Annotated in this window: 115 protein-coding genes and 1 tRNA gene (2 of these 116 cut by a window edge); 38 read left to right on the top strand and 78 right to left on the bottom strand. The window is 62.4% G+C overall.

Annotation, left to right across the window (positions count from 1 at the left end):
• The 4 genes in view from kynU to EB815_RS22125 are tightly spaced (at most 57 nt apart) and all read right to left on the bottom strand, a layout consistent with a single transcriptional unit that may run on beyond the window.
• Window positions 1-568, bottom strand: the 5' portion of a protein-coding gene (gene kynU, locus EB815_RS22140; protein ID WP_056577043.1) for a kynureninase. The gene continues 680 nt to the left of window position 1, outside the view; only the first 568 of its 1,248 coding nucleotides appear in the window; its start codon is at window positions 566-568; its stop codon lies beyond the left edge, outside the window.
• Window positions 569-615: 47 nt separating this feature from the next.
• Window positions 616-1,539 carry an ABC transporter permease gene (locus EB815_RS22135; protein WP_056577039.1) on the bottom strand — a complete coding sequence of 308 codons (924 nt, stop codon included), beginning with the start codon at window positions 1,537-1,539 and terminating at the stop codon, window positions 616-618.
• A 5-nt stretch (window positions 1,540-1,544) separates the two neighbouring features.
• On the bottom strand, window positions 1,545-2,324 hold the full coding sequence (locus tag EB815_RS22130) for an ABC transporter ATP-binding protein (RefSeq protein ID WP_056577036.1): 780 nt from the start codon (window positions 2,322-2,324) through the stop codon (window positions 1,545-1,547).
• Between the two features lie 57 nt (window positions 2,325-2,381).
• Window positions 2,382-3,368 (bottom strand): ABC transporter substrate-binding protein, encoded by a 987-nt coding sequence (locus EB815_RS22125; RefSeq protein ID WP_056577444.1) that lies wholly within the window; start codon window positions 3,366-3,368, stop codon window positions 2,382-2,384.
• Between the two features lie 154 nt (window positions 3,369-3,522).
• Between EB815_RS22125 and EB815_RS22120 the strand changes: the two genes are divergently transcribed.
• The gene (locus tag EB815_RS22120) at window positions 3,523-4,296 is read left to right on the top strand and encodes a GntR family transcriptional regulator (RefSeq protein WP_056577441.1); all 774 of its coding nucleotides are present in this window, start codon (window positions 3,523-3,525) and stop codon (window positions 4,294-4,296) included.
• Between the two features lie 352 nt (window positions 4,297-4,648).
• Window positions 4,649-5,386: a transcriptional repressor LexA gene (gene lexA, locus EB815_RS22115; RefSeq protein WP_056577032.1), complete on the top strand. Its 738-nt coding sequence runs from the start codon at window positions 4,649-4,651 to the stop codon at window positions 5,384-5,386.
• On the opposite strand, the gene EB815_RS22110 is transcribed toward lexA, so the two are convergent.
• Window positions 5,380-7,833 (bottom strand): ComEC/Rec2 family competence protein, encoded by a 2,454-nt coding sequence (locus EB815_RS22110; protein WP_065005089.1) that lies wholly within the window; start codon window positions 7,831-7,833, stop codon window positions 5,380-5,382. The genes lexA and EB815_RS22110 overlap by 7 nt on opposite strands.
• Before the next feature lie 102 nt (window positions 7,834-7,935).
• Here EB815_RS22110 and gltX point away from each other — a divergent pair, with 102 nt between their 5' ends.
• Together gltX and gltA are read left to right on the top strand one after the other, a co-directional pair.
• A complete protein-coding gene (gltX, locus tag EB815_RS22105; RefSeq protein ID WP_056577438.1) occupies window positions 7,936-9,360 on the top strand; it encodes a glutamate--tRNA ligase in 1,425 nt (474 codons plus the stop codon).
• A gap of 184 nt (window positions 9,361-9,544) precedes the next feature.
• Entirely contained in the window at window positions 9,545-10,873 is a 1,329-nt protein-coding gene (gene gltA / locus EB815_RS22100; RefSeq protein WP_056577025.1) for a citrate synthase, read from the top strand.
• Between the two features lie 102 nt (window positions 10,874-10,975).
• Here gltA and lpxB read toward each other — a convergent pair whose 3' ends face one another.
• From lpxB to EB815_RS22035, 13 genes are all read right to left on the bottom strand, one after another.
• Window positions 10,976-12,148 (bottom strand): lipid-A-disaccharide synthase, encoded by a 1,173-nt coding sequence (gene lpxB / locus EB815_RS22095; RefSeq protein ID WP_056577022.1) that lies wholly within the window; start codon window positions 12,146-12,148, stop codon window positions 10,976-10,978.
• Window positions 12,141-13,040: an LpxI family protein gene (locus EB815_RS22090; RefSeq protein ID WP_056577435.1), complete on the bottom strand. Its 900-nt coding sequence runs from the start codon at window positions 13,038-13,040 to the stop codon at window positions 12,141-12,143. Before EB815_RS22090 ends, lpxB begins: the two co-directional genes overlap by 8 nt.
• The gene (gene lpxA, locus EB815_RS22085) at window positions 13,027-13,860 is read right to left on the bottom strand and encodes an acyl-ACP--UDP-N-acetylglucosamine O-acyltransferase (RefSeq protein WP_056577019.1); all 834 of its coding nucleotides are present in this window, start codon (window positions 13,858-13,860) and stop codon (window positions 13,027-13,029) included. Before lpxA ends, EB815_RS22090 begins: the two co-directional genes overlap by 14 nt.
• Before the next feature lie 13 nt (window positions 13,861-13,873).
• Window positions 13,874-14,341, bottom strand: a complete 468-nt coding sequence (fabZ, locus tag EB815_RS22080; RefSeq protein ID WP_056577016.1) for a 3-hydroxyacyl-ACP dehydratase FabZ — start codon at window positions 14,339-14,341, stop codon at window positions 13,874-13,876.
• Window positions 14,334-15,389 carry a UDP-3-O-(3-hydroxymyristoyl)glucosamine N-acyltransferase gene (gene lpxD, locus EB815_RS22075; RefSeq protein ID WP_056577013.1) on the bottom strand — a complete coding sequence of 352 codons (1,056 nt, stop codon included), beginning with the start codon at window positions 15,387-15,389 and terminating at the stop codon, window positions 14,334-14,336. The genes fabZ and lpxD overlap by 8 nt, the downstream gene beginning before the upstream one ends.
• A gap of 75 nt (window positions 15,390-15,464) precedes the next feature.
• Window positions 15,465-17,837 carry an outer membrane protein assembly factor BamA gene (gene bamA / locus EB815_RS22070; protein ID WP_056577009.1) on the bottom strand — a complete coding sequence of 791 codons (2,373 nt, stop codon included), beginning with the start codon at window positions 17,835-17,837 and terminating at the stop codon, window positions 15,465-15,467.
• A gap of 217 nt (window positions 17,838-18,054) precedes the next feature.
• Window positions 18,055-19,197, bottom strand: a complete 1,143-nt coding sequence (rseP, locus tag EB815_RS22065; RefSeq protein ID WP_065005090.1) for an RIP metalloprotease RseP — start codon at window positions 19,195-19,197, stop codon at window positions 18,055-18,057.
• Window positions 19,198-19,294: 97 nt separating this feature from the next.
• Entirely contained in the window at window positions 19,295-20,110 is an 816-nt protein-coding gene (locus EB815_RS22060) for a phosphatidate cytidylyltransferase (protein WP_056577003.1), read from the bottom strand.
• Window positions 20,107-20,841: an isoprenyl transferase gene (locus EB815_RS22055; protein ID WP_081294802.1), complete on the bottom strand. Its 735-nt coding sequence runs from the start codon at window positions 20,839-20,841 to the stop codon at window positions 20,107-20,109. The genes EB815_RS22060 and EB815_RS22055 overlap by 4 nt, the downstream gene beginning before the upstream one ends.
• 32 nt (window positions 20,842-20,873) lie before the next feature.
• Window positions 20,874-21,428: a ribosome recycling factor gene (gene frr, locus EB815_RS22050; RefSeq protein ID WP_027051885.1), complete on the bottom strand. Its 555-nt coding sequence runs from the start codon at window positions 21,426-21,428 to the stop codon at window positions 20,874-20,876.
• Between the two features lie 109 nt (window positions 21,429-21,537).
• Complete coding sequence (gene pyrH, locus EB815_RS22045) at window positions 21,538-22,260, bottom strand: UMP kinase (RefSeq protein WP_081294803.1); 723 nt, start codon at window positions 22,258-22,260, stop codon at window positions 21,538-21,540.
• 161 nt (window positions 22,261-22,421) lie between these two features.
• Entirely contained in the window at window positions 22,422-23,531 is a 1,110-nt protein-coding gene (locus tag EB815_RS22040; protein ID WP_056576997.1) for an aldo/keto reductase, read from the bottom strand.
• Between the two features lie 37 nt (window positions 23,532-23,568).
• A complete protein-coding gene (locus EB815_RS22035) occupies window positions 23,569-24,096 on the bottom strand; it encodes a nuclear transport factor 2 family protein (RefSeq protein WP_056576994.1) in 528 nt (175 codons plus the stop codon).
• Between the two features lie 116 nt (window positions 24,097-24,212).
• Here EB815_RS22035 and EB815_RS22030 point away from each other — a divergent pair, with 116 nt between their 5' ends.
• Complete coding sequence (locus EB815_RS22030; protein ID WP_056576991.1) at window positions 24,213-25,148, top strand: LysR family transcriptional regulator; 936 nt, start codon at window positions 24,213-24,215, stop codon at window positions 25,146-25,148.
• A 13-nt stretch (window positions 25,149-25,161) separates the two neighbouring features.
• Here EB815_RS22030 and tsf read toward each other — a convergent pair whose 3' ends face one another.
• The 5 genes from tsf to EB815_RS22005 form a co-directional block, all read right to left on the bottom strand.
• Window positions 25,162-26,082 (bottom strand): translation elongation factor Ts, encoded by a 921-nt coding sequence (tsf, locus tag EB815_RS22025; RefSeq protein WP_056576988.1) that lies wholly within the window; start codon window positions 26,080-26,082, stop codon window positions 25,162-25,164.
• Between the two features lie 109 nt (window positions 26,083-26,191).
• Window positions 26,192-26,974: a 30S ribosomal protein S2 gene (rpsB, locus tag EB815_RS22020; protein ID WP_023777441.1), complete on the bottom strand. Its 783-nt coding sequence runs from the start codon at window positions 26,972-26,974 to the stop codon at window positions 26,192-26,194.
• Between the two features lie 177 nt (window positions 26,975-27,151).
• On the bottom strand, window positions 27,152-27,763 hold the full coding sequence (locus tag EB815_RS22015; RefSeq protein WP_056576985.1) for a LysE family translocator: 612 nt from the start codon (window positions 27,761-27,763) through the stop codon (window positions 27,152-27,154).
• Complete coding sequence (locus tag EB815_RS22010) at window positions 27,760-28,038, bottom strand: DUF4031 domain-containing protein (protein WP_056576980.1); 279 nt, start codon at window positions 28,036-28,038, stop codon at window positions 27,760-27,762. The genes EB815_RS22015 and EB815_RS22010 overlap by 4 nt, the downstream gene beginning before the upstream one ends.
• A 36-nt stretch (window positions 28,039-28,074) precedes the next feature.
• Window positions 28,075-28,905: a cell envelope integrity EipB family protein gene (locus EB815_RS22005; RefSeq protein ID WP_056576977.1), complete on the bottom strand. Its 831-nt coding sequence runs from the start codon at window positions 28,903-28,905 to the stop codon at window positions 28,075-28,077.
• A 138-nt stretch (window positions 28,906-29,043) separates the two neighbouring features.
• On the opposite strand from EB815_RS22005, the gene EB815_RS22000 reads away from it, so the two are divergent.
• From EB815_RS22000 to EB815_RS21980, 5 genes are all read left to right on the top strand, one after another.
• Window positions 29,044-29,508: a RidA family protein gene (locus EB815_RS22000; protein ID WP_056576974.1), complete on the top strand. Its 465-nt coding sequence runs from the start codon at window positions 29,044-29,046 to the stop codon at window positions 29,506-29,508.
• Window positions 29,509-29,515: 7 nt separating this feature from the next.
• Entirely contained in the window at window positions 29,516-30,244 is a 729-nt protein-coding gene (locus EB815_RS21995; RefSeq protein WP_056576971.1) for a glycerophosphodiester phosphodiesterase, read from the top strand.
• A gap of 55 nt (window positions 30,245-30,299) precedes the next feature.
• Complete coding sequence (locus tag EB815_RS21990; RefSeq protein ID WP_056576968.1) at window positions 30,300-31,514, top strand: GNAT family N-acetyltransferase; 1,215 nt, start codon at window positions 30,300-30,302, stop codon at window positions 31,512-31,514.
• 108 nt (window positions 31,515-31,622) lie between these two features.
• Window positions 31,623-32,060 (top strand): HIT family protein, encoded by a 438-nt coding sequence (locus EB815_RS21985; protein ID WP_056576965.1) that lies wholly within the window; start codon window positions 31,623-31,625, stop codon window positions 32,058-32,060.
• Window positions 32,061-32,153: 93 nt separating this feature from the next.
• Window positions 32,154-33,308, top strand: coding sequence for a phosphatase PAP2 family protein (locus EB815_RS21980; protein WP_245303322.1), 1,155 nt, complete (start codon window positions 32,154-32,156; stop codon window positions 33,306-33,308).
• Here EB815_RS21980 and EB815_RS21975 read toward each other — a convergent pair whose 3' ends face one another.
• From EB815_RS21975 to EB815_RS21960, 4 genes are all read right to left on the bottom strand, one after another.
• On the bottom strand, window positions 33,309-33,950 hold the full coding sequence (locus EB815_RS21975) for a chloramphenicol phosphotransferase CPT family protein (RefSeq protein WP_056576961.1): 642 nt from the start codon (window positions 33,948-33,950) through the stop codon (window positions 33,309-33,311).
• A 62-nt stretch (window positions 33,951-34,012) separates the two neighbouring features.
• On the bottom strand, window positions 34,013-36,481 hold the full coding sequence (gene clpA / locus EB815_RS21970; protein WP_056576958.1) for an ATP-dependent Clp protease ATP-binding subunit ClpA: 2,469 nt from the start codon (window positions 36,479-36,481) through the stop codon (window positions 34,013-34,015).
• 6 nt (window positions 36,482-36,487) lie between these two features.
• On the bottom strand, window positions 36,488-36,817 hold the full coding sequence (clpS, locus tag EB815_RS21965; protein WP_010909565.1) for an ATP-dependent Clp protease adapter ClpS: 330 nt from the start codon (window positions 36,815-36,817) through the stop codon (window positions 36,488-36,490).
• Between the two features lie 275 nt (window positions 36,818-37,092).
• Window positions 37,093-37,422, bottom strand: a complete 330-nt coding sequence (locus tag EB815_RS21960; protein ID WP_056576955.1) for a phasin family protein — start codon at window positions 37,420-37,422, stop codon at window positions 37,093-37,095.
• Between the two features lie 283 nt (window positions 37,423-37,705).
• Here EB815_RS21960 and EB815_RS21955 point away from each other — a divergent pair, with 283 nt between their 5' ends.
• Window positions 37,706-39,130, top strand: coding sequence for a D-alanyl-D-alanine carboxypeptidase family protein (locus tag EB815_RS21955; RefSeq protein ID WP_056576952.1), 1,425 nt, complete (start codon window positions 37,706-37,708; stop codon window positions 39,128-39,130).
• Between the two features lie 47 nt (window positions 39,131-39,177).
• On the opposite strand, the gene EB815_RS21950 is transcribed toward EB815_RS21955, so the two are convergent.
• The 3 genes from EB815_RS21950 to EB815_RS21940 form a co-directional block, all read right to left on the bottom strand.
• Window positions 39,178-39,879 carry a DnaJ domain-containing protein gene (locus EB815_RS21950; RefSeq protein ID WP_065005091.1) on the bottom strand — a complete coding sequence of 234 codons (702 nt, stop codon included), beginning with the start codon at window positions 39,877-39,879 and terminating at the stop codon, window positions 39,178-39,180.
• Window positions 39,880-40,156: 277 nt separating this feature from the next.
• Entirely contained in the window at window positions 40,157-40,594 is a 438-nt protein-coding gene (locus tag EB815_RS21945) for a DUF1489 family protein (RefSeq protein WP_056576946.1), read from the bottom strand.
• A gap of 69 nt (window positions 40,595-40,663) precedes the next feature.
• Entirely contained in the window at window positions 40,664-42,067 is a 1,404-nt protein-coding gene (locus EB815_RS21940; RefSeq protein WP_056576943.1) for an L-serine ammonia-lyase, read from the bottom strand.
• Window positions 42,068-42,245: 178 nt separating this feature from the next.
• Between EB815_RS21940 and EB815_RS21935 the strand changes: the two genes are divergently transcribed.
• Window positions 42,246-42,965 carry a DUF599 domain-containing protein gene (locus EB815_RS21935; RefSeq protein ID WP_056576940.1) on the top strand — a complete coding sequence of 240 codons (720 nt, stop codon included), beginning with the start codon at window positions 42,246-42,248 and terminating at the stop codon, window positions 42,963-42,965.
• On the opposite strand, the gene EB815_RS21930 is transcribed toward EB815_RS21935, so the two are convergent.
• The 6 genes from EB815_RS21930 to EB815_RS21905 form a co-directional block, all read right to left on the bottom strand.
• Window positions 42,938-43,735, bottom strand: a complete 798-nt coding sequence (locus EB815_RS21930; protein ID WP_056576937.1) for a YdcF family protein — start codon at window positions 43,733-43,735, stop codon at window positions 42,938-42,940. The genes EB815_RS21935 and EB815_RS21930 overlap by 28 nt on opposite strands.
• A gap of 55 nt (window positions 43,736-43,790) precedes the next feature.
• A complete protein-coding gene (locus EB815_RS21925; RefSeq protein WP_065005092.1) occupies window positions 43,791-45,356 on the bottom strand; it encodes an amidase in 1,566 nt (521 codons plus the stop codon).
• Entirely contained in the window at window positions 45,356-45,811 is a 456-nt protein-coding gene (locus EB815_RS21920; RefSeq protein ID WP_056576931.1) for a GNAT family N-acetyltransferase, read from the bottom strand. Before EB815_RS21920 ends, EB815_RS21925 begins: the two co-directional genes overlap by 1 nt.
• 7 nt (window positions 45,812-45,818) lie before the next feature.
• Window positions 45,819-46,106 (bottom strand): Asp-tRNA(Asn)/Glu-tRNA(Gln) amidotransferase subunit GatC, encoded by a 288-nt coding sequence (gene gatC, locus EB815_RS21915; RefSeq protein ID WP_027044576.1) that lies wholly within the window; start codon window positions 46,104-46,106, stop codon window positions 45,819-45,821.
• 317 nt (window positions 46,107-46,423) lie between these two features.
• Window positions 46,424-46,840, bottom strand: coding sequence for a hypothetical protein (locus EB815_RS21910; RefSeq protein ID WP_081294745.1), 417 nt, complete (start codon window positions 46,838-46,840; stop codon window positions 46,424-46,426).
• 24 nt (window positions 46,841-46,864) lie between these two features.
• Window positions 46,865-47,572 carry a metal-dependent hydrolase gene (locus tag EB815_RS21905; RefSeq protein WP_056576925.1) on the bottom strand — a complete coding sequence of 236 codons (708 nt, stop codon included), beginning with the start codon at window positions 47,570-47,572 and terminating at the stop codon, window positions 46,865-46,867.
• 124 nt (window positions 47,573-47,696) lie between these two features.
• On the opposite strand from EB815_RS21905, the gene ruvX reads away from it, so the two are divergent.
• Complete coding sequence (gene ruvX, locus EB815_RS21900) at window positions 47,697-48,203, top strand: Holliday junction resolvase RuvX (protein WP_056577428.1); 507 nt, start codon at window positions 47,697-47,699, stop codon at window positions 48,201-48,203.
• Here the strand turns inward: ruvX and EB815_RS21895 are convergent.
• From EB815_RS21895 to EB815_RS21885, 3 genes are all read right to left on the bottom strand, one after another.
• A complete protein-coding gene (locus tag EB815_RS21895) occupies window positions 48,121-48,462 on the bottom strand; it encodes a DUF6105 family protein (RefSeq protein WP_081294746.1) in 342 nt (113 codons plus the stop codon). The genes ruvX and EB815_RS21895 overlap by 83 nt on opposite strands.
• Window positions 48,462-49,010 (bottom strand): hypothetical protein, encoded by a 549-nt coding sequence (locus EB815_RS21890; protein WP_056576919.1) that lies wholly within the window; start codon window positions 49,008-49,010, stop codon window positions 48,462-48,464. Before EB815_RS21890 ends, EB815_RS21895 begins: the two co-directional genes overlap by 1 nt.
• Window positions 49,011-49,128: 118 nt before the next feature.
• Complete coding sequence (locus tag EB815_RS21885) at window positions 49,129-50,757, bottom strand: DNA alkylation response protein (protein WP_056577425.1); 1,629 nt, start codon at window positions 50,755-50,757, stop codon at window positions 49,129-49,131.
• Window positions 50,758-50,949: 192 nt separating this feature from the next.
• On the opposite strand from EB815_RS21885, the gene EB815_RS21880 reads away from it, so the two are divergent.
• Genes EB815_RS21880 through dprA form a run of 4 tightly spaced genes read left to right on the top strand, consistent with a single transcriptional unit; the run spans window position 50,950 to window position 54,973 of the window.
• The gene (locus EB815_RS21880) at window positions 50,950-51,915 is read left to right on the top strand and encodes an aspartate carbamoyltransferase catalytic subunit (protein ID WP_056576916.1); all 966 of its coding nucleotides are present in this window, start codon (window positions 50,950-50,952) and stop codon (window positions 51,913-51,915) included.
• Window positions 51,912-53,198 (top strand): dihydroorotase, encoded by a 1,287-nt coding sequence (locus EB815_RS21875; protein ID WP_056576913.1) that lies wholly within the window; start codon window positions 51,912-51,914, stop codon window positions 53,196-53,198. The genes EB815_RS21880 and EB815_RS21875 overlap by 4 nt, the downstream gene beginning before the upstream one ends.
• Before the next feature lie 57 nt (window positions 53,199-53,255).
• Window positions 53,256-53,843: a glycerol-3-phosphate 1-O-acyltransferase PlsY gene (gene plsY / locus EB815_RS21870; RefSeq protein ID WP_056576910.1), complete on the top strand. Its 588-nt coding sequence runs from the start codon at window positions 53,256-53,258 to the stop codon at window positions 53,841-53,843.
• On the top strand, window positions 53,840-54,973 hold the full coding sequence (gene dprA / locus EB815_RS21865; RefSeq protein ID WP_065005093.1) for a DNA-processing protein DprA: 1,134 nt from the start codon (window positions 53,840-53,842) through the stop codon (window positions 54,971-54,973). Before plsY ends, dprA begins: the two co-directional genes overlap by 4 nt.
• A gap of 9 nt (window positions 54,974-54,982) precedes the next feature.
• Here dprA and EB815_RS21860 read toward each other — a convergent pair whose 3' ends face one another.
• The 5 genes from EB815_RS21860 to EB815_RS21840 form a co-directional block, all read right to left on the bottom strand.
• Window positions 54,983-55,195: a hypothetical protein gene (locus EB815_RS21860; RefSeq protein ID WP_056576903.1), complete on the bottom strand. Its 213-nt coding sequence runs from the start codon at window positions 55,193-55,195 to the stop codon at window positions 54,983-54,985.
• Between the two features lie 33 nt (window positions 55,196-55,228).
• Window positions 55,229-56,011, bottom strand: a complete 783-nt coding sequence (gene otsB, locus EB815_RS21855) for a trehalose-phosphatase (protein ID WP_056576900.1) — start codon at window positions 56,009-56,011, stop codon at window positions 55,229-55,231.
• Entirely contained in the window at window positions 56,011-57,777 is a 1,767-nt protein-coding gene (locus EB815_RS21850) for an alpha,alpha-trehalose-phosphate synthase (UDP-forming) (protein WP_056576897.1), read from the bottom strand. Before EB815_RS21850 ends, otsB begins: the two co-directional genes overlap by 1 nt.
• 108 nt (window positions 57,778-57,885) lie before the next feature.
• On the bottom strand, window positions 57,886-60,048 hold the full coding sequence (locus EB815_RS21845; RefSeq protein ID WP_155772424.1) for an amylo-alpha-1,6-glucosidase: 2,163 nt from the start codon (window positions 60,046-60,048) through the stop codon (window positions 57,886-57,888).
• A 42-nt stretch (window positions 60,049-60,090) separates the two neighbouring features.
• The gene (locus EB815_RS21840; RefSeq protein WP_056577422.1) at window positions 60,091-61,152 is read right to left on the bottom strand and encodes a glycosyltransferase family 4 protein; all 1,062 of its coding nucleotides are present in this window, start codon (window positions 61,150-61,152) and stop codon (window positions 60,091-60,093) included.
• Between the two features lie 206 nt (window positions 61,153-61,358).
• On the opposite strand from EB815_RS21840, the gene EB815_RS21835 reads away from it, so the two are divergent.
• From EB815_RS21835 to EB815_RS21825, 3 genes are all read left to right on the top strand, one after another.
• Window positions 61,359-61,817 (top strand): hypothetical protein, encoded by a 459-nt coding sequence (locus EB815_RS21835; protein ID WP_244494139.1) that lies wholly within the window; start codon window positions 61,359-61,361, stop codon window positions 61,815-61,817.
• Between the two features lie 147 nt (window positions 61,818-61,964).
• Window positions 61,965-62,040 (top strand) — tRNA-Lys (locus tag EB815_RS21830).
• A 263-nt stretch (window positions 62,041-62,303) separates the two neighbouring features.
• Window positions 62,304-62,792: a BA14K family protein gene (locus tag EB815_RS21825; RefSeq protein WP_056576891.1), complete on the top strand. Its 489-nt coding sequence runs from the start codon at window positions 62,304-62,306 to the stop codon at window positions 62,790-62,792.
• A 97-nt stretch (window positions 62,793-62,889) separates the two neighbouring features.
• On the opposite strand, the gene EB815_RS21820 is transcribed toward EB815_RS21825, so the two are convergent.
• From EB815_RS21820 to EB815_RS21745, 16 genes are all read right to left on the bottom strand, one after another.
• Window positions 62,890-63,366, bottom strand: a complete 477-nt coding sequence (locus tag EB815_RS21820; protein ID WP_056576888.1) for a DUF6882 domain-containing protein — start codon at window positions 63,364-63,366, stop codon at window positions 62,890-62,892.
• A 31-nt stretch (window positions 63,367-63,397) separates the two neighbouring features.
• The gene (gene glpK / locus EB815_RS21815; RefSeq protein WP_056576886.1) at window positions 63,398-64,891 is read right to left on the bottom strand and encodes a glycerol kinase GlpK; all 1,494 of its coding nucleotides are present in this window, start codon (window positions 64,889-64,891) and stop codon (window positions 63,398-63,400) included.
• Between the two features lie 91 nt (window positions 64,892-64,982).
• Window positions 64,983-66,707: an ABC transporter substrate-binding protein gene (locus EB815_RS21810; RefSeq protein ID WP_056576883.1), complete on the bottom strand. Its 1,725-nt coding sequence runs from the start codon at window positions 66,705-66,707 to the stop codon at window positions 64,983-64,985.
• A 79-nt stretch (window positions 66,708-66,786) separates the two neighbouring features.
• Entirely contained in the window at window positions 66,787-67,074 is a 288-nt protein-coding gene (locus EB815_RS21805; RefSeq protein ID WP_056576880.1) for a DUF2160 domain-containing protein, read from the bottom strand.
• A 2-nt stretch (window positions 67,075-67,076) separates the two neighbouring features.
• Window positions 67,077-67,997 (bottom strand): carbohydrate ABC transporter permease, encoded by a 921-nt coding sequence (locus EB815_RS21800; protein WP_056576877.1) that lies wholly within the window; start codon window positions 67,995-67,997, stop codon window positions 67,077-67,079.
• 1 nt (window position 67,998) lies between these two features.
• Window positions 67,999-68,865, bottom strand: coding sequence for a carbohydrate ABC transporter permease (locus tag EB815_RS21795; RefSeq protein WP_056576874.1), 867 nt, complete (start codon window positions 68,863-68,865; stop codon window positions 67,999-68,001).
• The gene (locus tag EB815_RS21790; RefSeq protein WP_056576872.1) at window positions 68,866-69,933 is read right to left on the bottom strand and encodes an ABC transporter ATP-binding protein; all 1,068 of its coding nucleotides are present in this window, start codon (window positions 69,931-69,933) and stop codon (window positions 68,866-68,868) included. It lies immediately after the preceding gene.
• A 10-nt stretch (window positions 69,934-69,943) separates the two neighbouring features.
• On the bottom strand, window positions 69,944-71,023 hold the full coding sequence (locus EB815_RS21785) for an ABC transporter ATP-binding protein (RefSeq protein WP_056576869.1): 1,080 nt from the start codon (window positions 71,021-71,023) through the stop codon (window positions 69,944-69,946).
• A 41-nt stretch (window positions 71,024-71,064) separates the two neighbouring features.
• Window positions 71,065-72,591: a glycerol-3-phosphate dehydrogenase gene (glpD, locus tag EB815_RS21780; protein WP_056576866.1), complete on the bottom strand. Its 1,527-nt coding sequence runs from the start codon at window positions 72,589-72,591 to the stop codon at window positions 71,065-71,067.
• Window positions 72,592-72,717: 126 nt separating this feature from the next.
• Window positions 72,718-73,485 carry a DeoR/GlpR family DNA-binding transcription regulator gene (locus EB815_RS21775; protein ID WP_056576863.1) on the bottom strand — a complete coding sequence of 256 codons (768 nt, stop codon included), beginning with the start codon at window positions 73,483-73,485 and terminating at the stop codon, window positions 72,718-72,720.
• A 118-nt stretch (window positions 73,486-73,603) separates the two neighbouring features.
• Window positions 73,604-75,025, bottom strand: coding sequence for a pyridoxal phosphate-dependent decarboxylase family protein (locus EB815_RS21770; protein WP_056576860.1), 1,422 nt, complete (start codon window positions 75,023-75,025; stop codon window positions 73,604-73,606).
• Window positions 75,026-75,229: 204 nt separating this feature from the next.
• Window positions 75,230-75,961 carry a peptidase gene (locus EB815_RS21765; RefSeq protein WP_056576858.1) on the bottom strand — a complete coding sequence of 244 codons (732 nt, stop codon included), beginning with the start codon at window positions 75,959-75,961 and terminating at the stop codon, window positions 75,230-75,232.
• 32 nt (window positions 75,962-75,993) lie between these two features.
• The gene (locus EB815_RS21760; protein ID WP_056576855.1) at window positions 75,994-76,785 is read right to left on the bottom strand and encodes a transglutaminase family protein; all 792 of its coding nucleotides are present in this window, start codon (window positions 76,783-76,785) and stop codon (window positions 75,994-75,996) included.
• Between the two features lie 7 nt (window positions 76,786-76,792).
• Window positions 76,793-77,734 carry an alpha-E domain-containing protein gene (locus tag EB815_RS21755; RefSeq protein WP_056576852.1) on the bottom strand — a complete coding sequence of 314 codons (942 nt, stop codon included), beginning with the start codon at window positions 77,732-77,734 and terminating at the stop codon, window positions 76,793-76,795.
• A gap of 127 nt (window positions 77,735-77,861) precedes the next feature.
• The gene (locus tag EB815_RS21750; protein WP_056576849.1) at window positions 77,862-79,274 is read right to left on the bottom strand and encodes a circularly permuted type 2 ATP-grasp protein; all 1,413 of its coding nucleotides are present in this window, start codon (window positions 79,272-79,274) and stop codon (window positions 77,862-77,864) included.
• A 170-nt stretch (window positions 79,275-79,444) separates the two neighbouring features.
• Entirely contained in the window at window positions 79,445-79,681 is a 237-nt protein-coding gene (locus EB815_RS21745) for an Lrp/AsnC family transcriptional regulator (protein WP_010909609.1), read from the bottom strand.
• 253 nt (window positions 79,682-79,934) lie between these two features.
• Here EB815_RS21745 and EB815_RS21740 point away from each other — a divergent pair, with 253 nt between their 5' ends.
• Window positions 79,935-80,354, top strand: a complete 420-nt coding sequence (locus tag EB815_RS21740) for a DUF4864 domain-containing protein (protein WP_056576845.1) — start codon at window positions 79,935-79,937, stop codon at window positions 80,352-80,354.
• Between the two features lie 4 nt (window positions 80,355-80,358).
• Here EB815_RS21740 and tgt read toward each other — a convergent pair whose 3' ends face one another.
• From tgt to coaD, 7 genes are all read right to left on the bottom strand, one after another.
• Complete coding sequence (tgt, locus tag EB815_RS21735; protein ID WP_056576842.1) at window positions 80,359-81,489, bottom strand: tRNA guanosine(34) transglycosylase Tgt; 1,131 nt, start codon at window positions 81,487-81,489, stop codon at window positions 80,359-80,361.
• The gene (locus EB815_RS21730; protein ID WP_056576839.1) at window positions 81,482-81,751 is read right to left on the bottom strand and encodes a hypothetical protein; all 270 of its coding nucleotides are present in this window, start codon (window positions 81,749-81,751) and stop codon (window positions 81,482-81,484) included. The genes tgt and EB815_RS21730 overlap by 8 nt, the downstream gene beginning before the upstream one ends.
• A complete protein-coding gene (queA, locus tag EB815_RS21725) occupies window positions 81,741-82,829 on the bottom strand; it encodes a tRNA preQ1(34) S-adenosylmethionine ribosyltransferase-isomerase QueA (RefSeq protein ID WP_056576836.1) in 1,089 nt (362 codons plus the stop codon). Before queA ends, EB815_RS21730 begins: the two co-directional genes overlap by 11 nt.
• Window positions 82,829-83,278: a DMT family transporter gene (locus EB815_RS21720; protein ID WP_056576832.1), complete on the bottom strand. Its 450-nt coding sequence runs from the start codon at window positions 83,276-83,278 to the stop codon at window positions 82,829-82,831. Before EB815_RS21720 ends, queA begins: the two co-directional genes overlap by 1 nt.
• Window positions 83,279-83,290: 12 nt before the next feature.
• On the bottom strand, window positions 83,291-83,803 hold the full coding sequence (locus EB815_RS21715) for a peptidylprolyl isomerase (protein WP_056576829.1): 513 nt from the start codon (window positions 83,801-83,803) through the stop codon (window positions 83,291-83,293).
• Window positions 83,804-83,833: 30 nt separating this feature from the next.
• On the bottom strand, window positions 83,834-84,328 hold the full coding sequence (locus EB815_RS21710; RefSeq protein ID WP_413814140.1) for a peptidylprolyl isomerase: 495 nt from the start codon (window positions 84,326-84,328) through the stop codon (window positions 83,834-83,836).
• A gap of 109 nt (window positions 84,329-84,437) precedes the next feature.
• A complete protein-coding gene (gene coaD / locus EB815_RS21705) occupies window positions 84,438-84,938 on the bottom strand; it encodes a pantetheine-phosphate adenylyltransferase (protein ID WP_056576824.1) in 501 nt (166 codons plus the stop codon).
• A gap of 320 nt (window positions 84,939-85,258) precedes the next feature.
• Between coaD and EB815_RS21700 the strand changes: the two genes are divergently transcribed.
• Complete coding sequence (locus EB815_RS21700; protein WP_081294748.1) at window positions 85,259-85,411, top strand: hypothetical protein; 153 nt, start codon at window positions 85,259-85,261, stop codon at window positions 85,409-85,411.
• 68 nt (window positions 85,412-85,479) lie between these two features.
• Here the strand turns inward: EB815_RS21700 and gyrA are convergent, their stop codons facing one another.
• Entirely contained in the window at window positions 85,480-88,284 is a 2,805-nt protein-coding gene (gene gyrA, locus EB815_RS21695) for a DNA gyrase subunit A (protein WP_056576821.1), read from the bottom strand.
• A 210-nt stretch (window positions 88,285-88,494) separates the two neighbouring features.
• Between gyrA and EB815_RS21690 the strand changes: the two genes are divergently transcribed.
• Both EB815_RS21690 and EB815_RS21685 read left to right on the top strand, forming a co-directional pair.
• Window positions 88,495-90,198, top strand: coding sequence for a SulP family inorganic anion transporter (locus EB815_RS21690; RefSeq protein ID WP_056576818.1), 1,704 nt, complete (start codon window positions 88,495-88,497; stop codon window positions 90,196-90,198).
• Window positions 90,195-90,818, top strand: coding sequence for a ParB-like protein (locus tag EB815_RS21685; RefSeq protein ID WP_056576814.1), 624 nt, complete (start codon window positions 90,195-90,197; stop codon window positions 90,816-90,818). The genes EB815_RS21690 and EB815_RS21685 overlap by 4 nt, the downstream gene beginning before the upstream one ends.
• Here EB815_RS21685 and EB815_RS21680 read toward each other — a convergent pair.
• Window positions 90,782-91,675: a helix-turn-helix transcriptional regulator gene (locus EB815_RS21680; RefSeq protein ID WP_056576811.1), complete on the bottom strand. Its 894-nt coding sequence runs from the start codon at window positions 91,673-91,675 to the stop codon at window positions 90,782-90,784. The two genes, EB815_RS21685 and EB815_RS21680, sit on opposite strands and share 37 nt — an antisense overlap.
• An 85-nt stretch (window positions 91,676-91,760) precedes the next feature.
• Between EB815_RS21680 and EB815_RS21675 the strand changes: the two genes are divergently transcribed.
• From EB815_RS21675 to EB815_RS21665, 3 genes are all read left to right on the top strand, one after another.
• Window positions 91,761-92,288, top strand: coding sequence for a hypothetical protein (locus EB815_RS21675; protein ID WP_056576808.1), 528 nt, complete (start codon window positions 91,761-91,763; stop codon window positions 92,286-92,288).
• A 32-nt stretch (window positions 92,289-92,320) separates the two neighbouring features.
• Window positions 92,321-92,698, top strand: coding sequence for a VOC family protein (locus tag EB815_RS21670; protein ID WP_056577415.1), 378 nt, complete (start codon window positions 92,321-92,323; stop codon window positions 92,696-92,698).
• Window positions 92,699-92,799: 101 nt separating this feature from the next.
• Complete coding sequence (locus tag EB815_RS21665; RefSeq protein ID WP_010909625.1) at window positions 92,800-93,429, top strand: MarC family protein; 630 nt, start codon at window positions 92,800-92,802, stop codon at window positions 93,427-93,429.
• Between the two features lie 19 nt (window positions 93,430-93,448).
• On the opposite strand, the gene EB815_RS21660 is transcribed toward EB815_RS21665, so the two are convergent.
• Together EB815_RS21660 and EB815_RS21655 are read right to left on the bottom strand one after the other, a co-directional pair.
• Entirely contained in the window at window positions 93,449-93,874 is a 426-nt protein-coding gene (locus tag EB815_RS21660) for an OsmC family protein (protein WP_065005094.1), read from the bottom strand.
• A gap of 145 nt (window positions 93,875-94,019) precedes the next feature.
• Window positions 94,020-94,541, bottom strand: coding sequence for a single-stranded DNA-binding protein (locus tag EB815_RS21655; RefSeq protein WP_056576800.1), 522 nt, complete (start codon window positions 94,539-94,541; stop codon window positions 94,020-94,022).
• A gap of 226 nt (window positions 94,542-94,767) precedes the next feature.
• Here EB815_RS21655 and EB815_RS21650 point away from each other — a divergent pair, with 226 nt between their 5' ends.
• From EB815_RS21650 to EB815_RS21610, 9 genes are all read left to right on the top strand, one after another.
• Window positions 94,768-95,082: an ArsR/SmtB family transcription factor gene (locus tag EB815_RS21650; RefSeq protein ID WP_015317709.1), complete on the top strand. Its 315-nt coding sequence runs from the start codon at window positions 94,768-94,770 to the stop codon at window positions 95,080-95,082.
• A 14-nt stretch (window positions 95,083-95,096) separates the two neighbouring features.
• Window positions 95,097-95,573, top strand: a complete 477-nt coding sequence (locus EB815_RS21645) for an SRPBCC family protein (protein WP_056576796.1) — start codon at window positions 95,097-95,099, stop codon at window positions 95,571-95,573.
• Window positions 95,574-95,594: 21 nt separating this feature from the next.
• Window positions 95,595-96,200: an ATP-dependent Clp protease proteolytic subunit gene (locus tag EB815_RS21640; protein WP_056576793.1), complete on the top strand. Its 606-nt coding sequence runs from the start codon at window positions 95,595-95,597 to the stop codon at window positions 96,198-96,200.
• 88 nt (window positions 96,201-96,288) lie between these two features.
• Entirely contained in the window at window positions 96,289-96,588 is a 300-nt protein-coding gene (locus tag EB815_RS21635; RefSeq protein ID WP_056576790.1) for a hypothetical protein, read from the top strand.
• A 702-nt stretch (window positions 96,589-97,290) separates the two neighbouring features.
• On the top strand, window positions 97,291-100,212 hold the full coding sequence (uvrA, locus tag EB815_RS21630; RefSeq protein ID WP_056576787.1) for an excinuclease ABC subunit UvrA: 2,922 nt from the start codon (window positions 97,291-97,293) through the stop codon (window positions 100,210-100,212).
• On the top strand, window positions 100,212-100,622 hold the full coding sequence (locus EB815_RS21625) for a DUF302 domain-containing protein (protein WP_056576784.1): 411 nt from the start codon (window positions 100,212-100,214) through the stop codon (window positions 100,620-100,622). The genes uvrA and EB815_RS21625 overlap by 1 nt, the downstream gene beginning before the upstream one ends.
• Complete coding sequence (locus EB815_RS21620) at window positions 100,619-101,083, top strand: GNAT family N-acetyltransferase (protein ID WP_056576782.1); 465 nt, start codon at window positions 100,619-100,621, stop codon at window positions 101,081-101,083. The genes EB815_RS21625 and EB815_RS21620 overlap by 4 nt, the downstream gene beginning before the upstream one ends.
• 43 nt (window positions 101,084-101,126) lie before the next feature.
• A complete protein-coding gene (locus EB815_RS21615; RefSeq protein ID WP_056576779.1) occupies window positions 101,127-101,933 on the top strand; it encodes a DUF72 domain-containing protein in 807 nt (268 codons plus the stop codon).
• A 170-nt stretch (window positions 101,934-102,103) separates the two neighbouring features.
• Complete coding sequence (locus tag EB815_RS21610) at window positions 102,104-103,252, top strand: GGDEF domain-containing protein (RefSeq protein ID WP_056577412.1); 1,149 nt, start codon at window positions 102,104-102,106, stop codon at window positions 103,250-103,252.
• 50 nt (window positions 103,253-103,302) lie between these two features.
• Here the strand turns inward: EB815_RS21610 and EB815_RS21605 are convergent, their stop codons facing one another.
• The 6 genes from EB815_RS21605 to urtA all read right to left on the bottom strand — a co-directional run bounded on the left by EB815_RS21605 (window position 103,303) and on the right by urtA (window position 109,494).
• The gene (locus tag EB815_RS21605; RefSeq protein ID WP_081294751.1) at window positions 103,303-103,479 is read right to left on the bottom strand and encodes a hypothetical protein; all 177 of its coding nucleotides are present in this window, start codon (window positions 103,477-103,479) and stop codon (window positions 103,303-103,305) included.
• 268 nt (window positions 103,480-103,747) lie between these two features.
• The gene (gene urtE / locus EB815_RS21600; RefSeq protein WP_056576776.1) at window positions 103,748-104,443 is read right to left on the bottom strand and encodes an urea ABC transporter ATP-binding subunit UrtE; all 696 of its coding nucleotides are present in this window, start codon (window positions 104,441-104,443) and stop codon (window positions 103,748-103,750) included.
• 71 nt (window positions 104,444-104,514) lie between these two features.
• Window positions 104,515-105,261 carry an urea ABC transporter ATP-binding protein UrtD gene (gene urtD, locus EB815_RS21595; protein ID WP_056576773.1) on the bottom strand — a complete coding sequence of 249 codons (747 nt, stop codon included), beginning with the start codon at window positions 105,259-105,261 and terminating at the stop codon, window positions 104,515-104,517.
• 3 nt (window positions 105,262-105,264) lie between these two features.
• Window positions 105,265-106,494 (bottom strand): urea ABC transporter permease subunit UrtC, encoded by a 1,230-nt coding sequence (urtC, locus tag EB815_RS21590; RefSeq protein WP_056576769.1) that lies wholly within the window; start codon window positions 106,492-106,494, stop codon window positions 105,265-105,267.
• Window positions 106,491-108,107 (bottom strand): urea ABC transporter permease subunit UrtB, encoded by a 1,617-nt coding sequence (gene urtB, locus EB815_RS21585; RefSeq protein ID WP_056576766.1) that lies wholly within the window; start codon window positions 108,105-108,107, stop codon window positions 106,491-106,493. Before urtB ends, urtC begins: the two co-directional genes overlap by 4 nt.
• 106 nt (window positions 108,108-108,213) lie before the next feature.
• Entirely contained in the window at window positions 108,214-109,494 is a 1,281-nt protein-coding gene (gene urtA, locus EB815_RS21580) for an urea ABC transporter substrate-binding protein (RefSeq protein WP_244494138.1), read from the bottom strand.
• Between the two features lie 343 nt (window positions 109,495-109,837).
• Here urtA and EB815_RS21575 point away from each other — a divergent pair, with 343 nt between their 5' ends.
• Together EB815_RS21575 and EB815_RS21570 are read left to right on the top strand one after the other, a co-directional pair.
• Window positions 109,838-110,245, top strand: coding sequence for a hypothetical protein (locus EB815_RS21575; RefSeq protein ID WP_056576759.1), 408 nt, complete (start codon window positions 109,838-109,840; stop codon window positions 110,243-110,245).
• 114 nt (window positions 110,246-110,359) lie between these two features.
• On the top strand, window positions 110,360-112,270 hold the full coding sequence (locus EB815_RS21570; protein ID WP_056576756.1) for a PhoX family protein: 1,911 nt from the start codon (window positions 110,360-110,362) through the stop codon (window positions 112,268-112,270).
• 64 nt (window positions 112,271-112,334) lie between these two features.
• Here EB815_RS21570 and EB815_RS21565 read toward each other — a convergent pair whose 3' ends face one another.
• Window positions 112,335-112,368, bottom strand: the 3' end of a protein-coding gene (locus EB815_RS21565; RefSeq protein ID WP_056576753.1) for a GMC family oxidoreductase. It continues 1,538 nt past the right edge of the window; the window shows 34 of its 1,572 coding nt (coding positions 1,539-1,572); its start codon lies off the right edge, out of view — the gene reads right to left on this strand; it ends in the stop codon at window positions 112,335-112,337.

The following is a 112,368-nucleotide window of genomic DNA, read 5'->3' as shown; positions in this document are numbered from 1 at the left end:
CCTTGCGCGTCAGGGCTGCCATGTCGCGCAGCTGTCCGGATTTATAATTGACGTGGTTGACCAGGATGACCGCGACGCGCTCGTCGATCAGCTCTTCAATGGTCGGGGCATCGACGCCCTCCAGCCGCAGCACCGTGCCCGGCCGCGTCGAGGCGACCCCTTCGGCCATGTAGAGATCGGTCGGAAAGCTGTCGCCTTCGGCGACGATCACCGTGCGGTCCGGCCGCATGGCAAGGGCGGCATGCAGCACCTTGTAGATGTTGATCGACGTCGTGTCGCAGACCACCGTCTGGCCCGCCGCGGCGCCGATCAGGCGCCCCAGTTGGTCGCCAAGCGCGACCGGCATATCAAACCAGCCGGCGGTGTTCCAGGCGCGGATGAGGTCCTGCGCCCATTCCTGGGTCGCGGCCTTCTGCAACTCATTGAAGACGGCTGGCGCCGCGGCGCCCAGCGAATTGCCGTCGAGATAGATCACGCCTTCCGGCAAAATGAACCGGTCGCGCATGGCACGCAGCGGATCCGCCGCATCCATGGCTTCCACTGCCGCGAGATCGAGCGTTGCACGCATGATTTGTGACGTCCCTGGGTTATTCACGTCTGATTATTCACGTCTGATTATTCACGGATCGCTTCGCGCGCCGGTGCCGGGCCCCGGCCGCGCTTGAGGCTTGGCAGAGCAAGCATGGCGAGCACGAACAGGCCCGTGGCAAGCTTCAGGTCGGGAGGCGGCATGCCGGCGGCAAGGCAGAACGACACCAGCTGGTAGTAGATGATCGCGCCGGCGAAGGGCGCCAGCAGCTGGCGCCAGACCGTCTGCTTGCCGACGACGGCCTCGCCGATCATCAGCGCGGCAAGGCCGTTGATGAGAATCCCCAGCCCCATATTGACGTCGGCGAAGCCCTGCGACTGCACCATCAGTGCGCCGCTCGAGGCCGAAAATGCACTCGCCAGTCCGACACCGCCAATGGTCGCCGCCCAGACATTGATGCCTTGAGCCTCGGCCATATCGGGATTGGCGCCCACGGCGCGCACGGCGGTCCCCTTCTCGGTCCTGAAAAACATGTACAGCGCCAGGAAGACGATGAGCGCGAGGAGGCCGGCGACAACGATCTTGCTGGCCGGAAAACCGGGCCGCGCGAACGGCACCCAGTCGAACACGGTGGGCGAGCCGAAGACGGAGAGGTTGGACTTGCCCATGATGCGAAGGTTGATGCTGTAGAGCATCGTCATCATCAGGATGCCCGCAAGAAGCGTGTGGATGCGGAAACGCAGATGGATGAAGGCGGTGCAGCAGCCCGCCGCGAAGCCCGCCGCGAATGCAACCACGATGGCCGCCAGCGGCGATACGCCGGCAGCCAGCAGCACGCCGCAGACGCAGCCACCTAGCGGAAACGCGCCTTCGCTGGTCAGGTCGGGAAAATTCAGCATGCGAAACGGGATCATGATCCCGAGCACGACAAAGGCCAGAATCAGGCTTTGCGCGAGCGTGACCGGGATGATCGCGACGAAGCTGGTGAGAACCTCCTGAACAAAACCCATGATTATCAGCTCGCCAGCAACATGCGGTCGGTCTTGACCGAAAAATGGCCGATCAGGTCGATGACCGTGACCCTCGCCTTCTCTTCCCCGGTGACTTCAAGCAGGACCCGGCCCGCATCGAGCATGATCACCCGGCTGCCATAGTCGACCGCGTGCTGCATGTTGTGGGTCACCATCAGGGTGGTCAGCTTCAGCGCGTTGACGGCACGCACCGTCGCCTGCATGACGATCTCGGCCGTGCGCGGATCGAGCGCGGCCGTATGTTCGTCGAGCAGCAGCAAATCCGGCGATCCGCCCACGGCCATGATCAGCGACAGCGACTGACGCTGCCCGCCCGAGAGCAAGTCGACACGGGTATCGAGGCGATTTTCAAGGCCGAGGCCCAATATCGACAGGCGCTCCTTGTAGGATGCAAGCCGCGTAGGGTTCAGCCCTTGCCGCAGCGTGCGTTTTTGGCTGCGCAGGTCGGCCAGCAGCATGTTCTCCGCCACCGTCATGCTGGCGGCTGTGCCGCGCATCGGATCCTGGAAGACGCGTGCCAATCTTGCGGCACGTTTGTACACCGGCATGGCCGTCACGTCGGCGCCATTGATCAGGATCTTGCCGGAATCCAGGACAAGAGCTCCGGAAATGGCATTGAGCATGCTGCTCTTGCCGGCTCCGTTGGAGCCGATGACGATGCCGAACTCGCCCGTGGCCAGCGACAGGCTGAGACCGTCCAGCGCGATCTTCTCGTCGGCCTGGCCCTTGTAGAATACTTTGCGCGCGGATCGGATCTCGAGCATCGTTCCTCCCTGACCTCAGGATGACGGCGCCGACGCCGTCATCCTTCGGTACCGATGTCAGTCGACGATGCAGCCGCAATCGGCCATCGACGCCGGTATTTCCATGCCGAACGCGGCCATCGCCTTGCGGGAAATCGTTGCCATGTGATCCTTGTAGGCAGGGCGCGACGGCGCGATCGTCTTGGGATCCTTGCCCTTGAGGATTTCGGCGGCGATGTTGCCGGCGTTGACGCCGACCTGGGTGTAATTGACCGCGAAGCTTGCCGGCACCGTGCCATTGCGGACCGCGCTGTCATCGGAGTTGACGATCGGGATTCCGGCCTGGCGAGCGGCCGCGGAGACAGCGGCGATCGCCGGCTGGATCAGGTTCGAAGCCGGGCCGTAGATCACGTCTGCCTTGCCGGCGAGCGCGGCGATGCGCTGCTGGATGTCATTGACGTTGTCGATGCCGACTTCGACGACCTCGAGACCGGCCGCCGGTGCGGCCGCCTTGATCTTCTCGACCAAGGCAACGTCATTGGCCTCGCCCGGATTGTAAGGAACGCCGAAGCGCTTGGCATTCGGCAGCAGCTTCTTGGTGAAGGCCATGACAGCGGCGACATCCTGCAGATCGCTGGCGCCGGTCATGCCTTCGTCTCCGGCGTCCCACGACGGCACCAGCTTGGCCGCGACCGGATCTGTGACAGCGGCAAAGACGATCGGAATGCCGGAACCGGCAAGCGCCTTCTTGGCGATCTGCGAGACCGGGGTGGTGATGGTGTAGATCAGCTTGGGCTGCTCCGCCTGCAGCTTGGCGATCATCTGCGGCACCAGCGATGCATCGAAATTGGTATGGCTCTCTGTGTAGACGACGTCCTTGCCCTCGACAAAACCATTGTCCGTCAGCGCTTTCTTGAAGCCGGCTATGGCGGCGTTGAGCTGCGGATGCTCGCCGAAATTGGCGATGCCGATGCGAATCTGGTCGGCGGCGGCACTCCCCGCGCTGACCATCAATGCGCCTGCCAGGGCCAATCCCGACAGCCAAGCGGATTTCGACTTCAACATCATTTCCTCCCAGATTTGATCAGCGCCGCTCATCGGGACGGCAACTGTGGCGATCATGGTCAGTCCGTCGCCACCTGTCAAACATTATATATAATTCTTGCCATAGGGCACCATCATATATAATTTTCACATGCCCGACGATGGACGGATCGCGATGCAGGACCAGAACAACTCCACGAAAACCGAGGCAGCCTATCAGCTGCTGCGGCGCGATATCCTGACCACACGCCTCATGCCGGGCGCGCCGCTCAAGCTGAGCGCGCTACGCGGTCAATACGGCGTCGGCTGGACACCGCTGCGTGAAGCCTTGTCTCGGCTTGAAGCCGAGCGCCTGGTTACCGCCATCAGCAATCGCGGCTTTGCCGTGGCTCCGGTGTCGCGGGCCGAACTCGAGGACCTGGCTCGCGCAAGGATGGTTGTGGAGATGCCGCTGTTCCTGGAATCGATCGAGAAAGGCGGCAGGGAATGGGAGGACACGGTTGTCACCGCCCACTACCGGCTCTCCCGCTGCAAGACCGCGGTCGACGACCCCTCGGATGCGGCCGTCGATCAATGGGACGAGAGCCACGAAGCCTTTCACGCGGCATTGCTGAGTGCCGCGACGTCCAACTGGCTGTTGCGCTTCCGCTCGACAATCGCTGATCAGTTACGGCGGCATCATCGTTTTCTCGGCCTGGCGCCGACATTGCGGGCGGCGGCCGGCCTCAAGCATGGCTATGGCGAGGCAATGGACGCTCTACGCGAGGCGATCGCGATCGAGCATCACACCGCGATCATGGAAGCGGCCCTCGATCGCGATGTCGAGCGGGCGAAGGCGCTGATGACGGCGCATATCGGCTACACGCTGCATGTCTACGTTCACAGCGAGGACAGCGCCGCGAACAATTACACCGCACGCGCCGGCAGCCTGAAGGCAATTTCGGGATGACTTCAGCGTTCTTGCTCTTGAGGCATGATCGTTGGCGTTTTGATTTCGTTTCGTTCCGCCAGGAAGGGATCGACCAACGACGCAAATCCAGCCTCTGGACGCCCTTGAGAAACCGATGCCAAGGTCCATCAAGAGGTAGGCCACAGGCGATTAACCAAAATGATTTCAATGCTCGCGTTGGCGGCGAAGGCGGTCGATCGCTGCGCACTGCCGGCGGCGGATAATTTCAGATGTCTTAACAAGTTCACTAAACTTTAAACAGTTGCGGAACACAACTGGAACAGATAGTGTTTGTTCTGGGTTTGTTTTTCGATTCCGATTCACACCCTTCGTTCAATGCCTGGGGGGCGCCATGCTGACGCGCAAGCAACATGAACTTCTGATGTTCATTCATGAACGGCTGAAGGAAAGCGGTATCCCACCCTCCTTTGACGAGATGAAGGAAGCGCTCGATCTCGCCTCCAAGTCAGGGATCCATCGCCTGATCACGGCGCTCGAGGAACGCGGCTTCATCCGCCGGCTGCCCAACCGGGCGCGGGCATTGGAAGTGCTGCGGCTGCCGGATTCGATCGCGCCAGGCCTCAATGCGGCAAAGAAATTCTCGCCTAGCGTCATTCAAGGCAGTCTTGGTCAGGGCGGCGTTGGCCGCCAGATCAAGCCGGCGCCGTCACGCTTGCCCTTTGCCGGGAATGACGACGACGCGGTCGCCGCCGTGTCGATCCCGGTGATGGGCCGTATCGCCGCCGGTGTGCCGATCGATGCCATCCAGCATCAGACGCATTCGATCTCGGTGCCGCCGGACATGATCATGGGTGGCGAACACTATGCGCTGGAGGTCAAGGGCGATTCGATGATCGAGGCCGGCATCTTCGATGGCGACACGGTCATTATCCGAAACGCCGATACGGCGAGCCCGGGCGAGATCGTCGTGGCGCTGGTCGACGAGGAGGAAGCGACCTTGAAGCGATTCCGCCGCAAGGGCGCTTCGATCGCCCTGGAAGCCGCCAACCCGGCCTACGAGACGCGCATTTTCGGGCCGGACAGGGTCAAGGTGCAAGGCAAGCTGGTCGGGCTGATCAGGCGCTACTGAGCAGGAGCGGCCGGCGTTTCGGGTTTTTGATAGGGCGGCAGTCCCCTCGCCTCACGCGAAAACTTTCGTTGCGCGTGCCAAGGCCGATACGGTCCGTCCACGGCGAAGCTGATGATTGGCGGACTGGTCGCCGATTGGCGGTCGAAGAAGACGGCGGCACTGCCCTTGCGTGCAAGTTGCCGTTTGGTGACGACGAGAACCAGCGGGTTGTGGCAGGCATCGTAGCCCGTCGCGTCATTGACAACGATCAGGTCGGCGAAGCCGCAGGCCTTCCAGGTAGCCTTGCGGTCTTCGACATGCGCGATGATCGCGCCAGACGGATGCCGGGCGAGACAGATGCCCTCCGTGCAATAAAACGGCGCCCCTGGCGGCAGATTGACGGCATCGGCAATATCGAATTGTCCCTCTGCCTTGTTGAACATCTCCGGTGCGACAATTGTTTCGGAGACCAGCGCGCGTTTCCAATTGTCGACGGTGAATTCGTTCGGGCGAGCCCGGCTGACCGCGAGTTCGCCACCGCCGATCGGCACCGCGACCAGGCGCGCGTCTTCCGAGATCAGCACATCCGGCGTGCGCGTATCCGACACCGTCAACAGGCCGGCGAGCGCGAATGGCACTGCCGCGAGCCGCAGCCATGTCGTCGCCATCGTTGCGATGACCAGTGCGATCGTCACCAGCAGCACCGAGTGCTGTGAAATCAGCCCGATCGCATCGACGGGGGAGCGTTCCGATATCCACGCCGATATGGCGATCATGGCCGTCAGCCCCTTGCCCATCACGTAGAGAAAGGGACCATCGGCACCAAAGGGCATCGCAAGAGAACTGAGAACAGCGAAAGGCATGACAATCAGAGAAACGATCGGCATGACGGCGAGATTGGCGAACAGGCTGAGCGGTGACACACGCTGGAAATGCCAGATGGCAAACAGCGCCGTGGCGCAGCCGGCAGTGATGGAGGTCATCGCCAACCCGCCCGTCGCCAGCAGGAATTTTCGCGTGAGAAAGCCCGGCAGGGACCGCTTTGGCGGCGGCGGTCTTGCCTTTCCCGCACGGTGATCCGCCCAGCCGGCATAGGCGCCGACCAGCGCGGCGGTCGCAGCGAAAGACATCTGGAAACTTGGACCGACCACCTCGTGCGGCGACACCACGATGACGGCGATTGCCGAGATGGCGAGGTTGCGCATGGTCAGCGCGGCGCGATCGAACAATACGGCAATCAGCATCACCGCCAGCATGATGAAGCTGCGCTCGGCGGCAACGACCACGCCTGAGATGATGAGGTAGGCGGCGATCGACAACAGTGCCACGGCGGCCGCGTATTTCTTCACCGACCGACGCGCGGAAAAATCCGGGAACAGCGCGAAGGCACCGCGCAACAGCCCCATGATGGTGCCGGCGACCAGCGCCATATGCAGTCCGGAAATGGAGATGATGTGATAGATGCCGGTGCGCCGCATTGATTCGTTGATTTCATCGGGAATGCCGGCGCGCACGCCAACGATCAGCGCTGCCGCGATCTCGCCTTCGGCGCCGCCAACAACGCCCCTGATGTGGTCGGCGATGGCTTCGCGCGCATTTTCTATCCCTGAAAACAGGCGGGCCGACAGGGGCATCTCATTGTCGTCGGCGGAGATGATTCTTGGATTGCCAAGGAAGAAGCCGCTACCACCGATGCCGGCAAAGTAGCTGTCGAACGAGAAATCGTAGCTGTCCGGCCGCACCGGACCTGTCGGCGGCAGCAGCTTCGCATAGCCCGATATCAGCGAGCCGGCTATCATGTCGTCAGGTATCTTGCGCGCCGAGAGCCGGACCCTTTCCGGCGCGTAACGCAGTTTTGGCCGGGCCGTCGACGTCACATCTATGGTCAATCGGATGCGGCCGGTCTCCATGCGGTCGAGCGAGACGACACGGCCGGTCACTTGCGTCGAGATTTCCGAACCCAGCATCCGGGTGCCAGCCCGCCAGGTCTCGACCTTGGCGGCAAGCAGGCCCAACGCGCACATCAATGCCGCCATGAAGGCCAGATGGGTTTTCGGCCAGGAGCGCGAGACAAGCGCACAGATCACCATCAGCACGACGATCGCCACAGGCTTTGCAAAGTCAGGCTCCGCCGCCAGCGCGTAATAGCCGATCGCACCAGCGGCCAGGCAGACCGGCACCAGCAGGAAGGCGATGCCTCGGTCAAGTTCCAGCTCCGCTGCCGTCGTCACACCGTGGCGCAGGCGAGGCAAGGAGGCCTGGCCAATTTGCCGCCCGATACGCGCAATCCTGCCAGTGGCGGGCGGAATTTGTGCTGGGGTACCCGCTGGCAAAGGTTGGCTGCCGGAGCCGGGAACGAGAGGTGATGGCGGCAGCGAGGCCGGCGGCGGGATCGCAAACAGGGAGCGTTCGCTGACGCCAACCACAGCGTCCTCGCCCTGATCCGAGCCCCGGCCACGTCCAGCCATCGGGTCTGCCCCTTGCACCCCTGACGCCCTATGCTACATGAACGCGCAACGCGCGAAAGTCCGCGCCGCCGCGCCCCGCTTCAGATGGTTTCCGAGAGTTTCATGTCCGACAAGGTCGTCACCCGTTTTGCCCCCTCGCCCACCGGTTACCTGCATATCGGAGGCGCGCGCACGGCACTGTTCAACTGGCTCTATGCCAAACATACCGCCGGCACGATGCTGCTGCGCATCGAGGACACCGATCGCGAGCGTTCGACCGATGCCGCGACGGCCGCCATCCTGGACGGCCTCACCTGGCTCGGTCTTGGCTGGGACGGCGATGCGGTTTCGCAATTCGAGCGCGCCCCGCGCCACCGCGAGGTCGCGGAGGAGCTCGTGCGCATGGGCAAGGCCTATTACAGCTACGAGACGCCTGCCGAACTGGAGGCGATGCGCGAGGCGGCTCGCGCCAAGGGTCTGCCGCCGCGCTACAATGGCCAGTGGCGCGATCGCGATCCGTCCGAGGCGCCAGCCGGCGTCAAGGGCGCAATCCGCATCAAGGCGCCGACCGAGGGCGAGACGATCGTCCAGGATCGCGTCCAGGGCGAGGTGCGCTTCCCCAACAAGGATCTCGACGACTTCATCATCCTGCGTTCGGACGGCAACCCCACCTACATGCATGCCGTCGTCGTCGACGACCACGACATGGGTGTCACGCACATCATCCGCGGCGACGACCACCTGACGAATGCCGCCCGCCAGACGGTGATCTACAATGCCATGGGTTGGGACGTGCCGTCGATGTCGCATATCCCGCTGATCCACGGCGCCGACGGCGCCAAGCTTTCGAAGCGTCACGGCGCGCTCGGCGTCGAGGCCTATCGGGCCATGGGCTACCTGCCGGAGGCGCTGCTCAACTACCTGGCGCGCCTGGGCTGGAGCCACGGCGACGACGAGATCATGTCGATCAAGGACATGATCTCCTGGTTCGACATCGGCGACGTCAACAAGGGCGCGGCCCGCTTCGATTTCGCCAAGCTGGAAGCGATCAATGGCGCGCATATGCGCCGCATGGCCGATGCCGAACTGTTCGACATCTTCATCGCCACCCTGCCCTATCTCGAGGGCGGCCCGGCGATGGCCGCGCGCCTTGACGACACGAAGAAGGCGCAGTTGCTGGCAGCCCTTCCGGGGCTGAAGGAGCGTGCCAAGACGCTGGTCGAGCTTGTCGATGGCGCGGCCTTCCTGTTCGCCACGCGCCCGCTGCCGCTCGACGACAAGGCCACGCTCTTGCTCAACGACGAAGCGCGCAAGATCCTGCGTGGCGCTCACGAAGCTTTGAACGCGGTTTCGGGCGACTGGACGGCTGCCGCGGCGGAGGCCGCGACCCGCGATTATGCGCTGGCCGGCGGCCACAAGCTTGGCGCCGTGGCCCAGCCCCTGCGGGCCGCGCTGACTGGCAAAAGCACCTCGCCGGGTGTGTTCGACGTGCTTGCCGTGCTTGGGCGCGAGGAGAGCCTGGCGCGCATAGCGGATCAAATCGATTAGGAGCAAACTGGCCCAAGAAGATTGGCATTGAAAGGCGCGTTTCGCAGTGCAACATTAGGTCTTGGCCCAATCTGGCACGCACCTCCTAAAATGCGGTGGCGAATACGCGCATTGCGGTGATTTCGACGTGTCGCTCTGCAGAAATTTGCCTTTGCCGGCATGAGGAAACAAGAAGGAGTTTGCAATGACCGAAGCTGCGAAAAAACTGGATGTGGGCGGCAAGAACCAAGAAGCTACGGCAACGCTTGAATTCGCCGGCAAGACCCATGAATTCAAGGTGCGAAGCGGCTCCGTCGGGCCTGACGTCATCGACATCGCTTCGCTCTACAGCACCACCGGCGCGTTCACCTACGACCCCGGTTTCACCTCGACCGCAAGCTGCGAGTCCGAAATCACCTTCATCGACGGCGATGCCGGCATCCTCTTGCATCGTGGCTATCCGATCGACCAGTTGGCTGAACACGGCGACTTCCTCGAAGTCTGCTATCTCCTGCTCTACGGTGAACTGCCGACCAAGGCGCAGAAGGACGATTTCGATTACCGCGTAACGCGCCACACCATGGTGCACGAGCAGATGTCGCGCTTCTTCACCGGCTTTCGCCGCGATGCGCACCCGATGGCGGTGATGTGCGGCGTGGTCGGCGCGCTGTCGGCCTTCTATCACGACTCCACCGACATCTCCGACCCGTACCAGCGCATGGTCGCTTCCATGCGGCTGATCGCCAAGATGCCGACGATCGCGGCCATGGCCTACAAGTACCACATCGGCCAGCCCTTTATTTACCCGAAGAACGATCTCGGTTTCGCGGCAAACTTCCTGCATATGTGCTTTGCGGTGCCGTGCGAGGAGTACAAGATCAACCCGGTACTGGCGCGCGCCATGGAGCGCATCTTCATCCTGCACGCCGATCACGAGCAGAATGCCTCGACCTCTACGGTTCGCCTCGCCGGCTCTTCCGGCGCCAACCCGTTCGCCTGCATCGCCGCCGGCATCGCCTGCCTGTGGGGCCCGGCCCATGGCGGCGCCAATGAAGCGGCGCTCAACATGTTGGGCGAGATCGGCCATGTCGATCACATCCCGGAATTCATCGCCCGCGCCAAGGACAAGAACGATCCGTTCCGGCTGATGGGTTTCGGCCACCGCGTCTACAAGAACTACGATCCTCGTGCGAAAATCATGCAGAAGACGGCGCACGAGGTCTTGGGCGAACTCGGCATCAAGGACGATCCGCTGCTCGACATCGCCATGGAACTGGAAAAGATCGCGCTGACCGATCCCTATTTCATCGAGAAGAAGCTCTATCCGAATGTCGACTTCTATTCCGGCATCACGCTCAAGGCGCTGGGCTTCCCCACCACCATGTTCACCGTGCTGTTCGCGGTCGCCCGCACCGTGGGCTGGATCGCGCAGTGGAAGGAGATGATCGAGGATCCGCGCCAGAAGATCGGCCGCCCGCGTCAGCTCTACACCGGCGCGCCGGAGCGTGACTACGTGCCGATCGCCAAGCGCTGATGAGAAGAAGTCAGTAGTCAGTAGTCAGTAGTCAGTAGTCAGTAGTGATGGTCAACTTCACTACCCACTACCCACTACCCACTACTCACTACTCACTACTCGCTATCTCGCCCTCTTGACGTACCCCATCACCACCTGCGCCGCTATCTCGCCCGACGGCCTGTCCGTCGCCATGCGCCGCGCGATCTCGGCAAAACCGTCTTTCTGCCAGGCGCGCATGCCGCTGTCGGCGAACAGCGCTTCCATCTGCCGGGCCAGGTTGTTCGGCTTGACGTACTCGTTGTAGAACTCCGGAATAAGCGCACGATCCGCAATCAGGTTGGGCAGCAGCGCCGACCAGACGGAAACGAAATAGGGCGCAATGGCACGTGCTATGGGATCGAGCCTGTAGCACGAGACCATCGGCACACCCGACAGCGCCAGCTCCAGCGATACGGTTCCCGATGCGATCAGCGCGGCATCGGCCTTGCCGAAAGCCTGCCATTTGCGTTGGGGATCAACAATGATCTCTGGCTTTTCATCCCAACGATTGACCGAGGATTTGACGAGGTCGGCGACATGGGGAACCGTCGGCAGCAACAGCCGCAGCCTATGCCCGCGCGCGCGCAGCATCGACACCGTCTCGCCGAATGGTTCGATCAGCCGGCGCACCTCGCCGCGCCGCGAGCCGGGCAGCACCAGCAATGTCTTGATACGGTCCTGGGCAAGATCGCGCGGCAATTCCTGCGCCTTCGCGGCGGCAAGCACGCCCGCCTCATGCGTGAGGCGATGCCCGACATAGGTGCCGGGCGGGCCACCCAGCCGCTCGAGTTCCTTCACCTCGAACGGCAGGATGCAAAGGATATGGTCGACGTAAGGCTTCATCGCCACCGCCCTGCCCGGCCGCCACGCCCAGACGCTTGGACAGACATAGTGGATGATGGGAATCGACGGATTGGCCGCACGCACCTTCCTGGCGACACGCAAGGAAAAGTCGGGGCTGTCGATGGTGACCAGACAGTCCGGCTTCTCGTCCGCGATGGTTTTGGCCAGTTGGCCGATCCGCCTTATGAGGCGCGGCAGATCGCGCAGGACGGCGCTGAAACCCATCAGTGCGATCTCGCCGGCATCGAAGGGCGACACCAGGCCCAATTCGCCGAGGTGCCGGCCTCCCAAGCCGACGAGTTGCACCTCTCGGCCCGTCATATGGCGGAGAGAACGGACGATGTCGGCGCCAAGCAGATCGCCTGATTCCTCACCCGCGACGATCGCGACCTTCAGCGCCTTGTCAGCCATGCGTCGGCTCCGCTGCGGCCAGGCCGACGATGAACAGACCGAGTTCATTGGCGCGCGACAGGGTTGCGGGGCCCTCGAGGATCAGTGAGCGTCCCGCCTCGACGGCAATGCCCGCAAGCCCGGCCGCGTGGGCTGCTTCGATCGTCTGCGGTCCTATGGACGGAAGATCCGCGCGCAGCTCCTGGCCGGGCTTGGCGCATTTGACCAGGACACCGCGCGTTTTTCCGGCGATGCGGCCGTGGCCACGCAGCAGCCTGGCGCGATCGAGCAGTCCGGCCGTGCCCTCGATGCCCTCGAGCGCGATGGTCCGGCCGCCGACCGCGATCGCCGCTTGGCCGATATCCAGTGCTCCGATGGCCTTTGCCGCCGCGAAGCCCGCCTCGATGTCGCGCCAGTCGGACTTCCGCGGCTCCACCTTGGTCAAGGTCCCTTCGGCCGCCACAAGGTTCGGCACGATCTCGTGGGCACCCACGACCTTTATTCCTCGTGCCTCGAGGCCTCGCGCCACCACTTTCAGCAGCCCATCGTCGCCGCGCGCCAGTGCCATCACGACAACCGGTATCACCGCAAGCAGGCTGAGGCTTGGGCGCAGATGCGTCAGCCTTGGCCGGCGCTTGATCTCGCCGGCAAGCACAAGATGGGTAATCCGGTGGCGCTTGAGCAATGGAACAAGCGAGCCGATCGCCTCCAGGGCCAGGGTCTCATGGTCATACTGGCGCAATTCCACCAAGCGGTCGGCCTCGCCGTCCATGAGGACGACGAAGGGCGGGTACCCCTGCTCGGCCGAGCCGGCCGCGACTTCGACGGGAAGGCTGCCGCCGCCGGCGATGATGCCGACCCTGGCACCTGGCGGGAGATCAAGACCAGCAGAAGCCGTCTCAGTCTTCATCATCGGCATCGTCGCCGTCGCTGCCCTTGAGCGATGGCACCGCATAGTGCCGCTTGCCGCGACTGCTGATGAAATCGATGATCTTCATGGCGGTCGGCGAAGAGGCGAACTCGGCCTTGGCGAATTCAATGTTCTCGCCGACGGTGCGGGAGCGGTCGAAGATCGTCCTGTAAGCCTTGCGCAACAGATAGATCTCGGAACGCGGCAGACCGGCGCGCTTGAGGCCGATGATGTTCAAGCCACGCAAGCTGGCGCGGTTGCCAACGGCAATGGCGTAGGGAATGACATCACCGACAAAAGCCGAGCATCCGCCAAGAAAGGCGTTATCGCCGACGCGCACGAACTGATGAACGGCGCTCAGGCCGCCAATATAGACGTTATCGCCGATCTCGCAGTGTCCGCCCAGCGTCGCGCCATTGGCGAAGGTGGCGTTCTTGCCGACCACGCAATCATGGGCGATGTGGGCATAGGCAAGGAAATTGCCGTTGTCGCCGACTGTCGTCTCGCCGCGGCTGGTATCCGTGCCGACATGCATGGTGACGCCTTCGCGGATGGTGCAATTGGCGCCGATGACCAGCGTGGTGCGACCGCCCTTGTGCTTGGTGTTCTGCGGCGGCGCGCCCAATGTCGCCATCGGATAGACCTTGGTGGACGCCCCGATAGTGGTCGCGCCCATCACCGAGACATGGCTGACCAGTTCGACGCCATCACCGATCACAGCATCGGCGCTGATATGGCAAAACGGCCCTATGCGCACACCCTGGCCGATTTGAGCGCCCTCTTCCACGACGGAAGAAGGATGGATTGAAGTCTTGATTTTCATAGGCACTCGATCGTCAGTCGCCGGTGACCATCATGGCTGAAATCTCGGCCTCGGCTGCCTTGGTGCCATCGACCAGGGCTTCACAGGCGAATTTGAGCAGGTTGCCGCGCTTCTTGATTTTCTTGACATGGATCTTCAACTGGTCGCCGGGAACGACCGGTTTGCGGAATTTGGCATTGTCGATGGTCAGGAAATAGACCAGCGACGGCTTCGACGCCCCAAGGCTTCGGATGCAGATGGCGCCCGCCGTCTGTGCCATGGCCTCGACGATCAGCACGCCCGGCATCACGGGTTGCTCCGGGAAATGCCCCTGAAAATGCGGCTCGTTGATGGTGACGTTCTTGATGCCGATGGCGGATTCATCGCCGTCGATGTCGATGATGCGGTCGATCATCAGGAAGGGATAGCGGTGCGGCAGAAGCTTCATCAGCCCCAATATGTCGACCGCTTCCAGCGTAGTCGCCGCCACCATATCAGCCATTGTCCTTGCCCTGCTTGCGTGCCCTGGCCATCGTGCGCAACATGGCTATCTCCCGCATGGCTTCCGCCATCGGCTGTGCCGGATAACCGCCCCAGATCTCGCCGGCAGGGACATTGCTCATAAATCCACTTCTGGCTGCAAGCTTGGCTCCTGTGCCGATGGTCAGGTGATCGGCAAGTCCGACGCCGCCGCCCATCGTGACATTGTCACCCACGACCACGGAACCGGAAATACCTGAAAGCCCGGCCACTATGCAATTGCGACCAATGCGGACGTTATGGGCGATCTGGACGAGATTGTCGATCTTGGTACCCTGGCCGATGATCGTATCGGACATGGCGCCACGATCGACTGTCGAATTGGAGCCGATCTCGACATCATCCTGGATGACAACCCGCCCGATCTGGGGAACCCGTTCCGGCCCCTTGGCGCCGGCAACGAAGCCGAAGCCGTCCTGGCCGATCCTGGCGCCGCCATGGATGATGACCCGGTTGCCGATCAGCGCATACTGGATGCTGGCACCCGGGCCGACATAGCCGTCACGGCCGATCTGGCAAGACTGTCCAATGACCGCGTTGGGTGCGACGACGGTACCGCTGCCAATCGAGACGCCCGGCCCGATGACCGCGCCGGCCTCGATGATAGCGCCGGCTTCGATATGCGCGGTCGGATCGACATGGGCATGCCGCGAAACTCCGGTTTCACCTGTCATTGGCCCCGGCGTGGCGGCTGTCGGGAACAGCAGCCGGCCGACGAGCGCGAATGCCTGTTGCGGCCGTGGGTGGATCAGCACAGCGACACCGGCCGGCGCCTTGTTGGCGAATTCCGCCGGACACAGGACCGCGGCCGCCCGCAGCGACGGCATCAGCGCGGAATTGCGCCTGCCGTCAACGAAGACGAGCGCGTTGGCGGCGCCTTCGTTGGCTGGCGCCAGCGCTTCGATCGAAACGTCGGATTGGCCGGAATCGACAAGCACCGAGCCGGTCAGATTCGCGACTTCGGCCGCCGTATACCGGCGTGATGGCGCGAAGAACACCGGGTCGGTCATTCCAGAAGCTATATCCAGCTAGGTCGGAACATTTCTCCCGGATCAACACAACCCGGGAGCATCGTTGGCCGCCGATCAGAAGCGGGTCGATATGCCGAAGTTGAATTCCTGCACGTCATCGTGCGCTTGCTTCTTGACCGGGATCGCGTAGTCGATACGGATCGGACCGAACGGCGAGGCCCACATCAGGCCGACGCCCACCGAGGCACGCAGCTTCATATCGAGAGAGGCCTGGTCGACCGTCGTGCTGATCTTGCTGCCGTAGAGCGTCGCAGCGTCCGCAAATACGGCACCGCGGAGACCGAAGCTCTCGGGAACGACCGGCAATGGGAACTGAGCTTCGGCCGAGGCATTGAAATAGGTTACCCCGCCTAGATGGTCGCCCGTATTCGGGTCCACCGGACCGATGCCATTATACGCAAAGCCACGGATCATGCGGTCGGTGCTCTGGAACTGATCGAAGATGCGCAGAGTACCATTATTGCCATAACTCTCGACATGACCGGCGCCGCCCGAAATCAGCCCGACCAGATCAAGCTGTTCGGAAAGCGTCTGGTAGATGCTGCCGCGCCCGGTAAGCTTCACGAACTTGGCATCACCACCAAGTCCGGCCACTTCCACAGTCGTATTGGCATAGATGCCTTCATGCGGGTTCTTCATGTCGTCGATCGTGTTGTAGACCAGCCCCAGGCTGATCGACGACTTGATCCAGGGGCTTTGAGCAATGCCGTCCAGGATGGCGGGCGAAATCGTGCAGGTGCCGTCTGGATTCCCAATGGTGGTAGGACCGCAACCGTCGTCGACCTTATACTTCTCCTGAGAGATATTGTACGCCAGCTGGGTGGTTATGTTGTTGGTAATCGGCAGCCCGAAGCGGATCGTCGCACCGGTGGTGTCGCTGTCATAATTGTTATTGTACTGCCTCGTCGACTTGTAGATGTCGAAGCCGGCGGCGATGCGCCGCCCGAGGAAATACGGCTCGGTGAACGAAATGCTGTAGTCGCGCGAATTCTTGCCGCCACCCGCCGACAGCTTGATGAACTGGCCACGACCGAGGAAGTTGCGCTCGGTGATCGATCCTTCGACGGACGGGCCCGCCGTATCGCCACCGGTCGAATAGCCGGCGCCAATGGAGAATTCACCTGTCGACTTCTCGACCACATCGACCACCAGCACGACCTGGTCCGGCTGGGAGCCGGGCACGGTCGAGATGTCGACTTTCTCAAAGTAGTTCAGAGCTTCCAAGCGCTTCTTCGCGCGCTGGATGAGCACCTGGTTGAACGCATCGCCTTCGCTGACGTCGAATTCGCGGCGAATGACATAGTCGCGCGTGCGATCGTTGCCGCGGATCTCGATGCGCTCGATATAGGCTTTGGTGCCCTGGTCGACCGTATAGACCACCGAAATCGTATGGTTCTCGAAGTTGCGGTCGCCGCGCGGCGTCACCTGTGCGAAGGCATAGCCGGAGCCGGCCACCTTCTCGGTCAGCGCGATGATGGAATCCTCAACCTTCTTGGCATTGTAGACGTCGCCCTTGCTGGTCTCGACTACTGATTCCAGCGACTTGGAGTCGACTTCGGGGATCGTGCTTTCGACGCTGACGTCACCGAAGGTGTAGCGCTCGCCTTCCTGGACGGTGATGGTGACCGTGTATTTGTTCGTTGCGCTGTCGAGTTCGCCGACAGCCGACACGACCTGGAAATCGGCATAGCCGTGATTGTAGTAGAAGCGGCGCAGCAGCTCCTGGTCAGCGCGCAGCTTGTCCTCGTCATAGACGTCATCCCGCAGGATGAACGAAACCCAGGACGAACGCTTGGTGTTGATCACGTCCGACAGGCGGCGGCTCGAATAGGCGCTGTTGCCGACGAAGTTGATCGCCGCGATCTGCGTGCGGTCGCCTTCCGTGATATGGAAGACCACGTTCACGCGGTTGTCGCCGAGTTCCATGATCTGCGTGGTCACGCCGGCATCGTCGCGGCCGATGCGCCGGTAAGCGGCCTTGACCGCCTCGACATCGGAATCAAGCGTCGCCTGCGAGAACGTCCCGCGCGGCTTCAGCTGAACCGCGGCCTGAAGCGCATTGTCCTTGAGCTTCTTGTTGCCCTGGAACAGCACCTGGTTGACGACCTTGTACTCGGCAACCTTGACCACCAGCGTCGAACCGACCTGGTTGATCTGGACATCCGAGAACAGGCCGGTGCCGAACAGCGCCTTGACCGCGCTGTCGATGTCGGAACTGGAGAAGGCCTTGCCCGGCTTGATGGTGATGTAATTGCGGATGGTCTCGGCGTCGACACGCTGGTTGCCGGTCACCTCCACCCTGCTTACGACAGCGGCTTCAGCCGCCGATGTGGCAACGAATTGCACCGCGAGCGCACCTGGTACGACCAGAGCGGCGGACAGTGCCGCCGCTGACGCGGCGTTCAGAAACTTGGATGCTGCCTTCATCGGGCTTAATAACCTTTTCTCGTAGTCCCCACGGCGAGAAAACCGGACGTGCGGTAATTTCCCCTACCGTATTAACCGGATTTTCCCTACACGCAAGGCTTCTGGTTAATTTGTATTTACTTAACCCTGATGCGTGGCTTTCGCGTCACTCATATCCCCGTGCATGGTAAACGGCGTCTCAACATCGGCCATGCCGAGGCCGAATTTCTTCATGATTTCAGCATCCAAAGAGATCATTCCAGAACACGAAACCCATGAAGCACAGGACAAGGAGCAGACCGGCCCGATAGGCCATTTCCATCATCCGTTCCGACACCGGCCGGCGAATGACAGCCTCCACCCCGTAGAACAAGAGATGGCCGCCGTCGAGGGGGGGAATCGGCAAAAGATTGAGAATACCTATCCCGACAGACAGCAGCGCGACGAGCTGAACCAGCCACTCGAAACCCAGTTTCGCGGCCTTGCCCGCCATGTCGGCGATCTTGACCGGACCACCCAACTGGCACTTGTCCTCGCGCCCGGCGGCGAAACGCTGCAGGAACTGGCCGGTGCGCTCGATGACGTGGCCAGTTTCCTCGACGGCCGCCGCAACGGCACCGACCGGTGTGTAGGTGATGAGACGGGGCTGGCCGAGTTCCTTGTTGTTGACGACGCCGATCACGGCGACCTTGACCTTGTTGCCAAGCGCGTCTTCCTGCTCCATCAACTGCGGGGTCGCGGTGACCGTGACTTCCTTGCCATCGCGCAGCATGACGAAGGTGATGGTGTCGCCAGCCCGGCCCGAGACCAGCCGCTGCACATCGCCGAAGGTTTCGACCTTGCTGCCGTCAACGCTGACGAATCGGTCCCCGGGCAGGATGCCGGCCTTCGCCGCGGGGCTGTCCGTCGTAACCTCCGCCACCATGGGCTCCGCGACATAACGCCCATAGGCCGCGAACAGGACGGCAAAGACGACGATCGTCAGCAGGAAATTGAACAGAGGCCCGGCCGCCACGGTCGCCGCGCGCTTCCAGATCGCCTGGGTGTGGAAGGCGACCTTGCGCTCCTCGTCGGTCAGCGTCTCGAGCTCATCCGAGGTGGGTTGGCTGGAGGTGGCGTTCATGTCGCCGACAAATTTGACATAGCCGCCAAGCGGTATGGCGCAAAGCTTCCAGCGCGTGCCATGCCCATCGTTGAAGCCGATGATTTCGGGACCGAAGCCGATCGAAAAGGCCTTGACCCCGATGCCGCACCAGCGGCCGACGAGGTAGTGGCCCATTTCGTGGACGAACACCACCACGGTTAGAACGAAGAGAAACGGCACGAGCGTGCCGAGAAAGAAGCCTTCCGTGCTGAAAATCGCGTGAAGAATCTCGTTCAATTCAGGTCCTCAAATTCTTCCGCAGTTGCGCCGTGACTGTGACATCAATCCAGGCGAATCCAAGGCGCGCCCGCACCAGATCGTGGAACGGCATCATTCAAATCGGAAACAGCCCCTGTGCCGGATGATCGGCGCCCGCCGAAATCCAGCCAATGACGTACAGGGCGAGAGCGGCCGCGACAAGCCCGTCGACACGGTCCATCACGCCGCCATGCCCGGGAATGAGCACACCCGAATCCTTGCGGCCATGCCGCCGCTTGACCCAGGATTCGAACAGGTCACCGGCCTGGGCTACAATTGAAAGCACGAGCGCCACAAGGCCGAGCAGCGCCAGGTTCCCGGCACCAGCGGCGGCGGCCAGCACAACCCCGGCAACGACACCACCCACAGCACCGCCAAGCGCACCGCTGCGGGTCTTTCCGGGCGAAATCGACGGCGCAAGTTTGGGACCGCCGACGGCGCGCCCGACGAAATAGGCAAAAATGTCGGTCGCCCAGACAACCGCGAACAAAAACAGGATGGCGACGAGGCCCGCATGGTCGCCATCGCGCAGCAGGGCGAGCGACAGGCCGGACACGCTGGCATAGGCAAGGCCGCTTGCCTCCCATTGCCCGGTCTGACGAACCAGGGCGGCAATCGCCGTTACGGCAATCAGAATCACGGCTAGCAGCAGCAGCCAGAACGCGGCAAGCCCGGCAATCAGGGCGCCGATGAAAACGACCGCCAGCGCCTCGGGCAGGAAGCCCAGCCCATGGGTCGTGACAGGCCGCGACATGCGTGTCCACTCGTAAAAGATCATCGCCACCATGGCTGCGCACAGCAGTCGGAACGCCAGGCCGCCAAGCCATGTCAGGCCAAGGGCGATGACGGCAAGCACGACCGCTGAAATGACGCGGAGCTGAAGGTTGCTCATCCCGCGGCCGGTCGCGACGCGACGTCTTGCTGGCCCAATCCGCCGAAACGGCGCTCGCGGCCGGCAAATTCGCGCAAGGCCTCGGCGAGGTGCTCGCGGCTGAAATCAGGCCAATAGCAAGGCAGGAACACGAGTTCGCTATAGGCAGCCTGCCACAAGAGGAAGTTGGACAGGCGAAGCTCGCCGCTGGTGCGTATGACCAGTTCCGGATCGGGAATGCCTTGCGTGTCGAGACAGCCGGCAAAGCTTTCGGCGGTAATTGCTTCGCTGTCGATCTCGCCGCGCGCCACGGCCGAAGCAAGCTTGCGCGCCGTGCGAACGATCTCGTCGCGTCCGCCATAGTTGAAGGCGATGACCAGCGTCAGCGCTTCGTTGCCGGCGGTGAGCGATTCGGCCTCGTCGAGCAGCCCTCTGATGTCGGCCTGCAGCCCTGCCCTGTCGCCGATGATCCTGACCCGCACGCCGCTCTGATGGAGTTCGGCGAGATCGCGGCGGATGAAAAGCTTCAACAGTCCCATCAGGTCGCTGACTTCGGACTTCGGCCGCGACCAGTTCTCCGAAGAGAAAGCATAGACGGTCAGGAAGGAGATACCGAGATCCGGTGCCGCGCGCACCGTCTTGCGCAGTGCCTCGACGCCGGCGCGATGACCAGCGAGCCTCGGCATGCCGCGCGACTTGGCCCAGCGTCCATTTCCATCCATGATGATCGCGACATGCGCGGGCGTTGTCATGATCTCGCTCTCGGGTCGGCCTGCGGCCAACCCTAAACCTGCATGATTTCAGCTTCCTTGTCGGAAAGCAGATGATCGATGGTGCTGATCGTTTCGTCTGTGAGCTTCTGGACCTGGTCCGAACGCTTGCGCTGATCGTCCTCGCTGATGGTGCCGTCCTTCTCCGCCTTCTTCAGGAAGTCCATGCCGTCGCGGCGCACATGGCGCGCGGCGACGCGGGCGTTCTCGGCGTAGCCATGCGAGATCTTGACCAGTTCCTTGCGGCGCTGCTCGTTGAGCTCCGGCAGCGGAATCCTGAGATTGGTGCCGTCGACGATCGGGTTGAAGCCCAGATTGGATTCCCGGATGGCGCGGTCGACGGCTCCAACCATCGACTTGTCCCAGATCGACACCGAGATCATGCGCGGCTCCGGAACGGTAACGTTGGCGACCTGGTTGATCGGCATGGTGGTGCCGTAGGCCTGCACCTGGATGGCATCGAGCAGATTGCTGGAGGCGCGACCGGTCCGCAGCGAAGCCAGGTCATGCTTGAACGCGGCGATTGCCCCATCCATGCGCCGCTTGAGATCGTCGTACTCACCACTCATCTTAGTCTCCTCGACCCGTCTGCCGCGGGTTCACTGCTTCGGGGCAAGGCCCCGTTCGAGCCTGATTTTCGAAAAGCCGGTTTCCCTTTTCTAGGGATCAGGCCCCGGATCAATCGTCCGCGACGACCGTGCAGCGGCCGCCGCCCCTCAGAATATCGCCGAAACCACCTTTTTCGTGGATCGAATAGACGATTATCGGAATGTTGTTTTCGCGCGCAAGTGCAATCGCAGCAGTATCCATGATGGAAAGGCCGCGATTTATGACTTCGGCATGGCTGATGCGCTCGAAACGCGTCGCACGCGGGTCCTTTTTCGGGTCGGCCGAATAGACACCGTCGACCTGCGTGCCCTTGAACAGCGCGTCGGCGCCAATTTCGGCCGCGCGAAGCGCTGCGGCCGAATCAGTGGTGAAGAACGGATTGCCGGTGCCGCCGGCAAAGATCACCACCCTGCCCTGGTTCATGTAAGCGTCTGCCTGGCGTTGCGAAAAACTCTCGCAAAGTTCGGGCATGGCGATCGCCGACAGCACCACGGCATCGACGCCGATCTTGTGCAGCGAGGTGCGCAATGCCAGCGAGTTGATGACCGTGGCAAGCATGCCCATGTGGTCGCCGGTGACGCGGTCTCCACCCTTGGAGGCGACGGCCACGCCGCGGAAGATATTGCCGCCGCCGATGACGACGCCGACCTCGATGCCCAGCGCGCGGGCCTCGGCGATGTCGGCTGCGATGCGATCCACGACCGAGACGTCGATGCCGAAATGCTGCTCGCCCATCAACGCTTCGCCCGACGCTTTCAACAAGACACGTCGGTAGAGGGGCTTCACCGTCATCTGGTCCTCGTCATTTTGCATGTGGCGCGCCTGGGCTGGCCGCCCTCGCGCAGGCGCCGCGCCCCGAACATTGGCGCGATGCCGAGTTCCGATACACGAAGGGCGCCGCGATGTCACGCGGCGCCCAATCGGCAAATTGACGGCAACCCCTGCCCGATCGATCAGTCGGTGGATACGCTGGCAGGCTCGCCCTCGACAAGCACCGGCGAGGCGTAGCCGGGGGGCTTGTCTCCCGTTGCAGCGCCGCCGGTGACGCGCGCCTGTATCTGCGGCCCGAAATAGGAATAGGGAAACGGCGCCGGCGTTGCGCTGACCGAATCCAGCCGGTTGCGAAGCCCTGCCGGTATCTTGAAATCCAGCGCGCCAAGATTGTCCTTGATCTGGCTGGGCGTCGTCGCACCGAGGATGACGGCGGCGATCCCCGGCTGCGTCGCCACCCAGTTGAGCGCGACCTGCGGCATGCCGCGGCCAAGCTCGGACGCAACCTTCTCGAGCTCGGCCACGATGGCCCAGTTGTGCTCCGTGAATTTCTGGAAGCCCGGATGCGTCGAATTGCGAAACCCGTCGAGCCGACCGGCATTTCCGGCCTGGACCGGCCGGTATTTACCGCTGAGCAGCCCGCTGGCCAGCGGGCTCCAGACCATGATGCCGGCGCCATGCCGCATGCCGAATGGCACGAACTCATTCTCGATCGAGCGTTCGGCGAGGGAGTATTCGAGCTGCAGGGCCGAAACCGGTTCATATCCGCGCAACTCGGCGATCGCCTGTGCCCGCCCCGCATACCAGGCCGGCACGTCGGACAGGCCGATATGGCGCACCTTGCCCACCCGCACCAGGTCATCCAGGGTGCGCATGACTTCTTCGGCCGGCGTCAGCCTGTCCCACACATGCATGAGATAGAGATCTATATAATCGGTGCCCAACCGCTTCAGTGAAGCGTCTATCGCGCGCATGATGTTCTTGCGGCCGTTGCCGCCGGCATTGGGATTGCCGGGCTGCATGTTCATGGTGAACTTGCTGGCGATCACCGCGGTATCGCGCAAGCCCCGCTCGGCGATGAATTCGCCAAGCCAGGCTTCGGCGGTGCCACCGGTGTAGAGGTCCGCCGTGTCGAAGAAATTGCCGCCTGCCTCGACATAGGCGTTGAACATCGCGCGGGCCGTGTCCCTGTCGGCTCCCCAGCCCCATTCCTTGCCGAACGTCATGGTGCCCAGCGCCAGCCGGCTGACCCTGAGTCCGCTGCTGCCGAGCGTGTAATAGGTCATGGTCATGATCGTCTTCCAATGCTTGATGGTGAGTGCCGTGGTATCACTGGCCCGGCGTCGCCTTGACCCAGGGGTTGCCGCGCTCATGCGTCATGCGGAAGGCGAAGCCGTTGACCTTCCAGCCGGAGGCGGAGCGCGTCAGCTTGTGCTCATACGTGCCCCAGACCTCCCAAAGCGGGTCGCCATTGCCTTCCATCCGGTTCCAGGCATAGCCGTTCGACAGGACGGTCGCCGTGTCCGCCTCGAGTTCGACCTGGTGATTGGTGCGCAGGTGCAGGCTTGTCTTCGAACCCTTGAGGTTGCCGGCCCAGGCGCCGATCAGGTCGTCGGACGCGATGACGGCCGCGGGCTGTCCCGACAGGCTGCTGAAGTCGGCGGCAACCCGATCAGCGAAATAGCTGCGCGCGAGTTTCCAGTCCTGTGCGTCGACGGCGCGGTCGATGGCATCGGCGATGCGGATGACCGCGCGCTCGTCCGCGAGCGCTTGCCAGCCGGATGGTTCCGCCCCGCCGGCATCGACCGGTGACAGCGCCATGCCGGCCGCGAAGGTTAAGTGCTTCAACGCATTCATGTCTCTTCTCCTCAATGCCATCAGCCAATCGCGGATGTTTCGGCGACAATGTGGATCGGTGCCTTGGCATCGATAAGATTGCATTGTTCGCAAGGACCATGCGATATCATTCATGAATGGATCGGGATCTGCTCAGCCATCTGCCGGTCATCGTTGCCGTTGCCCGGCGCGGAGGTTTCGCGCTTGCGGCCGCCGAACTCGGCATGAGTCCGTCGGCTGTCAGCCATGCGGTGCGCCTTGTCGAGGAGCGGGTCGGTCAGCCCCTGTTCGCACGCACGACACGCAGCGTTTCGCTCACCGAGGCCGGCAAGGCATTGGTGGAAACGGCCGCTCCCGCCCTTCAGGATATCGCCGAGCGGATGGATCGTATCCGCAGCGTCAAGGGCAAGCCGTCCGGCCTGCTCAGGATCAATGCCTCCAACATCGCGATCCCGTTGGCGGTGACGCCGGTCGTCGCCGCCATGGCCGAGCGCTATCCGGACATCACGGTGGAGGTCTTCGCCGATCAGGGGCTGGTCGACATCGTCGGCGAAGGTTTTGACGCCGGGATCCGGCTGGGCGAGATGATCGCTCAGGATATGGTCGCCGTGCGGCTCACGCCTCCGTTCAAGGCCGTCATCGTCGCCTCTCCCGCCTATATCGAGCGCCGTGGCCGCCCGCGCAGCGTAGCCGATCTCGCCAACCACAATTGCATCGGTTACCGGCTGGTTCGCTCCGGCGCGCTCTATCGCTGGGATTTGGCCGAGGACGGCAAGGATGTCGTCATGGAGACCGGCGGAACGGCCATCGTCACGGATTCGCTCGCCGCGATTGACCTGGCGCTTGCCGGAGTAGGCCTTGCCTACATGTTCGAACCGCTGGCGCGCGCGGATCTTGCGGCCGGCCGCCTGGTGCAGGTGCTGCCGCAATCAGCGATCGAGGAGCCTGGCCTGTTCCTCTATTTCCCGCGCCGGGCGGCGATGGCGCCGAAGCTGAGGGCGTTTATCGACACCGCACAAGAAATCGGCCTGACATCCATGCGGACATCAGGCCGAAAAACACTGTCGGAATAAAGCGGTAGGAAGCTTACTTCTTGACCGCGGCCGCGACTTCCGCCGCGAAATCGGTCTCTTCCTTCTCGATACCCTCGCCAAGCGCGAAGCGCAGATAGGCGGTGATCTTGGCCGGCGCGCCGATTTCCTTCTCGGCATCCTTCAGGGCCTTCTCGACGGTGATGTCGGGATTGAGCACGAAGGCCTGCTTCAAGAGCACGACTTCCTCGTAGAACTTGCGCATGCGGCCTTCTACCATCTTCTCGATGATCGCTTCCGGCTTGCCGGACTGACGTGCCTGGTCGGAGAAGATCGCCTTCTCGCGCTCGACCGCGGCCGGGTCGATCTGCTCCGCCGTCAGCGCCATCGGGTTGGTGGCGGCGACGTGCATGGCGACCTGGCGGCCAAAGGCGTTGGCCGCATGCTCATTGCCCGTGGTTTCGATCGCGACCAGCACGCCGAGCTTGCCGAGGCCGTCGGCAACCGCGTTGTGGACATAGGTCGCCACAGCGCCATGCGGAACGGTCAGCTTGGCCGAGCGGCGGAAGCCCAGGTTCTCGCCGATGGTGCCGACAGCGTCCTTGATGGTGTCGGTGACCGACTTGTCCGAACCCGGATATTTGGCGGCGGCAACCGCCTCGGTCGTGCCATAGGCGAGAGCGACCTTGGCAACGTTGGCGACGATTTCCTGGAACGCGGCATTGCGGGCAACGAAGTCGGTCTCGGAATTGACCTCGACGACCGCGGCCTCGCGCACGCCATTGTCGACGCCGATCAGGCCTTCGGCGGCGGTGCGGCCGGCCTTCTTGTCGGCCTTGGAAATGCCCTTCTTGCGCAGCCAGTCGACGGCCTCTTCCATATTGCCGTTGGTCTCGTTCAACGCCGCCTTGCAGTCCATCATGCCCGCGCCGGTCAAGTCGCGGAGTTCTTTGACCTGTGCAGCCGAAATGCTCATTGTCGCCTCTTTGTTTTAAATGCACCGACGCACCATCGGTACTCGATGGTGCGTCTGTTTAGCGTGCCAGAATATGAGAAAGATGAAGGCCGTTGCCGGCCTTCGATTATCAAGCCTCGGGGGCTTCCGACGCCGGAGCCGGATCGAGCGCCGGCTCGACCGGAGCTTCAACCGAAGCGCCGATGTCGACGCCGAGCGCGCCCTGCTGACGGGCGATGCCGTCGATCGCAGCCTTGGCGATCAGGTCGCAATAGAGCTGGATGGCGCGGGCCGCATCGTCATTGCCGGGGATCGGGAAATCGATCTTGTCCGGATCGCAGTTCGAATCGATGATGGCGACGACCGGGATGCCAAGGCGCTTGGCCTCAAGGATGGCGATCGCTTCCTTGTTGGTGTCGATCACGAACATCAGGTCGGGCGTCGAGCCCATGTCCTTGATGCCGCCCAGTGCCTTGTCCAGCTTCTCGCGCTCGCGATCGAGGTTCAGGCGCTCCTTCTTGGTAAGGCCCTGGGCCTCGCCGGCCAGCATCTCGTCGAGCTTGCGCAGGCGCTGGATCGAATTCGAGATCGTCTTCCAGTTGGTCAGCATGCCGCCGAGCCAACGCGAGTTGACATAGTACTGGGCCGAACGCTGAGCCGCATCGGCAACGATGTCGGACGCCTGGCGCTTGGTGCCGACGAACAGCACGCGGCCGCCCTTGGCTACGGTGTCGGAGACCTGCTTCAGCGCCTGGTGCAGCAAGGGCACCGTCTGCGAGAGGTCGATGATGTGGATGTTGTTGCGGGCGCCATAGATGTAGGGCGCCATCTTCGGATTCCAGCGGTGGGTCTGGTGGCCGAAGTGAATGCCAGCTTCCAAAAGCTGGCGCATGCTGAAATCAGGCAGAGCCATTCTTATTTTCCTTTCCGGTTAGCCTCCACGGACACAGGCATTTTCGGACGAGGTCCTTGAACGCCACCGGAGGTTTCAGCCGGATTTCTCCCGGGCAGACACCAAAGTCCGTGTGTGGAATGAGCGCGCATATAGAGGGGAAGTGCGACAAACGCAAGCGGGTCGGCGCTTTACCGCTCAGCGTGCGGCAATCAGCGCTCCGGTGCCGATCATGGCGCTGCCGGCAAACCGGTTCATCAGCCGCATGCGCCTGGGTGTCCTGAACCAGCCCGAAGCCCGGCCCGCAAGTGCTGCATAGGCACCCATTGTGAGGATATTGACGCTGATCACGACGGCCACGACCAGCAGGCCATCGACAAAGGTGAGCGTGTCGAGGTTGAGGATCAGCGGCATGATCGAGGCATGGAACAGGATTGCCTTCGGGTTTCCCAGCGCGATGGATGCGCCAAGGAGGAAGGATCGGGACAATCTCGCCTCGGCCGTCCGTGATTCATCCGATTGCGCGGCCGAGGCGCGCCACATCCTGATCCCGAGAAAGATCAGATAGGCAGCGCCGGCATATTTCAGCAGGAGAAAGATCCATTCGAAGGTCTGGGCCAGCGCCACCAGACCGAGCAGCGCCAGGGTGACCAGCACGGCGTCGCCGGCGGCGACCCCAATGCCGGCCATGAAGGCACGAAGGAAACCCCGCGACACGCCATTGGTGATGACCGCGAACATCGCGGGTCCCGGTGTGGCGGCGGCGAGCGTGACGGCGGCGCAATAGGCAAGAAATGCCGTTGGTGTCATGGCCTTGCCTTTCCATTGGGCACCCGCACGCGCCGGAAGATCGCGACGATCTCCTCGCGGCTGCATTCGATGGCGCCGAGCCGCACCGCGCGGTCGCGCTCCAGGCCGGTTATGTCATAGTGCGGAGCCGACGTCTTGGGCGGGCCCTGGTAGGACGAGCGCTTGACGCCCAGTTCGGCGGCGAATCGATGCAACTCGTGGGTATCGTCGGCCATCAGGTGGCACCAGCGATGGCCCGCCCACTTCCAGATCGCCGCATCGACGTAGACCGCCATCAAGCCCGCCGTGGCCGCCTCAATTGCGCACCCCGGCTATTTCGATACCGGGCAAGGCTTTGTCTGGTCGAACAGCGAAAGATTGACCAGTTTGCCCGTCATCGAGAAGTCGCCATAGTCCATGGTGAGATCGCGGGTGATGCCGTTCTCATGCAACTTGAAGCTGATCCGGTATTCCGGCACCTCTTCACCGTTCTGGGCGCTGTCATCGAAATAGGCGATGTCGACCGGCCAGTATTTGTCGGTGGCGAGCTTCGCCAGCGCCGGAGCTTCCGGATCGGCCTTGTCAGCCTCGGTCTTCTTGCCGACGACGACGGTGGTCGTCATCACCTTGTTGGCGTCCTCGGAGCCGTCGAACAGGTTTGTCTGGTAGAAGTTCTCGCCTTTCTCGGCCTTGCCGATCAGTTCGACCAGATGCTGGGTCGGAAACTGGGTGGCGGCGAGTTCCAGGCTGTTCTTCTCGGGCTTGTCGATGTCGACCTTCAGCCCCTTCGCATCTTTCGTGGCGATACCCTTGACCTCCTTGTCGAGGTTCTGGTCGACGAAGGATTTGGTCACGAACGAAAAGGTCTTGCCTTCGGCGTCCTCGAAAGTCGTTGTCTGCTGGTCGGTGAGTCTCGTGTTGTCGTTGGTGACGATCTGGGTCACGAAACGGAATTTCACCGTATAGCCTTCGCATGCCGAACCGTTGAATTCATAGACCATGCGACCTGATATGCCTGTTATGCCGGACCGGTCGGAGGCCTTGTTGAGGGTGAGGTCATACACGGCGCGGTGCGCCTGCAGCGCCGGGACGGCGAAAGCGGGGCCTACCGAGAAGACCGCCGACAACAGGGCGGCGTGGAATGCAAGGCGCGTTGCGCGCATGAGGTACTCCGATCGTCGCGGCTGATGGCAGGCCGCAGGGAAAGATGGTCCAGCTTAAAAAAAGTCGTGGCGGAAGCGAGGCAAAAATAGCAATTTCGGCCCGGCCAGCGCGGCGCCTTCCAGCAATAGGGAAAAGCAATGAGTGAAACAATCGAAAAGCGGCTAAGCGATCTCGGCGTGGCGCTTCCTGTCGCCGCCGCACCTGCCGCCAACTACGTGCCCTATTGCAGGTCAGGCAGTCTGCTGTTCACCGCCGGACAATTGCCGCTCAAGGACGGCAAGCTGCAGGCGAGCGGCCTGCTCGGCCGCGACGTCGACACGGCAAGCGGCAAGGACGCGGCAAAATACTGCGCAATCAACATTCTGGCACAGGCCAAAGCCGCGCTCGGCGATCTCGAGAAGATCCGGAAGCTTGTGAAGATCACCGTCTTCGTCGCCTCCGCGGCTGACTTTGTCGAGCAGCATCTGGTCGCCAACGGCGCCTCTGATTTCCTGGTCGCCGCCCTTGGCGAGCGCGGCAAGCACGCCCGCTCGGCCGTCGGCACCGCCTCCCTGCCGCTTAATGCCGCAGTGGAAATCGAAGCGATCTTCGAAGTCGAATGAGGCTGACATGACCGACCTCTCCTGGCTGACTGCCCGGCCGGTTGCCCATCGCGGCTTCCACGACATGAACAAGACGCGGTGGGAAAACACGCTGTCGGCCTTCTCCGCCGCGGCCGAACGCGGCTACGCCATCGAATGCGACGTGCATCTGTCGTCGGATAGCGTTCCCATCATCATCCATGACGACGACCTGAAAAGGCTGACCGGACAGGATGGTTTCGTCTGGCAACGCAGCGCTTCCGAACTGACCGCGCTCAAGGTTGGCGGCACGTCCGACCATTTGCCGACGCTGCAGGAAGCACTCGACCTGGTCGACGGTCGCGTGCCCATGGTCGTCGAACTGAAAGGGATTCCCGGCCGCGATGAAGGCCTGGTGGCGCACGTCGGCAAGATACTCAAGCGTTACAAGGGCAAGGCGGCGATCATGTCGTTCGATCACTGGCTGATCCGTGATTTCCCGAAACATGCGCCCGGCATTCCCGCTGGTCTGACCGCCTACGGCAAGGACCTCAAGCTGATCGAAGCGCATTTTTCCATGCTGGCGCACGAGCTTTCCTTCACTTCCTACGCCGCCGGCGACTTGCCGAACCCGTTCGTCAGCTTCGTGCGTGAAAAGCTCAAGATGCCTGTCATCACCTGGACGGTCCATGACCAGCCCGCGATCGACTTGACCTTCAGATATGCCGATCAGATGACATTCGAAGGGTTCGAACCCGACTTGGTGCACGTCGCCTGAACGGGGTGTCTGAAACGTGACTTGTAGCGGCCCCGATGGAGCTTAAATAAGCCTCATGGATCAGGGTGACGACGGCGACGGACAAACAGCAAGCGCGGACTATTCGATCCGCATCGCCGCCGGCATCGGCGCTTTCACCTGCGATGAATGGAACGGCTTTGCCGGCACCACGCGCGGCGATGCGGAGAATGGCTATAACCCCCTCGTTTCATTTGCGTTCTTGAGCGCACTGGAAGATTCCGGCTGCGCCGTGCGGCGCACCGGCTGGCAAGGACATCACTTGCGGCTGGAGACCGCGCAAGGCAGGCTGCTGGGTGCGGTCCCTTGCTATCTCAAGTCGCACAGCCAGGGCGAATATGTATTCGACCACGGCTGGTCGGATGCCTTCGAGCGCGCCGGTGGCCGCTACTACCCGAAACTGCAATGCGCCGTGCCGTTCACGCCTGTCACCGGCCCTCGGCTGCTGGTCGGCAAAGGCGAGGATCCCGACGCGGTCAAGGCCGGGCTCGCCGCCGGCCTCAAAATGGTGACCGACAAGCTCGGCGTATCCTCGGCCCATGTCACCTTCGCGCAGGAAAGCGACGTCGCGACGCTTGAGGCCGCGGGCTTCCTGCATCGCACCGACCAGCAGTTCCACTTCTTCAACGAAGGCTTTTCGACTTACGACGACTTTCTCGCCACACTTGCCTCGCGCAAGCGCAAGGCGATGAAGAAGGAACGGCGCGAAGCGCTTGCCGATGGCATCACCATCGACTGGCTGACCGGCAAGGACCTGACCGAGAAAGCCTGGGACGACTTCTTCGCTTTCTACATGGACACCGGCAGCCGCAAATGGGGCCGCCCCTATCTGAACCGCCAGTTCTTCTCGCTGATCGGCGAACGCATGGCGGACGATATCCTGCTGGTGATGGCCAAGCGCAACGGGCGCTACATTGCTGGCGCCATCAACTTCATCGGCTCCGACGCGCTCTATGGCCGCAACTGGGGTTGCATCGAGGATCACCCCTTCCTGCATTTCGAGGTCTGCTACCACCAGGCCATCGATTTCGCCATCGAACGCAAGCTGAAGGTGGTCGAGGCTGGCGCGCAGGGAGAGCATAAGCTGGCGCGCGGCTACAGGCCGGTTACAATGCATTCCGCCCACTACATTTCGCATCCTGGCTTGCGCAACGCGGTCGCCGACTATCTCAGGCGCGAGCGGCGCGAAGTCGAGCGGATGGGCGAGTATCTGGAAGAGCATACCCCGTTCCGCAAGGATCTGGAGGAATAGGCAGGCCTTGGCATGGTCGATCTCGCCTGATCGCGCGCCACATCGTCTTGTCGCTACGGGACAGCTTCGCTACACGGGATGGCGAGGTACAAATCCGGAGCGTTCGCCATGGCCCAAACCGCCTATGACACCGACAACATCTTCGCCAAGATCCTGCGCGGCGAAATTCCTTCGCACCGCGTTTACGAAGACGATGCGGTCGTGGCCTTCATGGATGTGATGCCGCAGGGGCCGGGCCACACGCTGGTGGTGCCAAAGACGCCGTCGCGCAATCTGCTCGACGCCGCCCCATCGACCTTCGGCCCGCTTTTCACGGTCGTACAGAAAGTGGCGCTGGCCGTGAAGAAGGCCCTCGACGCCGATGGGGTCACCATCCTGCAGTTCAACGAACCGGCCTCCGGGCAGACCGTCTACCACCTTCATGTGCATGTCATCCCGCGCTTCGACGGCATCCCCCTGAAGCCACATACCGGCGCAATGGAAAAGCCCGAGGTGCTGGCTGAGAACGCCGAAAAGATCCGCGCCGCCCTGTCGGCCAAATCTTAAGTCTTTGTAAACCGAGCGATCATCGCGGCGGCTGGGACATCACCAGGCGGCGGCATTCTTAATATTCCAGCAAGCCCTTGCGAGGCATTTTTCGTGCGCGAGGGACATGCATTGCAAGATACTTTCGAATATTTGAGCCGGCGATCCGGGGCCAATGGTGAGGCCGCTTTTTCAAAAATCTTGGTCGAATCGTTTCTTCGGCACCGTATTATTCATGCGGTTGCGCTGTTTACTCTGGGATTGGGCTTTGCGGTTGGTGCCCGGGTCGGGAATCTGCCGGATTTCGCGTTGCTTTACGAATATGCCTTTTATCTGGTGGTCTATTTCTGGATTCTTGGATGTGTATATGCAGTCTTCCGGCTGCTTCAACTGGCGTTTGTCCATCGCGCAAGATCGCCGGCCAGCCATTTGCTGGTTTCCTTCCGGCAATTGCTGGCCGATAGAAACCGTATTGCCAATGGCGTGAACGGCCTTGCCGCGATCGTGATTTTTGTTTCGGGTTTCTCAGTGCTGAAGGGCGCGATCGCCGTACTGGCGCCTTTCTCCTGGGACCAGGCCATCGCACACTTCAGCACCAAGCTGCATTTCGGGCGCGCTTCTTACCAATGGCTTTGGTGGATTATTGAAAGCCCGCTAGCCATCCGTCTTCTCAATTTCTGCTATAATTTTTGGTTCGCGGTGCTGATCGTGACTGTCTTTTCAAGTGTCGTGGCGACCCGCGATACTCTTCTGCGTCATCAGTTCCTGCTCAGCTTCATGCTGCTCTGGCTGATCGGCGGCTTCTTCGTTGCCTTGATATTCTCATCCGCCGGCCCCTGCTACTTTGCAAGGTTGGGGTTTGGCGATCTCTATCAACCGTTGATGGACGCACTTCAGTCGGCGAATAGCCAGTATCCGGTTTGGGCCCTGTCCCTGCAGGAGCGGTTGTGGAACGGCTATGAGGGTCTGTCTTCAGGAACCATGGGCATATCGGCTTTCCCTTCCATTCACGTCGCTTCATCCGTGCTTTTTGCGCTGTATGTAACGAGTCTGTCTCCACGGCTTGGCGTCGTACTGTGGATATTCGCGGCGATCATCATGCTCGGCTCCGTGGTTCTTGGATGGCACTACGCCCCGGACGGTTACGCTGGCATACTGATCTCGGTCGCCATCTGGAAAGTCACCGGCGTGATATTGTCCCGGACGACGATTGCTTCGCGTTTCGCGAGCGATCTTCCTTTGGCCCGGCCGGAAGCCGCGTCGGTATAGTCAGGAACGCGGGTGGGTTGCGGGTGGCGCATCCACAAGCCTCTGAAAGGCTGTCGGGTGCGCCGCCCCCGATCGAAGCCGTTCGCGGATCGCATCCGCGCACTGCACCGGGCTCAGCAACGAAGTGTCGACCTCAAGATCGTATACGCCGGGCCGGTGTACCTCATCCTGCCACAGCCGCACCGGCGAAGGCACGGGATCGACCGGCGAGCCGGTGACATAACCCCTGCCCGCCTCGCTGGCGGCTCGCCTTTCCATAATGATTTCAATTGGACAGCGAACGCCGACAAACAGCACCGGCAGACCGGCGAGCCGGCGCGCACAATCGATCAGGCAGTTGAGGGGCTTCGAGTACGCATCGTGATGGCCGACATCCGTCACGACATTCAGGCCCAGCCGGCTGTGGGCCGCGATCGATTCGTAGAGGGCAGCGTACAAACGCGGCACAAAAACTTCGAGGTCGGGTCGCTCACCGCCAGGGCGCAACCCTATTCCCGGGCGAAGTTGCGGCGGTGTGATCCGCTCATAGCTGTCGACGCCCAGAGTCATCCACGGGTCATCGAAGCTTTCCTGAATGGCTCGGGCGATGCTCGACTTTCCCGATCGCGGCGCGCCGTTGAGGATGATGATCTGGCCGGCCATGGCACCCCATTGTTCAAATGAAAAAAGCCCCGTTTCCGGGGCTTTTCTCGACTGCGAAATGATCAGTTCTTTCTTGGCAGTTGCGGTACAAGGCTGCGCTTGCCGCCATCCTTGCCCTTGGGCTCCGGCTTCTGCGCCACGACCTTCTTCGCGGCAGGCTTCTTGGCCACCGCCTTCCTTGGCTTGGGCGCGTCTTCCGGCTCTTCCTTCTTCGGCTGCACCGGCGCCTCGTCGGCCAGCGACTCGAGCTTCAGGCCGGTCTCGCCGGTTTCCTTCTTCTCGACGGTGACGCGCACCGTGCCGCCCTTCTTCAGCTTGCCGAACAGCACCTCGTCGGCCAAAGGCTTCTTGATGTGCTCCTGGATGACGCGACCGAGCGGCCGCGCGCCCATGCGCTCGTCATAGCCCTTGTCGGCGAGCCAGGCGATCGCGTCCGGCGACAGGTCGAAGGTGACGCCGCGCTCGGAGAGCTGGGCCTCCAGCTGCATGACGAACTTCTGCACCACCTGGTGGATCACCGGCACCGGCAGCGAGCCGAACGGGATGATCGCATCGAGACGGTTGCGGAACTCCGGCGTGAACAGCCGATTGATCGCCTCGACATCGTCGCCTTCGCGCTTGGTCGAACCGAAACCGATCGCCGCGCGCTGTGCATCCGATGCACCCGCATTGGTGGTCATGATCAGGATTACATTGCGGAAGTCGATCTGCTTGCCGTTGTGATCGGTCAGCTTGCCGTGATCCATCACCTGCAACAGGATGTTGAACAGGTCCGGATGTGCCTTCTCGACCTCATCCAGCAACAGCACGCAGTGCGGATGCTGGTCGACACCGTCGGTCAACAGGCCGCCCTGGTCGAAGCCGACATAGCCGGGAGGCGCGCCGATCAGCCGTGAAACGGTATGGCGTTCCATGTATTCCGACATGTCGAAGCGGATCAGCTCGACACCGAGCGAGGCGGCGAGTTGCTTGGCGACTTCGGTCTTGCCGACGCCGGTCGGGCCTGAGAACAGGTAGGAGCCGATCGGCTTCTCCGGTTCGCGCAGGCCGGCACGGGCCAGCTTGATCGCCGAGGTCAGCGCGGTAATGGCGGTGTCCTGACCATACACGACACGCTTCAGTTCGATGTCGAGGCCTTGCAGCACTTTCTCGTCATCGGCCGAAACCGTCTTCGGCGGGATACGCGCCATGGTGGCGATCGTGGCTTCTATCTCCTTGATGCCGATGGTCTTCTTGCGCTTGGCTTCCGGCACCAGCATCTGCGAGGCACCGGTCTCGTCGATCACGTCGATCGCCTTGTCCGGCAGCTTGCGGTCGTTGATGTAGCGCGCCGACAGCTCGACCGAGGCCTTGATGGCTTCGCTCGTGTAGCGGACCTTGTGGAATTCCTCGAAATAGGGCTTCAGCCCCTTCATGATCTCGATGGCGTCCTCGATGGTCGGCTCGTTGACGTCGATCTTCTGGAAGCGCCGCACGAGAGCGCGATCCTTCTCGAAGAACTGGCGGAATTCCTTGTAGGTGGTCGAGCCGATGCAGCGGATCGCACCCGACGACAAAGCCGGCTTCAACAGGTTGGACGCGTCCATTGCGCCGCCCGACGTGGCACCGGCGCCGATCACCGTATGGATCTCGTCGATGAACAGCACGGCGCCCGGATAATCCTCGAGCTCCTTGACGACTTGCTTCAGCCGCTCCTCGAAATCGCCGCGATAGCGCGTGCCGGCCAGCAGCGTGCCCATGTCGAGCGCGAAGATGGTGGCGTTGTGCAGCACTTCGGGAACGTCGCCCTCGACGATGCGCTTGGCCAGGCCCTCGGCGATCGCGGTCTTGCCGACGCCGGGGTCGCCGACGTAGAGCGGGTTGTTCTTGGACCGGCGGCACAGCACCTGGATGGTGCGGTTGATTTCCGACTCGCGGCCGATCAACGGATCGATCTTGCCGGCCTTGGCCTTGTTGTTGAGGTTGACGCAGTAGGCGGTCAGCGCGTCCTGCTGCTGCTTCTTCTTGCCGCCTTCTTCTTGCGGCTCGGCGCCGTTCTGGCCGCCCTGCTCGTCATCGGCGCCGCGCGGCGAGCGCGTCTCCGATGCGCCCGGGCGCTTGGCGATGCCGTGCGAGATGTAGTTGACCGCGTCGTAGCGGGTCATCTGCTGTTCCTGCAGGAAATAGGCGGCGTGGCTCTCGCGCTCGGCGAAGATGGCGACGAGCACGTTGGCGCCCGACACTTCCTCGCGGCCCGACGACTGCACATGGATGACCGCGCGCTGGATCACGCGCTGGAACCCAGCGGTCGGCTTGGAGTCCTCGTCGTATCCGGTGACGAGGTTGTCGAGCTCTGTGTCGATATAGGTGAGAACAGTGTGCTTCAGCTCGTCGAGATCGACGTTGCAGGCGCGCATGACGGCGGCCGCCTCGGTGTCGTCGATCAGCGCGAGCAGCAGATGTTCCAGGGTTGCGTATTCATGGTGCCGCTCATTGGCGAGCGTCAGCGCCTGGTGAAGCGCCTTTTCCAGGCCTTGGGAGAAAGCCGGCATGTTACCTCACTTCTTCTCCATCACGCATTGCAGCGGATGCTGATTCTGTCGGGCGAAATCCATGACCTGAGACACTTTGGTCTCGGCCACCTCGAAAGTATAGACCCCGCACTCGCCCACTCCATGATTGTGAACATGGAGCATGATGCGTGTGGCGGCTTCGCGGTCCTTCTGGAAAAAACGCTCCAGAACGTGAACCACGAACTCCATCGGAGTGTAGTCGTCGTTGAGGATGAGGACCCGGTAAAGGCTGGGCTTCTTGGTCTTGGTTTTGGTGCGCGTGATCACGGCCGTCCCGCGGCCGGCCTCATTGCCGTCGCCGCCGCCGTTTTGCATCCGCGCCACTTGTTTCGTGGCAGTCAAACCGATCGTCACGTAATCCTGCCTCTTCGAATCCTCATGCGAGTTCGACATGTAGGTGTTCGATGGACGATTTTAAGCCCTTCTGGTTAGCTGACAATATGGCTAGGTGACCAAACTTCGCGGATTTTCGCAATCGTGAAGCGCTACGCCGCTCCGGAGGGGAAATTGGCATGAAAAAACCCGGCCGCGCTTCCGCGACCGGGTTGTCCCAGACCCAAAGGGCCGGAGTTGCGACTGTCGGGCGAAAATTACTTCGCCTTGGCAACGATCGATTCGAACGGCTTGTAAGCTTCCTTGGCGAGTTCGGCATAGAGATCGCCAATCTTGGTGGCCTCGGCGACGAACGCCTCGTAGGACTGCTTGGCGTAGTCTGTGTGGATCTCGATCGCCTTTTCCAGCGACTTGGCCGAAAACAGCTTTTCGGCAGCGGCGCTGCCGGCTTCGAAACTCTTCTTGGTATATTCACCGGCTTCGGTCGCGATCGCCTGCGCACCCTTGGAGAGCGAAGCGAAGCTCTTCAATCCGGTATCGGCGAATTCCTTGCCGTATTTGCTGAAGTCCTCATAGGTCTGGGTCATTTCACGATTCCCTTGACGGTTGAGACGTCCTTCTTCGGGGCGCCCTTGTGCAATGCACTCAATATATTGTGCGACGCACAAAAGTCAATATTTGGCCTGCGTGGAGGCTTGCCTGCGCAGGCAATGGCTAAAAATCAAATAAAGTGAGTTTCAAGCCCGAAGAAAATGGTGAACGCGGCGGTTACCATAAACGGATTGGTAACGCTGCCCCGCTAGCTTGGCTGGAAGTGAGGCAGGACCCTTTGCCGCCTCCAACGCAACGAAGAATTCAAGGGAAATATCAGTGCGTCAGGCGTTGTTGGGCATCGTTTCCAAATCCACCTCCCCCCTCAAAGCGATCATGGCCCTCGCCTTGGCGATGACATTCGTTTGCGCCGACGTCGCCTCGTCGCTGGCCGCGCGCCAGGCGGCCATTGTCGTGGACGCCAAGACGGGCAAGGTGCTGTACTCCGCGGATGCCAACGGCAGGCGCTATCCGGCGTCGCTGACCAAGATGATGACGCTCTATCTGACCTTCGAAGCTATGGCGAAGGGCAAGATCGGCAAAAACTCGCCGGTGGTGTTTTCGGCCCATGCCTCCGCCGAGGCGCCGACGAAACTCGGCGTGAAGCCGGGCGGTTCGGTAACGGTCGAGACCGCGATCCTGTCGATTGTCACCAAGTCGGCGAATGATTCGGCCACGGCGCTCGGCGAAATGCTTGGCGGTGATGAAGCCACCTTTGCGCGCATGATGACCGCCAAGGCGCGGCAGCTCGGCATGAACGGCACCGTCTTCCGCAACGCCAACGGCCTGCCTGATCCTGGCCAGTTCACCACCGCGCGCGACATGGCCACGCTGGGCATCGCACTGCGGGAGCATTTCCCCCAGTACTATGGCTATTTCTCGCAGCGCTCCTTTCTCTACGGCCGCCAGCGCATCAACGGCCATAACCGACTGCTCGGACGCATTAAGGGCGTCGACGGCATCAAAACCGGCTACACCCGTGCCTCCGGTTTCAATCTCGTCTCGTCCGTCTCCGACGGCAACCGCCGGCTCGTCGCCGTTGTCATGGGCGGGACGTCGGGCGGCAGCCGCGACAACCAGATGGCAAGCCTGATCAACACCTATCTGCCGAGGGCATCGACCCGCGGTGGTGGCGATCTGGTTGCCAAGGCTGACAGCAACAATCCGATCAAGGCACTTGCCAAGGTTCTCCTGCCCAAGCACGACGCGCCGACCCCGGATGAAAAGCCGGTAGCCGTCGCTGAAGACGACACCTCTGTCGCCGACGACGCAGCCGTTGCCCAGGGCGACAGCGAGGACGAGGATACCGCTCAGGCCGAGGCACCCAAACTGGTAGCCCCGGCAAAGAAGGTAAAGACCGTCATCGTCGCTGCCCCCAAGGTCGCTACGGCGCAGGTCGTGGCCGCCTATGCCGAACCGACACCAGCTGTCGACCCGGTCAACACGGCGTCGGTACCGTCGGGCTGGGCCATCCAGGTCGCATCGTCGCCTAAACAGTCGGAAGCCCAGGCATTCCTCGACAAGACCACCAAGCAGGCGCCCAAGGTGCTGGCGGATGCCGCCGGCTTCACCGTCGCCTTCGACAAGGACGGAGTCACCTATTACCGCGCCCGTTTCGGCGGTTTCGGATCGAAGGACGCCGCCTGGAAGGCCTGCACTGCTTTGAAGAAGAAGAAAATCGAGTGCTACGCCGTCCAGCAATAGGACGGCGTGGAAGCGATCTCCCGGAAAATTCCTGCGTCGAAGGAGAACTAGTTGTGATTGGAGAGCAAGACGTCCTTGGCTTCGTTAATTCGCGCCGCCAGGAAAGACGTGCCGCCGACATCGGGGTGCAGGCGCTGCATCAGGCGGCGGTGCGCCTTGCGGACATCCGCCGCGGCGGCCCCCGCTTCAAGACCAAGGACCTTGTAGGCCTCCTCCTTAGTCATGGAGCCCGGACCTGGCGCAACACCCAGCCCTTCGCCACCGTTCGTCTCAGTGTTTTTGCGCCAGACGGGAAATCTGCCGTCAAGATACGTCTCTAGCAGTTGGCGACTCTCCGCATCGCCGGAGAGTTCGCGGTAGAGATGCTGCAGCTCCGCAACGCCCATCGCGCCAAGCATCTTGCCGTCGTGGCGGCCGGCCAGAACCAGTCCTTCAAGGCCGCCCGTATTGTGATCCAACTCCATCTCGAGTGCTGCCGTCCGCACCGTTGAGCGTTTTCCCGACGCCGAACTGACCTTGGGTCGGTTCGCGTGCATGGCGGCATACCAGCCGATTGCCCCGAACAGGATGACGCCGCCGATTCCGCTTCGACCGACCAGAAGCACCGCGCCGCCCGCCAGCGCCAGCAGGACCGGAGCCAGTGTTCTCGTCCCGCTCGCAAGCCGGGCGGGGTCGGCCCGAAGGAAGGCCGAGACTACGGTCAGGAGCACCAGCAGCAGTACGACCAGAACGATAATTGCGCCTAACATTTCCTACCGCCCCGCGAGTAACCTGTCCGCCCGGACAGCCGCGTGATGTCATCAACCACTTTTTCTGCGCCGGAATGATGGCCTTCCCTCGGGCGGGAAGAGGCCGCCATGTAGGCCGGCCCGGCGAACGCCGCGGCTTTCGTCGAGTTCGACAGCTTTTGATCGCGCATGAATTTCAAGATGTGGCGTTGTGGCTCCGCTTGCAAGTCCAGTGCGAGGCAAGATTGAGGGCCAGAAACGGCCAGCGCCCGGACAGGCAACGCTTGTGCGCGGAGATCTACAGCAAGCCGAGGTCGGCAAGCTCGCGTCTGAGTTTCGGCGGCATCTCGACCAGCCCGGCCTTGCCCTTGCCGAGATCGAGTGGCGCGTCCGAAGGTTTCAGGTAGCGCCAGCCCTGGAAAGCCCGCCGTGGCTGCCAGTCGGTGCGCACGACTTGCGGATCGAGCATCAAATGGCAGCGGCCGATGCCCTCATCGTCGGTGAACGGCCGGATTTCAGTGATCAGCTGGCGGCACTGCACGTTGCCCTTGATCACCCAGTAGAGTGAACCGCCATCGGTGATCTCGGCGCCGCGCGTCGGCACCATGCGCGTGGTGTGCCAGTGTTCGGCCGGTTCACCGGCCCGGCGCCGTTCGTCGAGACGGAACTCGATCCATTCCTCGAGATCCTCGACGCTGTCGCAGCCGACGCACAGTTTTAGGAGATTGAGAGCCATTCGCTAAGGTTAGTCCGGAGCGCCGACACGTCAACGGCCTGACGAACTTCTCCACAGTGCCAAGCGCCTTCAGCACTCCACGACATTGACGGCGAGCCCGCCGAGGCTGGTTTCTTTGTACTTCTCGTTCATGTCGAGGCCTGTCTGGCGCATCGTCTCGATCGCCGAGTCGAGCGGCACGAAGTGAACGCCGTCGCCCTTGATCGCCAATGAGGCGGCGGTCACCGCCTTGACCGCGCCGAGAGCATTGCGCTCGATGCACGGAACCTGCACCAGCCCGCCGACCGGATCGCAGGTCATGCCGAGATGATGTTCGAGCGCGATTTCGGCCGCATTTTCCACCTGCATGGGCGTACCGCCCATGACCGCGCACAGGCCGGCCGCTGCCATTGCCGAGGCGGAACCGACCTCGCCCTGGCATCCGACCTCGGCGCCCGAGATCGACGCATTGGTCTTGATGATGCCGCCGACGGCCGCTGCCGTCAGCAGGAAGTCGCGGATGCTCGGCTGGTCGGCCTCGGGATGGAAATGCAGCCAGTAGCGAAGCACCGCCGGCAGCGTGCCGGCTGCGCCATTGGTCGGCGCGGTGACGACGCGCCCGCCCGCCGCATTCTCCTCGTTGACCGCCATCGCGTAGATCGACAGCCAGTCATTGGCAAGCAGCGGATTTGGCCGGTTCTGTTGCCACTGTTCCTGCAGCTTGTCGTGGAGCTGCCGGGCGCGGCGCCGCACCTTCAGCCCACCAGGCATGATGCCGTCCTGCGACAGGCCACGGTCGATGCAGCCCTTCATCGCGCTCCAGATCGCGTCGAGGCCGGCATCGAGCTCCTCGCGCGACATCTGCGTCTCCTCGTTGACGCGCTTCATCTCGGCGACGGAAAGGCCGCTCTTGGCCGCCATCTTCAGCATCTCGACCGCGTTCTTGAAGGGATAAGGCACTTTCTTGCCTTCTGTCGTCACCGACCCCTTGGCCTTCATCCGCTGCAATTCTTCTTCCGAGACCACGAAGCCGCCGCCGATCGAATAGTAGATGCGCTTGAGAAGCAGACGGCCGCCGGCATCGTAGGCATAGAACGCCATGCCGTTGGCGTGCCCCGTGAGCGGCGTCTTGCGGTCGAGCACCAGATCCGTGGCCGGGTCGAAATTGTAGGACGGGTGACCGGGCGGTGAAATCACCCTGTCGGCGGTGATGCGGCCGACAATGCCGTCGGCCTGATCGGGATCGACCGTTTGCGGCGTCTGGCCGGCAAGGCCGAGGATAACGGCGCGGTCGCTGCCATGGCCGATTCCGGTATAGGCGAGCGAGCCATGCAGGCTGGCCCCGATGCGGGCGACCTTGGCGCCGGCGGGCCGCGGCCAGTCGTCCCCCGCGACTTCGTCGAGAAACCGCCGCGCGGCAGTCATCGGCCCCATCGTGTGAGAGCTGGAGGGGCCGATGCCGATCTTGAACAGGTCGAAAACCGAAAGGAACACGCTGTCTCCTGGGGCACGTCGAGGACTACATACAGATATAGGAATTCCCCGGATGTTTCCGCTCTTTTGGCAATCGCGGCGCAGCACCTGCCGACCTTGTTTGCTCCGGCAGCGACATTGCCGTCGATCACGTGAGCCCGCATCGAAGCGACCGTGCTGGATGTGATAAATTCAGCCCATGGGCGATTCCTTCTATCTTTCGATGGCTGATTTCGGGGCGCTGGCGTTCTTCCTGATCGCGTGGCTGCTGCACACGCTCGCCTCCGACGGCAAGCTGGTCAGCCGAATGTCGCTGACGACGGCGATGAATGCACAACGCGAAGCCTGGATGCGCACCATGGCCGAACGCGAAATCCGTATCGTCGACACCGCCATCATGAGCGGCCTGCAGCAGGGAACCGCCTTCTTCGCCTCCAGTTCCCTGATCGCGCTCGGCGGCTGCTTTGCCTTGCTTGGCGCGTCCGACCGGGTGCTTGAGGTGCTGAGCAACCTGCCGCTCGGCGGAGCGCCGTCGCGCCCGGCCTTCCAGATCAAGGTGCTGGGACTGGTGCTGATCCTCGCCTTTTCCTTCTTCAAATTCGGCTGGGCCTACCGGCTGTTCAACTACTGCTCGATCCTGATCGGCGCGGTGCCGATCCCGCATGGCGAAGCCTCACGCAATCCGGTCACCGAAACGGCGGTGTGGCGCGCGGCGCAGATGAACATGCTGGCCGGCAAGCATTTCAACTCGGGCCTGCGTGGCGTGTTCTTCTCGATCGGCTATCTCGGCTGGTTCGTCGACCCGGTGGTGTTTATGCTGTCGACACTTCTGTTGCTGGCCGTGCTGGTGCGCCGCCAGTTCTTCTCGGCGGCGCGGCGCGCCGTCATCGGTCAGCCGCCCGGCGCCGGAAACGGCTGATCGATGCGGCCCGAAAGCCAATAGGCGACAAGCCCGATCCATTCGCGGAGCGCTATGGTGGTGTTCTGCACGGAATCGATCGGATTGTCGCGAAACAAGCCGACACCTTCCTTGCCGGAAGTGTGATAGTCGACCGGCCATGGAACGGTTGGAAACCCAGCCTTGTCGAACAGCGCCTTGGCCCTTGGCATGTGGAAGGCGGAGGTCACCAGCAGCCAGGTCTCGCCCGACTTCGGTTCGACGAGTTTGCGGCTGAAGACCGCATTTTCGTAGGTGTTGCGGGACTTGTCCTCGAGGACAAGACGATCGGCCGATACACCCAGCGGGACGAGCAGGCGGGACGCGGTGTCGGCGTCTCCCTCGGCGTCGATGAAAAACGAGCCGTGTCCACCCGATACAACCACCTTGGCTTCGGGGAAGCGTCGGGCGAGGATTGCGGTCTCGACCATGCGGTCGCCGCTGCTGCCCAATTCATAGCCGCCACGCGCCAAGTTGATGGCGCCCTCGAAGCCGCCGCCCAGCACGATGATGCCGTCGACCTTTTGCGGCAATGGCGGGCGCGGAAAGCGTTCTTCCAGCGGGTTGAGCATCATCGCCCCAAGCGACGTCCAGGTCGAGAGCGCAAGGATCAGAAAACCAAGCACGCTGCCGGTGACCGCCAGCCGCCGCCGGCCGATCGTTGCGGCGATCAACCCCGCCAGAAGCAGGAAGATCGTCAGGTTGAGCGGCTGGATGAAGAACCAGAAGACCTTGGAAAGAAGGAAGAACATCGCTCACCCCATCACGACGCGGCGCATCCTTTTACGCGCTGGACGAGCGATACCCTTACCACCACTTTTCCGGCTGGAATGTGCCGGCCGCCTGCTCGATGACGGCGGCGGTCTGGAACAGCGTTTCTTCCTCGAACGGCCTGCCGATGAGCTGCAGGCCAAGTGGCAGGCCCTTGGGATCGAGACCGGCCGGCACGGCGATGCCCGGCAGACCGGCCATGTTCACGGTGACCGTGAAAATGTCGTTGAGGTACATCTTGACCGGGTCGGCGGCCATGTCCTCGTCGGCAATGCCGAAGGCAGCCGACGGGGTCGCCGGGGTCAGGATGACGTCCACGCCGGCGGCGAAGACGTTTTCGAAGTCGCGCTTGATCAGGTTGCGGACCTTCTGAGCCTGCAGATAGTAAGCGTCATAGTAGCCGGCCGACAGCACATAGGTGCCGATCATGATACGGCGCTTGACCTCACGGCCGAAACCGGCAGCGCGGGTCTTCTCATACATCTCGACAATGTTCTTGCCTGGCACGCGCAAGCCGTAGCGGACGCCGTCATAGCGCGCGAGGTTCGATGAAGCTTCCGCGGGCGCCACGATGTAGTAGGCCGGCAGCGCGTATTTGGTGTGCGGCAGGGAAATGTCGACGATCTCGGCGCCGGCATCCTTGAGCCAGGCAATGCCCTTCTGCCACAGCGCCTCGATCTCCTCGGGCATGCCGTCGACGCGGTATTCCTTGGGAATGCCGACCTTCATGCCCTTGATCGGCTTGCCGATCGCCGCCTCATAGTCGGGCACCGGCCGGTCGACCGAGGTCGTGTCCTTCGGATCGACGGAGGCCATCGACCTGAGCAGGATCGCGGCGTCGCGCACGTCGCGCGCGATCGGTCCGGCCTGGTCGAGAGACGAGGCGAACGCGACGATGCCCCAGCGTGAGCAGCGGCCATAGGTCGGCTTGATGCCGACGGTTCCGGTGAACGCGGCCGGCTGACGGATGGAACCGCCAGTGTCCGTGGCCGTGGCGCCGGCGCACAGGAAGGCCGAGACGGCGGTCGCCGAACCACCGGAAGAGCCGCCCGGCACCAGTTGCGCATTGTCCAGGCTGCGCTGGGTTTTCGTGCCGCCGGCAGATACGAAGCCGCCATCGCCCTGATGCGTCGTCGGCATTACCACCGTGTCGAGGCGCGAACGTCGCCAAGGGTTTATGACCGGGCCATAATAGGATGTCTCGTTGGACGAACCCATGGCGAACTCATCCATGTTGAGCTTGCCGAGCATCACCGCGCCGTCGGCCCACAGATTGGCGGTGACAGTTGATTCGTAGCGCGGCTTGAAGCCGTCGAGTACATGGCTGCAGGCCTGGGTATGAACGCCTTCGGTGCCGAACAGATCCTTGATCCCCAGCGGAATGCCTTCCAGCGCGCCGCCCTCGCCCTTGACCAGCCTGGCATCGGACGCCTTGGCCATGTCGCGTGCCTTGTCGCCAGTCACCGCGACGTAGGCATTGAGCGCCGGATTGGCGCGATCGATTGCCGAGAGATAGGCCTCGGTGATCTCGGTCGCGGTGATTTCCTTGCCGCGCAGCTTGGCGCGGGCCTGCGAAATCGTCAGTCGGGTCAGATCGCTCATCAAAGGCTCTTTTCGTAAAATACCGACCACTCGGAATCGGGATAATCCAGCACCGGGCCGCAGCGCGAGAACCCGGCACGTTCGTAGACGGCCCAGGCCGCGGGATGGCGATCGCCCGTCTCCAGCACCAGCCGCGTCAGTCCTTCCTGCCTCGCCAGCGCCTCGACCCGTTCGACGATCCTGGCGCCGATCTTGCGGCCGCGATGCGAAGGCCTCGTGTACATGCGCTTGACCTCGCCGATAGCGTCGCCATGGCGTTTCAGCGCCCCACAACCGATGGCGATGCCGTCGTCGCGAGCGATGAAAACGGTCGTATCCTGGCCCGCCATCTGCTCGACCGTCAGATGGTAGCAATGCTCAGGCGGCGTCAGTTCGAGCAAGGTCTCGTTGAGTTCCTGGACCAGCCCGCGCACATCGTCCTGCAGCGGCGTCTCGATGGCGATCTCGATTGCCATCGGCGCCCTACTCCACGACCTTCGGCACGAGGAAAAAATTCTCTTCGGTCGCCGGCGCATTGGCGACGATGTCGGCCGCCTTGTTGCCGTCGGTGACGACGTCCTGGCGCTTCTTCATCTCCATCGGCGTCACCGAGGTCATCGGCTCGACGCCGGACACATCGACCTCGTTCAGCTGCTCGACAAAACCAAGGATGGCGTTCAGCTCGCCGGTCATGCGTTCCGCATCTTCTTCGCTGACCGCAATGCGGGCGAGACGCGCCACGCGCTTCACTGTCTTGACATCAACGGACATATATTTGCCTCGGGGAAAACCAGTCCGGGCTATAGCGGCGCGGCGCGCACTGCGCAACATGCATCGTGCCTGGCATCGCGCTAGGCGGCGGTGCCGACCCGGTCCCGGGAGCGCCGCAGCGGGTTGGGCAACTCGAACAATCGCTTCCTGGACGAACACATCCCGCATGCGTCCTCGTCTTCCAGCGCCGCGAAGGCTCGCAGTTCCGCCATGGAGCAACCTGGCTCAAGCGGTCGATATGCCAGATAAGGATCCCAGTTGCCGGAAAGCCGGTATTTTTGCCTTCTGCATCGGCGACCTGACGCGCTGCATCATCGTCATGGCAGGGCAACGCCCTCGCACAGATAGTAGCTGCCGCTATTGCCGCTCGCCTCGCTTTCGTCGTCGATCGGCCGGACCGACACGAGATCGAGCTGCGTCGGGCTGATCCGCGTTACCGACAGGACATCGGGAAAGACATAGCCCGGTTCCTGGCAGATGGCCGTCACTGCCCAGCTCGGCGAGCGCGTCGCCTTGCTGACCTGCACGAACTCGCAATTGTATTCGACGCCTTGCAGGCCATGCACGGAAAGCACGACGTTGCCGGCGTCGATCAGCGTCTGCAGCGTGTCCTTCCTGGCCTGCGCGCAAAGCTCCTCGGACTGCAGATAGACGCCTTCGATGAAGTCATCCGCGGCGAGCGCGGGCGACGCCGCGACAAACATCGACACGCAAAGAGATCGCCCCAACGCCATGAATTTGTTCCGCTTTGGCCGTTTCTAGATCGTAATCGTCTGGCCGATACCAGGCAATGCGACTTTCACGCCGGACCCTTCCAGGCCGGCCTCGAATTTCTCGGGCGTCGGATCGATCATCGGAAACGTGCCGAAGTGACAAGGCACGACCGTGTCGAACTTGAAGAAACGCCGGCAGGCAAGTGCCGCCACCGCGCCGCCCATGGTGAAACGGTCGCCGATCGGCACGATGCCGATCTTCGGCTCATGCAGTTCGTTGATCAGCGCCATGTCGGAAAAAATGTCGGTGTCGCCCATATGGTAGAGCGTCCGGTCTTCCGGGAAATGCAGGACCAGCCCACCGGGATTGCCGAGATAGACGTTCTTGCCGCCGTCTTCACCAAACGAGGAGGAGTGCAACGCCTGTACGAAAGTGGTGGTGAAGCCGCCGCAATCGACCGTGCCGCCGATGTTGCCGGGATTGATCTTGTTGCCATCCACGCCCTTGCCGACCAGATACATGCAGATCTCGAAATTGGCGACCAGCTGGGCACCGCTCTTGCCGAGCACTTCCAGCGCGCCGCTGATATGGTCGCTATGCCCGTGCGTCAGCAGGACATGCGTGATCCCTTCCGCCGGTCCTTCCCAGCCGCCCGTCCATGATGGGTTGCCAATCAGATAGGGGTCGATGAGGATCTTGGCGTCAGCGGTTTCGATACGGAAGGCCGAATGGCCGTACCAGGTCAGTTTCATTTATGCATTCCTCGATTTTTGCCGGGCCAAAGGATAGAACGCCGATAGCCCCGAGATCAAAGGGTATAGTGTCCGCCGCCCATCCGGAAGAATGCGTGCCGCTGAAAAAGACAAGGAAAAACCGTTGGCTATCATCACGATTGAGCAATTGCCAGCGCGGCTCGCCAATGGCAGGACGCTAGCGGGGCTCGATCTCGGCGACAAGACGATCGGCGTAGCGGTTTCCGACCGGGGATTCTCCTTCGCCCATCCACGCCCGGTCATCATGCGGAGGAAATTCTCCCTCGACGCCGCCGTGCTTCTGGCCTTGCTGGAGAAGGAGAGTGTCGGCGCGGTGGCGATCGGGCTGCCGATCAACATGGATGGGTCGGAAGGTCCGCGCGCGCAGAAATCGCGCGCCTTCGTGCGCAACATGGCGCAGTTGAGCGACCTGCCCTTCGTGCTCTGGGATGAACGGCTGTCGACGGTCGCGGCCGAAAGGACGCTGATCGAAATGGATTTCTCGCGCGCCAAACGCGCTGGCAAGATCGATTCGGCTGCGGCCGCCTTTATTCTGCAGGGAGTTTTGGACCGGCTTCGGTCGCTCTATGCAGCCGAACGAACGGAACCTGGACCGCCCAACGCCGACTGATCCAGCCGGCGATTTCGCGACGGCGGCGGAACGCCCACAGGGCCAGCAGCAGAAATCCGTCGAAGATGCACGTCTTCGCCACCATTCCAGGGATGATCGACGGGTCGATGCCCAGCATCTGACCGTAGAGCTGGAAGAAGAAGTCGTGCGTCCGCCGGCTGAGCATGACGTAGCCGAAATTGAGGTCGTTGGCCGACAGATAGAACCAGCCCCAGAAAATCGCCATCGGGGCCGCCCACATTCCGAAGATATAACGCATCAGCGGCCTCCCTTCCCGTTCGGTCCGGTTCGGCCCGATATCAGGGAGAGCAGCGAATTATGGGCCGCTGCCTTCGCCATGCTGTGCGCCATGGCATGGAAATCCGCGTCATCGGACGCGGCTGCCGAGCGCCGCTCGGCGAGCATCGCGACATAGGAGGCCAGAAGCGCGGCCAGCTGCACCGCGACGACCATGAAAAGCCCGTTGATGCCCTGCGCGGCGCCACCAATCAGGATCATCGACAGCACGCCTGAAGCGGAAATGAAGGCCATGCGAACGACGCTGTCTGCGCCCGGGCTAGCCCCATCGTTGATCAAGGAATCGACAAAGGCCCAGAAGAACAGCACCGAGACAACCAGCAATGCTGTCGCCAGCGGCGCGACAACGATGACATTCTCCAGATTGACGAACCGGGCGCTCTCGACGGTGACGCCGAGCACGCCGAGGGCTGCGGCCACACCGCGATTTCCATCGATGCAGATCAGTGCCAGCAGGGCGAAAACAATCGCCCAGTGCACGGACAGAAAGGAGGTCAATACGTGTCGCATCGTGGTTCCTGCTTCGGCAGGAGTGACAGTGGGCTTTGCCGCCCGCCGCCGCAATGGAAACCATTTGTTAAGGTTAACGGCGGTCCACAGCGTGCACGGGGACCCGGCGATTCTCGGCTCAGTTTACTGGCGGATAGAGCGTGTCGATGATCATGCGGGCATCGTGACGCGAATCGAGCATGCCATAGGTGTTGCGCCACTGGCCGGCCAGGCGCGTCTCGACGAAGGCATCGGCGATCCGCCCTGCCCCCAGCCGGCGCAATTCCGCCGCCGCGGCCGACAGCGCCAGTTGTTCGGTCAGCAGCCGGGCCGAGCCCTCATCGGTTGAAGCAACCTGCATTGCCGCCTTCAGCACGCCGATCGTGCCGCGCCCGCCGGCGCCGAGGTCGCGATCGATGCCTGCCAGCACCTCTTCGAACAGGCCCGGCGCGCGGCCGAGCACACGCAGCACGTCGAGGGCCATGACGTTGCCCGATCCTTCCCAGATCGCGTTGACCGGGGCCTCGCGATAGTAACGGGCGAGCGGCGCCTCCTCGACATATCCATTGCCGCCGAGGCACTCCATCGCCTCGTAGAGCAGCGGCGGCGCGATCTTGCACACCCAGTATTTGACGACCGGCGTCATGGCGCGGGCAAATGCCGCCTCGCCGCGATCGCTCGCCGCTTCGTCGAAGGAGCGCGCCAGCCTGAACGACAGCGCGGTCGCCGCGGCGACATCGAGCGCCATGTCGGCCAGCACGCGCTGCATCAGCGGCTGCTCGATCAAGGTCGAGCCGAACACCTGGCGGTGGCGGGCATGATGAACCGCTTCCGCCAGCCCTGCCCGCATGATCGCCGAGGACGCCACGGCACAGTCGAGCCGGGTCAGGGTGACCATGTCCATGATCGTCTTCACACCGGCACCGGGTTCGCCGACCATCTCGCCGATGGCATTGACGAACTCGACCTCGGAAGACGCGTTGGAGCGGTTGCCGAGCTTGTCCTTCAGCCGCTGAAGGCGGAAGCCATTGCCCGACCCGTCGCCGAGAACGCGCGGCACGAGGAAACAGGACAGTCCTTCCGGCGCCTGTGCCAGCACCAGGAAGGCATCCGACATCGGCGCCGACATGAACCATTTATGGCCGGTCAGGCGGTAGAAGCCGCTGCCGGCGCGTTCCGCCCTTGTCGTGTTGGCGCGCACATCCGTGCCGCCCTGTTTCTCCGTCATGCCCATGCCGAGCGTCAGCCCGGTCTTCTCGACCGGCGGCTTCTGGCTCTGGTCGTATTTGCGCGTCGTGACCCGCGGTGCCCATTCGCGGAACAGTTTCGGGCTGGCCATCAGCGCCGCCAGCGAGGCGCTGGTCATGGTGATCGGGCAGAGATGCCCGGTCTCGAGCTCCGCCGTCAGATAGAAGCGGGCGGCGCGCACCTGATGGCGGCGACCGATCTCGGCATCGCCATTTTCCCAGACTGATGAATGCAGGCCGTTCGCCACCGAACGGCGCATCAAGGCGTGATAAGCGGGGTGAAATTCGACCAGGTCGATGCGTCGTCCCTGGCGGTCATGGGTCCTGAGCTTCGGCGTCTCGACATTGGCGAGACGGGCCAGTTCCTGCGCCTCCTGCGTCAGCACGAAACGGCCGAGCCCGTCCAGGTCCTTGCGCACCGGGTCGGAAAAGCGCTCGGCAAGCTGGATCAGCAACGGATCGCCTCGCCAGGCGTTGCCGCCCGTCAACGGCGGCGGCTGGTTCGTTACGTCGTCGGTCACGCCCAATCCTTTTATCGGTAGACCTTTTATCTGCAGAAAGGTCCTTGTCGTGCGAAAGCCACGAATCCGAGGCCCTCGGCTAGATATAGCCAAGCGTTGCCGCGCGCGCGACGAAAATACCGGGGAGAACGGCGCCAATCGAAAGCTGGTGCTTGCGGGCGCAAAATCCGCACCCTATAGCAGCCCCTTGAGATGACCGACGCTTCGTCCCTGCCACTCTATCCCCACCGCCATCTTCTTGGCATCAGCGATCTTTCGCCGGCCGATATCGAGCTTTTGCTCGACAGGGCGGACAGGGCGGTCGCGATCTCGCGGCAGTCCGAGAAAAAGACCTCGACGCTGCGCGGACGCACCCAGATCAATCTCTTCTACGAGGCCTCGACCCGCACGCAGTCTTCGTTCGAGCTGGCCGGAAAGCGGCTCGGCGCCGATGTCATGAACATGTCGGTGGCGAGTTCTTCCGTGAAAAAGGGCGAGACACTCATCGATACCGCGATGACGCTGAACGCCATGCGGCCCGACATCCTGATCATCCGCCACCAGTCGGCGGGTGCCGCCGCTCTCCTGGCGCAAAAAGTCGGCTGCTCGGTGGTCAATGCCGGCGACGGGGCGCATGAACACCCCACACAAGCGCTGCTCGACGCACTGACCATCCGCCGCGCCAAGGGTCCGCTGTCGAAGCTGATCGTGGCGATCTGCGGCGACATCCTGCATTCGCGCGTGGCGCGCTCCAACATCATGCTGCTCAACGCGCTCGGGGCGCAGGTGCGGGTGGTGGCACCTTCGACATTGCTGCCCTCCGGCATTGACAGGATGGGCGTCATCGTCACGCGCTCGATGGCCGAGGGCCTGAAGGACGCCGACGTGGTGATGATGCTGCGCCTGCAGCGCGAGCGGATGGAGGGCGCCTTCGTGCCTTCGGTGCGCGAATATTTCCGCTATTTCGGCCTCGACGCCGAAAAGCTGAAGGCGGCCAAGGACGACGCACTGGTAATGCATCCCGGCCCGATGAACCGCGGTGTCGAGATCGCCTCGGAAATCGCCGATGGCCCGCAAAGCGTCATCCAGGAACAGGTGGAGATGGGCGTCGCCGTTCGCATGGCGGTGATGGAAGCGCTGCTTGATCCTCGTCGTAATCAAGAGGGTCGCGGCGCATGAGCACGACGGTCTTTGAACGCGCCCGCATCGTCGACCCCTCGCGCGGCATCGACGAAGTCGGCTCGGTCATTGTCGATGGCAGGAAGATCGTTGCCGCCGGCAAGGCGGCGTTGAACCAGGGCGTGCCCGGGGGAGCGACCGTCATCGACTGCGCCAACAAGGCGATCATCCCCGGCCTGATCGACGGCCGCGTCTTCATCGGCGAGCCTGGTGGCGAGCATCGCGAAACCATCGCTTCGGCCAGCGTTGCAGCCGCGGCCGGCGGCGTCACCTCCATCGTCATGATGCCCGATACCGATCCGGTGATCGACAATGTCGCGCTGGTCGAGTTCGTGCTGCGCACCGCCAAGGACACGGCGATCGTCAACGTCTTTCCGGCGGCGGCAATCACCAAGGGCCTCTACGGCCGCGAGATGACGGAATTCGGCCTGTTGCGCGAGGCGGGCGCCGTCGCCTTCACCGATGGCCGCCACACCATAGCGAGCGCGCTGGTGATGCGCCGGGCGCTGACTTATGCCCGCGACTTCGGCGCAACCATCGTGCATGAGACGCAGGATGCCGACCTCGGTTCGTCCGGCGTCATGAACGAAGGCCTGTACGCCAGCTGGCTCGGCCTCTCCGGCATTCCGCGTGAGGCCGAATCCATTCCGCTGGAGCGCGATCTGGCTTTGGCGCGGCTGACGCGCGGTTCCTATCACGCGGCAAAGATCTCGACTGCGATGGCGGCGAACGCCGTGACACGCGCCAAAACCGACGGCGCTGCCGTCACCTCGGGCGTCTCGATCCACAATCTGTCGCTCAACGAAAACGATGTTGGTGAATACCGTACCTTCTTCCGCCTGACACCGCCTTTGCGCGCAGAGGAAGACCGGCTGGCTATGATCGAGGCGGTCAGGGACGGCACGGTCGACATCATCGTGTCCTCGCACGATCCGCAGGATGTCGACACCAAGCGCCTGCCCTTCGCCGACGCCGCGGCCGGAGCCATCGGATTGGAGACGTTGCTTGGCGCGGCCTTGCGGCTCTACCACAATGGCGATGTGCCGCTGCTGCGTCTGATCGAAACCCTGTCCACCGCGCCCGCAAGGCTGTTCGGATTGGCCGGCGGCACGCTGAAGCCTGGCGCTGTTGCCGATCTTGCCCTTGTCGATCTCGACGAACCCTGGATCGTCAGTGAAAGCGGCATTCGCTCGCGCTCGAAAAACACCTGTTTCGAAGGTGCGCGCCTGCAAGGCAAGGTCTTGCAAACGCTGGTCGCGGGCCGCACAGTATACTCGGTATAGAACCGGTAACAGGCGTCGCACCTGATCCGGCTTGCCGGGGGAAATGCGGGGGAAACAATGACTTACGGCCTGATCCTGGCATTGGTGTTCGGCTATCTCCTGGGCTCGATCCCATTCGGCTTGCTGCTGACCCGTGCCGCCGGTCTCGGTGACGTGCGCAAGATCGGCTCGGGCAACATCGGCGCCACCAACGTGCTGCGCACCGGCAACAAGGGCCTGGCCGCCGCGACCCTGCTGCTTGATGCGCTGAAGGGCACGGCTGCCGTGCTGATTGCAGGCCATTTTGCGCCCGAAACGGCGGTCTGGGCCGGCCTCGGCGCCTTTCTCGGCCACCTCTTCCCGGTCTGGCTGGGCTTCAAGGGCGGCAAGGGCGTCGCGACTTATCTCGGTGTGCTGATCGGCCTTGCCTGGCAGGTGGCGCTGATCTTCGCCGCCGTCTGGCTGGTGATGGCCTTCCTGTTTCGCTTCTCCTCGCTGGCGGCTCTGACGGCGGCCGTCGTTGTGCCCGTTGCTCTCTATTTCATGAGCGCACCGCAAACAGCCGTCCTGTTCGTGGTGATGAGCATCATCGTCTTCATCAAGCACAGGGCGAACATTTCGCGGCTGCTTGCCGGCACCGAGGGCAAGATCGGAGCCAAGGGATGAGCGAGCCGGCCGCCGGGCCGCGCCTCAGCGACCGGCAGCGGCTGAGCTGGCTGCGGCTGATCCGCACTCAGAATGTCGGCCCCGCGTCCTTTCGCGACCTGATCAACCGCTTCGGTTCCGCCGAAGTGGCGCTGGAGATCTTGCCGGAACTGATGATTTCGGGCGGCGCCAGCCGGATCGCCCGCATTCCCTCGATCGCCGAAGCCGAAGCCGAGCTGGAGGCAGCTCGCAAGGCTGGCGCGCGTTTTGTCGGCATCGGCGAGCCAGACTATCCATCCTTGCTGAGAACTATGGATAATCCTCCCCCGCTTTTGGCGGTCAAGGGCAATGCCGCTGTGTTCCGGTTGCCGGGGGTTGCCATCGTCGGCGCCCGTAACGCATCGCTGGCCGGCATAAAGATGGCGCGCAAGCTGGCGGCCGATCTTGGCGGCGACGGCTACGGCATCATCTCCGGCCTGGCGCGCGGCATCGACACGGCGGCACACCAGGGCAGTCTGGCGACCGGCACGGTGGGTGTGCTCGCCGGGGGCCTCGACCTACCCTACCCGCCTGAAAATGCAGGCCTTTGCGAGGAGATCGCCGCGCGTGGCGCCATCATCTCAGAAATGCCATTCGGCTGGCAGCCGCGCGCCCAGGATTTTCCACGCCGCAACCGGCTCGTCGCGGGGGCTGCCCTTGGGCTGGTGGTGGTCGAGGCGGCGCAGCGTTCAGGCTCGCTGATCAGCGCCAGGCTTGCCGGCGAAATGGGCAGGCTGGTCTTTGCCGTGCCCGGCTCCCCGCTTGATCCGCGCGCCGCAGGCTGCAACGGCCTGCTCAAGGACGGCGCCACGCTGGTTACCGAAGCATCGGATATTTCCAGGGCGATCGCACCGCTGACCGGGATGCGGGCGCCTGATGTGCCACCGTTTGAGGACCCGCCCGACTTTTCGGCCACCCCGCCGCCCGGGGAAAGTGACCGCGCCCGCGTCACCGAGGCGCTCGGCCCGACGCCGGTGTCGGTCGACGAAGTCATCCGCCACACCGGCCTGCACCCGGCTCAGGTTTTCATGGTATTGCTGGAACTCGACCTTGCCGGTCGGCTCGAACGCCATGCCGGCGGCAATGTTTCGCTGGTTTTCGGGGACGGTTGAGCGCAACGATCAATGGTGCTTGCCGCCCTTCTCCACGGTCTCGGCATAATCCGTTGTGTTGGCTCCAAACAAATCGCTCTCGACAGCCTTGCGCCAGACTGCGTCGGCATCTTCGGGACGAAACGGCTGAGCTGCCGTGCTGGCGTCACGGCTTTGCGGTTCAGAGCGCCGCCACAGCCAGTCGGGCATGATTTCCCGGATGAGGCTGGTCAGTTGGGTCATTGCAAACTCCTTCAATACTCGGGAGTGGCCGGTTCATTTGGCCATTGCAGCTGGCGTGCCTACAGTCTCGCGTCTGCTCATCCCGTCCAGCCAGGCCAAGGCCGCATCTACGCCGGCCAGCGCAAAAGGTGCCGCTGTCGATCCATACGGCTTTATGCGAACCGAAATGCCATCCAATTCGTTGACAACCTCGAACCCGTTCTCGTCTGAAGTATCGTCGCCGAGGAACACCGGTCGGCGCCCCCTGAAAGCCGGAATTTGCATGAAGCGTCTGATGGCTGCTCCTTTCGCCGCCTCCAGCGGCATCAGTTCCACACCGGCATTTCCGGCCAAGACCCGATATCCGGCAGGCAACTTGTCCAGCGCCTGTTCGACCAACCGCGTCGCGCGCCGCAGCAGATGCGGCGCCGCGCGTGTATGAATGGCCAGGATCGGACCCTTGCGTTCGATGTAGACGTCCGCATTGTCCAGTTCCGTCGCGATTTCTTTGGCAAGCGCTGCAATGTCGGCCGGTTCGACGGCCGCTTCGACCGGACCATCGCGCGCCAGCCTGTGCTCGAGGCCATAAAGCCCGGCGGCGCGCAATCTGAGGGGCTGGAAGAGATGGTCGACGGCGGCGATCGGCCGTCCCGTGATGAACGCCAATGCTCCGTCCAATTGCGCTTCGAGCTGTGTCAACAGCATGCGCAACTCCTCACTGACAACCACCGCATCGGGATGCGCGGCATGTTCGAGGAGCGTGCCATCGATGTCGAGGAACAGGCTCCATGGACCCTTCGGGACGGCGGGTTCTGGGAGGTGTGTCGACATCGACATCACAGCGCCGCCACGCGTCTGCGATCAAGCAACGATATCACATTGCCAGGGGGCGCCGGAGCGACGCCGACGGCACGATCGACCGCATCACGCTTGCGCAGGCGCGCGGCATCGAGAAGCATGCTGCCCGCCCACCGATAGACATTGTTGTCGCGCACGATCTCGCGCATGCGTCGCATGCGCTGGAGTTGCTCGTCCTCGGACATGGTCAGGGCCTGCAGCAAGGCGTCGCCCATCATCGCCGCGTCATAGGGATTGACGATCAGTGCCTCCAGCAGCTCCTTGGAGGCGCCGGCGAACATGCTGAGCAGCAGCACACCCTGTTCATCCTCCCGCGCCGCGACAAACTCCTTGGCGACGAGGTTCATGCCGTCATGCAGGCTGGTCACCATGCAGACATCGGCCGCACGGTAGATTTCGTAGACCTGCTCTTGAGAGTGATGTTCCGTCACCATCAGAACCGGCGTGTAGCCTTCGCGACCATGGCGCTGGTTGAGATCCTCGGCATGGCGCAGGCATTCCTCGTACAATTGTTGATAGGCGGGAAGAGTGCCGCGGCTGGGCGCCGCGATCTGCAGGAACGCCACCTTGCCGATCCATTCCGGATGAAGCGTCAGCAGTTCATCGAGTGCATTGAAGCGATCGAGGATACCCTTTGTATAGTCGAGACGTTCGACGCCCACGCACAGTTTGACATGTTCGGCCAGGCCGAATTTCTCGCGAACCTGCCTACGGCATTGCGCCACATCAGGCAGTTTTGCCAGTTGCGCCGGCGGCCATTCGATCGAGATCGGATAGGCATGAACCAGGCTGATCTGGCCGCCATAGGAGATAGCCGAGTCCTCGCGCTCGATCCTGCTCTCCAGGAAACGGTCGACGCTGTCGATGAAGTTGTTGCAATGAAACTGGGTGTGAAAGCCAACGATCGAACTGCCGAGCAGGCCCTCGAGAATCTTCTCGCGCCACGGGCAGATGCTGAACACCTCCGAATTGGGCCACGGAATATGCCAGAAGGTGATGATAATCGCCTCGGGCAGGCGTTCCCGGATCATCCGCGGCAGCAACGCGAAATGGTAGTCCTGGACCAGCACGATCGGCCGCTCGTTGCGGGCTTCCGCGACGACGGTGTCGGCGAACTTGCGGTTGACCGCCTCATAGGCTTCCCAATCCGAGGCGCGGAATATGGGCCGGGTGAACGCGATATGGCATAGCGGCCAGAGGCCTTCATTGGCAAAGCCGAGGTAATAACCTTGCTGTTCTTCCTCGCTCAGCCAGACGCGGCGCAGCGTATAGGAAGGATTGTCGGGCGGCACCTCGATCCGATCGTTCTTGTCGACCACCAGCGCGTCGGCCGAACCGCCGCCATAGGCTATCCACGTGCCCGCACAGGCGCGCGTGATCGGTTCCAGGGCGGAGACCAGGCCACTGGCGGGTACGACCAGTTGGATGTCGTCGCCCTCGCGGTTGTGGATATATGGCTCGCGATTTGAGACGACGATCACCTGGGCATCGGGAAGTTCGGTTGCCAGGATATGACGCAGAGTTTCGGGTGACCACTGCACCAGTGCCGCGGCCGCCGACTGCCCATTTTTCTCGAATTCCGGCAAGGGGCTGCGAGCGGCTTCAACCGCGGCGGCAATCCTGCCACCCTTGCGCGTCCGCACTTTCATCGTCACCAGCACAACAGCCAGGACGACGACAACTGCAAGAATGAAGATCCACAACGCGAATACGGGAACGGCCATGTACGAACTGTTGTCGGGCATTGAAATCGATTACCTTTCAATGGGATGCCGAAACAACTGCATCTAATGGAGCTTCGGCGCCCATAGCGTGGTGGTCAAACGTCCATGGCGCATGATGGTTCCGATTTTTCAGCTCCTGACCACGAGCGGCACAAGCCCCTCATGCGGCTCCGCAAGGAAGGCACCGACGCGATCTCCCACGCGCTGGAACGTCAGATCCACCGCCGCTCGCCCCACCGAAAGATGGCGAATGACGAGGCTGTCGATGCCGATCGGCAGGCGCGGCCGGGTCACATGGATCTCGCCTGTCCAGCCATCGATCTGAAGGCCAAGGCACGACTGCATGAGCATGAAGGCGGAGCCGGCGGACCAGGCTTGCGGCAGGCAAGCCACCGGATAGGCAATCGGCGCTTCGCCGGCCGCGCGCGTGAAGCCGCAAAAGAGTTCCGGCAGCCGCATGTTGAAATGAACAGCGGATTCGAAGGTGCCGCTCATCAGCCGCACAACGCTGTCGCGAATGCCGTATCGCGCAAGTCCGGCTGCGCAGATCGCCGTGTCGTGCGGCCAGATGGATCCGTTGTGATAGGACATCGGATTGAAGAAGATCGCGTCGTCCGCCAGCGTCCGCAGCCCCCAGCCGGAATGGAACGAGGCCGACAGCAACTGGTCGGCGACCATGCGCGCTCGATCCGGTTCGGGAAGGCCGACATAGAGCAGGTGACCGGCATTGGATGTGCGCACCTTGCACGGTTGGCCGTCGCCATCCAGCGCCAGTGCATAGTAGCCAAGCTCCTCGATCCAGAAATGGCGCTCGACTTTTTGGCGAATGGCGTCGGCGCGTATTTCCCAGCCTTCCGCCCGTTCCGCTTCGCCACGCAGCCGTGCCAGTCTCGCCAGGCCTTGGAATGCCGCAAAGACATAACCCTGCACCTCGACCAGCGCGATCGGCCCTTTCGGGATGCGGCCGTCGGCGTGGAAGACGGAATCGAAACTGTCTTTCCATCCCTGGTTGGCAAGGCCGGATTCCGCGGCACGCTGGTAGGTGAGGAATCCCGTCGAACGGCTCGCCGTCTCGATCCACTCAGCCGCGGCGCACAGTGAGGGCCACAGCTCATCGATGAAGGCCGTGTCTCCCGTGCGGTCCGCATAGGCGCAGGCAAGATGGATATAGAGCGGCGTGGTGTCGACGCCGCCATAATAGCGCCCGAACGGCAGTTCGCTGAGCGCCACCATCTCGCCCTTGCGCGTCTCATGCATGATTTTGCCGGGTTCGGAATCGCTGAAAGGAGAGGTCTCGGTCGCCTGGTGCTGGGCGAGAAACGCCAGAACGCCGCGCGCCAGGCCAGGATTGAGCCAAAGCATCTGCAAGGCTGAGATCACGCCATCGCGACCAAAGGCGGTGGAGAACCAGGGAATGCCGGCATAAGGATAAGGCCCGGTCGCCAGTTCCGTGGTGAGCAGCGCGACATCGGCGCGAGCCCGCGCCATCCAGTCATTGAAAACGCGGCCCGAACTGTGCAGCGTCGCGCCATGCCGGCGTTTGGCACGCATGCCGAAGCGAGCACGGGCGGCGGCAGCGCGAAACCGCTGGCTTTCGGGACTGGCATCCGTCTCGTTGCCCACTTCCACGTAAAGCGTCTGGCTGCTGCGCTTGGTGACGGCGATGACGAAATCCGCCCGCTCCGACGTCAGTTGATCGGGCGTCTGCGAAAATGAAATCGCCGATGTCCGCACCACGCTGTCCAGGCCTTCGTAGCGGAGCACGACCGCGCTCCTGGCGATCTCGGCCGTGTGGGCGGTTCCGCGCTTCGAGCGGGTCGAGCCACGAACTTCGAACATATCGCGAAAATCGGCCGCAAAACGCAGCGACAGCAGGATCGTCGAATGCTCCCGGCTGTAGTTGGACAGCGTTATGCGCTCATACAGCCTTTCCTCCCACAGCAACCGGACGCGCTCGATATGGATAGCGCCTTGCGGTATCTGGCGACCCGCGGCGCTCTCGATCGGGAGATTGGTGAGGTTGGCGGTGAACAGCACATTGTCCTGGCTGAGCGACGCGCCAAGCAACGACGTCGACCGCCCGCCAACGGTGAGGCGAAATTCGGAAAGCACGCGCGTGTCGTCGCGGAAGAACCCGTCGCCGACACCGCGTATGTCGCCATAGGCGTCGGCTACGGCGAAGCAGTCACCATGCTTCAGCGCGAAGAGACGATGCGGCTCCCTGGGCGCGGTTTCGTCCAGGGAAGCCAGTGCTATGGCAGGATCAAGCTTGCGCTCGTCGAGATGGGTTATGGTCAAAAGATCGTCCCGTGCTGGTTTCGAACGGGTGAAGGCCTACGAAGCTCTGCTTTGCTCATGGCCGTTGTTCAGCCGCGAATAGGCCGCGACATAGTCCCTGGCCATCCTGTCGGCTGAAAACCGCCTTTCGAACACCGATCTTATGCGCCGCCTGTCGAGTTGCAGGAGAGCCGGCATCGTGGCGACGGCATCTTCGATTGTTTCGACGACGAAGCCGGTAACCCCATGGTCGATGATCTCGGGCATGGCGCCGCAACTCCAGGCCATGACCGGGGTTCCGCACGCCATGGCCTCGATCACGGCAAGGCCGAAGGGTTCGGGCCAATCAATGGGAAACAAGAGGGCGGCCGCGTTGCCAAGAAATGCGCTCTTCTGGTCCTCGCCAATCTCGCCGACATATTCGACCCTGTCGCCATCGATCATCGGCTGGACGACTTCCTCGAAATAGGCGCGATCGCCATCGCCGACCTTGGCCGCAAGCTTGAGTTTCAGCCCGGTGCGGCGGGCGATCTCTATCGCCCGGTCCGGACGCTTGTCGCGCGACATCCTGCCGAGAAAGGCGAGATAGCCGCCGTCCGCACCTGCCTCGAAATCGGGCGCGTAGAGATCGACGGGCAATCCGTGATGAATCGTCGCCAGCCAGTTCGCGGACGCGAACCGCGCCCTCTGGCTGCGGGATATGGAAATCATAGGAAACCGTGGAAACCGGTCGTAGGCTTGTGCGAGGTCGGCGTAATCCAACCTGCCATGCGGCGTCGTCACCGTACGTTGCGGCATCTCTCGGAAGAACGGGAAATGCAGGAAATGGCTGAGATGGAAGTGGATGACGTCGAAATCGTCGGCCCGCTTCCTCACTTCGTCGAGCATCGATAGATGCGCCGCGATCTCGGATTTCAGTGGACGCGGATCAAGGCGAAGCGCCCGCTCGCGACATGGCACGAGCCTGGCGGAGGTCTTCGTGTCGCCACTGGCGAACAACGTGACATCGTGGCCGAGCGCGACGAGAGCCTCGGTCAGGTAGGAAATGATGCGCTCGGTGCCGCCATAGAGCCTTGGCGGCACGGATTCGTATAGTGGCGCGACGTGGGCGATCTTCATGGCCCGGCCTTCCCTCGATGAGCTGGTGATGCAGCGGAAATGCCTCAGCCGCGGGATCGTTCCGGCCTCATTCATAGATGCGTCAAATGGTCGGGAGCATTTGATGTTCGATCGAGCCGCCCTATTTCATTTTGGCTGCCGAGTTGCACTAGCTTAAGGAGGCCTAAGTGCAGGAGCCCAGGGATATCGCGGCTCGACGCCTGAGCATGATCATCGAGCAATATGTCGAGGCCAGGAAACGGCGTTATGGCTTCGTATCGACGGATCAGGCTGCCAGGGTGATCCGCAGGATGCTGAAACCAGCTGACCCAGCCCTGTCCGATCGCAAGCTCGACGACATGGTCGCCGCACTCGCGGTGAAGAACGGCCTGGCGGTGGTCTTCGATCGCGGCGCCAGGGGACCGGCTGATAGCGCCGAGGCGGACCTGAACAGAAAGGAACCGACCATGCGCGCACCAACGGAGACTCCGGATGTTGCCGGCGCGGTGGATGCCATTCTGGGCGCTCAGACCGCTGCGCTTTCCCAAACCACCCCACTTTCGATGAGCACCGTGATCTCACAGCTGCGCGAACGGACCGGCACCACCCGATCGGACGCGGATCTGGAAGGGCTGATCGCCAAGAAGGCCGCCGTCCTGGACGTGCATCTGTCGCGGAACGGCTGAGCGATCGTAGCGCATTCCTGCGGTGCGGCTCAAAGGTCTGACTGGTCGTTGAAAAGTCTGGCTCGCGGGCGTTCTTTTCCGGTTGACCGGTCGAGGCACTCTCCCTATGTTCCGCGCAATTTCGAGGGCGGCCTTTATAGCCCGCGGGAGCGCGTAGCTCAGCCGGTAGAGCAACTGACTTTTAATCAGTAGGTCATGGGTTCGAATCCCATCGCGCTCACCATTCGCTCAACAAAAAAAACCTGCCATTATAATTCCCTGCCCACTTCGGTCACGAGCCGCAAGCTCTTGGCGAAGCAAAGGCACAGCCTTCCCGCAGCATTAGCAGCCTCCCGCAGACATAAAGGCGCAGCCCTCCCGCCGACACGAGTACAACCCGGAGAAACATTACAAATCAGCAACTTGGGATTTGGCGAGGAACCTTCGCCCATATCACCCGTTGTCTCGCCACAAGGGACGTCAATCACCCTTTCGAAGGAGAAGACCATGAATAAGATCGTAACGGGTATACTGGCGACCACACTTTCGGCTTCGTTTGCCGCGGCTGCTGTGCCTGCCAATGCAGCGCAGATGTTTGTGCCGCAGGCGGCATCGGCTTCGAGCGATGTGCAGACGGTCGATTACAAGCCGTGGATGAACAACCGTCACTTCAACCGCAATTTCGGCAATCGTCATTTCAACGGTAATCGCAACTTTGCTCGCAACAACGACGGCGGCGGCTATTGGAATGGCCATCGCGGCTATCGCGAATACCATCGCGGCTATCGCCGCCACGGCGATTATTGGTTCCCGCTGGCAGCCTTCGCGACCGGCGCGCTGATCACGGGTGCAATCGTCAACAGCGAAAACCACCGCGTCTACGAAGGCAATTCCCATGTGCAGTGGTGCTACGACCACTACCGCAGCTACCGGGCTTCGGACAACACCTTCCAGCCGAATTACGGCCCGAGGCGGGAATGCCGTTCCCCTTATTGATCCAAGCGTGTTGGTGTAACTGAAAAGTGCTGAGTAAAGTCCGCGCCGGCAACGGCGCGGACATCTCGTCGATTGGTCAAGACGAACAGTTTTCGCATCACCTTGCCCACTCGATTGTCTTAAGCATCAGATAAAGACCCCCGCCGTCACTGCCGGGGCATCGATAGATCCCCAACCCGTTGCAGATTCGGGACATCACCGCGCTAAGTTCCCAACCAAGCGCTTCCAGTTGATCGTCCTCATCCGTCACATAGGATTGGGCGAGTTCGTCAATGCTATTCATCTCTCCGAAGGATCGAACCTGCTTCGCATCGCTAAGGAGCCGGTCGGGCAAGTTTGAATTTGCCCAAGCCCAGAGCCAGTTACTTGCCCTGGCACTCGTGGTACCGGCAATCTGAATCTCGGCGACAACCTTGACGGCTCCGTCCTGCGAGAACAAAAGCCTACCGATCGTCAGATCGTAGTCGTAACGTGACCAGTGGCCGAGACGAAACTCCTTCGCCAACATGGCATTCCTGGCGGTTAGCTGTTTAAAAGCCTCGTCGCGCCAAGCATCATACCAGTCTGGCTGCATATCCCCACCCCAAGCCGTTCTGAGGCGGCTGTTATGGCACGCTCAGCGTTCGGCGAACAGCATCGCGCCAGCCCGCCAGCTTCGCGGATCGTGTCGAAGCGTCCATCTCCGGCTTGAACCGCCGCTCGAGCGCCCAGCCCTTGGCAAACTCCTTCGCCTTCGGCCAAACCCCTGCTTTCGAGCCGGCGAGCCACGCCGCACCCAGCGCGGTCGTCTCGAGGATGGTCGGGCGGTCGACGGGCGCGTCGAGTATGTCGGCCAGGCGCTGCATCGTCCAGTCCGACGCCACCATGCCGCCGTCGACCCGGAGAACCGTTTTGGCTGAAGTCCCCTTCCAGTCCTTGCGCATGGCGTCGAGCAGGTCGCGGGTCTGGTAGGCGACGGATTCGAGTGCGGCCCGCGCAAATTCCGCCGGGCCGGAATTACGTGTCAGCCCGAAAATGGCGCCGCGCGCATCCGCGTCCCAATGCGGCGCGCCAAGACCGACGAAAGCCGGCACCAGGTAGACATTCTGCGTCGGGTCGGCCTCGGCGGCCAATTGCCCGCTATGCTCGGCCTTGCCGATCACCTTGATGCCGTCGCGCAGCCATTGCACGGCCGCCCCGGCAATGAAGATCGAACCCTCCAGCGCGTAGGTGGTCTTGCCGTTCAGCCGGTAGGCAATGGTGGTCAAAAGCCGGTTTCTCGAACGCACCAGATCGCTGCCGGTGTTGAGCAGCGCAAAACAGCCGGTGCCATAGGTGGATTTCATCATGCCCGGCTCGAAGCAGGCCTGGCCGATGGTCGCGGCATGCTGGTCGCCGGCCACTCCGAGGATTCTTATCTCGGCGCCGAACAGATTCTTCTCGGTCGCTCCATAGTCATCGGCGCAATCCTTGACCTCGGGCAGCATTTTTGCCGGGATGTTGAGAATGGCCAGCAATTCGTCGTCCCAGGCGTTTTCCGCGATGTTGTAGACCAGCGTGCGCGAGGCGTTGGTGGCATCGGTGGCGTGGACCTTGCCACCGGTCAGCCGCCAGATCAGAAAGCTGTCGATGGTGCCGGCCAGCAACTCGCCCTTCTCGGCGCGCTTCCTCGCCCCTTTCACCTTGTCGAGCATCCAGGCGATCTTGGTGCCGGAAAAATAAGGATCGAGCAGCAGCCCGGTCTTGCGCGTGAATTTCTTTTCCAGCCCCTGCTTCTTCAGCTTCTGACACAGCGGCGCGGTGCGGCGATCCTGCCAGACGATCGCATTGTGGATCGGCTTGCCCGTCGCCCTGTCCCAGATGACGACGGTCTCACGCTGGTTGGTGATACCGATAGCGGCAACGTCGGACGCCTCACGGCCAGCGGCCTTCAGCGCTGCCTTCATGGTCGTCGCGACACTTGCCCAGATCTCCTCCGGGTCATGTTCGACCCAGCCGGAGGCAGGATAGTGCTGGGTGAATTCCTCCTGCCCGCTGCCCACGACTTTCATCTGGGCATCGAACAGGATCGCCCGGGTCGACGTCGTTCCCTGGTCGATTGCCAGCACAAAACCGTTCATTCAACATCCTCCGCCTTGACGCAAAGAAGGGAGACGGCAACGCGCCGCCTCCCCCAATTTCACACGGGCGTGAACGCCCGCATAGACAGTCCTACTTCTGCCAGCTCTTGACCAGTTCGTCGTAGTTGATGGTCTGCGGCTTTTCCTTCTCGGTCTCGATCTTGAGCTGAGGAGCGATATTGCCCGCCTTGGCCGCGTCAGCGTTCCAGTAGGCGAGATCGTGTTCCTCGGCGAGCTTCGGCCCGATGTCGCCCTGGACGCCGGACTTCTCGATGCGGCCCATGACCTTTTCCTGCTCGGCACAGAGCGAGTCCATCGCTTCCTGGGCCGACTTGGCGCCCGACGACGCGTCACCGATCGCCTGCCACCACAGCTGCGCCAGCTTCGGATAGTCCGGCACATTGGTGCCGGTCGGCGACCACTGCACGCGGGCCGGCGAGCGATAGAACTCGATCAGGCCGCCGAGCTTCGGCGCACGTTCGGTGAAGCTCTTGTCGTGAATGGTGGAGTCGCGGATGAAGGTGAGGCCGACATGGCTCTTCTTCACGTCCACGGTCTTCGAGGTCACGAACTGGGCGTAGAGCCAGGCAGCCTTCGCCCGGTCTTCAGGCGTCGACTTCATCAGCGTCCACGAACCGACGTCCTGGTAGCCGAGCTTCATGCCGTCCTTCCAGTAGACGCCATGCGGCGACGGCGCCATGCGCCACTTCGGCGTACCGTCGTCATTCATCACCGGCAGGCCGGGCTTGACCATGTCGGCGGTGAAGGCGGTGTACCAGAAGATCTGCTGGGCGATGTTGCCCTGCGCCGGAACCGGACCCGATTCGGAGAAGGTCATGCCTTGCGCTTCCTGCGGCGCATAGGCTTTCAGCCAGTCGAGGTATTTCTGGATCGAATAGACCGCCGCCGGGCCGTTGGTGTCGCCGCCGCGCGCCGTACAGGAGCCGACCGGCTGCGATTTCTCGTTGACCTTGATGCCCCATTCGTCGACCGGCAGGCCGTTCGGGATGCCCTTGTCGCCGTTACCGGCCATCGACAGCCAGGCGTCGGTGAAGCGCCAGCCCAGCGAGGGATCCTTCTTGCCGTAGTCCATGTGGCCATAGACCTTCTTGCCGCCGACATCGCGGCCGGTGAAGAATTCCGCGATGTCCTCATAGGCCGACCAGTTGACCGGCACGCCGAGGTCGTAGCCGTACTTGGCCTTGAAATCGGCCTTGTTCTTCTCGTCGTTGAACCAGTCGTAACGGAACCAGTAGAGGTTGGCGAACTGCTGGTCGGGAAGCTGGTAGAGCTTCTTGTCCGGCGCGGTGGTGAAGGAGGAGCCGATGAAATCCTTCAGATCGAGGCCCGGATTGGTTACATCCTTGCCTTCATTGGCCATCCAGTCGGTCAGGTTGCGCACCTGCTGATAGCGCCAATGGGTGCCGATCAGGTCGGAGTCGTTGACCCAGCCGTCATAAAGGTTCTGGCCGGTCTGCATCTGGGTCTGGATCTTCTCGACGACGTCGCCCTCCTGGATGACGTCATGCGTGACCTTGATGCCGGTGATGGCGGCGAAGGCCGGAGCCAGCACCTGCGACTCGTACTGGTGCGTCGTCAGCGTTTCCGACACGACCTTGATTTCCATGCCGGCAAACGGCTTGGCGGCGTCGATAAACCACTGCATCTCTTTTTCTTGATCGGCGCGTGATAGAGATGAAACGTCGCCTATCTCCTTGTCCAAAAAGGCTTTTGCCTCATCCATGCCGGCATAGGCGTTGCCCACACCGAGCAATAGCACAAGGGCAGTCGTTGATGTTAGGAATTGCCGTCGCATTGTGTTTCCTCCACTTTTCAAGGTTCAAGTGCGATCTGGAGCGGTCGCCAGCACGCGGCCGCTCCAACAGTTTCCCCCTCTATACGTAGCGGAACACGCCGATGGCGTAGACCACGGAGAGAGCGAGAGCCCACCACAGGCTGGGCCCAATCAGACCCAGCCAAGCGAGATGGATAAAGGCGCTGCCAAGCAGCGAAACGAAGAGGCGATCGCCGCGCGTCGTCTCGAAGCGCAGCACGCCGACACGCGGATTGCCGCCGGGCGACGCGTATTCCCAGACCCCCATGCCGACCAGCAGCAGCGCGATGACGATGAAGAAGGCGGCCGTCGGCCAGGTCCATGCCATCCAGGAGAAGTCGAGATTCATGGTCAAACCCTCCCCAGGGCAAAGCCCTTGGCGATGTAGTTTCGCACAAACCAGATCACGAGCGCGCCGGGGATCAGCGTCAGCACACCGGCGGCGGCCAGCAGCCCCCAGTCCATGCCCGATGCCGACACTGTGCGGGTCATGGTCGCCGCGATGGGTTTGGCGTCGGTCGTGGTCAGTGTGCGGGCGATCAGCAGTTCGACCCACGAGAACATGAAGCAGAAGAAGCAGGCGACACCGATGCCGCTGGCGATCAGCGGCATGAAGATCTTTATGAAGAAGCGCGGGAAGGAATAGCCATCGATATAGGCGGTCTCGTCGATCTCCTTCGGCACCCCGGACATGAAGCCTTCGAGGATCCACACCGCCAGCGGCACGTTGAACAGGCAGTGCGCCAGCGCCACCGCGATATGCGTGTCGATCAGGCCGAACGCGGAGTAGAGCTGGAAGAACGGCAACGCGAACACCGCCGGCGGCGCCATGCGGTTGGTGAGCAGCCAGAAGAACAGATGCTTGTCGCCAAGGAAGCGGTAGCGCGAGAAGGCGTAGGCCGCCGGCAAGGCCACGGACACCGAAATCACCATGTTCATGACGACATAGGTGATCGAGTTGATATAGCCGGAATACCAGGCCTTCTGCGTGAAGATCGTGACATAGTTGGCGATGGTTGGCGCGTGCGGATAGAGCGTCAGCGAATTGACGATCTCCGCATTGGTCTTGAAGCTCATATTGATGAGCCAGTAGATCGGCAGCAACAGCACGAAGATGTAGAGCGTCGGCACGATCCACCACCAGCGCGATTCCTCGCCGCGGCGGCGCATCCGCCTGTCGAGTTCGCTCTGCGACAGCGAACTGGCCAGACCTTCCGCGGCGGCTGCCCCGTTCATCGCATTGCGCTCGGTTCGTTCATTGGCGCCGGCCATCTCAGCGCTCCGCGTCGTAATTGGTCATCACGGTGTAGAACACCCATGACAACAAAAGGATGATGAGGAAGTAGACCAGCGACATGGCGGCCGCCGGACCGAGGTCGAACTGGCCGAGCGCCGTCTTGACGAGGTCGATCGACAGGAACGTCGTCGAGTTGCCCGGCCCGCCGCCGGTGACGACGAAAGGCTCGGTATAGATCATGAAACTGTCCATGAAGCGCAGCAATACGGCGATCAGCAGCACCCGCTGCATCTTCGGCAACTGGATGTAGCGGAACACCGCCCAGCGCGAGGCGCCGTCGATCTTGGCCGCCTGGTAGAAGGCGTCCGGGATCGAGACCAGACCGGCATAGCAGAGCAGCACGACGAGGCTCGTCCAGTGCCAGACATCCATGACGATGATCGTCACCCAGGCGTCGAACGGATCCTGCACGTAATTGTAGTCGATGCCGAGCGCATTGACGTAGTAGCCGAGCAGGCCAATATCGTTGCGCCCGAACACCTGCCAGATGGTGCCGACGACGTTCCACGGCACCAGCAGCGGCAGCGCCATCAGCACCAGGCAGACCGGCACCCCCCAGCCCTTCTTCGGCATGTTGAGCGCGATGAAGATGCCAAGCGGCACCTGGATGGCGAGGATGATGAAGGAGAAGATGAGGTTGCGGCTCATCGCCTCCCAGAAGCGGCTGGAATGCAGCAGTTCCTCGAACCACTCCGTGCCGGCCCAGAAGAAGACGTTGTTGCCGAACGTGTCCTGCACCGAATAATTGACGACGGTCATCAGCGGGATGACGGCCGAGAACGCCACCAGCACCAGCACCGGCAGCACCAGGAACCAGGCCTTGTTGTTCCAGGTCTTGTCCATCTATGCCCCCATCTCGACACGCCAGGAATCGGCATAGATGTTGATGCCCGCAGGCTCGAACCGCACCTTCGGTTCGGCCGGAACGGCCTCGTCTTCGCCGATGACGGCGGCGATGTCGCGCCCCTCCAATTTGGCGCGCACCACCTTGTGACGACCCAGATCCTCGACCTTGCTGATTGAAACAGCCATGCCGTCGCGGCCGAGACGCACATATTCGGGACGGATGCCGAGTTCGACGGCACCGCCGGCCGCTTTGGGTGCGCCCGGCAATTCGATCCGCTGGGAGCCGAGCGTCGCCGTCTTGCCGTCGATCGCCACCGGCATGACGTTCATGCCGGGCGAGCCGATGAAATAGCCAACAAAAGTGTGGCGCGGCCGCTCGAAGAGTTCCGCCGGCGTGCCGATCTGGACGATACCGCCATCATACATGACCACAACCTGGTCGGCGAAGGTCAACGCCTCGGTCTGGTCATGGGTGACGTAGACCATGGTGTAGCCGAAGCGCCGATGCAGCTGCTTCAACTGCGAGCGCAGCACCCATTTCATGTGCGGGTCGATGACCGTCAGCGGCTCGTCGAACAGGATGGCGTTGACATCGGAGCGCACCAGCCCGCGGCCGAGCGAGATCTTCTGCTTCTGGTCGGCGGTCAGGCCCCTCGCCTTCTTCTTCGCCCACGACGCCAGGTCGATCATCTCCAGCGTCTCGCGCACCTTGCGGTCGACATCGGCCTCCGGCACGCCGCGATTGCGCAGCGGGAAGGCCAGATTGTCGTAGACGGTCATGGTGTCGTAGATGACCGGGAACTGGAACACCTGCGCGATGTTGCGCTCCTGCGTCGACAGATTGGTCACGTCCCTGCCGTTGAACAGCAACTGGCCGTGCGAGGGATGAAGCAGCCCCGAAATGATGTTGAGCAGCGTTGTCTTGCCGCAGCCGGACGGGCCGAGCAGCGCATAGGCGCCGCCATCCTCGAAAGTGTGGTGCACTTCCCGCAGCGCGAAATCGGCATCCTTCCGCGGGTTCGGCAGGTAGGAATGCCTGACATGGTTGACGTCGATGCGCGCCATATCGCCCTCCTCAAGCCGCAAGCTTCGGCGCGGCCACGGCGCGGCCGTACTCGTCGAAGACCATGATGTGTCGCGGGTCGATGAACACCTCGACCACCGCGTCGGTCTCGAAATCGCGGATGCCGTGCGCCAGCATCACCCAGCGCACATCGGCGAAATCGAGATGGATGAAGCTCTCGGACCCGGTAATCTCGGTGATGGTGACCTTTGCCCGCACCGGCACCGCCGAGGCATTGGGCCGTTCGAGTGAAAGATGGTGCGGCTGGAAGCCGATCGTGTAGTTGCCGTCGGCGATGCCGACGAGTTCGGATGGCACCGGCAGCTTCACCCCGCCTTCGAGCAGGAAGTCGGCGCCTTTCTTGGCCAGCACGATGGTGTTGAGCGGCGGATCGGCGAAGGTCCTGGCCGTCACCAGGTCGACCGGCCTGCGGAAGACGTCGATTGTCGGCCCGAACTGGGTGATGCGGCCCTCCGACAGCGTTGCCGTGTTGCCGCCGAGCAGCAGCGCCTCGTGCGGCTCCGTGGTGGCATAGACGAAGATGGTGCCGGCGGCGGCAAAAATCCTCGGCAGTTCGGCCCGCAACTCCTCGCGCAGTTTGTAGTCGAGATTGGCGAGTGGTTCGTCGAGCAGCACCAGGCTGGCATTCTTGACGATGGCGCGCGCCAGCGCCGTGCGCTGCTGCTGGCCGCCCGACAGGTTGAGCGGTGTGCGGTCGAGATAGGGCGTCAGCTTGAGAAGCGCGGCGGCCTCGCGCACCTGGCTGTCGATCTTGCCGTGCTCGACGCCGGCCACCCTCAGAGGCGAGGCGATGTTCTCATAGACAGTCATCGCCGGATAATTGATGAACTGCTGGTAGACCATGGCGATCTTGCGCTTCTGCACCGGTGTGCCCGTGACATCATGGCCATCGAACCAGACCGAACCGGAGGTCGGCGCATCGAGGCCGGCCATCAGCCGCATCAGGCTGGTCTTGCCGGAAAGCGTCGGTCCAAGCAGCACGTTGAGCGAGCCGTGCTGAAGGGTCAGCGACACGTCGTGTATGTGCTCTACCGCACCGACTGTCTTGGTGACGTTCCTCAGTTCAAGCATGACGCCTCCTCCCAGGCTTTCTGCATCAGCTCAAAATCTCCTCATTCAGCGGCCACGACATGCCGGCGGCTTATGCCGCGCATGAATTCATCGAGGGCTGCGACCTGCTCGCGGGCGAGATGCAGGCCGCGCTTGGTCCGGCGCCAAAGCACGTCCTCTGCGGTGATGGCCCATTCGTTTTCAACGAGATAGCGAACCTCGGCCTCGTAGAGGTCGCCACCGAAATTGCGGCCGAGCTCGGCGTTTGACTTGGCAAGTCCGAGCAGAACCTGAGCGCGCGTCCCGTAGAGCCGCGTCAGCCGCCGGGCGAGGCGCGCATCGAGGAACGGATAGGCAGCCTTCAGCTTGGCAACCTGCGCATCGAAACCGGTCGCCGGGAAATCGCCGCCCGGCAGCGGCGCGTCCGACGTCCACGGCTTGCCGCGCTTGCCGAGAAAACCCTCGATCTTCTCCAGCATCGATTCCGACAGCCGGCGGTAGGTCGTGATCTTGCCGCCGAAAGCATTGACGATCGGCGCTTCGCCCTCGCCGCCCTCGGCCTTCAGCACGTAGTCGCGCGTTGCTTCCTGCGCCTTGGAAGCGCCGTCATCATAGAGCGGACGCACCGCCGAATAGGTCCAGACAATGTCCGAACGCTTGACGGGTTGCGCGAAATACTCGCTGGCCGCGGCGCAGAGATAATCGATCTCGGTATCGCTGATCTTCACGTCGTGGGGATCGCCGGGATAATCCTGGTCCGTGGTGCCGATCAGCGTGAACTCTTCCTCGTAGGGGATGGCGAAGATGATCCGCCCATCCTTGTTCTGGAAGAAATAGGCGCGCGGATCGTCGAATTTCTTGGCGATGACGATATGGCTGCCCTGCACGAGACGGACATTGTGCACATCGTTCAGGCCGACGACGCCGGAAAGCACATGATCGACCCATGGTCCGGCGGCATTGACCAGCAGCCGGGCCTTGACCTCCTCGGCCTCGCCGTTCTGCAGATTCTCGATCTTGATTGTCCAAAGGCCGTCTTCGCGGTGCGCGCCGACAACCTTCGTACGGGTTCGAATCGTCGCGCCGCGATCAGCGGCATCGCGTGCGTTGAGCGCCACCAGGCGCGCATCGTTCACCCAGCCGTCGGAATATTCGAAGGCCTTTTTGAACAGCGGCTTCAAAGGCTTTCCCGCCGGGTCGCTCGCCATGTCGAGCGTCCTGGTCGCCGGCAGCAATTTGCGGCCGCCAATGTGGTCGTAGAGGAACAGGCCGAGCCGGATCAGCCAGGCGGGGCGCAGGCCCTTGGCATACGGCAGCACGAAGCGCATCGGCCAGATGATGTGCGGCGCGTTCTTCCACAGAACCTCACGCTCCATCAGCGCCTCGCGCACCAGGCGGAATTCGTAGAATTCGAGGTAACGCAGGCCGCCATGGATCAGCTTGGTCGAACCGGAGGAGGTTCCGGAGGCGAGGTCGTTCATCTCGGCGAGAAAAACCGAAAACCCGCGCCCCACGGCATCGCGGGCTATACCGCAGCCATTGATGCCGCCGCCGATTACGAAAATATCCCGGACTGAAGTTGTGTCCACTTAAAGCCTCCACGATTTCGCATTGCACCATTTTTGGTCTTTTGCGAAACCGTGGCGGAATTATTTCGAACTGATAACGAATGTCAAACGAAATATCACGACATCGTGAGGCGGCCGTGATCAGCCTCAGCCAAGCGACGTCTCGATCAGTTGAACTTCCGCCTCCTGGCAGATCTTGCGTACCGATGCGATGTCGCAACGGTCGGTGATGAAGGTGTTGACCTGTGACAGGTGGCCGATACGCACCGGCGCGGTGCGCTCGAACTTGGTCTGGTCGGAGACCAGGATGACGTGCCTGGCATTCGCAATGATCGCCTGCGCCACCTTTACCTCGCGAAAATCGAAATCGAGCAAGGCGCCGTCGTGGTCGATGGCCGAAGCGCCGATGACGGCGTAGTCGACCTTGAACTGCCGGATGAAATCGACCGCGGCTTCGCCGACGACGCCGCCGTCCGAGCCGCGCACCACACCGCCGGCGATCACCACCTCGATCGAAGGATATACGCGCATCCTGTTGGCAACATTGATGTTATTGGTGATGACCATGAGGCCGCTGTGATCAAGCAACGCCTTGCTGACCGCCTCCGTCGTGGTTCCGATATTGATGAACAGCGAGGCATTGTCGGGAATCAGCCTTGCCGCAGCGCGGCCGATCGCTTCCTTCTCGTCCGCCGCGATCTTGCGCCTCGCCTCATACTCCATGTTCTCGATCCCGGAAGGGAACAAGGCGCCGCCATGGATGCGCGAAAGCAGCCGCTGGTCGCATAGATCGTTGAGATCCTTGCGAATGGTCTGCGGCGTCACATTGAAATGAGTGGCCAGGTCGTCGACCAGCACACGGCCATGGTCCTTGGCCATTTGGATGATCTCGGCATGGCGCGGAGACAGATACATAAGGCAAGCTCCCGTTTTCGTTTTTCTTGTCTATAAACGAAAGCGAAAGCCATGAAAAGGCATAAGCCGGCTAACAGAAATCACCTGATCGCCAAGGCAAAGCCGAAACGCAACGCCATCAAGGCTGGATCGCGCTATTCCTCGCGATTTCGGTGATGACGGCAAAAGCCGCGTCGACGTCACCAGCGGTCGTTTCGAATTGGCCGACCTGGAACCGTATTGCCACCTGGCCGTCGACCCTCGTCTGCGTCAGGTAGATACGGCCGTCATCGTTGATCGCATTGACCAGCCGCAGATTATGCTCGTCGGCATCAGCGCTTGAAGTCGTTTTGTGCCGGAACGAAAACAGCGACAGCATCGGTTCGCTGACGATCTCGAAATCCGGCTCTCCCGCCAGCCGTGCGGCAAGCCCCTCGCTCCACGCGACATGGTTGCGGATCATGGCGCGCAGGTTTTGCAGCCCGTGGGCGCGCAGCAGGAACCACAATTTCAAGGCGCGGAAGCGCCGGCCGAGCGGCACCGACCATTCGGAATAGTTGATGATGCCGTCACGTCCGTGCGTCTTGAGGAATTCGGGCTTGATCGCCAGCGTACGCACCAAGTCTTCCGGCTGTCGCAAGAACTGGATGGAGCAGTCAAACTGTGCGCCAAGCCATTTGTGCGGGTTGAAGACGACAGAATCCGCGTGTTCGGCTCCGGCCCAGAAATGGCGATACTCCGGGCAGATCATTGCCGACCCGGCCCAGGCGGCATCGACATGCAGATAGAGCCCATGCCGGCGCGCCACACCGGCGATCGCGGCGATATCGTCCGTGCCGCCGATGCTGGTTCCACCGACGCTGCCTATGATGCCGGCGGGCAGCATTCCGGCCGCACGATCAGCGACAATTGCCGCTTCCAGAGCCGCTGTATCCATGGAGCGGAAACGGCCGCTGACAGGAATGCGCACCAAATTGTCCTCGCCGATGCCCGAAACCCATATCGCGCGGTCGATCGAAGTGTGCACCTGATCCGAGGAATAGACGCGCAGCCGTGCCTGCCCGGCCAGGCCCTGTCGGTTGCCTTGCCAATCCAGCGCCCGCTCGCGCATGGTCAGCACGGCATTGAGTGTCGCCGACGAGGCTGAATCCTGGATCACGCCGGAGAACCCTTCGGGCAGGCCGAGCGCCTGGCGCATCCAGTCCACGGTGCGTGTTTCGAGTTCGGTCGCGGCCGGCGACGTCTGCCAAAGCATGCATTGCGCGGCCATTGCCGACACCAGATACTCGGCCACCACCGAGACCGGCGCCGCGTTGGCCGGGAAATAGGCGAAGAAGCGCGGATGCTGCCAATGCGTCATCCCCGGCACGATCTTCTCCTCGAAGTCGGCGAAGATCCTGTCCATCGGTTCGGCGTCTTCGGGCGGAGTGGCTTCGATGCTCCTGAAAATGTCGCCTGGATCGACCGGCGGCCGCACCGGCCGCTCGCGCAATGAATTGCGATAGTCGGCACCCCAGTCGGCGGCACGCTGCGACCATTGCCGGAACTCGTTGGTGTTCATCCTGTCCTCCCGACATGATCGCAAATCCGGCACCTTGGTCCGGCTCTCGATTCCACGCTAGTTAACATGCAAAAGATGCAACAGCTGTCGCCTGCCGCGCCCTGAAGCGCATTGCATTTGATCGGATCGACGGCGATGCGCTTTGGGTCCTTGTTTTCATGCATGTCGTTCGCCTAGAACCGGGGTCGCTTTGGGCGACATGCATTATCCCGGGAAATCCGGCAGGCTGGCAAAAGCCGTCTTCAATGCATTCGACCAGCCATCGGAGATCGTGCGGTAATACTGGTCGTCCTGACCGATCCGCTTCTTCAGGCCAACCTTGAAAGTATCCTTCTCAAGGAACAGAAGGTCGAGCGGCAAGCCAACCGACAGGTTCGATTTCAGCGTCGAATCGAACGACACCAGGAGCAGCTTCACCGTCTCGGCCAGGCTCATGGTCCGCTCATAGGCGCGAATGATGATCGGCTTGCCGTATTTGGTCTCGCCGATCTGAAAGAACGGCGTGTCGTCGGTCGACTCGATGAAATTGCCCTCGGGATAGATCATGAACAGCCGCGGCGGACTGCCCTTGATCTGTCCGCCAAGGATGAAGGAGGCATTGAAATAGGAATCGGCCTTCTCGCCGGCGGGCGAGGAATGCGCGATCACCTCCTTGACCGTGTCGCCGACCAGCCGCACCGCCTGGTACATGGATGGCGTGTCCAGGAGCTTCTCGTGACGATCGCCGACCGCCTTCGTACGTTCGTCGAGCAGGCTGACCACGGCCTGTGTCGTCGCCAGATTGCCGGCCGACATAAGCACGATGACGCGTTCGCCGGGCTGCTCCCAGACATGCATCTTCTTGAAGGTCGAGATCGAATCCATGCCGGCATTGGTGCGCGTGTCCGACATGAACACGAGCCCGCGATCGATCTTCAGGCCGACGCAATAGGTCATGGAATCTCTTCTTGGCACTAATCCTTGCGGGATTACTGCTCCACCGTGACGGTGACCGCAAGCTGTTCTTCCGCCTGCCCCAGCCGAATTCCCGATACCGGCGAGGCATCGCGATAGTCGCGGCCGGTGGCCACCTTCACATAGCGTTCATCGGGAGAAATACCGTTGGCGGGGTCGAAGGCGACCCAGCCGAGGCCCGGGACATGCGCTTCGGCCCAGGCATGGCTTGCCGCTTGTTCGACGGCATCCATCATCAGATATCCGCTGATGTAGCGCGAGGGAAAACCCATGGCGCGCGCGGTGGCGGCAAAGATATGGCTGTGGTCCTGGCAAACCCCGGTTTTCAGCGCCAGCGCCTCTTCAGCCGGTGTCGTCGCATTGGTGGTGCCGGGCGTGTAGGCGACGCGCTCGCCGATCATTGCCATCAGCCGATGCAGCCTCTCGATATCGGTGCCCGCGCCGACCGCTTCGGCAAGATCGCGAATGCCACCGCCTATGGTGGTCAGCGGTGTCTCCTGGGCAAACAACCACAGCGGCGCGAAGCCGTGATGCGGCCCGCTAACGCCTGACGTGTCGCGCGTCACCACCTCGCCAGACGCCTCGACCGTGATGAAGTCATGGTCACCCTCGACGCTCAGCAGTCGGGTATCGTTGCCATAGTGGTCGGTAAATCGCACTTCCTCGCGCGCGCCCTCGACCTTCAGCGCCCATGACAGGACCGTCTGTGTCTGCCCGCTCACCGGAAGCAGCCGCAGCCGCTGCAGCAGATATTGCACCGGCGCGTCGTAACGGTATTCGGTCCGGTGCGTGATCTTGAGCCTCATGGCTTCCTCAATAAAACCGGTAATCCTGCGCGATCTCGTCGCCGAGCCTGGTATTGTCGCGAATGAAGTTGGCCAGGAACTCATGCAGGCCGGCATCAAAAATGTCCTTGATCGACCCTGCCCTCAGCATGGTCTGCGTCTTCTCCGCCGTTGCGTGGCAGGCGTGACGCTCGCCGTAATCGTCGCCGAGGAACTTCAGATGTTCAGACAGGAAGCGGTAGCAGAAAGTCAGCGAACGCGGCATGCGTACGTTGAGGATCAGGTAGTCGGCGATATTGGTCGGCTTGTAGTCGGCGTCGTAGACCCAGCGATAGGAGCGATGCGCCGACACCGAGCGCAGGATCGATTCCCACTGATAGTTGTCGAGCGTCGAGCCGACCCAGGAGATCGACGGCAACAGCACGTAATATTTCACATCGAGGATGCGTGCCGTGTTGTCGGCGCGCTCGACATAGGTGCCGAGTTGCGAGAAATCGAAGATCTCGTTGCGCAGCATGGTGCCGTAGAACGAGCCGCGGATCAGCGCCGTCTCGCGTTTGATCGCGTCGAGGACGCTTGGCAGGTCGCGCTCGTCGATCGGCCTGGCCAGCATCCGCTTCAGTGACATCCAGGCTTCGTTGATGCTTTCCCAGGTCTCGCGCGTCAGCGCGGTGCGCACCATGCGGGCATTGTTGCGGGCCGTCTCGATCGACGACATCGTGCTCGACGGGTTCGAGGTGTCGCGCAGCAGGAAATCGGCGACATCGGCCGCCGTATAGTCAGAATACTTCTGCTGGAAGGCGACGTCGGAGCCGGCGCTGAGCAGCACCGAATTCCATTCCTCCGACGCGCTTTGCGTGCGCGTCAGCGCCATGCGCAGCCCGGCATCGACCAGCCGCGCCATGTTTTCGGCCCGCTCTATGTAGCGGTTCATCCAGTAGAGCCCGTTGGCGGTCCGGCCTAAAAGCATGTGAGGCCCTTCGGGCTAGTGAGTAGGGAATCGTGAGTAGGGAATAGTAAGCGATTGAATCTCAATGGAATATGGCATTTCCCGTCCCCTTAATTTCACTACTGCCTACTGACTATTCCCTACTCACTCAGTCATCCAACACCCAGGTATCTTTCGTTCCGCCGCCCTGCGAGGAATTGACCACCAGCGAGCCTTCCTTCAACGCCACGCGCGTCAGGCCACCGGGCACGATCTGGATGCGGTCGGAAACCAGCACGTAGGGCCTGAGATCGACGTGGCGCGGTGCCAGCCCCTTGTCGGTCAGGATCGGGCAGGTCGACAGCGCCAGTGTCGGCTGGGCGATATAGTTCGAAGGCTTCGCGGCCAGTTTCTTGGCGAACGCCTCGCATTCCTTCTTGGTCGCCGCCGGGCCGACCAGCATGCCGTAGCCGCCCGACCCGTGCACTTCCTTGATCACCAGCTCATGGATGTGCTCGAGCACATATTTCAGGCTGTCCGGCTCGGAACAGCGCCACGTCGGGATGTTGCCGAGGATCGCCTTGCGGCCTGTGTAGAATTCGACGATCTCGGGCATGTAGGAATAGATCGCCTTGTCGTCGGCGATACCGGTGCCCGGCGCATTCGCAATGGTGATGTTGCCGGCGCGGTAGACATCCATGATGCCCGGTATGCCGAGGGCCGAATCCGGCCGAAAGGTCAGCGGGTCGAGGAAGGAATCGTCGACGCGGCGGTAAAGCACGTCGATCTGCTTGTAGCCCTCGGTCGTGCGCATCGCGACATGGCCGTCGACGACGCGCAGATCCTGCCCCTCGACCAGTTGCACGCCCATCTGGTCGGCAAGGAAGGCGTGCTCGAAATAGGCCGAGTTGAAACTGCCTGGTGTCAGCACCGCGATGGTCGGCGCGCCCTTGGTGCTCTGCGGCCGCACCGCCGCCAGCGACTGGCGCAGCAGCTGCGGGTAGTTCTCGACCGGCCGCACCTTGATCTTCTGGAACAGCTCTGGGAACAGCTGCATCATCGTCTCGCGGTTCTCCAGCATGTAGGAGACACCCGACGGCGTGCGTGCATTGTCCTCCAGCACGTAGAATTCGTCCTCGCTGATGCGCACGATATCGACGCCGATGATATGGGTGTAGACGCCGGCCGGCGGCCGCACCCCGATCATCTCCGGCAGGAAAGCCTCGTTCCTGGCGATGAGGTCCCTGGGGACACGGCCAGCGCGCAGGATCTCCTGGCGATGGTATATGTCGTCGAGGAAGGCGTTCAGCGCCTGCACGCGCTGCTCGATGCCTTGCGTCAGGCGTCGCCACTCATTGCCCGAAATGATGCGCGGAACGATGTCGAAGGGAATAAGTCTCTCGGACGCCTCTTGCTCGCCGTAGACGGCAAAGGTGATTCCGGTTTTGCGGAAGACGCGTTCGGCGTCCTGCATCTTCTCGGTAAGCCTGGCCGGATCCTGCTCCTTCAGCCAGCGATCATAAGCCGAATACGGTCTTCTCAATCCGGAGACTTCCGGAAGCATTTCATCGAACGCTGCCAATCGCATACTCCCCTGTGACGCCATTTCACTGGCGTCGCCGGAGAAAATCAAGCGCAATCGGTGATTTGGGAGGTCCGGGCGATCAGTATGTCGCGCCTGCCTAAAATTGAGGCAGCTGAAATACGGCCTTGATCAGGCTTTGCCTCGCGCCCGGGCAAATACATTCCCGGCTAGAAGGCACGAAACGTGACGACCGTGAACGTGTCCTTGATGCCGGGGAGAATCTGCACCTTCTCGTTGACGAAGTGGCCGACATCTTCCTCATCGTCGACATAGAATTTGGCGAGCAGATCATAGTTGCCGGCAGTGGAGTAAATCTCCGAGGCGATCTCGGCATCGGCAAGCGCGCTGGCAACCTCATAGGATTTGCCCAGCTCGCATTTGATCTGCACGAAAAACGCCTTCATGGCTTCGTCCCGCTAAACGTCCAAGTCCAAGCGGCCCTTCTGGCAGACTGGAGGCGGCCTTTCAAGCATTGGAATCCGTACTTGGCCGACACGAGCACTGGCCACGGCCTCGCGCGGTCCCGCAACCGGCATGACATTCCGGTGGCGAATATTCGCAATCGGTGAAACCGGGATGCATCGCCAAGCGTATGTTATCGTGGGTCTTCGGACATCATTTTTGAGGGACCCTTCCGAGGAACGACGGAGACAGGCCATGCGCCGCGCTTTTTTCGCATTCGCAGTCATTCCATTCATCTTCATATCCTCGGCCTTTGCCGGCGATGCCGAAATCAAGGCAGGCCAGGCTGTCATCGATGGTCAGTTGAAGGCCCTACTCGCTAATGATGGCGCCAAGGCCTACAGCTTCGCCGCCCCGAACGTGAAGCAGGTGTTCCCGACCGTCGATGCCTTCATGAACATGGTGACCAATGGCTACCCGCCGGTGCGCAAGCCACAGTCCTATGCCTTCGGCAAGGTCGAACAGACGGGCCCGGGTTCAATTGTACAGCAGGTGCTCATCGTCGGCCCCGACGGCAAGGACTACGAGGCCGTCTACACACTGCAGCAGCAGCCCGACGGCACGTTCCAGATTACAGGCTGCAGCTTGCGGGCGTCGAATTCGCTGAGCACTTGAGGTTTTACAGGACGGGGATGTCGCCCCTCGCCCAGCCCTCCGTGATCTCGGCCCCACGCGTCTCGAAGCTCCCGGTCTCGATCCCGGCGCGGATGTCCTGCATCAGCTTCTGGTAGTAGGAAAGATTGTTCCAGGTGAGCAGCATCGCGCCAAGCGCCTCCTGCGAGCGCACGAGATGATGCAGATAGGCACGCGAATAATCCCGCGCCGCCGGGCAGTCGCTTTCCTCGTCCAGCGGGCGCGGGTCGTCCGCATGGCGCGCGTTGCGCAGATTGACCTTGCCGCGCCTTGTATAGGCAAGGCCGTGCCGGCCGGCCCGTGTCGGCATGACGCAATCGAACATGTCGATGCCGCGCGCCACCGATTTCAGGATATCGTCAGGGGTACCGACACCCATGAGATAGCGCGGCTTGTCATCAGGCAGCTCCGGACAGGTGATGTCGAGCATCTCGAGCATCACCGCTTGCGGCTCGCCGACGGCCAAGCCGCCGACCGCATAGCCCTTGAGATCCATCGCGCTCAGCGCCTGCGCCGAACGCACGCGCAGCGCCGCGTTGTCGCCGCCCTGCACGATGCCGAACATCGCCTTTCCGGGCTGGTCGCCGAACGCCACCTTGCAGCGCTCGGCCCAGCGCAGCGACAGCTCCATGGCGCGCTCGATCTCCTTCAACTCAGCTGGCAGCGCCGTGCATTCGTCGAGCTGCATCTGGATATCGGAATCAAGCAGGCCTTGAATCTCGATCGAACGCTCCGGCGACATCTCGTAGGCTGCGCCATCGATATGTGAGCGGAAGGTGACGCCTTTTTCGGTCAGTTTCCTCAGCTTCGACAGTGACATCACCTGAAAACCGCCGCTGTCGGTCAGGATCGGATGCGGCCAGCGGGCGAATTCATGCAGGCCGCCGAGCCGCGCCACGCGCTCGGCGCCCGGCCGCAGCATCAGGTGATAGGTGTTGCCCAGGATGATGTCGGCGCCGACGCCGCGCACCTGTTCCATATACATGGCCTTGACGGTGCCGCCGGTGCCGACGGGCATGAAGGCCGGCGTGCGAATTTCGCCACGCGGCATGTCGATGACACCGCGCCGCGCCTTGCCGTCGGTCGCCAGAACCTTGAAGCTGAACGGCTTAGCCATTGAATTCCTTGTCATGAACCGGCGCTTCAGGCGCCTGCCTGTCGAGCGACTGGCGGTATTGCACGCAGCCGCGCATGAATTTTGGCCAGGGCGGCACGGCGATCGATGGCGCGGTCTTTTCAGGCAGCAGGTCCCACAGATCCGGGTGATGCCAGCAGAGATCATGGCCTGACGTGTCGCGATGCGCGCGAATGCCGGCGCGCAGCTTTTTCACTTCGGCGATCAGGCCTTCGCGATCGAGGGCTTGCAGATCATCGTCCATCGCTCATCTCCGCTCGAAAAAGCAGGCTTGCGTCTCCATAGGAGTAGAACCTGTACCGGTTCGCAATGGCATGCGCATAGGCGCCACGCATCGTGTCGAGACCGCTGAAGGCCGAAACCAGCATGAACAGCGTCGAGCGCGGCAGATGGAAATTGGTCATCAGCATGTCGGCCGTGCGAAAGCGGTAGCCGGGCGTGATGAAGATGTCGGTCGGACCGGACCACGCTGGCACCGTGCCATCTTCACGCGCGGCACTCTCCAGCAGGCGTAGCGAGGTCGTGCCAACGGCAATGATGCGCCCGCCCCTCGCCTTGGCAGCGTTAAGCGCGTCGGCAGTCGCTTCACTGACCGAACCGATCTCGGCATGCATCTTGTGGTCGGCGGTGTCGTCGGCCTTCACCGGCAGGAACGTGCCGGCGCCGACATGCAAGGTCACGAAGTGGCGTTCGACACCCCTGGCGTCGAGAGCCGCGAAAAGCTCCGGCGTGAAATGCAGGCCCGCGGTAGGGGCGGCGACCGCGCCTTCCTCCCTTGCATAGATGGTCTGGTAGTCGGCGCGGTCGCGCTCGTCGTCGTCGCGCTTCAAGGCGATGTAGGGAGGCAGCGGGATGTGGCCGACGGCCTGCAGCGCTTCGTCGAGGAAAGGCCCCGACAGGTCGAAGCCAAGCAGCGCCTCGCCGCCCTCGCCCCTCTCGATCACCGTGGCATCAAGCTGGCCCAGGAAACAGGAATTGCCGTCATGACCGAAATGGATGCGGTCGCCGGCGGCGATACGCTTGCCTGGCCGCATGAAGGCCAGCCAACGGTCCGGCGCCACGCGCATATGCAGTGTCGCTTCGACTTGCGCCGCCGCTTCGCCGCGCCGCCTGACGCCTTTGAGCTGCGCCGGGATGACCTTGGTGTCGTTGAACACCAGCACATCGCCGGCCCTGAGCAGGGATGGCAGGTCGCCAACCGCCTGGTCTTCAAGCTCTTCGCCCGGCTTGACCACCAGCATCTTGGCGCTGTCGCGCGGCTCCGCCGGGCGGAGCGCGATGCGCTCTTCCGGCAGGTCGAAGTCGAAGAGATCGACGCGCATCAGTAGAGCCGGACGAGCAGCGCCCCGACCAGCAGCAGCACCGCGCCGGCGACCCGGCCTAGCGAGATCTCGCGCACCGCGACGCCCAGGAAGCCGACGCGATCGATAAGCATGCCGGCCAGCAGCTGGCCGGCCACGAGGAACGCCATCAAGGCGGCGGCCCCGATGCGCGGCGTGAGAATAGTGGAGAGCGTGACATAGAATCCGCCGAGCATGCCGCCGGCAACGAACAGCCACGGCGCCGGCGCCTTCCAGTCGAGCGAGATTCCTTGCAGCTTCACCACCGTGACGGAGATGATGCCGAGCACGATGGCGCCCGACAGGAACGAGAAGGCAGCGGCCGCGACCGGGAGACCCAGGCCGCGCGCCAGCTGCGAATTGATCGGGGCCTGAATGGCAATGAAGGCGCCGGACAGGATGCCGAGAAGCGACCAGACGACGCCCATCATTGTCGTCTCGCCTTACTTGACGTCCGCCGCGACCTTCAGCGACACGATCTTGTCGGGATCGACAACCGGCTCGCCGCGCTTGATCTTGTCGACATTGTCCATGCCTTCGATGACCTGGCCCCAGACCGTATACTGGCGGTTGAGGAAAGCGGCATCGTCGAAGCAGATGAAGAACTGCGAATTGGCAGAGTTCGGGTTCTGCGCACGCGCCATCGAGCAGGTGCCGCGGCCATGGTTGGCGTTGGAGAACTCAGCCTTCAGGTCCGGCTTGTCGGAACCGCCCATGCCCGCGCGCGAAGGAGCAAAGGTCGGCTTGTTCGAATTGCCGAACTTCACGTCGCCTGTCTGCGCCATGAAGCCGTCGATGACGCGGTGGAAGACCACGCCGTCATAAGCGCCTTCCCTGGCCAGTTCCTTGATGCGGGCGACATGGCCCGGAGCCAGGTCGGGGAAAAGTTCGATGACGACCTTGCCCTTGGTCGTTTCCAGGATGAGCGCGTTCTCGCGGTCCTTGATCTCAGCCATGTCAGATATCCTTTTTCTCAAAAAACAGAATTATTTGTCCGCGGCGATGCGCACCTTGATCATCCGGTCCGGGTCGGTAACCGTACCGTTGTCGGCCTCGTCACCCTTCTTGATCTTGTCCACCAGTTCCATGCCGCTGACGACGTTGCCGACGATGGTGTACTGGCCGTCGAGCGGCGGCGCCGGCGCGAACATGATGAAGAACTGCGAATTGGCGGAGTTCGGATCCTGCGAGCGGGCCATGCCGACCACGCCGCGCTTGTAGTGCTCGGTCTGAGAGAACTCGGCAGGCAGGTCCGGCAGGTCCGAACCGCCGGTGCCGACGGCCTGCGAGTTGAAACCCTTCTTCATGTTGCCGAACTTGACGTCGCCGGTCTGCGCCATGAAGCCGTCGATCACGCGGTGGAAGGCGACATTGTCATAGGCATGGTCACGCACGAGCTTCTTGATCTGCGCGACATGCTTGGGCGCCAGGTCGGGCCGCAGCGCGATCGTGACGTCGCCGTCCTTCAGCGTGATGATCATGGTGTTTTCGGGATCGGCGGCATAGGCGGAAACGGAAGCGGTCAAAAGACCGGCGAGCACGACAAGGAACGAGGCGAGCCTTTTCAGCTGCATGTATTTTCTCCGAGGCTTATTTCGCGAATTTGGCGGTGAGCGCGCCAGCAACTGCCGCCGGCACGAAGGGGCGGATGTTGCCGCCCATCGAGGCTATCTGCCGTACAAGTGTGGCGGTAATGGTGCGCACCGACGGGCTGGCGGGCAGAAAGACCGTCTGCAATTCAGGCGCCATGGTCTCGTTCATGCCGGCCATCTGCATCTCGTAGTCGAGATCGGTACCGTCGCGTAGCCCGCGGATCATGATCGAGGCGCCCTGCTTCCTCGCAGCATCGATGACAAGCCCGTCGAAGGCGACCACCCGGATGCGGGCGCCATCGCTGCCAAATTCGGCTTTCGTGGCGGCTTCGATCAACTGGACCCGTTCCTCGAAGGAGAACAGCGGCTTCTTGCCGGGATGAATGCCAATCGCGGCATAGACGATGTCGGCAACCGCCAGCGACGCCTTCAGCACATCGAGATGGCCGTTGGTCAGCGGGTCGAAGGAGCCGGCATAAAGGGCGATGCGTTCGGTCATGGCGGAGCTTCTAATGCATGATCCCAAAAAGTGGAAACCGGTTTTTGCGGACAAACGGTTTTTCGTTTGTCCTGGAGATCATGCTCAAATGAAAGCTTGAGCCTGTTTCATCTTCAGTCCACCAAGATGGAACAGGCTCTAGCGAGCCTCTCTCACAAAGGCAAACCCGATGGCGGGCGGGCCGTGAACCTTTTCCGGCGCATGAACGACAGATGAACAAGCTGATCACCAAGCCTTCACGCAGCGTTCATTAGATTGCACCTTAATAAGATGAAACCAAAATCCCATCTATCCGTTGTAAGGCGCAGGAGAACACGCAAATGCTGATCTACATGCTCGCCACCGCAATGACCGTCGCCATGCTGATCGCCACCGTTTTCGGGCTGCATCAAGAGGCACAACGCGTCCGCGTCAAGGCAACCGTCAAGCGCTTCGAAGGCTTCGGCCCGCGCAAGCCGTATCGTCACTACTAAGTCATTCCAGACTTCCTGCCGCGCCGGCCAATGGGCCGGCGTTGCTATGTCAAAAACCGGTCCAGGACTTACTCGGGACCATCCGAGCCAGTAGCCGTCACCGGACCGGACTCTACGCCACCCTCGACGGCCTCTTCGCTCTCCTCGTCCGCTTGCGGCTCCGAGATCCGCTCGACAGAAACCACCTTCTCACCCTCAGCCGTATTGAAGATGGTCACGCCCTTGGTGGCGCGGCTGGCGAAACGGATGCCGTTGACCGGCACCCGGATGACGGTCCCGCCATCCGACACCAGCATGATCTGGTCGTCATTCCCGACCGGGAAGGTCGCCACCAGCCGGCCGATCTCGGCCGCCTTCGACACGTCGGTGGCCCGGATGCCCTTGCCACCGCGTCCGGTCAGACGGAAATCGTAGGAAGACGAGCGCTTGCCGTAGCCGTATTCGGTAACCGTCAGCACGTACTGCTCGTGCGCCTTGAGGAACTCGTAGCGCTCGTCGGAAAGCTCCGTCTCCTCGCCGACCTCTTCATTGGTCAGCGCGATTTCTTCCTCTTCGCCGGCCGCGATACCGGCGGCAAGCCGCCGTTCGGCTGCTGCCCGCTTGAGATAGGCGGCGCGTTCGGCCGGCGACGCATCGACACTCTCGATCACCGACATGGAGATGATGCGGTCGGTCTCGGCCATGGTGATGCCGCGCACGCCGACAGAGTTGCGGCTCTGGAACACGCGCACGTCGCCGACCGAGAAGCGGATGCACTGGCCGGAACTCGCGGTCAAAAGCACGTCGTCATTGTCGGTGCAGGTCTCGACGCCGAGGATCTCGTCGCCTTCCTCCTCCAGTTTCATGGCGATCTTGCCATTGCGGTTGACCTGGACGAAATCGGACAGCTTGTTGCGGCGCACGGTGCCGCGCGTGGTGGCGAACATCACGTCGAGTTCGCCCCAGCTCGTTTCGTCCTCGGGCAGCGGCATGATCGTGGTGATGCGCTCGCCCTGCTCCAGCGGAAGCATGTTGATCAGCGCCTTGCCGCGTGATTGCGGATTGCCGATCGGCAGCCGCCAGACCTTTTCCTTGTAGACGATGCCGCGTGAAGAGAAGAACAGTACCGGCGTATGCGTGTTGGCCACGAACAGCCGGGTGACGAAATCCTCTTCCTTGGTCGACATGCCGGAGCGGCCCTTGCCGCCGCGGCGCTGCGCCCGGTACAGCGACAGCGGCACGCGCTTGATGTAGCCGGAGTGGCTCACCGTCACGACCATGTCCTCACGCTGGATCAGGTCCTCGTCTTCCATGTCCGCGCCGCCGTCGGTGAGTTCGGTGCGGCGTGGCGTACCGAACTCGTCGCGCACTGCGGCGAGTTCGTCCTTGACGATCTGCTGGACACGCGCGCGCGACGACAGGATGTCGAGGTAGTCCTTGATCTCGTCGCCGATCGTGTTCAACTCGTCGGCGATTTCATCGCGGCCGAGCGCGGTCAGGCGCTGCAGGCGCAACTCAAGAATGGCGCGCGCCTGCTCCTCGGAGAGATTGTAGGTGCCGTCCTCGTTGATGCGGTGGCGCGGATCGTCGATCAGAAGAATCAGCGATTCGACATCACCCGCGGGCCAGCGCCGCTCCATCAACTGCTCGCGCGCCGTCTGCGGATCCGGCGCGGTGCGGATCAGCTTGATGACCTCGTCGATATTGGCAACGGCGATGGCGAGACCAACCAGCACATGCGCGCGGTCTCGCGCCTTGCGCAGCAGGAATTTCGTCCGCCTTGTGATGACCTCTTCGCGGAAGGAGACGAACGCCTTCAGCATGTCGGTCAGGGTCAGCAGTTCCGGCTTGCCGCCATTCAGCGCCACCATATTGGCGCCGAAAGAAGACTGCAGCGGCGTGAACCGGTAAAGCTGGTTGAGGATGACATCGGCGACGGCGTCGCGCTTCAGCTCGATGACGACGCGATAGCCCTGGCGGTCGCTTTCGTCACGGATGTCGGAAATGCCCTCGATGCGCTTGTCGCGCACCAGCTCGGCCATCTTCTCGATCATCGAGGCCTTGTTCACCTGGTAGGGAACCTCGGTGATGATGATCGATTCACGGTCATTGCCGCGCTGCTCGATGTTGACCTTGCCGCGCATCACGATGGAGCCACGGCCGGTCGAATAGGCGCTGTAGATGCCGGAACGGCCGAGCACGATGCCGCCGGTCGGGAAATCAGGGCCCGGAATGATCTCCATCAGCGCCGGCAGGTCAATCGCCGGATTGTCGATGACGGCGATGGCGCCATTGCAGACTTCGCCAAGATTGTGCGGCGGGATGTTGGTGGCCATGCCGACGGCGATACCGCCGGAGCCATTGACCAGCAGATTGGGAAAGCGCGCCGGCAGGACCTTCGGCTCGGTGTCCGAGGCATCATAAGTGTCCTGGAAATCGACGGTGTCCTTGTCGATATCCTCCAGCAGTTCATGCGCGACCTTGGTCAGCCGCGACTCGGTGTAGCGCATCGCCGCCGGCGGATCGCCGTCGATCGAGCCGAAATTGCCCTGCCCGTCGATCAGCGGCACGCGCAGCGACCAATCCTGCGCCATGCGTACCAAGGCATCATAGATCGAGGCGTCGCCATGCGGATGGTATTTACCCATCACGTCGGCCACCGGGCGCGCCGACTTCACATATTTGCGGTTCCAGTGGTAGCCGCTCTCATGCGCCGCGTAGAGGATGCGGCGATGGACAGGCTTCAGGCCATCGCGCACATCGGGCAGCGCACGGCTGACGATCACGCTCATGGCGTACGAGAGATACGAGCTCTGCATCTCCTCGATGATGGAGATGGGCTCGATGCCGGTAGGGCCGCCGTCGGCGCCGCGCGGTGTCTTTTGGTCGGTCAAATCGGATCACAATCTAATCAGGAATCACTGACCGCTTATATAGGAAGCGCAGCCGAAACTCCAATGTTAGCGGCACTTTTCCAGTGTCATTTTTGGTGGTAATTTCAAAAGGATACCGCTGATTGCGACGATATGGCCACAACGCTTTTCGCCGCCACAAGGCAAAAGCCGGCAATGGACCGATTTCCCCAAGCGAAAGCCGCAAGTACGATGAATCGGAGCCGCTGGCTGCCTTTGCGAGCGTTGAGCGGCTGGCAGCCTCGGGATCTCAATGGCGATCTGGTCGCGGGTTTGACACTGGCCGCGATCGCCATTCCCGAGCAGATGGCAACGGCCCGGCTCGGCGGCTTTGCTCCCGAGGTCGGGTTCTTCGCTTTTGTCGCCGGTTCGGTGGCGTTTGCCCTGTTTGGCGCCAATCGCCACCTCTCGGTTGGAGCGGATTCGACCATCACGCCACTGTTTGCCGGCAGCCTGGCGCTGCTCGCCACATCCGGCTCGCCGCATTATCTGGCCCTGGCAGCCATGCTGGCCTTGATGGTCGGGGCGATCGTGACGCTGAGCGGCATCTTTCGCCTCGGCTGGATCGCCGATCTCCTCTCGGTGCCGGTCACAACTGGCTTTTTGGCCGGCATCGCCGTCCACATCATCGTCTCGCAAATGCCAGGGCTGCTCGGCCTGCCTGCCGAGAGCGGTGAGACCTTGCGGCGTATCGGCGAGATTGCCGGCAGTCTCCATCTCACCAATCCCTGGGCCCTCGGGCTCGGCCTCGGCGTGTTCGCGATCGTGTTCTGCTCGGAACGGATCAGCGCCCGCATCCCTGGCGCCCTGATCGGCATGGTGCTTGCCACGCTTGCGGTCGTCGCCTTCGACCTCGGGGATCGCGGCGTCGAGGTGCTTGGCGCGCTGCCAAACGGTCTGCCGCGAGCCTACTTGCCGGAGGCCGGCCTCAAAGATGTGCAGGCGCTCGTTCCGCTGGCTCTGCTGATCGCCATCGTCGTCATGGTGCAGACGGCCGCCACCTCGCGTTCCTTTGCCTCGCAACCGGACGATGCACCCGACGTCAACCGCGATTTCGTCGGCGCCGGCGCCGGCAGCATCGCGTCCGGCCTGTTCGGCGCCTTTGCCGTCAACGCCAGCCCGCCGCGCACGGCAATCGTTTCCCAGTCGGGCGGCCGCTCGCAACTGTCCGGCCTCATTGCCGCGGCCATCGTGCTGGCGCTCGGCGCCTTCGGCGGCAGTCTGCTCGCCAATGTTCCGCAGGCAGCCCTTGCCGGCGTCCTGATGTTCGTTGCCCAGCACATACTGCGATGGAAGGTGTTCGCCAGCGTCTACCGGCAGGCGCCGGTCGAATTCGCCTTGATCCTGATCACGATGGCGGCGATCGTCGTGTTACCTATCGAGACCGGCGTGGCAGTCGGCATCGGCCTGTCGCTGTTGCACGGGATCTGGAGCGCAACCCAGACGCAGCCGATCGAGCTCGAACAAGTGCCGGGGACCTCCGTCTGGTGGCCGCCCGGCAAGCCAGGTGCCGGCGAGCAGCTCCCAGGCGTTCTGGTCGCGGCCTTCCAGGCGCCGCTGTCCTTCGTCAATGCCGACCGTTTCAAGCGCGGCCTTTGCGATCTCGTCGATGCCAGGAACGAAACAGTGAAACTGGTCGTGCTGGAGGCCAGCAATATCGTCGAAATCGACTACACCGCCGCCCAGGCCCTGATCGACACCATCCTTCATTGCCGCAAGGCGGGCGCGGTCTTTGCAATCGCGCGTCTGGAATCGCTGCGCGCCCAGGCGGCCCTGGCGCGGTTCGGCATCGCTGAAATGGTCGGCACGAAACACATATTCCACAGCGTCGACGCGGCGATCAAATCACTTGGTCCGGGGCAACAGCAGCAGCAAGAACAGGATGGAGTGCCATGATCGACCCCCGAGAACCCATTGTCACGCCGGTTCCCGTCGAGGACTTGCGGCCGACGCAGATAACGGTCGGCATGCGGGAAGTTGCGTTGAAACGCCAGATGATCCGGGAACAGGACGCCAAGAAGAAGACCGGCGCTTTTCTCGGCAGACACATGGTGCCCGTCGTATTGGGTCCCAAAAATCGAAACTACGTCACCGATCACCATCACCTCGCTCGCGCCCTGCTCGAAGAAGGCGTCAAGGACGTGCTAGTGACCGTGATCAGCGACCTGTCCGCGCTTGACAAGGACGCGTTTCTTTTCGTGCTCGACAACAGAGGCTGGATGCACCCGTTCGATGAGAACGGCCGCCGCCGCGACTACTCGGCAATTCCAAAGACAATCGGCGAGTTGATCGATGATCCCTATAGAAGCATGGCCGGCGAGTTGCGCCGGCAAGGCGGCTTCGCCAAGGACACGACGCCGTTCAGCGAATTCATCTGGGCGGATTTCCTTCGCCGGCGCATCGATCGCAATGCGGTTGCGAAGAATTTCGACAAGGCGATGAAGGAGGCGTTGACGCTCGCCAAGGGCAAGGACGCGGACTATCTGCCGGGCTGGTGCGGACCGACCTCGGATTGAGCTTGTCTCCGTCGAGGCACCCGCATGCCGGTGCTGTCTGACCGGCGGGCGCGATAATCGCGTGGCGTCTCGCCCATGACGCGTCGAAACCGGCGGTTGAAAGTCGACAGGTCGTTGAAACCGGCGTCGAAGGCTATCGCCGAGATCGCATCGTCCGACAGGCGCAGCCGCACCGCCGCCCGGTGCAGCCGGGTCTTGAGCAGGAACTGGTAGGGCGTCATGCCGGCAACCTGCCGGAAAATGCGCAGGAAATGATAGGGACTGGTCGCCGCCCCATCCGCCAGTGCGGACAGCGAAACCGGCCCGTCGGCATCCAGCTCGATCCGCCGCACCGCTTCCGCCACTCGTTTCTGATCGCGGCGGCTTGGCGTGCGCAGGACAGGCGTGGCGCCGGAAACCGTGGCCACGGCGGCACCCGCGAAGCGCAGGGAAAGTTCCTCGAAGGCATCCTTATCGGCCATGTCGCGCGCGGCTTCCGCCTCGGCCAGCAGCGGTGCCAAGGCCGGCAAGGGCGGCAGGCGCGGCGCCTCGAAGGTGAGGGTTCGGGCGCCCGGCACGTTGGCGACGATCCGTTCCATATAGGCCGGCCCGAAATGGAACGAGAGGCAACGGTCGCCGCTGCCATGCTCGTGCCCGCATTCATAGCATGTACCGGGATTGCCGAGCAGCAATGCGCCCGGCGACAGCATGGCGGTGCCTTGCCGCGCGCGGTAGCGGAACGTGCCGCTGGTGACCGCCGCGACGCAGAAATCCTGATGGGCCTCCTCGAACGGCCGGTCGCCGGCACCGGCCGTGCAGATCACGTCCGCGACGTGCCAGCCGGGTCCGGATGCAAGAGTGCGGGTCGTCGCCGTCATGGCCGAAATATAGCAATTTTTCCCAAGCCCAGAACCCCGTCAGCGCCTACTCCTCCAGGTCTCCTGACAGAAAGAGGCCGCAGCCATGTTCGACCCCTTCGCCGAAGCCTTGCACAGTCCCGGACCGATGGTCGGGCTTGCCGAAAAACTGAACCTTTACGGCCGCTTCGTCGGCGCCTGGACCTTCGACGCCTCACGCCACCTTGAGGACGGCACCGTGCTGACCGGACGCGGCGAGGTGCATTTCGGCTGGGTGCTGGAAGGCCGCGCCATCCAGGATGTCTGGATCCTGCCCGCGCGGAACAGCGGTTCCCAGCCTTCCCTGGGCAAGTGGACATTCTACGGCACGACGCTGCGGGTCTATGATCCCGGCGCGGACGCCTGGCACATCTTCTGGAGCGATCCACGCAACACGTATTTCAGCCGCCAGCTCGGCCGTGCCGAGGGCGACACGATCGTGCAGCTCGGCGCCGACGGCACCGGCTCCTCGCTGCGCTGGAGTTTTTCGCGGATCACCGAGAACTCCTTTCGATGGCTCGGCGAGCGCTCGCACGACGGCGCGGACTGGCACCTCGAAGTCGAGTTCTTGGCGCGCCGTCAATCTGCAAGATGACGCCGCAACACGTTGTACCAATGGAGAAAACCATGTTCGACCATATTTCGATCGGCTTTCGCGACAGCAATGCCTCGAAGCGCTTCTATGACGCAGCGCAGAGGCCTCTCGGCTACAGCTGTCTCAGCCAGTCACCGGGTTCGCTCGGTTATGGCGCCCACAGCGTCGCGCTATGGGTCAACGAGGCGGCACGGCCGGTGCCGGCGGACGGAAAATCCGGCCTGCATTTCTGCTTCGCCGCGCCAACGCGGGCCAGCGTCGATGCCTTCCATACCGGTGCGTTGCGCGAAGGCGGAAGCGACAATGGCGGTCCGGGTCTGCGCGCCGACTATGGTGAAAATTACTATGCCGCCTTTGTCGTGGACCCGGACGGCTATCGCCTGGAGGCCTATTGCGACGCCGCCGGCTAGCCTTGCCGGGAGCCCGTGCTTTCGCGGTCCTGACTGTTTCCACCGGCCGGGCTTTGCTCTACCAATGTGGAGCGGGCTCGGCCCGGCGGGAGGGATCAGCGATGCCGAGTTTCGACAGCCTGTTCAATGCCTTCGTCACCATTCTCGTGACCATCGATCCGCCCGGGCTGGCGCCATTGTTCCTCGCCGTGACACGCGGCATGAACCGCGAGGAGCGCCAGCAGGTTTCGGTGCGTGCCTCGGTCATCGGCTTCCTGGTGATGGCGCTGTTCGCGGTTGCGGGCGCCTCCATCCTGTCGGTGTTCGGCATCACCCTGCCGGCCTTCCGCGTTGCCGGCGGTTTTCTGCTCTTCTTCATCGCCTTCGAAATGGTGTTCGAGCGTCGCCAGGACCGCAAGGAGAAGATCGGCGACGTCGCCATCACCAAGGACATGATCCACAACATCGCCGCCTTCCCGCTGGCGATCCCGCTGATCGCAGGCCCCGGCGCGATTTCGGCGACCGTGCTGCTCTCCGGCTCGTTTCAGGGCTTTGCCGCGCAGGCAGCACTCGTCGGCATCATCTTCGTCTGCCTGGCCATCACCTATCTGGTGTTCGTGCTGTCTGAACGCATCGACCGCATCCTCGGCCAGACCGGCCGCTCGATCCTGACCCGCCTGCTCGGCGTCATCCTGGCCGCGCTGGCCGTGCAGTTCGTGGCCGACGGCATCAAGGCATTGATGGCGGGATGAGCGGCAGCCCCCTACTGCCTTACTTCGCCGACGTGTCTACAACCTCGAAATCATGCGTGATCATGGCCGTCTTGGCCATCATCGCCGAGGCCGAGCAGTATTTTTCGATCGACAGGTCGATCGCCCGCTTGACCTTGTCGGGCGAGAGCGCCCTGCCCTTGACGATGAAATGCATGTGGATGCGCGTGAACACCTTTGGCTCGGTCTCGGCCCGGTCGGCATCGAGCTCGACCACGCAGTCCTCAACCGCCTCACGGCCCTTTTCCAGGATGTGCACGACATCATAGGCCGAACAGCCGCCGGTGCCGATCAGCACCAGTTCCATCGGGCTCGGCCCCGGAGTCTTGCCTTCAGGTCCGAATGCCGTTCCCAGCACCAGCTTGTGACCGCTGCCGGACTCACCGACGAAGGTGCGCTCCTCGACCCACTTTACCCGTGCCTTCACCGTCCTATCCTTTCAGTCCCAGATCGCGCCTGCTGTCAGGCCAATCAACAACGCAAAACCCCGAAAGTCCATCAGGACCCTCGGGGCGTATCGATCACGTAACGTCAGCCATCTGGCGACGTCAGCCGTTCGGCATTGCTATCGATCAGAACGGGATCTCGTCATCCAGCTCGCGCGACGAACCGCCGCCACCGCCGCCCCTGGGGGCGCCGCCGCCACGGTTGAAGCTTTCGTTCGGGCCGGACTGGCCGAAATCGGAACCACGGCTGCTGCCGCCACCGGAATAACCGCCGACCTGGCCACCCTCGCCCTGGCCGCGCGCGTCGAGCATCTGCAGTTCGCCACGGAATTTCTGCAGCACGACTTCCGTCGTGTACTTGTCGGCGCCGGTCTGGTCCTGCCATTTGCGCGTCTGCAACTGGCCCTCGACATAGACCTTCATGCCCTTCTTCAGATACTGCTCGGCCACCTTGGCGATGCCCTCATTGAAGATGACGACATTGTGCCACTCGGTCTTTTCCTTGCGCTCGCCGGAATTCTTGTCGCGCCAGCTCTCCGACGTGGCGATGCGGATGTTCACGACCGGCTCGCCCGAGTTCAGGCGACGGATTTCCGGATCCGCGCCAAGATTGCCGACCAGAATGACCTTGTTGACGCTACCCGCCATGTTTTTTCTCCGCGCTCATCCGAAACAAATTTTTGTCGCAGCACCTTACAGGCTGCGCACGTCCGCCGCCTGCTAAGGCTGGCTTTTCCCACAAGGTTTTTGTTCCCTTTTCGTTCCTATATGCACTGCTGCTGATTGTCAAGGAATGGCAGCAATGCCCGGAGCTTTCATATGGGTTTCAAAACAGCGCTTGCCAAATCAATAAGTATCGACTTATGCTTTTCTCATGATCGAAGCAGAGATTTTCCGCGCCCTGGCCGACCCGACACGCCGCGCCGTCTTCGAGCGCCTCGCGACGAGCGAGATGAGCGTGTCGGAATTGCGCAGCGGCCTGACTGTGTCGCAGCCGGCCGTCTCGCAGCATCTGGCGGTGCTGCGCGGCGCCGGCCTCGTGGTCGAGCGGCGGGCCGGCCGCAACGCCTATTACCGCGCCGATCCGCAGGGGCTTGCCCCCTTGCTCTCCTGGATCGAACGCTACCGGACCTTCTGGCCGGAGCGCATCGAAAGGTTGAAGACGGTTTTGAAGGACATGGATCAGTGAAGGAAGTCGGATCAATGAACGCCGAAAGCCAAAGCGAAGCCGCCTCGGATGTGCTCGAGTTCGAATACGACCTTGCGGAGCCGCCGGAAAAGGTTTGGCGAGCGCTGACGGTGCCGGAACTGCTCGCCGCCTGGATGATGCCCAACGACATCACGCCGGAAATCGGCAACCGTTTTGCCTTCGCCGCGACGGACGCTGTGATCGAGTGCGAAATCCTTGACGCCGAGCCCGAACGCCTGCTGCGCTATTCCTGGCGAGAGCAGGCGGGCGGCGCCGCGCGCCAGGATCCACTCGACAGCGTCGTCACCTTCACGCTCGCCCGAACAGTTTCCGGCGGCACGCATCTGCGCATCGTCCATGACGGATTTTCCCGCAAGGCGATGCCTGCCGTTGTCATGGCGGGTGCCGGCTGCCGGCTTTCGCTCGGGCTGCGCGGGGCCGCAAAGCCCATCGCGGCGAACACACCGCGCCTTGTGCCGCGTGCGGCCTGAACACGGAAATCGGAGAAGAAAATGAGTGGTATTGCCAGTCTGGTGCCGATGGTGATCGAGCAATCGAGCCGCGGCGAACGCGCCTTCGACATTTTCTCGCGGCTCCTGCGCGAGCGCATCGTCTTCATCAATGGCGAGATCAACGACGACGTCTCGGCGCTGGTCTGCGCGCAGCTTTTGTCGCTGGAGTCGGACAATCCCGACAAGGAGATCTCGCTCTACATCAACTCGCCGGGCGGCGTGGTGACCAGCGGCTTTGCCATCTACGACACGATGCAATATGTCAGCTGCCCGGTATCGACCGTGTGCATGGGTTTTGCCGCCTCGATGGGTTCGTTCCTGCTGATGGCGGGCACGCCGGGACGCCGCATCGCGCTGCCGAACGCCACCATCCTTCTGCATCAGCCGCTGGGCGGCTTCCAGGGCCAGGCTTCCGACATACAGCGCCATGCCGAGCGGATCGGCAAGACCAAACGCCATATGGCTGAACTCTATGCCCAGCATTGCGGCCGCAGCTATGAGGAGGTCGAACGCACGCTGGACCGCGACCATTTCATGACCGCCCGCGAGGCCCAGGCATGGGGCATTGTCGACCACGTTTTCGATACGCGCAAAAAGGCGGCGTAAGCGCAAGCCAGATCGGAGTCCCGCCACATGTCGAAGATTTGACGACACCGGTCTGGTTCCGGGGACGGCTCGTCCCTATAATCCGGGGATGATCGACACTTATTCGCCCAGGACGTCGCATCGCGTCATCGCCGCCGTGGTGTTCACTTTCGCCAGCCTGGTGAGCGGCATGGCACTCGCCGACGACGGCTTAGCGCAGGCAAAGAAAGGCGCCCTGCCCGGCGTGGCCGGCGATTATCGCATCGCCAAGCCGGCTCCCCAGCCGGAACCGGACGATGCGTTCCCCAGCAACGGGAACGGCACGTTCAAGATCGGCGATACCGATGTCAGGATTTCCGGCAGCATCACGGTCGATATGGCCACGGGTGGGTTTAAGCCCCCGAGGTGAGCAGCCCTCCGCCAGGGCCAGTTCAGCCATTTCCTCAAAAGAACAGCCCCGCCGTGCCTTGGGCAAACGGACGGGGCTTTTCTGGATCTCAAATCCATTTTTTGCCGGGAGTATACTGCCGGCGTTTGATTTCGGATGCTTCGCGGCGTCAGCCGACGATCCGACTGGCAGTCTCTGATTTTTAGGGAATACGGCAAGTCACGGTTTGCCGGGTGGCGCAAACGCTAAACCCTGGCACTTATGCCTGCCGCGGCTCCAACGAGACGTGGAGCCCTTGGGGACTATCCGGTGGCGTCATGCTCCGCTCCTGTGTCCGTTGCGACATTGCCGTCGCGAAGCGCAAATCGCAAATGCCTGCGGCGTCTCGCAGGCCGCCTTGGGGCGGCGAGGCCATCGAAAGACGGCCGGCTTCGCTGACTGCACGAGACTGCTCCCGTGAGCGGGCTGCGTCAACCATCAATAGCCGGTTACGGAAAAATGTGATCGAAGGGAGGTTACGTCCCGGTCAGTTTCTGCACAGCTTTGTCAGGAGCGTGTTCAGCCTTTGTTCTTTCCGCTTGCCCGTTCGCGCGAAAGGCGGTTAAACGACTTCTGTCGGGAATTGTGGCGTCTCTCGACGTGGCGGCAAAAACACCTACATAGGGGATGGCCGGGAAAATCCCGCCAATCCCACGAATTCCAGATCTGAGGCGGCGACCGGCGATGGCCGACCATAAATTCCTTTCCATTCGCGGGGCGCGCGAACACAATCTCAAGAACGTCGATCTCGACCTGCCGCGTGACAGTCTGATCGTCATGACCGGCCTGTCCGGCTCGGGCAAATCGTCGCTCGCCTTCGACACCATCTATGCCGAAGGCCAGCGCCGCTATGTCGAGAGCCTGTCGGCCTATGCCAGGCAATTCCTCGAAATGATGCAGAAGCCGGATGTCGACCAGATCGACGGCCTGTCGCCTGCCATCTCCATCGAGCAGAAGACCACCTCGAAGAATCCGCGCTCGACGGTCGGTACCGTCACCGAGATCTACGACTATATGCGCCTGCTGTTTGCCCGTGTCGGCGTGCCCTATTCGCCGGCCACCGGCCTGCCGATCGAGAGCCAGACGGTCAGCCAGATGGTCGACCGGGTGTTGGCGCTCGAGGAAGGCACGCGCCTGTTCCTGCTGGCGCCGATCGTGCGCGGCCGCAAGGGCGAGTACCGCAAGGAACTCCTGGAACTGCAGAAGAAGGGGTTTCAGCGCGTCAAGGTCGACGGCGTCTTCTACGAGATCGCCGATGTTCCGGCGCTCGATAAAAAATACAAGCACGACATCGACGTCGTCGTCGACCGCATCGTGGTGCGTGGCGATCTGGCAACCCGCCTCGCGGACTCCATCGAAACAGCGTTGAAGCTCGCCGAGGGGCTGGCGGTGGCGGAGTTCGCCGACAAGCCGCTCGATTCCAGCCAGACCGGCGAGGATTCGGTGAACAAGTCGAAGAACGAGACGCATGAGCGCATCCTGTTCTCGGAAAAATTCGCCTGTCCGGTGTCGGGCTTCACCATTCCCGAGATCGAGCCGCGCCTGTTCTCGTTCAACAATCCGTTCGGCGCCTGCCCGACCTGCGATGGCCTCGGCAGCCAGCGCGCCATCGATCCCAATCTCGTCGTACCCGACGAGAACGTGTCGCTGCGCGACGGCGCCGTCAGCCCGTGGGCGAAGTCGACCTCGCCTTATTACGTGCAGACGCTCGAGGCCTTGGGCAAGGCTTACGGCTTCAAGCTCGGCGACAAGTTCAAGGATTTGAGCGCGGAAGCACAGGACGCGATCCTGCGCGGCACCGGCGAGCGGGAAGTTACTTTCCAGTATGATGACGGGCTGCGCTCCTACAAGACCACCAAGACCTTCGAAGGCGTCATTCCCAATCTTGAACGTCGCTGGAAGGAGACCGAATCCGCCTGGATGCGCGAGGAGATCGAGCGCTTCATGTCGGCGACGCCCTGCCCCGTGTGCAAAGGCTATCGGCTGAAGCCCGAGGCGCTGGCGGTGAAGATCGGCGGCAAGCATATCGGCGAAGTCACCGAACAGTCGATCCGCAAGGCCGACCAGTGGTTCACCGACCTGCCGGCCCAGCTCAACGACAAGCAGAACGAGATCGCGGTCAGGGTGCTGAAGGAAATCCGTGAACGGCTCCGCTTCCTCAACGATGTCGGGCTCGACTATCTGACGCTGTCGCGCAATTCCGGCACGCTGTCGGGCGGCGAGAGCCAGCGTATCCGGTTGGCGTCGCAGATCGGTTCCGGCCTCACCGGCGTGCTTTATGTGCTGGACGAGCCGTCGATCGGCCTGCACCAGCGCGACAACACGCGCCTGCTCGATACGCTGAAGCACCTGCGCGACATCGGCAACACGGTGATCGTCGTCGAGCATGACGAGGACGCCATACTGCATGCCGACTATGTCGTCGACATGGGACCGGCGGCCGGCATCCATGGCGGCGAGATCATCGCCCAGGGCACGCCGCAGCAGGTGATGGCCAACCCCAATTCGATCACCGGCAAGTATCTGTCGGGCGCGCTTGAGGTCGCCACCCCTGGTGTTCGGCGTGAGGCGAAAAAAAACCGGCGCCTGAAGATCGTCGGCGCGCGCGGCAACAATCTGAAGAACGTCACCGCTGAAATCCCGCTCGGCACCTTCACCGCCGTCACCGGCGTGTCGGGCGGCGGCAAGTCGACCTTCCTGATCGAGACGCTGTTCAAGGCGGCCTCGCGCCGCATCATGGGTTCGCGCGAGCATCCGGCCGAGCATGATCGCATCGAGGGCCTCGAATTCCTCGACAAGGTCATCGACATCGACCAGTCGCCGATCGGGCGGACACCGCGTTCGAACCCCGCCACCTATACCGGCGCCTTCACGCCGATCCGCGACTGGTTCGCCGGCCTGCCGGAGGCCAAGGCGCGCGGCTACCAGCCCGGCCGCTTCTCCTTCAACGTCAAGGGCGGCCGCTGCGAGGCCTGCCAGGGCGACGGCGTCATCAAGATCGAGATGCACTTCCTGCCCGACGTCTACGTCACCTGCGATGTCTGCCACGGCAAGCGCTACAACCGCGAAACGCTCGATGTCCTGTTCAAGGGCAAGTCGATCGCGGACGTGCTCGACATGACGGTCGAGGAAGGTGTCGATTTCTTTGCCGCCGTGCCCGGTGTGCGCGACAAGCTCGACACGCTGAAGCAGGTCGGCCTCGGCTACATCCATATCGGCCAGCAGGCGACGACGCTTTCGGGCGGTGAAGCGCAGCGCATCAAGCTGGCCAAGGAATTGTCGCGCAAGGCGACCGGCAAGACGCTTTACATTCTCGACGAGCCGACCACCGGCCTGCATTTCCACGACGTCGCCAAGCTGTTGGAAGTGCTGCATGAACTGGTCGACCAAGGCAATACGGTGGTGGTCATCGAGCACAATCTCGAAGTGATCAAGACCGCCGACTGGGTGCTCGATCTCGGTCCCGAAGGCGGCGACGGCGGCGGCGAACTGGTTGCCTCGGGCACGCCGGAAGCGATCGTGCGCGAGAAGCGCAGCTACACCGGCCAATTCCTCAAGGAATTGCTGGAGCGGCGCCCCGGAGGCAAGCGCGAAGCGGCTGAGTGATGGCGGAGGATGGTCTCATCACGGCCCAGAGCCGTTTTGGCGTGACCGAAACCATCGATCGCCTCGCCGAGGCGATCGAGCGATCCGGACTGCATGTGTTCACTCGCATCGATCATGCAGCCGGCGCACGCGATGTCGGCGCCTCGCTGCGGCCGACAGAGTTGCTGATTTTCGGCAACCCCAGAGGTGGCACACCACTGATGCAGGACAGGCAACTTGCCGGCATCGACCTGCCGTTGAAGGCGCTGGCCTGGGAGGATGAGGACGGCAAGATCTGGCTGTCCTACAATGATCCGCACTGGATCGCCGAGCGCCATGGCCTGGGCGAAACCAGCCGCGCCACGGTCGCGGCTATGGCTGCCGGCATGAAAAAGATGATCGCCGCTGCCGCTGGAATGGATCAATCATGAGGCTTGCGCGCTCCGAAGATCTCGCCGCGATCGTCAAGCTGACGGAAGCAGCCTACGCTCCCTACAACGCGATACTCGACGCGCCGCCGATCCCGGTGACCGAGGACTATGCGCCGCGCATCGCCAACGGCGAGGTCTGGCTGCTGGAGAGCGGCGGCGAACTTGCCGGAGTGATCACGCTGGAGCGGCATGAGGATCACGCGATGATCTTCTCCGTCGCTGTGTCGCCCGCCTTCCAGGGCAAGGGGTTCGGTATCGCATTGCTGAGACACGCCGACGAGCAGACGCGCTTGTGGGGCCTGCCGGAGATACGGCTCTACACCAATGCGAAAATGCAACGGAACATCGCGCTCTATCTCGCTTACGGCTATCGCGAAACGGGTCACCGACCCAACCCTTGCAGGCCAGGATGGGTACTGGTCGACATGGCAAAACCGGTCGGCGAAACCACGACGGTCTGATTTTTCTGAATTTGGCCAGACTTCTGCACTCGGGAGGACCACAATGAGCAAATCGGGAACAATCCGCTCCGGCATGGGCGGCTGGACCTTCGAGCCCTGGGACACGTCCTTCTATCCAGACAAGCTTTCGAAAGCCAAGCAGTTGCAATACGCCAGCCGGCAGGTGCCGAGCATCGAGGTCAACGGCACCTATTATTCCAGCTTCAAGGAGCCGACCTTCGTCAAGTGGGCCAGCGAGGCACCGGACGGCTTTGTCTATTCGCTGAAAGGCAACCGCTTCGTCACAAACCGGCGTGTGCTGGGCGAAGCCGGTGAATCGATGATGCGCTTCCTGGGTTCCGGCGTTGCCGCGCTCGGCGACAAGCTCGGTCCAATCCTGTGGCAGTTCGCGCCAACCAAGAAATTCGATCCGGACGATTTCGAAGCCTTTTTGAAACTGCTGCCGGAAAAGCAGGATGGTGTCGCCCTTCGCCATGCACTCGAAGTGCGCAATGACAGTTTCATCGTGCCGGAATTCCCCGCGCTCGCGCGCAAATACAAAGCGGCGATCGTCTATGCCGACCATGCCAAATATCCTGATATCGCCGATGTGACCGGCGATTTCATTTACGTCCGGCTGCAGACCGGCTCGGACGACAATCCCGACTGCTATACGCCGAAGGCGCTCGACGAATGGGCGGCACGTGCAAGGATCTGGGCGGAAGGAAGGCAGCCGGCCGATTTGCGGCGTGCCGACCCCGCCACCGACGCTCCGGTCCAGCCGCGCGACGTGTTCGTCTACTTCATCACCGAGGGCAAGGTGCGCGCGCCTTTTGGGGCGATGGCGCTGATGAAACGCGTGGCGGACTGACGAGCAACGGGCCGCATGCCGTAGGCGTAACCTATGCGTTTTGCGCTTGGCAAAGCGCCTTTTGATGGCATCTTCGCCCCCATCGTAACCTTATCGACACTTCCTTGCTGCATGAATGCGGCGACGCCAAGCCGCAGAGATGGAACCGCCGCCGGCAAGGAAAGAGGGGCATGTCGCTGGACTACACTTCGCTTCTGCTAGCTGTCGGGTTCTCCGCGGCCTGCCTTAGCCTGACATTGTTCGGCATGTGGCTAACCGCTCGCTCCGAGCGTTTCCTGCTGACATGGGCAATCAGCCTCGTGTTCGTGGTCGGCGATATCTTCTTCTATGACGCCTATATCGACATGCCCGGGCGGCTGCTCGGCCTCGCCGCGCTGGGTTTCCTGCTGATCGGCTTTTCAACCATGCTGGGCGCTGCCTATCAGTTCAGAACGGGCGATTCACCGGTCGGGCGAACGCTGTTGGGTTGTCTTTCGCTGGTGGTGACGCTGCCTCCCATGGCGCTGGGCTATGACGGGCTGGGCTTCATATTCGAGAACTCCTTCGCGGCCTTGCTTCTGTTTGCTACCGCATTCGAATATTGGAGGTGCCGGAACGAGGCTCCTGCCCTGACGATCGGCATCACCGCGCTCTATTTGGCCACCGCCACGTCTTTCGCGCTCTGCGCCATGGTTCTTGCCTGGGATGGAAAACTGGTCCTGGGGCACGCGCCGAGCAACTGGGCGGAGGAACTGAGCCTCATCGTGGTCATCGCCAGCATGACGGGGATCGGTGCCCTGTCGCTTGCGCTCAATCAGGGTCGTCTGGCGAGGCACCACCGCCGTGATGCCCTGACCGATCCCTTGACCGGGCTGCTCAACCGGCGCGCCCTGTTCGACCTGCATGGCAATGTCCCGGTCGGCGCCTTTACCGCTGTGGTCGTCTTCGACCTCGACAACTTCAAGGCGATCAACGACGAATACGGCCACGCGGCGGGTGACGAGGTGTTGAAAGTTTTCGCCGGGGAACTCGCCGGCAATCTTCGCCAGGCCGACGTGGCGGCGCGCATGGGCGGCGAGGAATTCGCGCTGGTGTTGAAGCGCACTCTGCCGGAGACGGTTGAAGAAACCGCAGAGCGCATCCGGACCGCTTTCGCGACGCGCTTGATTGAGACCGAAAACGGTTCCCTGACCTGCACGGTCAGTGCCGGCTTTGCATTCGGCAGCAAGGAAGGCCTCAGCTTCGACAAGGTGCTCAGCGCCGCCGACAAGGCGCTCTACGACGCCAAGCGTGGCGGCCGCAACCGCGTCACGGCCTCGCCACTCCGACGCGCGGGCTGACCGCGCGTACCAATACCGAGCCTGTGGTTGTGGGTAGGCAAAGGCGGCTCTTATGCCGCCATGACGATCTCATTGAAGGCATCGAGGTCGACGTAGAAGACCTTGGTGATCTCCTCGATCAGGTCGTCGTATTCGCAGCCTTGCGACCTCAGGATGTTGATGGCGGCGATGATGTCGACGCGTTCGGTAAGCCGCCGTTTCTGATAGTCCTCGACGTAACGTTCCATGGCTGTCCCTTAGCCTGTGTGCCCAAACGCGTTGAACGACAAAGATCGCAGGAGGGAAGCTAGGAAGCCTTGCTTGCCTGGAACTTGCCCGGCCTTCGCCGCGCCCTCGATCTGCGATAACCAGACTGGTACGGAAGCGGCCGACTCACAAAGCCAAGAAAAAGACTAGCATGCAGTCCCTGATGCACCAGAGACGCGAATGGCCGGATGAAAGAAATATTGGATTTGCCAAGGAATTCGGACCAGAAACTGAAGTCCAGTACCGATTCTAGACCGTGAGAAATTTGCGGACATCGGCCCGGTCCAAATCTTCCGCCGGGCCGGTGTGGACGATCAGGCCACGATCCATGATGTTGACCTCGTCGGCGAGCTCGCGACAGAAGTCGAGATACTGTTCGACCAGCAGAACCGCGATGCCGGCCTGGTCGCGCAGGTAGCGTATGGCGCGGCCGATATCCTTGATGATCGACGGTTGTATCCCTTCCGTCGGCTCATCCAGCACCAGAAGCTTCGGCCGCATCACCAGCGCCCTGCCGATGGCGAGTTGCTGCTGCTGGCCGCCGGAAAGATCGCCGCCACGGCGGCCAAGCATCTGCTTCAGCACCGGAAACAGCTCGAAGACATGCGCCGGCACGTTGCGGTCGGCGCGCTTCAATGGCGCAAAACCCGATTCCAGGTTCTCCCGCACCGTGAGCAGGGGAAAGATCTCCCTGCCCTGCGGTACGAATGCGATGCCCGACCGGGCGCGGTCATACGCCGCGCTCCGGTCGAGCGCCTTCCCCTCGAAGGCAACGCTTCCGCTCGTCAGCCGATGATGGCCAACGATCGATCTCATCAAACTGGTCTTGCCGACGCCATTGCGGCCGAGCACGCAGGTGATCTTGCCGGCGCCCGCCTTCAGCGAGACACCACGCAACGCCTGGGCGGCACCGTAGTGAAGTGTGGCGTTTGAAACCTCGAGCATGTCTCAGCGCCTTTTCCAGAACCGGAGAAAGGCCAAATCGAAGCGATGGAATTGAACCCGCCAGACCATGCTTACCTCCCCAGATAGACTTCGACGACACGCTCGTCGGCCGAGACAAAATCGAGCGTGCCTTCCGAGAGCACGGAGCCCTCATGCAGGCAGGTCACCTTGACGCCGAGTTCGCGCACGAAATGCATGTCGTGCTCGACGACAATGACCGAATGGTCGCGCGCAATATCCTTGAGCAGCCGCGCGGTCTCCTCGGTCTCGGCGTCGGTCATCCCGGCCACCGGTTCGTCGACCAGAAGCAGCTTCGGATCCTGTGCCAAGAGCATGCCGATCTCCAGCCACTGCTTCTGGCCGTGACTGAGGTTGGCCGCCAGTTCGTTGCGTTTGTCGCCCAGCCGTATGATGCCAAGAATATCATCGATCTGGCGCGCCTCGGCGGCGGAGCGGCGGTGGAACAGCGCCGGGAAGATCGAACGCGGCCCCTTCAGCGCCAGCATCAGATTTTCCTCGATCGTATGGCTCTCGAAGACGGTCGGCTTCTGGAATTTGCGGCCGATGCCCATCATGGCTATCTCGGCCTCGTCATGCCTTGTGAGATCCACCTGGCCGTCGAAGAACACTTCGCCTTCGTCGGGCCGCGTCTTGCCGGTCACGATGTCCATCATCGTCGTCTTGCCGGCGCCATTGGGGCCGATGATGGCACGCATCTCGCCCTTGTCGAGCACAAGAGACAGGTTGTTGATGGCGCGAAAACCGTCGAAGGAGACCGAGACGCCGTCGAGATAAAGGATGGTGTTCGACTTCGACATCGCTTACTCCGCCGGCTGCGGTTCGGGGCCGGACGACGACCAGTCGCCGGGCTTTGTCGCCGCGCTGCGACCGATCTTGGCTGGCGCCGGGTCGCCATCGGTGCCGGCCTCCTCGGCCAGCGACGCCGCCCGCAGCGCCCTGGCGTTGCCACGCCAGGAATCCCACATGCCGACGATACCCTTCGGCAGGAGCAGCGTGACGGCGACGAACAGCCCGCCCAGCGCAAACAGCCAGAGTTCCGGCAGCACGCCGGTGAACCAGGATTTGCCGGCATTGACCAGCAGCGCGCCGATGATCGGCCCGACGATGGTGCCGCGCCCGCCGACGGCCGCCCAGATCACCACCTCGATCGAATTGGACGGTTCGAACTCGCCGGGATTGATGATGCCGACCTGCGGCACGTAGAGCGCGCCGGCAATGCCGGCCATGACGGCCGAGACCGTGAAGGCAAACAGTTTCACGTTCTCCGCCCGCCAGCCGAGGAAGCGCGTGCGGCTCTCGGCGTCGCGCACCGCCATCAGGAGCTTGCCGTATTTGGAACCGACGATGGCCCAGGCGACGAACACGGCGAGCGCCGTAATCACCGCACTGACGGCGAAAAGAGCCGAACGGGTTGCATCGGCCTGCACGTTGAAGCCCAGAATATCCTTGAAATCGGTCAGCCCGTTATTGCCGCCGAAACCCATATCGTTGCGGAAGAAGGCCAGCAGCAGCGCATAGGTCATCGCCTGGGTGATGATCGAGAGATAGACGCCGGTCACGCGGCTGCGGAAGGCGAACCAGCCGAAGACGAAGGCAAGCAGGCCGGGCACGGCAAGCACCATGAGCGCGGCGAACCAGAAATGGTCGAAGCCATGCCAGAACCAGGGCAATTCCTTGTAGTTCAGGAACACCATGAAATCCGGCAGGATCGGGTTGCCGTAGACGCCGCGCGAGCCGATCTGGCGCATCAGGTACATGCCCATCGCGTAGCCGCCGAGCGCGAAGAAGGCGCCATGGCCAAGCGAGAGGATGCCGCAATAGCCCCAGACCAGGTCGAGCGAGAGCGCCAGCAGAGCATAGCAGAGATATTTTCCGGTCAGCGCCACGATATAGGGCGGAATGTAGAACGCGCTTGCCGGAGAAACAGCCAGGTTGAGCAGTGGCACGATGATGGCCGCCGCCAACAGGACGAAAATGGCGATGGCGATGCGGCGGTCCGCGCCTGCGGCGAAGAAGCGTCCCGTGATCATGCTTCCACCGCCCTGCCCTTGAGCGCGAACAGGCCGCGCGGCCGCTTCTGGATGAACAGGATGATCAGCACCAGCACGACGATCTTGCCGAGCACCGCGCCGGCATAAGGCTCGAGGAACTTGTTGACGATGCCGAGTGAGAAGGCGCCGACCAGCGTGCCCCACAGATTGCCGACACCGCCGAAGACGACGACCATGAAACTGTCGATGATGTAGCCGCGGCCGAGATTGGGCGAGACATTGTCGATCTGGCTTAGCGCGACGCCGGCGATGCCGGCAATGCCGGATCCCAGCGCGAAAGTCAGCGCGTCGACCCATGGCGTTCTGATGCCCATCGAGGCGGCCATGCGGCGGTTGGCGGTGACGGCCCGCATCTGGAGGCCCCAGGGCGTGCGTTTCATCACGTAGAGCAACACGCCGAACACGGTGAGCGCGAAAACGAGGATCCACAGACGGTTCCAGGTGATGGCCAACTGACCGACATAGAACGAACCCGACATCCAGGATGGATTGCCGACCTCCTGGTTGGTCGGCCCGAAGATCGAGCGCACCGCCTGCTGCAGGATCAGCGACACGCCCCATGTCGCCAGCAGCGTCTCCAGCGGTCGGCCGTAAAGGAAGCGGATGACGCCGCGTTCTATGGCGAGACCAACCAGTGCGGCGACGAGGAAGGCAAGCGGCAGTGCGATCACCAGCGACCAGTCGAACAGGCCGGGAAAGGATGTGCGGATCACCTGCTGGACGACGAAGGTGGTATAGGCACCCAGCATCACCATTTCGCCATGCGCCATGTTGATGACGCCCATCACGCCGAAGGTGATGGCGAGCCCGATCGCGGCGAGCAGCAGCACCGAGCCCAGCGAAATGCCGTACCAGATGTTCTGGCCGGCATCCCAGAAAGCCAGCGTGGAATTGATGCTGGCGATCGCGGCCGTCGCCGCTTCCTTCACTGCTCCCGAGGCGTTGGCCTCGACGGAAGTGAGAAGCGAAACCGCGTTACGGTCGCCGCGCGCGCCGATCAGCGCGATGGCCGCCAACTTGTCTGCATCGGGCTTTTCTGAAACCAGTATGGACGCGGCACGGGCCTGCTCGAGCAAAGCCTTGACGCTCGCCACGCTTTCACTGGCGATCGCCGCGTCGAGCGGCTCGATGTTGGCGGCATCGGGTGTCTTGAACATAGTGTCGGCTGCGGCAATGCGCACAGCCGGATCCTTGGAACCAAGCGTCAGCGTGCCCAATGCATCACGGATGGCGCGGCGCAACGTGTTGTTGACGCTGATCTTGGTGATGTCGTCCGCGGAGGCCTCTCCTGCTGCCTCGCCGCTCAGCGGATCGAAAAGCTTGACGTTCTCGTCGCCTTCCTCGCCGACAAACACCATCGAGTCGGCCGTGCGAAAGTAAAGATTGCCGTCCGCCAATGCAGCAAGCGGCCGTTCGACAGCCGGGTCGCCCGTGGCTGTCAACTCTTGAACGACGGCTCCCGTCTCGGAAAAGTCCGTTACTGTCGCGAACTTGGCGATAATGGCACGCAGATCGGCTTCCGCAGCGCCCGAAGACGACAGCGTCGTCAACAGGAACAAGAGCGCCAGGCCCATCGCATGGAAAATCTTCATCGGCTCTTGGTGACCCTTGAAGGTTTAATGGGCGTCCGGACAGTGGAGGAAACAGTCCGGACGCGCGCGGTCTTGGGCATGGACCCGGAGGTCCAGCCCGGGAGGATCAGTTTGTGCCTTTGCCGCCGCACTTGCCGGTTTTGACGTTGAAGTTGCCGCAACTCAGCGGCGCGCGCCAATCGGAAATCAGGTCCTTGGAGTCGGGCAGGTAGTCGGACCATTCGTCGCCCATCACCAGGCCCGGCGTCTTCGAAACTGTTTCGAACTGGCCATTGGCCTGGATTTCACCGATCAGCACCGGCTTGGTGATGTGGTGGTTCGGCATCATCGTCGAATAGCCGCCGGTCAGGTTCGGCACCGAAACGCCGATCATGGCGTCGATGACCTTGTCCGGATCGGTGGTGCCGGCCTTCTGGACTGCCTTCACCCACATGTTGAAGCCGATATAGTGTGCTTCCATCGGGTCGTTGGTGGTGCGCTTGTTGTTCTTGATGAACTTGTGCCAGTCGGCGATGAACTTCTTGTTCTCAGGCGTGTTGACGCTCTCGAAATAGTTCCAGGCGGCGAGATGGCCGACCAGCGGCTTGGTGTCTAGACCGGCAAGTTCTTCCTCACCGACCGAGAAGGCCATGACCGGGATGTCCTCGGCCTTGATGCCCTGGTTGCCGAGTTCCTTGTAGAACGGCACGTTGGCGTCGCCGTTGACGGTCGAGACGACGGCGGTCTTCTTTCCGGCCGAACCGAACTTCTTGATCGCCGAGACCTCCGTCTGCCAATCCGAGAAACCGAACGGCGTGTAGTTGACCATGATGTCCTCGGCCGCGACGCCCTTGGACTTTAGATAGGCTTCTAGGATCTTGTTGGTGGTGCGCGGATAGACGTAGTCGGTGCCCTCGAGCACCCAGCGCTTCACCGAGCCGCCATCCGCGCTCATCAGATAGTCGACGGCCGGAATGGCCTGCTGGTTCGGAGCCGCACCGGTGTAGAACACGTTGCGCTCGCTTTCCTCGCCCTCATACTGGACGGGATAGAACAGGATGTTGTCGAGTTCGGAGAACACCGGCAGCACCGACTTGCGCGACACCGAGGTCCAGCAGCCGAACACAGCCGCGACCTTGTCCTTCGAAATCAGCTCGCGTGCCTTTTCGGCGAACAGCGGCCAGTTGGATGCCGGATCGACGACAACGGCTTCAAGCTTCTTGCCGAGCAGGCCGCCCTTGGCGTTCTGCTCGTCGATGAGCATCAGCATGGCATCCTTCAGCGTCGTCTCCGAAATCGCCATGGTCCCCGACAGCGAATGGAGAATGCCGACCTTGATCGTGTCGTCCGCCGCCTTGGCGGGCGCCGACATCAGCAGGCCTGCGGCGACCACGCTTGCCGAGAACATTTTTGTTATTGTCGAGAAATTACCCCTCATACGGAAGACTCCCAAGCTGGTTGATTGCACCGCAACACTACAATGCAACCCCCATGCCAACCGCTGCGCGGATTCTGAAAAACGGCAAATAGACAAATATTATCAGATTGTTATTATATTAGGTGAAACAAACAAAAGAGAGCCGGTTAAAAATTGGTTGAGGGAAATTTGCGCAACGCACCAGGCATCTGCCTAATTTTTGTCCAATTTTAGCAAATGCCTAGATTTTGATCGCCGCACGCGGGACGCGGACGACAAATGTTGCGGTACGGCCCAAAAATGGGGCAAGCTCGCGTCTCAACCGAGCAACGTCATGGCGTCCCTGATTTATCGCATTTTCATCGGCATGGTGCTTCTGGCGGCAGCGACCGGGATCGCACGGGCCGACTTCAGCGACGGCAAGATGCCCGATGGCACCTATCACTGCGAGGTCTACCTGCTCGGCATGTTCCTCAACCTCGGCGACATCACCATCAAGGGCAATGTCTACACGGGCCCGGTCACCTTCGGGACCGCCCAGCAGGGCTACAACTACCAGATGGATGCAAACGGCGTCATCTCCTGGCTGGGTCCGCTCGGCGGCTATACGGCGGGCGGCAACTCGCTGTCGCTGACCCAGGCAACGCTGGACGGCGAGAGCCCACCTTCCTTCGACATCATCATGAAGCAGCCCGATGGCGCCTTCACGGCATCGACCTGCACCAAGGGAGGCAATCCGTAGGCCTTGGCGGGTGCGGTCTGCAGGCCCTGCCCGCCTTTCTCATGTCATCTGGATGTTGCCGAAGCTGGATAGGCAGCGGTGCGCCGTCACCCATCCACATCGAGAGGCAGACACATGGCCAACTTCCCGTTTTCATCCTCCCCTGTCATTCGCGAAATCATCGCCGAGCGCGTCTCGCGCCGCACGCTCCTCAAAGGCGGCATCGCTTCCGGCGCGTTGATCGCCGGCGGCAGCTTTGTCGGCTCGTTGTTCGCCGGCGAAACACATGCCGCCGCGCTTTCCACACTGGGCTTTCCCGAACTGAAGCGGGTCTATGACAAGACCCATGCCGCCGCCGATGGCTATGAAACAACAATCGTCGCGCGCTGGGGCGATCCGCTCGTCGCCGGCCTGCCGGATTTCGACGGCAGCACGGTCGCGGCCGCCGAACAGGAAAAGCGTTTCGGCTACAATTGCGATTACATCGCCTTCCTGCCGCTTCCCAAGGGCTCGGTGAATTCCGATCACGGCCTGCTTTGCGTCAACAATGAATACATCTCGCCCAATGTCATGTTTCCCGGCGTGACCGAGGACGACGCCGGCAAGACGATGAGCAAGGAGCAGGTCGATCTCGGCCTGGCGGCGATGGGCCACTCGATCGTCGAGGTCATGTTCAAGGACGGCAAGTGGCAAACCGTCGAGGACAGTCCGCTCAATCGCCGCATCACGGCCAACACCGAGATGACCGTTTCCGGGCCCGCAGCCGGCCACGCGCTGCTCAGGACGTCCGCCGACGCGACCGGTACGAAAGTGCTCGGCACCAGCTACAATTGCAGCGGTGGCTTTACCCCCTGGGGCACCGTGCTGACTTGCGAGGAAGGCGTTTCCGATCTGTTCGGCGGCGATCCGAAGAAGGCACCGACCGCCGACATTCTCGACCGCTATGGCTTTGATGGCTCCGACATCTACGGCCGTGGCCGTTTCCATGACCGCTTCAACATCGACAAGGAGCCGAACGAGCCGAACCGCTTCGACTGGGTCGTCGAGATCGACCCTTATGATCCCCAATCGAAGCCGGTGAAGCGCACGGCCCTTGGCCGCATGTCGCATGAGGCCTCCACGGTCGTCCTCAACAAGGACGGCCGCATCGTCGTCTACATGGGCGACGATGACTATTTCGAATACATGTACCGCTACGTCTCGAACAAGGCTTACGACAAGGCGAACCCCGCCTCCGGCAACGGCCTTCTGGACGATGGCGTGCTCTCGGTCGCCCGTTACGACGCCGATGGCTCGCTGACATGGCTGCCGCTGGTTCATGGTCAGGGCAAGCTCACCGCCGAGAACGGCTTCGCCGACCAGGCCGAGGTGCTGTTGAAGACACGGCTGGCGGCGGACGCGCTCGGCGCGACCCCGATGGACCGGCCGGAGGACATCGAGACCAATCCGGTCACCGGCCGCGTGTACGCCGTCATGACCAAGAACAAGAAGCGAGACGAATCCAAGGTCAATCCGGCCAACACGCGGCCCGAAAACCTCTGGGGTCATATCGTCGAGCTGATCCCGCCCGGGGGCCGCGGCGCCGAGGCCGACCATACCGCCGACAAATACGCCTGGGACCTGTTCGTGCTCTGCGGCAATCCAAAGGACACCAAAGTCGGCGCAACCTTCCATCCCGAGACGTCGGACAATGGCTGGTTCGTCTGCCCTGACAACATTACCTTCGACCCGGCCGGCCGGCTCTGGGTGGCGACCGACGGCGCCAATGATTTCGGCCTGCCGGACGGCGTCTATGGCGTCGACACGGAAGGCGCGGCGCGCGGCCTGCCGAAGCTTTTGTTCACCTGCCCGCATGGCGCGGAAGCGACCGGCCCTTGCTTCACGCCGGATGGCACGACGCTGTTCCTTTCGGTGCAGCATCCCTCCGAGGATGCCGAAACGCTCGACAAGGCGCAGTCCCTGTGGCCGGATTTCCGGGACGGCCAGCCGCCGAGGCCATCGGTGGTCGCCATCCGCCGCAAGGACGGCCAGCCGGTCGGGGCATAAGGTTCAGGCTCACAAAAAAGGCGCGGAACCCAGTCAGGTTCCGCGCCAGCAGGCAGTCGGGAGGTTAGATCGTCTTGGCCGACATCTGGGCGGCGATG

It is taken from the genome of Mesorhizobium loti, from assembly GCF_013170705.1.
Lineage (GTDB): Bacteria > Pseudomonadota > Alphaproteobacteria > Rhizobiales > Rhizobiaceae > Mesorhizobium > Mesorhizobium loti_D.
This window is presented reverse-complemented; position numbering and strand designations above follow the sequence as displayed.

Bases quoted from the DNA above. Each gene is read 5' to 3' on its own strand.
- EB815_RS22135 (WP_056577039.1), bottom strand. From the start codon at position 1,539: ATGGGTTTTGTTCAGGAGGTTCTCACCAGCTTCGTCGCGATCATCCCG.
- EB815_RS22130 (WP_056577036.1), bottom strand. From the start codon at position 2,324: ATGCTCGAGATCCGATCCGCGCGCAAAGTATTCTACAAGGGCCAGGCC.
- EB815_RS22125 (WP_056577444.1), bottom strand. From the start codon at position 3,368: ATGTTGAAGTCGAAATCCGCTTGGCTGTCGGGATTGGCCCTGGCAGGC.
- EB815_RS22120 (WP_056577441.1), top strand. From the start codon at position 3,523: ATGCAGGACCAGAACAACTCCACGAAAACCGAGGCAGCCTATCAGCTG.
- lexA (WP_056577032.1), top strand. From the start codon at position 4,649: ATGCTGACGCGCAAGCAACATGAACTTCTGATGTTCATTCATGAACGG.
- EB815_RS22110 (WP_065005089.1), bottom strand. From the start codon at position 7,833: ATGGCTGGACGTGGCCGGGGCTCGGATCAGGGCGAGGACGCTGTGGTT.
- gltX (WP_056577438.1), top strand. From the start codon at position 7,936: ATGTCCGACAAGGTCGTCACCCGTTTTGCCCCCTCGCCCACCGGTTAC.
- gltA (WP_056577025.1), top strand. From the start codon at position 9,545: ATGACCGAAGCTGCGAAAAAACTGGATGTGGGCGGCAAGAACCAAGAA.
- lpxB (WP_056577022.1), bottom strand. From the start codon at position 12,148: ATGGCTGACAAGGCGCTGAAGGTCGCGATCGTCGCGGGTGAGGAATCA.
- EB815_RS22090 (WP_056577435.1), bottom strand. From the start codon at position 13,040: ATGATGAAGACTGAGACGGCTTCTGCTGGTCTTGATCTCCCGCCAGGT.
- lpxA (WP_056577019.1), bottom strand. From the start codon at position 13,860: ATGAAAATCAAGACTTCAATCCATCCTTCTTCCGTCGTGGAAGAGGGC.
- fabZ (WP_056577016.1), bottom strand. From the start codon at position 14,341: ATGGCTGATATGGTGGCGGCGACTACGCTGGAAGCGGTCGACATATTG.
- lpxD (WP_056577013.1), bottom strand. From the start codon at position 15,389: ATGACCGACCCGGTGTTCTTCGCGCCATCACGCCGGTATACGGCGGCC.
- bamA (WP_056577009.1), bottom strand. From the start codon at position 17,837: ATGAAGGCAGCATCCAAGTTTCTGAACGCCGCGTCAGCGGCGGCACTG.
- EB815_RS22060 (WP_056577003.1), bottom strand. From the start codon at position 20,110: ATGAGCAACCTTCAGCTCCGCGTCATTTCAGCGGTCGTGCTTGCCGTC.
- EB815_RS22055 (WP_081294802.1), bottom strand. From the start codon at position 20,841: ATGACAACGCCCGCGCATGTCGCGATCATCATGGATGGAAATGGACGC.
- frr (WP_027051885.1), bottom strand. From the start codon at position 21,428: ATGAGTGGTGAGTACGACGATCTCAAGCGGCGCATGGATGGGGCAATC.
- pyrH (WP_081294803.1), bottom strand. From the start codon at position 22,260: ATGACGGTGAAGCCCCTCTACCGACGTGTCTTGTTGAAAGCGTCGGGC.
- EB815_RS22040 (WP_056576997.1), bottom strand. From the start codon at position 23,531: ATGACCATGACCTATTACACGCTCGGCAGCAGCGGACTCAGGGTCAGC.
- EB815_RS22035 (WP_056576994.1), bottom strand. From the start codon at position 24,096: ATGAATGCGTTGAAGCACTTAACCTTCGCGGCCGGCATGGCGCTGTCA.
- EB815_RS22030 (WP_056576991.1), top strand. From the start codon at position 24,213: ATGGATCGGGATCTGCTCAGCCATCTGCCGGTCATCGTTGCCGTTGCC.
- tsf (WP_056576988.1), bottom strand. From the start codon at position 26,082: ATGAGCATTTCGGCTGCACAGGTCAAAGAACTCCGCGACTTGACCGGC.
- rpsB (WP_023777441.1), bottom strand. From the start codon at position 26,974: ATGGCTCTGCCTGATTTCAGCATGCGCCAGCTTTTGGAAGCTGGCATT.
- EB815_RS22015 (WP_056576985.1), bottom strand. From the start codon at position 27,763: ATGACACCAACGGCATTTCTTGCCTATTGCGCCGCCGTCACGCTCGCC.
- EB815_RS22010 (WP_056576980.1), bottom strand. From the start codon at position 28,038: ATGGCGGTCTACGTCGATGCGGCGATCTGGAAGTGGGCGGGCCATCGC.
- EB815_RS22005 (WP_056576977.1), bottom strand. From the start codon at position 28,905: ATGCGCGCAACGCGCCTTGCATTCCACGCCGCCCTGTTGTCGGCGGTC.
- EB815_RS22000 (WP_056576974.1), top strand. From the start codon at position 29,044: ATGAGTGAAACAATCGAAAAGCGGCTAAGCGATCTCGGCGTGGCGCTT.
- EB815_RS21995 (WP_056576971.1), top strand. From the start codon at position 29,516: ATGACCGACCTCTCCTGGCTGACTGCCCGGCCGGTTGCCCATCGCGGC.
- EB815_RS21990 (WP_056576968.1), top strand. From the start codon at position 30,300: ATGGATCAGGGTGACGACGGCGACGGACAAACAGCAAGCGCGGACTAT.
- EB815_RS21985 (WP_056576965.1), top strand. From the start codon at position 31,623: ATGGCCCAAACCGCCTATGACACCGACAACATCTTCGCCAAGATCCTG.
- EB815_RS21975 (WP_056576961.1), bottom strand. From the start codon at position 33,950: ATGGCCGGCCAGATCATCATCCTCAACGGCGCGCCGCGATCGGGAAAG.
- clpA (WP_056576958.1), bottom strand. From the start codon at position 36,481: ATGCCGGCTTTCTCCCAAGGCCTGGAAAAGGCGCTTCACCAGGCGCTG.
- clpS (WP_010909565.1), bottom strand. From the start codon at position 36,817: ATGCAAAACGGCGGCGGCGACGGCAATGAGGCCGGCCGCGGGACGGCC.
- EB815_RS21960 (WP_056576955.1), bottom strand. From the start codon at position 37,422: ATGACCCAGACCTATGAGGACTTCAGCAAATACGGCAAGGAATTCGCC.
- EB815_RS21950 (WP_065005091.1), bottom strand. From the start codon at position 39,879: ATGTTAGGCGCAATTATCGTTCTGGTCGTACTGCTGCTGGTGCTCCTG.
- EB815_RS21945 (WP_056576946.1), bottom strand. From the start codon at position 40,594: ATGGCTCTCAATCTCCTAAAACTGTGCGTCGGCTGCGACAGCGTCGAG.
- EB815_RS21935 (WP_056576940.1), top strand. From the start codon at position 42,246: ATGGGCGATTCCTTCTATCTTTCGATGGCTGATTTCGGGGCGCTGGCG.
- EB815_RS21930 (WP_056576937.1), bottom strand. From the start codon at position 43,735: ATGTTCTTCCTTCTTTCCAAGGTCTTCTGGTTCTTCATCCAGCCGCTC.
- EB815_RS21925 (WP_065005092.1), bottom strand. From the start codon at position 45,356: ATGAGCGATCTGACCCGACTGACGATTTCGCAGGCCCGCGCCAAGCTG.
- EB815_RS21920 (WP_056576931.1), bottom strand. From the start codon at position 45,811: ATGGCAATCGAGATCGCCATCGAGACGCCGCTGCAGGACGATGTGCGC.
- gatC (WP_027044576.1), bottom strand. From the start codon at position 46,106: ATGTCCGTTGATGTCAAGACAGTGAAGCGCGTGGCGCGTCTCGCCCGC.
- EB815_RS21910 (WP_081294745.1), bottom strand. From the start codon at position 46,840: ATGGCGTTGGGGCGATCTCTTTGCGTGTCGATGTTTGTCGCGGCGTCG.
- EB815_RS21905 (WP_056576925.1), bottom strand. From the start codon at position 47,572: ATGAAACTGACCTGGTACGGCCATTCGGCCTTCCGTATCGAAACCGCT.
- EB815_RS21895 (WP_081294746.1), bottom strand. From the start codon at position 48,462: ATGCGTTATATCTTCGGAATGTGGGCGGCCCCGATGGCGATTTTCTGG.
- EB815_RS21890 (WP_056576919.1), bottom strand. From the start codon at position 49,010: ATGCGACACGTATTGACCTCCTTTCTGTCCGTGCACTGGGCGATTGTT.
- EB815_RS21880 (WP_056576916.1), top strand. From the start codon at position 50,950: ATGACCGACGCTTCGTCCCTGCCACTCTATCCCCACCGCCATCTTCTT.
- EB815_RS21875 (WP_056576913.1), top strand. From the start codon at position 51,912: ATGAGCACGACGGTCTTTGAACGCGCCCGCATCGTCGACCCCTCGCGC.
- plsY (WP_056576910.1), top strand. From the start codon at position 53,256: ATGACTTACGGCCTGATCCTGGCATTGGTGTTCGGCTATCTCCTGGGC.
- dprA (WP_065005093.1), top strand. From the start codon at position 53,840: ATGAGCGAGCCGGCCGCCGGGCCGCGCCTCAGCGACCGGCAGCGGCTG.
- EB815_RS21860 (WP_056576903.1), bottom strand. From the start codon at position 55,195: ATGACCCAACTGACCAGCCTCATCCGGGAAATCATGCCCGACTGGCTG.
- otsB (WP_056576900.1), bottom strand. From the start codon at position 56,011: ATGTCGATGTCGACACACCTCCCAGAACCCGCCGTCCCGAAGGGTCCA.
- EB815_RS21850 (WP_056576897.1), bottom strand. From the start codon at position 57,777: ATGCCCGACAACAGTTCGTACATGGCCGTTCCCGTATTCGCGTTGTGG.
- EB815_RS21840 (WP_056577422.1), bottom strand. From the start codon at position 61,152: ATGAAGATCGCCCACGTCGCGCCACTATACGAATCCGTGCCGCCAAGG.
- EB815_RS21835 (WP_244494139.1), top strand. From the start codon at position 61,359: ATGATCATCGAGCAATATGTCGAGGCCAGGAAACGGCGTTATGGCTTC.
- EB815_RS21825 (WP_056576891.1), top strand. From the start codon at position 62,304: ATGAATAAGATCGTAACGGGTATACTGGCGACCACACTTTCGGCTTCG.
- EB815_RS21820 (WP_056576888.1), bottom strand. From the start codon at position 63,366: ATGCAGCCAGACTGGTATGATGCTTGGCGCGACGAGGCTTTTAAACAG.
- glpK (WP_056576886.1), bottom strand. From the start codon at position 64,891: ATGAACGGTTTTGTGCTGGCAATCGACCAGGGAACGACGTCGACCCGG.
- EB815_RS21810 (WP_056576883.1), bottom strand. From the start codon at position 66,707: ATGCGACGGCAATTCCTAACATCAACGACTGCCCTTGTGCTATTGCTC.
- EB815_RS21805 (WP_056576880.1), bottom strand. From the start codon at position 67,074: ATGAATCTCGACTTCTCCTGGATGGCATGGACCTGGCCGACGGCCGCC.
- EB815_RS21800 (WP_056576877.1), bottom strand. From the start codon at position 67,997: ATGGCCGGCGCCAATGAACGAACCGAGCGCAATGCGATGAACGGGGCA.
- EB815_RS21795 (WP_056576874.1), bottom strand. From the start codon at position 68,865: ATGGACAAGACCTGGAACAACAAGGCCTGGTTCCTGGTGCTGCCGGTG.
- EB815_RS21790 (WP_056576872.1), bottom strand. From the start codon at position 69,933: ATGGCGCGCATCGACGTCAACCATGTCAGGCATTCCTACCTGCCGAAC.
- EB815_RS21785 (WP_056576869.1), bottom strand. From the start codon at position 71,023: ATGCTTGAACTGAGGAACGTCACCAAGACAGTCGGTGCGGTAGAGCAC.
- EB815_RS21775 (WP_056576863.1), bottom strand. From the start codon at position 73,485: ATGTATCTGTCTCCGCGCCATGCCGAGATCATCCAAATGGCCAAGGAC.
- EB815_RS21770 (WP_056576860.1), bottom strand. From the start codon at position 75,025: ATGAACACCAACGAGTTCCGGCAATGGTCGCAGCGTGCCGCCGACTGG.
- EB815_RS21765 (WP_056576858.1), bottom strand. From the start codon at position 75,961: ATGACCTATTGCGTCGGCCTGAAGATCGATCGCGGGCTCGTGTTCATG.
- EB815_RS21760 (WP_056576855.1), bottom strand. From the start codon at position 76,785: ATGAGGCTCAAGATCACGCACCGGACCGAATACCGTTACGACGCGCCG.
- EB815_RS21755 (WP_056576852.1), bottom strand. From the start codon at position 77,734: ATGCTTTTAGGCCGGACCGCCAACGGGCTCTACTGGATGAACCGCTAC.
- EB815_RS21745 (WP_010909609.1), bottom strand. From the start codon at position 79,681: ATGAAGGCGTTTTTCGTGCAGATCAAATGCGAGCTGGGCAAATCCTAT.
- EB815_RS21740 (WP_056576845.1), top strand. From the start codon at position 79,935: ATGCGCCGCGCTTTTTTCGCATTCGCAGTCATTCCATTCATCTTCATA.
- tgt (WP_056576842.1), bottom strand. From the start codon at position 81,489: ATGGCTAAGCCGTTCAGCTTCAAGGTTCTGGCGACCGACGGCAAGGCG.
- EB815_RS21730 (WP_056576839.1), bottom strand. From the start codon at position 81,751: ATGGACGATGATCTGCAAGCCCTCGATCGCGAAGGCCTGATCGCCGAA.
- queA (WP_056576836.1), bottom strand. From the start codon at position 82,829: ATGCGCGTCGATCTCTTCGACTTCGACCTGCCGGAAGAGCGCATCGCG.
- EB815_RS21720 (WP_056576832.1), bottom strand. From the start codon at position 83,278: ATGATGGGCGTCGTCTGGTCGCTTCTCGGCATCCTGTCCGGCGCCTTC.
- EB815_RS21715 (WP_056576829.1), bottom strand. From the start codon at position 83,803: ATGGCTGAGATCAAGGACCGCGAGAACGCGCTCATCCTGGAAACGACC.
- EB815_RS21710 (WP_413814140.1), bottom strand. From the start codon at position 84,328: ATGATCATCACGCTGAAGGACGGCGACGTCACGATCGCGCTGCGGCCC.
- coaD (WP_056576824.1), bottom strand. From the start codon at position 84,938: ATGACCGAACGCATCGCCCTTTATGCCGGCTCCTTCGACCCGCTGACC.
- EB815_RS21700 (WP_081294748.1), top strand. From the start codon at position 85,259: ATGCTGATCTACATGCTCGCCACCGCAATGACCGTCGCCATGCTGATC.
- EB815_RS21690 (WP_056576818.1), top strand. From the start codon at position 88,495: ATGAATCGGAGCCGCTGGCTGCCTTTGCGAGCGTTGAGCGGCTGGCAG.
- EB815_RS21685 (WP_056576814.1), top strand. From the start codon at position 90,195: ATGATCGACCCCCGAGAACCCATTGTCACGCCGGTTCCCGTCGAGGAC.
- EB815_RS21680 (WP_056576811.1), bottom strand. From the start codon at position 91,675: ATGACGGCGACGACCCGCACTCTTGCATCCGGACCCGGCTGGCACGTC.
- EB815_RS21675 (WP_056576808.1), top strand. From the start codon at position 91,761: ATGTTCGACCCCTTCGCCGAAGCCTTGCACAGTCCCGGACCGATGGTC.
- EB815_RS21670 (WP_056577415.1), top strand. From the start codon at position 92,321: ATGTTCGACCATATTTCGATCGGCTTTCGCGACAGCAATGCCTCGAAG.
- EB815_RS21665 (WP_010909625.1), top strand. From the start codon at position 92,800: ATGCCGAGTTTCGACAGCCTGTTCAATGCCTTCGTCACCATTCTCGTG.
- EB815_RS21655 (WP_056576800.1), bottom strand. From the start codon at position 94,541: ATGGCGGGTAGCGTCAACAAGGTCATTCTGGTCGGCAATCTTGGCGCG.
- EB815_RS21650 (WP_015317709.1), top strand. From the start codon at position 94,768: ATGATCGAAGCAGAGATTTTCCGCGCCCTGGCCGACCCGACACGCCGC.
- EB815_RS21645 (WP_056576796.1), top strand. From the start codon at position 95,097: ATGAACGCCGAAAGCCAAAGCGAAGCCGCCTCGGATGTGCTCGAGTTC.
- EB815_RS21640 (WP_056576793.1), top strand. From the start codon at position 95,595: ATGAGTGGTATTGCCAGTCTGGTGCCGATGGTGATCGAGCAATCGAGC.
- EB815_RS21635 (WP_056576790.1), top strand. From the start codon at position 96,289: ATGATCGACACTTATTCGCCCAGGACGTCGCATCGCGTCATCGCCGCC.
- uvrA (WP_056576787.1), top strand. From the start codon at position 97,291: ATGGCCGACCATAAATTCCTTTCCATTCGCGGGGCGCGCGAACACAAT.
- EB815_RS21625 (WP_056576784.1), top strand. From the start codon at position 100,212: ATGGCGGAGGATGGTCTCATCACGGCCCAGAGCCGTTTTGGCGTGACC.
- EB815_RS21620 (WP_056576782.1), top strand. From the start codon at position 100,619: ATGAGGCTTGCGCGCTCCGAAGATCTCGCCGCGATCGTCAAGCTGACG.
- EB815_RS21615 (WP_056576779.1), top strand. From the start codon at position 101,127: ATGAGCAAATCGGGAACAATCCGCTCCGGCATGGGCGGCTGGACCTTC.
- EB815_RS21610 (WP_056577412.1), top strand. From the start codon at position 102,104: ATGTCGCTGGACTACACTTCGCTTCTGCTAGCTGTCGGGTTCTCCGCG.
- EB815_RS21605 (WP_081294751.1), bottom strand. From the start codon at position 103,479: ATGGAACGTTACGTCGAGGACTATCAGAAACGGCGGCTTACCGAACGC.
- urtE (WP_056576776.1), bottom strand. From the start codon at position 104,443: ATGCTCGAGGTTTCAAACGCCACACTTCACTACGGTGCCGCCCAGGCG.
- urtD (WP_056576773.1), bottom strand. From the start codon at position 105,261: ATGTCGAAGTCGAACACCATCCTTTATCTCGACGGCGTCTCGGTCTCC.
- urtC (WP_056576769.1), bottom strand. From the start codon at position 106,494: ATGATCACGGGACGCTTCTTCGCCGCAGGCGCGGACCGCCGCATCGCC.
- urtB (WP_056576766.1), bottom strand. From the start codon at position 108,107: ATGAAGATTTTCCATGCGATGGGCCTGGCGCTCTTGTTCCTGTTGACG.
- urtA (WP_244494138.1), bottom strand. From the start codon at position 109,494: ATGTTCTCGGCAAGCGTGGTCGCCGCAGGCCTGCTGATGTCGGCGCCC.
- EB815_RS21575 (WP_056576759.1), top strand. From the start codon at position 109,838: ATGGCGTCCCTGATTTATCGCATTTTCATCGGCATGGTGCTTCTGGCG.
- EB815_RS21570 (WP_056576756.1), top strand. From the start codon at position 110,360: ATGGCCAACTTCCCGTTTTCATCCTCCCCTGTCATTCGCGAAATCATC.